Origin of the sequence: Streptomyces pratensis (assembly GCF_037137275.1) — a bacterium.
GTDB classification, from domain to species: Bacteria; Actinomycetota; Actinomycetes; order Streptomycetales; family Streptomycetaceae; genus Streptomyces; species Streptomyces pratensis_B.
Genome location: NZ_JBBBEN010000062.1, coordinates 139,281 through 254,623, shown reverse-complemented (window position 1 = coordinate 254,623; position 115,343 = coordinate 139,281). Strand labels below are relative to the sequence as shown.

97 protein-coding genes, 1 tRNA gene and 3 pseudogenes (2 of these 101 cut by a window edge) are annotated in these 115,343 nt (G+C 73.2%); 55 read left to right on the top strand and 46 right to left on the bottom strand.

The annotated features are described in order from the left end of the window. The 8 genes from pssA to V9U70_RS05550 all read right to left on the bottom strand — a co-directional run. Positions 1–496, bottom strand: the 5' portion of a protein-coding gene (pssA, locus tag V9U70_RS05585) for a CDP-diacylglycerol--serine O-phosphatidyltransferase (RefSeq protein WP_336673323.1). The gene continues 368 nt to the left of window position 1, outside the view; the window shows 496 of its 864 coding nt (coding positions 1–496); the start codon lies at positions 494–496; the stop codon falls past the left edge of the window. Continuing rightward, positions 483–1,130, bottom strand: a complete 648-nt coding sequence (locus V9U70_RS05580; RefSeq protein WP_336673322.1) for a phosphatidylserine decarboxylase — start codon at positions 1,128–1,130, stop codon at positions 483–485. Before V9U70_RS05580 ends, pssA begins: the two co-directional genes overlap by 14 nt. A 180-nt stretch (positions 1,131–1,310) precedes the next feature. After that, entirely contained in the window at positions 1,311–2,516 is a 1,206-nt protein-coding gene (locus V9U70_RS05575) for an acyl-CoA dehydrogenase family protein (protein ID WP_336673321.1), read from the bottom strand. Between the two features lie 49 nt (positions 2,517–2,565). Continuing rightward, a complete protein-coding gene (locus tag V9U70_RS05570; protein ID WP_336673320.1) occupies positions 2,566–3,069 on the bottom strand; it encodes a MaoC family dehydratase in 504 nt (167 codons plus the stop codon). Between the two features lie 2 nt (positions 3,070–3,071). Next, complete coding sequence (locus V9U70_RS05565) at positions 3,072–4,046, bottom strand: HpcH/HpaI aldolase/citrate lyase family protein (protein WP_336673319.1); 975 nt, start codon at positions 4,044–4,046, stop codon at positions 3,072–3,074. After that, positions 4,043–6,055 (bottom strand): protein meaA, encoded by a 2,013-nt coding sequence (locus V9U70_RS05560; protein WP_336673318.1) that lies wholly within the window; start codon positions 6,053–6,055, stop codon positions 4,043–4,045. Before V9U70_RS05560 ends, V9U70_RS05565 begins: the two co-directional genes overlap by 4 nt. A 9-nt stretch (positions 6,056–6,064) precedes the next feature. Continuing rightward, positions 6,065–7,426, bottom strand: a complete 1,362-nt coding sequence (gene ccrA / locus V9U70_RS05555) for a crotonyl-CoA carboxylase/reductase (protein ID WP_336673317.1) — start codon at positions 7,424–7,426, stop codon at positions 6,065–6,067. A 354-nt stretch (positions 7,427–7,780) separates the two neighbouring features. Then, positions 7,781–8,581: a GNAT family N-acetyltransferase gene (locus tag V9U70_RS05550; RefSeq protein WP_336673316.1), complete on the bottom strand. Its 801-nt coding sequence runs from the start codon at positions 8,579–8,581 to the stop codon at positions 7,781–7,783. 149 nt (positions 8,582–8,730) lie between these two features. On the opposite strand from V9U70_RS05550, the gene V9U70_RS05545 reads away from it, so the two are divergent. Further along, positions 8,731–9,519, top strand: a complete 789-nt coding sequence (locus V9U70_RS05545; RefSeq protein ID WP_336673315.1) for a restriction endonuclease — start codon at positions 8,731–8,733, stop codon at positions 9,517–9,519. A 12-nt stretch (positions 9,520–9,531) separates the two neighbouring features. Here V9U70_RS05545 and V9U70_RS05540 read toward each other — a convergent pair whose 3' ends face one another. Next, the gene (locus V9U70_RS05540; RefSeq protein WP_336673314.1) at positions 9,532–10,347 is read right to left on the bottom strand and encodes a TetR family transcriptional regulator; all 816 of its coding nucleotides are present in this window, start codon (positions 10,345–10,347) and stop codon (positions 9,532–9,534) included. Between the two features lie 91 nt (positions 10,348–10,438). Next, a complete protein-coding gene (locus V9U70_RS05535) occupies positions 10,439–12,220 on the bottom strand; it encodes a 3-hydroxyacyl-CoA dehydrogenase family protein (protein ID WP_336673313.1) in 1,782 nt (593 codons plus the stop codon). A 373-nt stretch (positions 12,221–12,593) separates the two neighbouring features. Between V9U70_RS05535 and V9U70_RS05530 the strand changes: the two genes are divergently transcribed. Then, entirely contained in the window at positions 12,594–13,166 is a 573-nt protein-coding gene (locus V9U70_RS05530) for an adenylosuccinate lyase (RefSeq protein ID WP_336673312.1), read from the top strand. A gap of 43 nt (positions 13,167–13,209) precedes the next feature. On the opposite strand, the gene V9U70_RS05525 is transcribed toward V9U70_RS05530, so the two are convergent. Continuing rightward, positions 13,210–14,796, bottom strand: coding sequence for an alpha/beta hydrolase (locus V9U70_RS05525; protein ID WP_336673311.1), 1,587 nt, complete (start codon positions 14,794–14,796; stop codon positions 13,210–13,212). Positions 14,797–14,965: 169 nt separating this feature from the next. Continuing rightward, the gene (locus tag V9U70_RS05520) at positions 14,966–16,003 is read right to left on the bottom strand and encodes an Rv2578c family radical SAM protein (RefSeq protein WP_336673310.1); all 1,038 of its coding nucleotides are present in this window, start codon (positions 16,001–16,003) and stop codon (positions 14,966–14,968) included. Positions 16,004–16,151: 148 nt separating this feature from the next. Between V9U70_RS05520 and V9U70_RS05515 the strand changes: the two genes are divergently transcribed. Continuing rightward, positions 16,152–16,595 (top strand): SRPBCC family protein, encoded by a 444-nt coding sequence (locus V9U70_RS05515; RefSeq protein WP_336673309.1) that lies wholly within the window; start codon positions 16,152–16,154, stop codon positions 16,593–16,595. 215 nt (positions 16,596–16,810) lie between these two features. Further along, positions 16,811–19,264, top strand: coding sequence for an MFS transporter (locus V9U70_RS05510; protein ID WP_336673370.1), 2,454 nt, complete (start codon positions 16,811–16,813; stop codon positions 19,262–19,264). Between the two features lie 77 nt (positions 19,265–19,341). On the opposite strand, the gene V9U70_RS05505 is transcribed toward V9U70_RS05510, so the two are convergent. After that, complete coding sequence (locus V9U70_RS05505) at positions 19,342–20,235, bottom strand: LysR family transcriptional regulator (protein WP_336673308.1); 894 nt, start codon at positions 20,233–20,235, stop codon at positions 19,342–19,344. A 113-nt stretch (positions 20,236–20,348) separates the two neighbouring features. On the opposite strand from V9U70_RS05505, the gene V9U70_RS05500 reads away from it, so the two are divergent. The 7 genes from V9U70_RS05500 to V9U70_RS05470 all read left to right on the top strand — a co-directional run bounded on the left by V9U70_RS05500 (position 20,349) and on the right by V9U70_RS05470 (position 29,001). Continuing rightward, a complete protein-coding gene (locus V9U70_RS05500; RefSeq protein ID WP_336673307.1) occupies positions 20,349–21,353 on the top strand; it encodes an aldo/keto reductase in 1,005 nt (334 codons plus the stop codon). A 112-nt stretch (positions 21,354–21,465) separates the two neighbouring features. Continuing rightward, entirely contained in the window at positions 21,466–22,299 is an 834-nt protein-coding gene (locus V9U70_RS05495; RefSeq protein ID WP_336673306.1) for a M55 family metallopeptidase, read from the top strand. Beyond that, positions 22,292–23,635, top strand: coding sequence for a M20/M25/M40 family metallo-hydrolase (locus tag V9U70_RS05490; protein ID WP_336673305.1), 1,344 nt, complete (start codon positions 22,292–22,294; stop codon positions 23,633–23,635). The genes V9U70_RS05495 and V9U70_RS05490 overlap by 8 nt, the downstream gene beginning before the upstream one ends. Before the next feature lie 37 nt (positions 23,636–23,672). Beyond that, positions 23,673–25,688, top strand: a complete 2,016-nt coding sequence (locus tag V9U70_RS05485; protein ID WP_336673304.1) for a S9 family peptidase — start codon at positions 23,673–23,675, stop codon at positions 25,686–25,688. Beyond that, positions 25,685–26,656 carry a S66 peptidase family protein gene (locus V9U70_RS05480; protein ID WP_336673303.1) on the top strand — a complete coding sequence of 324 codons (972 nt, stop codon included), beginning with the start codon at positions 25,685–25,687 and terminating at the stop codon, positions 26,654–26,656. Before V9U70_RS05485 ends, V9U70_RS05480 begins: the two co-directional genes overlap by 4 nt. Positions 26,657–26,841: 185 nt before the next feature. Further along, complete coding sequence (locus V9U70_RS05475) at positions 26,842–28,632, top strand: CocE/NonD family hydrolase (RefSeq protein ID WP_336673302.1); 1,791 nt, start codon at positions 26,842–26,844, stop codon at positions 28,630–28,632. Positions 28,633–28,767: 135 nt separating this feature from the next. Beyond that, a complete protein-coding gene (locus V9U70_RS05470; RefSeq protein WP_336673301.1) occupies positions 28,768–29,001 on the top strand; it encodes a LapA family protein in 234 nt (77 codons plus the stop codon). A gap of 82 nt (positions 29,002–29,083) precedes the next feature. Here the strand turns inward: V9U70_RS05470 and V9U70_RS05465 are convergent, their stop codons facing one another. Beyond that, positions 29,084–29,437 (bottom strand): VOC family protein, encoded by a 354-nt coding sequence (locus tag V9U70_RS05465; protein WP_336673300.1) that lies wholly within the window; start codon positions 29,435–29,437, stop codon positions 29,084–29,086. A 110-nt stretch (positions 29,438–29,547) separates the two neighbouring features. Between V9U70_RS05465 and V9U70_RS05460 the strand changes: the two genes are divergently transcribed. Next, complete coding sequence (locus V9U70_RS05460) at positions 29,548–30,027, top strand: GNAT family N-acetyltransferase (protein WP_336673299.1); 480 nt, start codon at positions 29,548–29,550, stop codon at positions 30,025–30,027. Positions 30,028–30,042: 15 nt separating this feature from the next. Here V9U70_RS05460 and V9U70_RS05455 read toward each other — a convergent pair whose 3' ends face one another. Both V9U70_RS05455 and V9U70_RS05450 read right to left on the bottom strand, forming a co-directional pair. Beyond that, positions 30,043–30,852, bottom strand: coding sequence for a class I SAM-dependent methyltransferase (locus V9U70_RS05455; protein ID WP_336673298.1), 810 nt, complete (start codon positions 30,850–30,852; stop codon positions 30,043–30,045). Between the two features lie 127 nt (positions 30,853–30,979). Then, complete coding sequence (locus tag V9U70_RS05450) at positions 30,980–32,485, bottom strand: bifunctional phosphatase PAP2/diacylglycerol kinase family protein (RefSeq protein WP_336673297.1); 1,506 nt, start codon at positions 32,483–32,485, stop codon at positions 30,980–30,982. Between the two features lie 241 nt (positions 32,486–32,726). On the opposite strand from V9U70_RS05450, the gene V9U70_RS05445 reads away from it, so the two are divergent. Continuing rightward, entirely contained in the window at positions 32,727–34,013 is a 1,287-nt protein-coding gene (locus V9U70_RS05445; protein WP_336673296.1) for an aminotransferase class I/II-fold pyridoxal phosphate-dependent enzyme, read from the top strand. Positions 34,014–34,110: 97 nt separating this feature from the next. Here the strand turns inward: V9U70_RS05445 and V9U70_RS05440 are convergent, their stop codons facing one another. Both V9U70_RS05440 and V9U70_RS05435 read right to left on the bottom strand, forming a co-directional pair. Further along, entirely contained in the window at positions 34,111–34,761 is a 651-nt protein-coding gene (locus V9U70_RS05440; protein WP_336673295.1) for a DedA family protein, read from the bottom strand. Then, a complete protein-coding gene (locus V9U70_RS05435) occupies positions 34,758–35,534 on the bottom strand; it encodes an MBL fold metallo-hydrolase (protein ID WP_336673369.1) in 777 nt (258 codons plus the stop codon). The genes V9U70_RS05440 and V9U70_RS05435 overlap by 4 nt, the downstream gene beginning before the upstream one ends. A gap of 229 nt (positions 35,535–35,763) precedes the next feature. Here V9U70_RS05435 and V9U70_RS05430 point away from each other — a divergent pair, with 229 nt between their 5' ends. From V9U70_RS05430 to secD, 3 genes are all read left to right on the top strand, one after another. Continuing rightward, on the top strand, positions 35,764–37,971 hold the full coding sequence (locus V9U70_RS05430) for a phage holin family protein (RefSeq protein ID WP_419723935.1): 2,208 nt from the start codon (positions 35,764–35,766) through the stop codon (positions 37,969–37,971). A 215-nt stretch (positions 37,972–38,186) separates the two neighbouring features. Continuing rightward, positions 38,187–38,396, top strand: a complete 210-nt coding sequence (locus V9U70_RS05425; RefSeq protein WP_336673294.1) for a hypothetical protein — start codon at positions 38,187–38,189, stop codon at positions 38,394–38,396. Between the two features lie 673 nt (positions 38,397–39,069). Next, a complete protein-coding gene (secD, locus tag V9U70_RS05420) occupies positions 39,070–41,373 on the top strand; it encodes a protein translocase subunit SecD (RefSeq protein ID WP_336673293.1) in 2,304 nt (767 codons plus the stop codon). A 78-nt stretch (positions 41,374–41,451) separates the two neighbouring features. Here the strand turns inward: secD and V9U70_RS05415 are convergent, their stop codons facing one another. After that, the gene (locus V9U70_RS05415) at positions 41,452–42,342 is read right to left on the bottom strand and encodes a helix-turn-helix domain-containing protein (protein ID WP_336673292.1); all 891 of its coding nucleotides are present in this window, start codon (positions 42,340–42,342) and stop codon (positions 41,452–41,454) included. A 79-nt stretch (positions 42,343–42,421) separates the two neighbouring features. On the opposite strand from V9U70_RS05415, the gene V9U70_RS05410 reads away from it, so the two are divergent. Then, the gene (locus tag V9U70_RS05410; RefSeq protein ID WP_336673291.1) at positions 42,422–42,727 is read left to right on the top strand and encodes a 4a-hydroxytetrahydrobiopterin dehydratase; all 306 of its coding nucleotides are present in this window, start codon (positions 42,422–42,424) and stop codon (positions 42,725–42,727) included. A gap of 124 nt (positions 42,728–42,851) precedes the next feature. Here the strand turns inward: V9U70_RS05410 and V9U70_RS05405 are convergent, their stop codons facing one another. From V9U70_RS05405 to V9U70_RS05390, 4 genes are all read right to left on the bottom strand, one after another. Further along, entirely contained in the window at positions 42,852–43,814 is a 963-nt protein-coding gene (locus tag V9U70_RS05405; protein WP_336673290.1) for a LysR family transcriptional regulator, read from the bottom strand. A gap of 318 nt (positions 43,815–44,132) precedes the next feature. Then, positions 44,133–44,969: an aldo/keto reductase gene (locus tag V9U70_RS05400; protein WP_336673289.1), complete on the bottom strand. Its 837-nt coding sequence runs from the start codon at positions 44,967–44,969 to the stop codon at positions 44,133–44,135. A 130-nt stretch (positions 44,970–45,099) separates the two neighbouring features. Next, positions 45,100–46,899, bottom strand: coding sequence for an AMP-dependent synthetase/ligase (locus tag V9U70_RS05395; protein WP_336673367.1), 1,800 nt, complete (start codon positions 46,897–46,899; stop codon positions 45,100–45,102). Positions 46,900–47,214: 315 nt separating this feature from the next. Further along, complete coding sequence (locus V9U70_RS05390; protein ID WP_419723934.1) at positions 47,215–47,799, bottom strand: LysR substrate-binding domain-containing protein; 585 nt, start codon at positions 47,797–47,799, stop codon at positions 47,215–47,217. 33 nt (positions 47,800–47,832) lie between these two features. Here V9U70_RS05390 and V9U70_RS05385 point away from each other — a divergent pair. Beyond that, positions 47,833–48,063 (top strand): annotated as a pseudogene (locus V9U70_RS05385) (bile acid:sodium symporter); the annotation flags it as partial. A 23-nt stretch (positions 48,064–48,086) separates the two neighbouring features. After that, complete coding sequence (locus tag V9U70_RS05380; RefSeq protein ID WP_336673288.1) at positions 48,087–48,302, top strand: helix-hairpin-helix domain-containing protein; 216 nt, start codon at positions 48,087–48,089, stop codon at positions 48,300–48,302. A 32-nt stretch (positions 48,303–48,334) separates the two neighbouring features. Here the strand turns inward: V9U70_RS05380 and fdhD are convergent, their stop codons facing one another. Continuing rightward, on the bottom strand, positions 48,335–49,177 hold the full coding sequence (gene fdhD, locus V9U70_RS05375) for a formate dehydrogenase accessory sulfurtransferase FdhD (RefSeq protein WP_336673287.1): 843 nt from the start codon (positions 49,175–49,177) through the stop codon (positions 48,335–48,337). Between the two features lie 220 nt (positions 49,178–49,397). Between fdhD and V9U70_RS05370 the strand changes: the two genes are divergently transcribed. The 21 genes from V9U70_RS05370 (at position 49,398) to rbsD (ending at position 74,094) form a co-directional block, all read left to right on the top strand. Beyond that, complete coding sequence (locus V9U70_RS05370) at positions 49,398–50,357, top strand: beta-ketoacyl-ACP synthase III (protein ID WP_336673286.1); 960 nt, start codon at positions 49,398–49,400, stop codon at positions 50,355–50,357. 136 nt (positions 50,358–50,493) lie between these two features. After that, positions 50,494–51,675, top strand: coding sequence for an ROK family transcriptional regulator (locus tag V9U70_RS05365; RefSeq protein ID WP_336673285.1), 1,182 nt, complete (start codon positions 50,494–50,496; stop codon positions 51,673–51,675). A gap of 328 nt (positions 51,676–52,003) precedes the next feature. Further along, entirely contained in the window at positions 52,004–53,527 is a 1,524-nt protein-coding gene (locus V9U70_RS05360) for a sugar ABC transporter ATP-binding protein (RefSeq protein ID WP_336673284.1), read from the top strand. Beyond that, a complete protein-coding gene (locus V9U70_RS05355) occupies positions 53,524–54,576 on the top strand; it encodes an ABC transporter permease (protein WP_336673283.1) in 1,053 nt (350 codons plus the stop codon). Before V9U70_RS05360 ends, V9U70_RS05355 begins: the two co-directional genes overlap by 4 nt. A 52-nt stretch (positions 54,577–54,628) precedes the next feature. Further along, complete coding sequence (locus tag V9U70_RS05350; protein ID WP_336673282.1) at positions 54,629–55,666, top strand: substrate-binding domain-containing protein; 1,038 nt, start codon at positions 54,629–54,631, stop codon at positions 55,664–55,666. 71 nt (positions 55,667–55,737) lie between these two features. Beyond that, complete coding sequence (locus V9U70_RS05345) at positions 55,738–56,964, top strand: Gfo/Idh/MocA family protein (protein WP_419723933.1); 1,227 nt, start codon at positions 55,738–55,740, stop codon at positions 56,962–56,964. Between the two features lie 13 nt (positions 56,965–56,977). Further along, a complete protein-coding gene (locus tag V9U70_RS05340) occupies positions 56,978–57,982 on the top strand; it encodes a sugar phosphate isomerase/epimerase family protein (protein ID WP_336673281.1) in 1,005 nt (334 codons plus the stop codon). A gap of 538 nt (positions 57,983–58,520) precedes the next feature. Continuing rightward, a complete protein-coding gene (locus V9U70_RS05335) occupies positions 58,521–59,648 on the top strand; it encodes an inositol-3-phosphate synthase (protein ID WP_336673280.1) in 1,128 nt (375 codons plus the stop codon). After that, a complete protein-coding gene (locus tag V9U70_RS05330; RefSeq protein ID WP_336673279.1) occupies positions 59,645–61,243 on the top strand; it encodes an SCO3242 family prenyltransferase in 1,599 nt (532 codons plus the stop codon). Before V9U70_RS05335 ends, V9U70_RS05330 begins: the two co-directional genes overlap by 4 nt. Beyond that, positions 61,240–62,097 (top strand): sugar phosphate isomerase/epimerase family protein, encoded by an 858-nt coding sequence (locus V9U70_RS05325; protein WP_336673278.1) that lies wholly within the window; start codon positions 61,240–61,242, stop codon positions 62,095–62,097. Before V9U70_RS05330 ends, V9U70_RS05325 begins: the two co-directional genes overlap by 4 nt. Beyond that, positions 62,091–62,996: an EboA domain-containing protein gene (locus V9U70_RS05320; RefSeq protein ID WP_336673277.1), complete on the top strand. Its 906-nt coding sequence runs from the start codon at positions 62,091–62,093 to the stop codon at positions 62,994–62,996. Before V9U70_RS05325 ends, V9U70_RS05320 begins: the two co-directional genes overlap by 7 nt. Continuing rightward, a complete protein-coding gene (locus V9U70_RS05315; protein ID WP_336673276.1) occupies positions 62,996–63,844 on the top strand; it encodes a TatD family hydrolase in 849 nt (282 codons plus the stop codon). The genes V9U70_RS05320 and V9U70_RS05315 overlap by 1 nt, the downstream gene beginning before the upstream one ends. Before the next feature lie 4 nt (positions 63,845–63,848). Beyond that, entirely contained in the window at positions 63,849–65,024 is a 1,176-nt protein-coding gene (eboE, locus tag V9U70_RS05310; protein WP_336673275.1) for a metabolite traffic protein EboE, read from the top strand. Continuing rightward, positions 65,021–66,460 (top strand): alkaline phosphatase family protein, encoded by a 1,440-nt coding sequence (locus tag V9U70_RS05305; RefSeq protein ID WP_336673274.1) that lies wholly within the window; start codon positions 65,021–65,023, stop codon positions 66,458–66,460. The genes eboE and V9U70_RS05305 overlap by 4 nt, the downstream gene beginning before the upstream one ends. Positions 66,461–66,516: 56 nt before the next feature. Beyond that, complete coding sequence (locus tag V9U70_RS05300) at positions 66,517–67,611, top strand: sugar phosphate isomerase/epimerase family protein (RefSeq protein WP_336673273.1); 1,095 nt, start codon at positions 66,517–66,519, stop codon at positions 67,609–67,611. Positions 67,612–67,777: 166 nt separating this feature from the next. Further along, a tRNA-Leu gene (locus tag V9U70_RS05295) sits at positions 67,778–67,865 on the top strand. Positions 67,866–68,181: 316 nt separating this feature from the next. Continuing rightward, positions 68,182–69,198, top strand: a complete 1,017-nt coding sequence (locus tag V9U70_RS05290; protein ID WP_336673272.1) for a LacI family DNA-binding transcriptional regulator — start codon at positions 68,182–68,184, stop codon at positions 69,196–69,198. Continuing rightward, complete coding sequence (locus tag V9U70_RS05285; RefSeq protein ID WP_336673271.1) at positions 69,195–70,769, top strand: sugar ABC transporter ATP-binding protein; 1,575 nt, start codon at positions 69,195–69,197, stop codon at positions 70,767–70,769. Before V9U70_RS05290 ends, V9U70_RS05285 begins: the two co-directional genes overlap by 4 nt. After that, complete coding sequence (locus tag V9U70_RS05280; protein ID WP_336673270.1) at positions 70,759–72,708, top strand: ABC transporter permease/substrate-binding protein; 1,950 nt, start codon at positions 70,759–70,761, stop codon at positions 72,706–72,708. The genes V9U70_RS05285 and V9U70_RS05280 overlap by 11 nt, the downstream gene beginning before the upstream one ends. A gap of 76 nt (positions 72,709–72,784) precedes the next feature. Beyond that, positions 72,785–73,708, top strand: coding sequence for a ribokinase (locus V9U70_RS05275; protein WP_336673269.1), 924 nt, complete (start codon positions 72,785–72,787; stop codon positions 73,706–73,708). Continuing rightward, a complete protein-coding gene (gene rbsD / locus V9U70_RS05270) occupies positions 73,705–74,094 on the top strand; it encodes a D-ribose pyranase (protein WP_336673268.1) in 390 nt (129 codons plus the stop codon). Before V9U70_RS05275 ends, rbsD begins: the two co-directional genes overlap by 4 nt. A gap of 78 nt (positions 74,095–74,172) precedes the next feature. Here rbsD and V9U70_RS05265 read toward each other — a convergent pair whose 3' ends face one another. Continuing rightward, positions 74,173–74,967, bottom strand: a complete 795-nt coding sequence (locus tag V9U70_RS05265; protein WP_336673267.1) for an N-formylglutamate amidohydrolase — start codon at positions 74,965–74,967, stop codon at positions 74,173–74,175. Between the two features lie 59 nt (positions 74,968–75,026). Continuing rightward, complete coding sequence (gene sph, locus V9U70_RS05260; protein ID WP_336673266.1) at positions 75,027–76,007, bottom strand: sphingomyelin phosphodiesterase; 981 nt, start codon at positions 76,005–76,007, stop codon at positions 75,027–75,029. A gap of 341 nt (positions 76,008–76,348) precedes the next feature. On the opposite strand from sph, the gene V9U70_RS05255 reads away from it, so the two are divergent. From V9U70_RS05255 to V9U70_RS05215, 9 genes are all read left to right on the top strand, one after another. Then, on the top strand, positions 76,349–78,670 hold the full coding sequence (locus V9U70_RS05255) for a tetratricopeptide repeat protein (protein ID WP_336673265.1): 2,322 nt from the start codon (positions 76,349–76,351) through the stop codon (positions 78,668–78,670). Beyond that, complete coding sequence (locus tag V9U70_RS05250; RefSeq protein WP_336673264.1) at positions 78,646–80,400, top strand: hypothetical protein; 1,755 nt, start codon at positions 78,646–78,648, stop codon at positions 80,398–80,400. The genes V9U70_RS05255 and V9U70_RS05250 overlap by 25 nt, the downstream gene beginning before the upstream one ends. A gap of 231 nt (positions 80,401–80,631) precedes the next feature. Further along, positions 80,632–81,930 carry a cytochrome P450 gene (locus V9U70_RS05245; protein WP_336673263.1) on the top strand — a complete coding sequence of 433 codons (1,299 nt, stop codon included), beginning with the start codon at positions 80,632–80,634 and terminating at the stop codon, positions 81,928–81,930. Further along, a complete protein-coding gene (locus V9U70_RS05240; RefSeq protein WP_336673262.1) occupies positions 81,927–83,180 on the top strand; it encodes a cytochrome P450 family protein in 1,254 nt (417 codons plus the stop codon). Before V9U70_RS05245 ends, V9U70_RS05240 begins: the two co-directional genes overlap by 4 nt. 384 nt (positions 83,181–83,564) lie before the next feature. Beyond that, positions 83,565–85,067 (top strand): aldehyde dehydrogenase family protein, encoded by a 1,503-nt coding sequence (locus V9U70_RS05235; RefSeq protein ID WP_336673261.1) that lies wholly within the window; start codon positions 83,565–83,567, stop codon positions 85,065–85,067. A gap of 97 nt (positions 85,068–85,164) precedes the next feature. After that, entirely contained in the window at positions 85,165–86,760 is a 1,596-nt protein-coding gene (locus tag V9U70_RS05230; RefSeq protein WP_336673260.1) for a GMC family oxidoreductase, read from the top strand. Continuing rightward, positions 86,757–87,905, top strand: a complete 1,149-nt coding sequence (locus tag V9U70_RS05225; protein ID WP_336673259.1) for a quaternary amine ABC transporter ATP-binding protein — start codon at positions 86,757–86,759, stop codon at positions 87,903–87,905. Before V9U70_RS05230 ends, V9U70_RS05225 begins: the two co-directional genes overlap by 4 nt. Beyond that, positions 87,905–89,881 (top strand): ABC transporter permease, encoded by a 1,977-nt coding sequence (locus V9U70_RS05220; RefSeq protein WP_336673258.1) that lies wholly within the window; start codon positions 87,905–87,907, stop codon positions 89,879–89,881. The genes V9U70_RS05225 and V9U70_RS05220 overlap by 1 nt, the downstream gene beginning before the upstream one ends. Before the next feature lies 1 nt (position 89,882). Beyond that, a complete protein-coding gene (locus V9U70_RS05215) occupies positions 89,883–90,863 on the top strand; it encodes an ABC transporter substrate-binding protein (protein ID WP_336673257.1) in 981 nt (326 codons plus the stop codon). A gap of 67 nt (positions 90,864–90,930) precedes the next feature. Here the strand turns inward: V9U70_RS05215 and V9U70_RS05210 are convergent, their stop codons facing one another. The 10 genes from V9U70_RS05210 to V9U70_RS05165 form a co-directional block, all read right to left on the bottom strand. Next, positions 90,931–91,875 carry a PDR/VanB family oxidoreductase gene (locus V9U70_RS05210; protein ID WP_336673256.1) on the bottom strand — a complete coding sequence of 315 codons (945 nt, stop codon included), beginning with the start codon at positions 91,873–91,875 and terminating at the stop codon, positions 90,931–90,933. Positions 91,876–91,877: 2 nt separating this feature from the next. After that, on the bottom strand, positions 91,878–93,395 hold the full coding sequence (locus V9U70_RS05205) for a purine-cytosine permease family protein (RefSeq protein WP_336673255.1): 1,518 nt from the start codon (positions 93,393–93,395) through the stop codon (positions 91,878–91,880). Beyond that, a complete protein-coding gene (locus V9U70_RS05200) occupies positions 93,392–93,706 on the bottom strand; it encodes a Rieske (2Fe-2S) protein (protein ID WP_336673254.1) in 315 nt (104 codons plus the stop codon). The genes V9U70_RS05205 and V9U70_RS05200 overlap by 4 nt, the downstream gene beginning before the upstream one ends. Further along, positions 93,703–94,551: an iron-containing redox enzyme family protein gene (locus tag V9U70_RS05195; RefSeq protein ID WP_336673253.1), complete on the bottom strand. Its 849-nt coding sequence runs from the start codon at positions 94,549–94,551 to the stop codon at positions 93,703–93,705. Before V9U70_RS05195 ends, V9U70_RS05200 begins: the two co-directional genes overlap by 4 nt. Beyond that, positions 94,548–95,354: a dihydrodipicolinate synthase family protein gene (locus tag V9U70_RS05190; protein ID WP_336673252.1), complete on the bottom strand. Its 807-nt coding sequence runs from the start codon at positions 95,352–95,354 to the stop codon at positions 94,548–94,550. Before V9U70_RS05190 ends, V9U70_RS05195 begins: the two co-directional genes overlap by 4 nt. Before the next feature lie 77 nt (positions 95,355–95,431). Continuing rightward, on the bottom strand, positions 95,432–95,986 hold the full coding sequence (locus V9U70_RS05185; RefSeq protein WP_336673251.1) for a DUF6190 family protein: 555 nt from the start codon (positions 95,984–95,986) through the stop codon (positions 95,432–95,434). Next, complete coding sequence (locus tag V9U70_RS05180; RefSeq protein WP_336673250.1) at positions 95,976–97,154, bottom strand: aminotransferase class I/II-fold pyridoxal phosphate-dependent enzyme; 1,179 nt, start codon at positions 97,152–97,154, stop codon at positions 95,976–95,978. Before V9U70_RS05180 ends, V9U70_RS05185 begins: the two co-directional genes overlap by 11 nt. Positions 97,155–97,377: 223 nt before the next feature. After that, positions 97,378–98,079 carry a DsbA family oxidoreductase gene (locus V9U70_RS05175; RefSeq protein ID WP_336673249.1) on the bottom strand — a complete coding sequence of 234 codons (702 nt, stop codon included), beginning with the start codon at positions 98,077–98,079 and terminating at the stop codon, positions 97,378–97,380. A gap of 37 nt (positions 98,080–98,116) precedes the next feature. Then, on the bottom strand, positions 98,117–98,923 hold the full coding sequence (locus tag V9U70_RS05170) for an oxygen-binding di-iron domain-containing protein (RefSeq protein WP_336673248.1): 807 nt from the start codon (positions 98,921–98,923) through the stop codon (positions 98,117–98,119). Positions 98,924–98,959: 36 nt separating this feature from the next. Further along, complete coding sequence (locus tag V9U70_RS05165) at positions 98,960–99,934, bottom strand: DMT family transporter (RefSeq protein ID WP_336673247.1); 975 nt, start codon at positions 99,932–99,934, stop codon at positions 98,960–98,962. 92 nt (positions 99,935–100,026) lie between these two features. Between V9U70_RS05165 and V9U70_RS05160 the strand changes: the two genes are divergently transcribed. Next, positions 100,027–100,695 carry a TetR/AcrR family transcriptional regulator gene (locus V9U70_RS05160; protein ID WP_336673246.1) on the top strand — a complete coding sequence of 223 codons (669 nt, stop codon included), beginning with the start codon at positions 100,027–100,029 and terminating at the stop codon, positions 100,693–100,695. A 40-nt stretch (positions 100,696–100,735) separates the two neighbouring features. On the opposite strand, the gene V9U70_RS05155 is transcribed toward V9U70_RS05160, so the two are convergent. The 5 genes from V9U70_RS05155 to xylB form a co-directional block, all read right to left on the bottom strand. After that, complete coding sequence (locus V9U70_RS05155; protein ID WP_336673245.1) at positions 100,736–101,458, bottom strand: TetR family transcriptional regulator; 723 nt, start codon at positions 101,456–101,458, stop codon at positions 100,736–100,738. A 496-nt stretch (positions 101,459–101,954) separates the two neighbouring features. Next, on the bottom strand, positions 101,955–103,322 hold the full coding sequence (locus tag V9U70_RS05150) for a cytochrome P450 (protein ID WP_336673244.1): 1,368 nt from the start codon (positions 103,320–103,322) through the stop codon (positions 101,955–101,957). Positions 103,323–103,901: 579 nt separating this feature from the next. Further along, entirely contained in the window at positions 103,902–104,765 is an 864-nt protein-coding gene (locus tag V9U70_RS05145) for a hypothetical protein (protein ID WP_336673243.1), read from the bottom strand. Then, positions 104,765–106,042, bottom strand: coding sequence for a VWA domain-containing protein (locus tag V9U70_RS05140; RefSeq protein ID WP_336673242.1), 1,278 nt, complete (start codon positions 106,040–106,042; stop codon positions 104,765–104,767). Before V9U70_RS05140 ends, V9U70_RS05145 begins: the two co-directional genes overlap by 1 nt. Positions 106,043–106,111: 69 nt before the next feature. Then, positions 106,112–107,593: a xylulokinase gene (xylB, locus tag V9U70_RS05135; RefSeq protein ID WP_336673241.1), complete on the bottom strand. Its 1,482-nt coding sequence runs from the start codon at positions 107,591–107,593 to the stop codon at positions 106,112–106,114. A gap of 210 nt (positions 107,594–107,803) precedes the next feature. On the opposite strand from xylB, the gene xylA reads away from it, so the two are divergent. Then, entirely contained in the window at positions 107,804–108,970 is a 1,167-nt protein-coding gene (gene xylA, locus V9U70_RS05130; RefSeq protein ID WP_336673240.1) for a xylose isomerase, read from the top strand. A gap of 16 nt (positions 108,971–108,986) precedes the next feature. Here xylA and V9U70_RS05125 read toward each other — a convergent pair. The 4 genes and pseudogenes from V9U70_RS05125 to V9U70_RS05110 form a co-directional block, all read right to left on the bottom strand. Further along, positions 108,987–110,216: pseudogene (locus tag V9U70_RS05125) on the bottom strand (ROK family protein); the annotation flags it as partial. Between the two features lie 87 nt (positions 110,217–110,303). Continuing rightward, positions 110,304–110,924 carry a DUF305 domain-containing protein gene (locus V9U70_RS05120; protein WP_419723937.1) on the bottom strand — a complete coding sequence of 207 codons (621 nt, stop codon included), beginning with the start codon at positions 110,922–110,924 and terminating at the stop codon, positions 110,304–110,306. Between the two features lie 32 nt (positions 110,925–110,956). Continuing rightward, entirely contained in the window at positions 110,957–111,607 is a 651-nt protein-coding gene (locus tag V9U70_RS05115) for a DUF3105 domain-containing protein (protein WP_336673238.1), read from the bottom strand. A 110-nt stretch (positions 111,608–111,717) separates the two neighbouring features. Continuing rightward, positions 111,718–112,137, bottom strand: a complete 420-nt coding sequence (locus V9U70_RS05110) for a hypothetical protein (protein ID WP_336673237.1) — start codon at positions 112,135–112,137, stop codon at positions 111,718–111,720. A gap of 73 nt (positions 112,138–112,210) precedes the next feature. On the opposite strand from V9U70_RS05110, the gene V9U70_RS05105 reads away from it, so the two are divergent. The 3 genes and pseudogenes from V9U70_RS05105 (at position 112,211) to V9U70_RS05095 (ending at position 113,966) form a co-directional block, all read left to right on the top strand. After that, entirely contained in the window at positions 112,211–112,969 is a 759-nt protein-coding gene (locus V9U70_RS05105) for an LURP-one-related family protein (protein WP_336673236.1), read from the top strand. 188 nt (positions 112,970–113,157) lie between these two features. Then, a pseudogene (locus V9U70_RS05100) lies at positions 113,158–113,463 on the top strand (FUSC family protein); the annotation flags it as partial. Beyond that, positions 113,460–113,966, top strand: coding sequence for a MarR family winged helix-turn-helix transcriptional regulator (locus V9U70_RS05095; protein ID WP_336673235.1), 507 nt, complete (start codon positions 113,460–113,462; stop codon positions 113,964–113,966). The pseudogene V9U70_RS05100 and the gene V9U70_RS05095, both read left to right, overlap by 4 nt. 75 nt (positions 113,967–114,041) lie before the next feature. Here V9U70_RS05095 and V9U70_RS05090 read toward each other — a convergent pair whose 3' ends face one another. Beyond that, positions 114,042–114,815 carry an IclR family transcriptional regulator gene (locus tag V9U70_RS05090; protein WP_336673234.1) on the bottom strand — a complete coding sequence of 258 codons (774 nt, stop codon included), beginning with the start codon at positions 114,813–114,815 and terminating at the stop codon, positions 114,042–114,044. A gap of 527 nt (positions 114,816–115,342) precedes the next feature. Between V9U70_RS05090 and V9U70_RS05085 the strand changes: the two genes are divergently transcribed. Then, a protein-coding gene (locus V9U70_RS05085; RefSeq protein WP_336673233.1) for a sensor histidine kinase crosses the window boundary here: on the top strand, position 115,343 shows a 1-nt sliver of it. The gene runs 1,652 nt beyond the window's last position; a 1-nt sliver of its 1,653-nt coding sequence is all that appears in the window; its start codon straddles the right edge of the window (only 1 of its three bases is visible, at position 115,343); its stop codon lies off the right edge, out of view.

Below are 115,343 nucleotides of genomic sequence, written 5' to 3'. Positions count from 1 at the left end.
TCAAGGTCACGCAGGAGAATCGGGCGAGTCTGAGCACGACCGCCAGCAGGACCACGATCGCCGCCAGCGCAGAGACCCGCTGATGCGCGTCGTCCGCGACCATGCCGTAGACGAGCACGAAGTAGGCGGGCGCGAGCCCGAAGCTGATGAGGTCGGAGAGGTTGTCCAGCTCCGCGCCCATCGGGGAGGAGCGGAGCTTGCGCGCCACGAGCCCGTCGAAGAGGTCGAAGATCGCCGCCATCAGCATGAGGATCACGGCGGTGGCCGCCGAGTGGCGGGCCATGCCCGTCTCCTCGCTGCCCGTGAGGTGCGGGATGAGGATGCCCGTGGTGGTGAAGTACACCGCCATGAACCCGCACGTCGCGTTACCGAGGGTGAGCGTGTCCGCTATCGACAGCCGCATCGACAGCGGCATGTCCTCGGTTCCGTCGGCGTCGACGTCCTCTTCGCCCTCCGGTACCCAGCCGGCCTGTGTATCAGGATCAATCACGGTCAATTCGAGTCACCCCCGCGGTGGTGGCCTGGCCGACCTCGACCGCGACATCGATACCTTCCGGAAGGTAGATGTCCACACGCGAGCCGAAGCGGATCAGGCCGATGCGCTCGCCCTGCTCGACCTTCGTGCCCTCGGGGAGGTACGGAACGATCCGACGGGCGACCGCTCCCGCGATCTGCACCATCTCGATGTCGCCGAGCTCGGTGTCGAAGTGCCAGACGACGCGCTCGTTGTTCTCGCTCTCCTTGTTGAACGCCGGAACGAACCCGCCCGGGATGTGCTCGACCGACGTCACGGTGCCCGCCAGCGGTGCGCGGTTCACGTGGACGTTGAGCGGGCTCATGAAGATCGCGACGCGGGTGCGCCCGTCCTTCCACGGCATGATGCTCTGCACCACACCGTCGGCCGGGGAGATGATCCGGCCGTCTGTGATCTCGCGCTCGGGGTCGCGGAAGAACCAGAGCATGCCCGCCGCGAGCGCGGTGGTGGGCACGGCCACGGCCGCCCAGCGCCCCGACGTGCGGGCGCGGGCCAGGCTGAGGGCGGCGGTGGCGACGGTCGGCAGGAGCCACGGCGATGCTCCGCGGGCGATGCGGACGCCGCCGCGGGATGCAGAGATAGGGCTGTCGGGCATGGATGACCTTCGTAGCGGATGATGCCGCGCTGGCAACGGGGGACGGCGGCTTTCCGGCGATGCTATCGGTTGCCGGGCGCAACTGGGCAAGCCAGCAGCCGAGTCGGACTGCTGAAAGGCACCCGCCGAGGATGACTCGGTGTGATGTTCTTCGCCACCAAATCACCTCAAAGGGGACAATCAGCCCTGGAATCGGTACTCCTCCAGGAGGCGTCGGCCAATGATCATTTTCTGGATCTCGGCGGTACCCTCGCCGATCAGCAGCATCGGGGCCTCGCGGTAGAGGCGCTCGATCTCGTACTCCTTGGAGAAGCCGTAACCGCCGTGGATGCGGAAGGCGTCCTCGACGACTTCCTTGCAGTACTCGGAGGCGAGGTACTTCGCCATCCCTGCCTCCAGGTCGTTTCGTTCCCCGGAGTCCTTTTTGCGTGCCGCATTGACCATCATCGCATGAGCGGCTTCGACCTTGGTGGCCATTTCGGCCAGTTTGAACTGGATCGCCTGGTGCTGGGCGATCGGCTTGCCGAAGGTGTGGCGCTGCTGGGCATAGGAAACGCCCAGCTCGAACGCACGTTGCGCGACACCGCAACCACGTGCCGCGACATTCACCCGGCCGACCTCGACACCGTCCATCATTTGGTAAAAGCCCCGGCCGGTCGTGCCCCCGAGGACGCGATTGGCCGGAATACGCAGGTCGTCCATGATGAGCTCGGTCGTGTCGACGCCCTTGTAGCCCATCTTGTCGATCTTCCCGGGGATGGTCAGACCCGGCCGGACCTCTCCGAATCCCGGCTCCTTCTCCACCAGGAAGGTCGTCATGGACTTGTGCGGCGCCGTGCCCTCGGGGTGTCGTTCGTCACTTCGGCACAGAACGGCCACCAGCGTGGACGTGCCGCCGTTCGTCAGCCACATCTTCTGGCCGTTGAGCACGTACTCCTCGCCGTCCTTCACGCCCTTCGACGCGATCGCCGAGACGTCGGAGCCGAGCGCCGGCTCGGACATCGAGAACGCCCCCCGCACCTCGCCGAGCGCCATCCGCGGCAGGAACGTGTCCTTCTGTTCCTGCGTGCCGTGCTGCTTGAGCATGTAGGCCACGATGAAGTGCGTGTTGATGATGCCCGACACGCTCATCCAGCCCCGGGCGATCTCCTCCACGCACAGGGCGTAGGTGAGCAGTGACTCGCCCAGGCCCCCGTACTCCTCCGGGATCATCAGCCCGAACAGGCCGAGCTCCTTGAGCCCCTCGACGATCTCCGTGGGGTACTCGTCGCGGTGCTCCAGCCCGGTCGCGACCGGGATGATCTCCTTGTCGACGAAGTCCCGTACCGTGGCGAGGATCTCCCGCTGGATGTCGTTCAGACCGGCGGTCTGGGCGAGTCGCGTCATGGCTGCTTCTCCTGTGGCTTCACGCGGATGGCCTTAAGGCTTCACACGGCTAATTGGAAGGGGTCGGGCGGCCGGGCTGCTCGCCGCCGCGCTCCTGGACGTACGTCGCGGTGGGGACCATCACCTTGCGGCGGAACACGCAGACCACGGTGCCGTCCTGCTTGTAACCCCTGGTCTCGACGTACACGATGCCGCGGTCGTGCTTGGACTTCGACGGCGTCTTGTCCAGCACGGTCGTCTCGCCGTAGATCGTGTCGCCGTGGAAGGTCGGCGCGATGTGCTTGAGCGACTCGACCTCCAGGTTGGCGATGGCCTTCCCGGAGACGTCCGGCACCGACATGCCCAGCAGCAGCGAGTAGACGTAGTTGCCGACGACCACGTTCCTGCCGAAGTCGGTCGTGCTCTCGGCGTAGTTGCTGTCCATGTGCAGCGGGTGGTGGTTCATGGTCAGCAGGCAGAAGAGGTGGTCGTCGTATTCCGTGACCGTCTTTCCCGGCCAGTGCTTGTAGACGGCGCCGACCTCGAACTCCTCGTATGTGCGTCCGAACTGCATGGTCAGGCCTCCGGGGCTTCGAACTTGGATGTGCGCCGCATGCCGGCGGCCCGCCCCTTGCCCGCGATCACCAGGGCCATCTTGCGGCTGGCCTCGTCGATCATCTCGTCGCCGAGCATCGCGGAGCCCTTCCTGCCGCCCTCCTCCGAGGTGCACCAGTCGTAGGCGTCGAGGATCAGCTCGGCGTGGTCGTAGTCCTCCTGGGAGGGCGAGAACACCTCGTTGGCCGCGTCGACCTGGCCGGGGTGCAGCACCCACTTGCCGTCGAAGCCGAGGGCGGCGGCGCGGCCGGCCACCTCGCGGTAGGCGTCCACGTCGCGGATCTGGAGGAACGGGCCGTCGATCGCCTGGAGGTCGTGGGCGCGGGCCGCCATCAGGATGCGCATCAGGATGTAGTGGTAGGCGTCCGCCGGGTAGCCGGGCGGCTGCTGTCCGACCACCAGGGTCTTCATGTTGATCGAGGCCATGAAGTCGGCCGGGCCGAAGATCAGCGTCTCCAGCCGGGGCGAGGCGGCGGCGATGTCGTCGATGTTCACCAGGCCCTTGGCGTTCTCGATCTGCGCCTCGATGCCGATCCTCCCGGCCTCGAAGCCCATCGTCTTCTCGATCTGGGTCAGCAGCAGGTCCAGGGCCACGACCTGCTGGGCGTCCTGGACCTTCGGCAGCATGATGCAGTCGAGGTTGGGCCCCGCGCCCTCGACGACCGTGATGACGTCCCGGTACGTCCAGTGCGTCGTCCAGTCGTTGACCCGCACGACCCGGGTCTTGCCGCTCCAGTCACCGTTGTTCAGCGCGTCCACGATGGTGTGGCGGGCGCCCTCCTTGGCGAGCGGCGCGCAGGCGTCCTCCAGGTCCAGGAAGACCTGGTCGGCCGGGAGGCCCTGGGCCTTCTCCAGGAAGCGCGGGTTGGAGCCCGGCACGGCCAGGCACGAGCGACGGGGCCGCAGCCGGTTCACGGACGGGGTGGGCGTGGTCATGCGGGGACCTCCAGAGGGTCGAGCGTGTTCGCTTTCCGGATCTCGTCGACGATACGGCCGATGATCTCGGTGATGCCGAAGTCCTTCGGGGTGAAGACGGCGGCCACTCCGGCTTCGATCAGTGCGGCGGCGTCGGCCGGCGGGATGATGCCGCCGGCGATCACCGGGATGTCCGGGGCCCCGGCCTCGCGCAACCGGTGCAGCACGTCGGGCACCAGCTCCGCGTGCGAACCGGACAGGATCGACAGGCCCACGCAGTGCACGTCCTCGGCGACCGCCGCGTCGGTGATCTGCTCGGGGGTCAGCCGGATGCCCTGGTAGACCACCTCGAAGCCGGCGTCCCTGGCCCGTACGGCGATCTGCTCCGCGCCGTTGGAGTGCCCGTCCAGGCCCGGCTTGCCGACCAGCAGGCGCAGCCGCCCCGCCCCGAGGTCCGCCGCGGTACGGGCGACCTTCTCGCGGACCAGCGCCAGCGGGGTGCCCGCCTCCGCGGTGACCGCCACCGGCGCCGAGGAGACCCCGGTGGGCGCGCGGAACTCGCCGAAGACGTCCCGCAGCGCCCAGGACCACTCGCCGGTGGTGACGCCGGCGCGGGCGCACTCGACGGTGGCCTCCATCAGGTTGCCGGCGCCCGCCGCGGTCTTCTTCAGCGCTGCCAGCGCCTCGGTGGCGCGGGCCTCGTCGCGGTTGTCCCGCCACTCGTGCAGCGCGGCGACGACCCGTGCCTCGTTCTCGGGATCGACCGTCATGATCGCGCCGTCCAGGTCCGCGGTGAGCGGGCTGGGCTCGGTGCTCTCGTAGACGTTGACGCCGACGATCTTCTCCTCGCCCGATTCGATCCGGGCCCGCCGCGCGGCGTGCGAGGAGACCAGCTCGGACTTCAGATAGCCGGACTCGACGGCGGCCATCGCGCCGCCCATCCGCTCGATCCGCTCCATCTCCGCCAGCGACTCCTCGACCAGGGCGGCGACCTTGGCCTCGACGACGTGCGAGCCGGCGAAGAGGTCCTCGTACTCCAACAGATCGCTCTCGTGCGCCAGCACCTGCTGGATGCGCAGCGACCACTGCTGGTCCCAGGGGCGGGGCAGCCCCAGCGCCTCGTTCCACGCGGGCAGCTGCACCGCGCGGGCGCGGGCGTCCTTGGACAGGGTGACGGCCAGCATCTCCAGGACGATGCGCTGGACGTTGTTCTCCGGCTGCGCCTCTGTCAGGCCCAGGGAGTTGACCTGGACGCCGTAGCGGAACCGCCGCTGCTTGGGGTTCTCGACGCCGTAGCGCTCCCGGGTGACCTGGTCCCAGATGCGGCCGAAGGCCCGCATCTTGCACATCTCCTCGACGAAGCGGACGCCCGCGTTCACGAAGAACGAGATCCGGGCGACCACGTCGCCGAACTTCTCCCGGGGCACCTGGCCCGAGTCGCGGACCGCGTCGAGCACCGCGACGGCGGTCGACATGGCGTACGCGATCTCCTGGACCGGGGTGGCCCCCGCCTCCTGGAGGTGGTAGCTGCAGATGTTGATCGGGTTCCACTTGGGGATGCGGTTGACCGTGTACGTGATCATGTCGGTGGTCAGCCGCAGCGAGGGCACCGGCGGGAACACATGCGTCCCGCGCGAGAGGTACTCCTTCACGATGTCGTTCTGCGTGGTCCCCTGGAGCCTGGTGGGGTCGGCCCCCTGCTCCTCCGCGACCACCTGGTAGAGCGCCAGGAGCCACATGGCGGTCGCGTTGATCGTCATCGAGGTGTTCATCTGCTCCAGGGGGATGTCCTGGAACAGCCGGCGCATGTCACCGAGGTGCGAGACGGGAACGCCGACGCGGCCCACCTCGCCGCGGGCGAGGATGTGGTCGGGGTCGTACCCGGTCTGCGTCGGCAGATCGAAGGCGACCGACAGACCCGTCTGGCCCTTGGCGAGGTTGCGGCGGTACAGCTCGTTGGACGCTTCGGCGGTCGAGTGGCCGGCGTACGTCCGCATGAGCCAGGGCCGGTCCTTCTGACGTTCGTTCATCGCGGAACCTCAGACGTCGCGGAAGCGGTTGATGGCGTCGATGTGCTGTTCGCGCAGTTCCTGGTCGCGCACGCCCATGCCCTCACGGGGGGCCAGCGCCAGGACGCCGACCTTGCCCTGGTGCAGGTTGCGGTGGACGTCGTACGCGGCCTGACCGGTGTCCTGGAGGGAGTAGACCTTGGAGAGGGTCGGGTGGATCCTGCCCTTGGCGATCAGCCGGTTCGCCTCCCATGCCTCGCGGTAGTTGGCGAAGTGGGAGCCGATGATCCGCTTGAGCGACATCCACAGGTAGCGGTTGTCGTACTCGTGGTTGTATCCCGAGGTGGAGGCGCAGGTGACGATGGTGCCGCCCTTGCGGGTGACGTAGACGCTCGCGCCGAAGGTCTCGCGGCCGGGGTGCTCGAAGACGATGTCCACGTCCTCGCCGCCGGTCAGCTCGCGGATGCGCTTGCCGAGCCGCTTCCACTCCTTGGGGTCCTGGGTGTGCTCGTCCTTCCAGAACCTGTAGCCCTCGGCGTTGCGGTCGATCACCGCGTCCGCGCCCATGGCGCGGCAGATGTCGGCCTTCTCCGGACTGGAGACCACGCAGATCGGGTTGGCGCCGCCGGCCAGCGCGAACTGGGTGGCGTAGGAGCCGAGCCCGCCGCTGGCGCCCCAGATCAGCACGTTGTCGCCCTGCTTCATGCCCGCGCCGTTGCGCGAGACGAGCTGGCGGTACGCGGTGGAGTTGACCAGGCCCGGAGCCGCGGCCTCCTCCCAGCTCAGGTGCTGGGGCTTGGGCATGAGCTGGTTGGACTTGACGAGCGCGATCTCGGCGAGTCCGCCGAAGTTCGTCTCGAAGCCCCAGATCCGCTGCTCGGGGTCGAGCATCGTGTCGTTGTGCCCGTCGGAGGACTCCAGCTCGACGGACAGGCAGTGCGCGACGACCTCGTCGCCCGGGTTCCAGGCGTTCACGCCGGGGCCGGTGCGCAGGACGACGCCCGCCAGGTCGGAGCCGATGATGTGGTAGGGCAGGTCGTGGCGCTTGGTCAGCTCGCTGAGCCTGCCGTAGCGCTCCAGGAAGCTGAACGTGGACACCGGCTCGAAGATCGAGGTCCAGACGGAGTTGTAGTTCACCGAACTGGCCATGACGGCGACCAGGGCCTCGCCGGGGCCCAGTTCGGGGACCGGGACGTCGTCCAGGTGGATCGACTTGCGGGGGTCCTTGTCACGGGTTTCGAGGCCCGCGAACATCTCCGTCTCGTCCTTGTGCACGGTGACCGCGCGATAGGACTCGGGGAGGGGCAGGGCCGCGAAGTCCGCGGCGGTGGCCGCGGCGGAGCCGCCCTTCGCTTCGGTCCGCGATTGGATCGCGTCCAGGATTTCCTTCACGGTGTTGCCTCCGGTGATGCGGCGTCGAGGGAACGCTTGAGGGGCCCTGCGGAGCAGGAAGTGTGCGGTGTGGAGGTGTTGCCGTCGGTTCGGCGGGTGATGCGGGGCTTGCTCGGTGGAGCAGAAGGGTGCCTGTGACGCAGGCGTCCGGGCGCGCAGCACGGTGGTTGCGGGGACAGTCGGCGTACGTGTGAGGTCTCAGCACGCCGACCGCCCGGACACCTTCAACGTATGGCACTCCGTGACACCTGACAAGGCACCGAGTGCCAACAATTTCTCTCACTTGTCATCTCGTGGGCACGCATGAGCATCACGATGGGTCTTATGTGTGCTTCTGTCTTGTTGGTGGTGCGGTCACCGGGCAGAGCGGTACACGTACGGAGTCGTCGTGCTGATCGCTGTGAAACCGAGCCGGGCCAGGATCGGGGCGGAGAGGCCCGTCGCGTCGACCTGGAGATACCGGTAGCCGCGTTCGGCCGCGATCGCGGCGCGGTGCGCCACCAGGGCGCGGTAGAGCCCCCGGCCCCGCCAGGCGGCCACCGTGCCGCCGCCCCAGAGCCCGGCGAAGCCCGTGCCCGGCCACAGCTCCATCCGGGCCGCGCTGACCGGCTCCCCGTCGGCCAGCGCCACCACCGCCGCGAAGTCGTCCGGCGCCTGCTCCAGCCGTGCCAGCACCTGATGGCGCAGCCGGCTCGCGTCCGTGCCGAACGCCCGCTCGTGGACCAGCGCCATCAGCTCGGCCCCCGCGGCGTCGTTCACCCGGCGCAGTCGCACGCCCGCGGGCAGCTCCACCGCTCCCGTGGCGGCGGTCAGGGCCCGGACGGACGCGACGAGCAGGGTCTCCGGCGGGTGCGGCACGAAGCCGGCGGCCCGCAGCCGGTCGCCCAGATCGGCCGGCCGGTCATGGGCGTACAGCTTCCACTCGAACTCTCCGTGGCCCAGGGCGGTGTAGTGCTCGATCTGGGCCGAGATCGCCGCGTTCGCCCCGTCGGCGTCCAGCTCGGGGGCCGACCACACGACCCCGTTCCAGTCGTTCGGGCCGCCCACCTGGCGCACGAGGGGGCCGGTGCGCTCGACGCGGACGCCGGGCCCGTCGGGGCGGGCGTGCTCCCGCATCTCGTGGTCGAACAGGGCGCGTATCTCCGTGGTTCGCATGCGCGCACCTCAGCACGCCCGCCCCCCGGGCGACCAACGGATTTCGGCCGCCCCGTGCCCCGCGGCGCGGACCGGACGCGTCGAACGGCCGACTCGGGGCAGACGAACAAGTGATCTTGGAGAAGACCGGAGAACAGGGGTGGGAACCGATGCCGATACCGACCCGCGGACGGGAAGCCCGCAAGCGTCGAGCCGGTTTCGACCTCCGCCGCACCGCCCTGGGCTTCGCCCTGATCGCCCTGCTCCTCGTAGGCGGCGGCACGGCGCTGCGGGCCGTGTGGCGCAGCGTCGGGCACCGGCCCCTCGCCGCCGTGCTCCTGCTCCTGCCGGTGGCCGTCGCCCTCGTCGTGCTGCGCCGCCGCCGTCGGGCCCGGAGGGTCGCGGCGGCCGTCACCGACGCGGCGTACGGGATCGTCGACGCCGGCCTGGCGGAGCTGGACGCGGCCGAAGCCGCCCGTGCGGAGGAGGGCCCCGGGGAGGAGAAGAGGGCCTGGGGGCCGTCCAGGGGCGCCGGCCCGGTCAATTACGCGGCCCTCGACCCGGACGCCTTCGAGGAGGCGGTGGCCGAACTCTGCCGCCGCGACGGCTGCGGGGACGCCGAGGTGGTGGGCGGAGCGGGGGACCTGGGGGCCGACGTTCTGGCCACGACCCCGGACGGACGCCGCCTGGTCGTCCAGTGCAAACGCTACGGGCCGGAGAACAGGGCCGGATCGCAGGATCTCCAGCGCTTCGGGGGCACCTGCTACGCCGTGCACGGGGCGGACGTCGCGGTCGTCGTCAGCACCGGCGGCTTCACCGAGCCCGCCGTCGACTACGCGGACCGGTGCGGCATCCTGTGCGTCGGCCCACGCGAGCTCGCCGCCTGGAGCGAGGGCGGGGCGCCGCCGCCCTGGGAGGCGGCCGGGCGGCCCGCGGCGGACGACACCCCGGTCCGCTGAGGCGCCGGGCCCTCAGCGGACCTTCAGCGCCTGCTGGATCGTCCGCATGACCTCGTCCAGCGGGGCGTCGGTGCGGGCCACCGCGACGAGCACCTCGCCCTCCGCCGCGACGGTCGCGGCCGGGGCCCGCTCGGGCTCCGCCTGGGCGCTGCGGCCGGCCCCGATGCCCGACCCGAAGGTGTCGCGCACGATGGCGAAGGCGCGGTCCAGCTGGGCCTCCACATCGCCCTGGCCGCCGGCCCGCAGCCACCGCCGCAGCACGTGGTTGTGCGCGGTGACCACGGCGGAGGCGGCGACCTCCGCCAGCAACGGGTCGTCGTTGCCCACCTGGTGGTCGCGCTCGTCGAAGTGGCCCAGCAGATAACGGGTGAACAGCCGCTCGTAGCGGGCCACCGACGCGATCTCGGCCTCGCGGAGGGTCGGCACCTCACGGGTCAGTTTGTAACGGGCCACGGAGACCGCGGGCTTGGCCGCGTACATCTTCATGACTTCCTTGATGCCGCGGCAGACGGTGTCGAGCGGATGCTCGTGCGCGGGGGCCGCGTTCAGGACCGCCTCTGCCCTGACCAGGGTGTCGTCGTGGTCGGGGAAGATGGCCTCTTCCTTGGAGCGGAAGTGCCGGAAGAAGGTCCGCCGGGCGACGCCCGCGGCGCCCGCGATCTCGTCGACGGTCGTCGCCTCGTAACCCTTGGTGGCGAAGAGCTCCATCGCCGCGGCGGCCAGTTCGCGGCGCATCTTGAGCCGCTGGGCGGCGGCACGGGCCCCCGCGGTGGTCTCCGGGGCGTCGGGCGCGGCGGTGGCACGGGGTGACTTGGCGGGCTGGGACATGGAGTGAACGTAACTCATCGGTGCGGGAGAGCGCGCCTGCGGGGGCGGGCCGCCGGAGGGTCCCAGCAGCCCGCCCCACCCGGCCCCCGGGTCAGCGACGGGCATACTCGCGGAAGCCGCGCCCCGTCTTGCGGCCGAGACAGCCCGCGGCCACCAGGTGCTCCAGCAGCGGCGCCGGGGCGAGGCCCGGGTCGCGGAACTCCCGGTGCAGCACCTTCTCGATGGCGAGCGAGACGTCCAGGCCGACGACGTCGAGCAGTTCGAACGGGCCCATCGGGTAGCCCCCGCCCAGCTTCATCGCCGCGTCGATGTCGTCCAGCGAGGCGTAGTGCTCCCCCACCATCTTGATCGCGTTGTTGAGGTAGGGGAACAGCAGCGCGTTCACGATGAACCCGGCCCGGTCCCCGCAGTCCACCGGATGCTTGCGGATCTTCGCGCACACCGCGCGGACCGTCGCGTGCACCTCGTCGGCGGTCAGGACGGTGCGGACCACCTCCACCAGCTTCATCGCGGGCGCCGGGTTGAAGAAGTGCATCCCGATCACGTCCTCGGGACGCGCGGTCGCGCGGGCGATCGCCACGACCGGCAGCGAGGAGGTGGTGGTGGCGAGCACCGCGCCCGGCCGGCAGACCTTGTCCAGGGCCGCGAACAGCTGCTGCTTGATCTCCAGGTCCTCCGCGACCGCCTCTACGGCCAGGTCGACCCCGGCGAACGCCTCCAGCGAACCGGCCGCCGTGATCCGGGCCAGCGTCTCGTCCCGGGCGTCGGCGGTGAGCCGGCCCTTGGCCACCGAGCGCTCCAGCGACTTCGCGACCCGGCCCTTGGCGAGGTCGGCCTTCTCCTGGCTCCTGGCCGCCAGCACGACGCCGTATCCGGCCTTCGCGAAGACCTCCGCGATCCCCGAGGCCATGGTGCCGGAGCCCGCGACCCCGACGGACGCCACATCGCGCCCGGCTCCGCAGGCGGTGTCCGCCGCCGGGGTGAGCGCGTCGGGCACCGCCTCCTGGCCGCCGGGGGCGTCGTACGTGTAGAAGCCGCGGCCCGCCTTGCGCCCGGTCAGACCGGCCGCGCTGAGCTGGCCGAGCACGGGGGCCGGGGCGTGCAGCCGGTCGTGGGACGAGGCGTACATGGCTTCCAGGACCGTGCGGGCGGTGTCGACGCCGATCAGGTCCAGCAGGGCGAGGGGGCCCATCGGCAGCCCGCAGCCCAGCTTCATCGCGGCGTCGATGTCCTCGCGGGAGGCGTAGTTCGCCTCGTACATCGCCGCGGCCTGGTTGAGGTAGCCGAAGAGCAGCCCGTCCGCGACGAAGCCGGGCCGGTCGCCGACCGCGACCGGCTCCTTGCCGAGCTCCCGCGCCAGCCGGGTGACGGCCTCGACGGCGGGCGGCGCGGTCAGCACGGAGGAGACCACCTCGACCAGCTTCATCGCGGGGGCGGGATTGAAGAAGTGCATGCCGAGCACCCGCTCCGGGTGCTGCGACTCGGCGGCGAGCCGGGTCACAGAGAGGGCGTTGGTGCCGGTGGCCAGGATCGCGGTGGGGGAGACGATCGCGTCCAGCTCCCGGAAGACCTGCTGCTTGGTCTCGTACGTCTCCGGCACCACCTCGATGACCAGCTCTGCCGCCGCGGCGGTCCGCAGGTCGTCGGACGTGCGGAACCGGGCGAGGGCCGCGCCGCGCTCCCGCGCGGTGATCCGCCCGCGCTCTACGGCCCGCGCGGTGGACGCTTCGAGGGAGGCGACGGCCTGCCGGGCGGCCGCCTCGCTGATGTCGATGCCGATGACCTCGCGGCCCGCCAGGGCCAGGACCTCGGCGATGCCGGCGCCCATGGTGCCGAGGCCGACGACGGCGATGGTGCTGAGAGGGGTGTCCATCACGGGACTCCAGGGTGAGTGACGGCTGAGGGAGCACGGTCGGCGCGGCCACGGGAGAAAGGCGGCGCGGAGCGTGCGGAAGTGAGTGGCGAGAAGCACGACGCGGGGCCGCTGACGCGCGCCCGGTCGGAAAGTGACGGGCTCTGTCCCGAAGCCGCGTCGCACAGAAAAGCCGAACCGACAGGCACTCCGGACGGCTGCGTCACCAGGCCACCGGAGCTTGCGGGGAGTGGGCCCCGCTCAGATGAGATTAACTGGCGGGTAACGAGCGCGCCACCCCCGGACCTTTGTGTGCTGGACCACATCGGCCTTCGGAGGGCCGGTCCCGACGACCCGGCCCGCGCCGTCGGCGCCCACCGATACGCTGAGCGTCATGGATGAGGAGTTCCGTTCGCTCGTGGACCGGCTGGAGCCCGAGGCGGCCGGCGCGCCGCTGTACGGCCGACTCGTCGCCACCGAGGACGCGGAGGAACTCGCCCGCGTGCTGACCGAGCCGCGCCAGCCCCTGTGGGCGCGCGAGACGGCCGCGTTCCGGCTCGGCTGCGCGGGCGACCGCCGGGCCTTCGAGCCGCTCGTGCTGCTGCTCAACCACCGTGATGCCGAGCGCTGCGTCTCCGCCGCCCACGCCCTGGTCCGGCTCGGCGACCCCCGCACTCCCCGTGCGGCCGCCGCCCTCGCCACGAACAGCCTGCGCACCGCCTACGCCCTGCACCCGGTGCGCCTGCTCGCCGCCCTGCGGGCCCCCGAGTCGGCCCCCGCCCTGATCGCCACCCTCCAACGCCTGCTGGCCCCCGGCGAACCCCACTGGCGGGTGGCCCTGGCCTGCGTGGAGGGCCTGGGCCATCTTGCCGACGACCGGGCCCGCGCGGTCCTCACCGCCGCCCTCGCGCACCCGCGCCTCGGCGGGGCGGCGGCGGAGGCGCTCGGGCGGTTGCCGGGGGAGTGAGCGGCGCGGCGCCCGCCGACCGGGGTCGGGGCGGGCCAGCGGCTCAGCGGCGGAAGCCGAGCAGGCCGTGCAGCCGGCTGCCCTCGCTGCCGTCCACCGACTGGGCCGCCGCCTTCGCCGCGGGCAGTGGCTTCGGGTCCGGCAGGGCCGCGCAGACCGCGTCCGCCTCGCCGTGGCCCCGCGGCACGGTCCCGTCGGTCAGATAGGCCGTCAGATGCCGGTCCAGGCAGTCGTTTCCGCTCAGGGCGATGCCGTGGTTGCCGCCGCCCTCCTCCACGACGAGGCTGGAGCCCCGGAGCTTGCGCTTCATGCTGACCGCGCCGCCGTACGGGGTCGCCGCGTCGCCGGTGGCCTGGAGGAGGAGCGCGGGCGGCAGTGCGTCGTTGGCGACCCGGGGCGGGCGCAGGGGGCCCACCGGCCAGTGGGCGCACGGCGCGTTGTACCAGGTGTTGTTCCAGGTGATGAACGGCGCCTGGGCGTGGATGCGGCGGCTGTCGTTGCGCCAGGTGCTCCAGTGCCGGGGCCAGGCGGCGTCGCGGCACTGGACGGCCGCGTAGACCGAGTATCCGTTGTCGCCGCTCGCGTCGACCGCGCCGAAGTCCTCGTACACCTCCACCAGCGCCTCGGCGTCCCCGTCCTTGACGTACGCGGCGAAGGCCTCGGCGAGATAGGGCCAGTAGCCGTTGTAGTACCCGCCGGGCAGGAAGGCGTCCTCCAGCTCGCCCGCGCCGACCGTGCCGCCCGCGGGCTCCCGCGCCACGTCCGCCCGCATCCGGTACCAGGCGGCCTCGACGCGGGCCGGGTCGGAGCCCAGCCCGTACGCGGCGTCGTGCTTCGCGACCCAGGCGGAGAAGGCCTTGTGGCGGTCGTCGAACGCGTGGTCCTGCCCGAGGTTGCCCTCGTACCAGACGCCGTCCGGGTCGACGACCGAGTCCAGGACCAGGCGGCGCACGCGCTGGGGGTGCAGCTTCGCGTAGACGGCGCCGAGGTAGGTGCCGTAGGAGTAGCCGAAGTAGTTGATCCGCTCAGCGCCCAGTGCCCGGCGGATCACGTCCAGGTCCCGGGCCGCGCTGACCGTGTCCAGATACGGCAGCACGTCGCCGTGCTTCTCCCCGCACGCGCGGGCGAAGGCCTCCGCCCGGTCGCGGTTGATCCGTTCCTGCCGGGAGAGGCCCGGCACCGAGGCGGGGCGCACCGGGTCGAAGTGGCCGGGCAGGCAGTCCAGGGCCGGGGTGCTCCTGCCGACGCCGCGGGGGTCGAAGCCGATCACGTCGTACTGGGCGGCGACCTCGCGCGGCAGCGAGGAGGCGACGAAACCCGCCATCGACAGGCCGCTGCCCCCGGGGCCGCCCGGGTTGACCAGCAGCGGGCCCTGGAAGGTCTTCGCGGTGTGCGGGACGCGGGACAGCGCCAGGGTGATGTGACGGCCCGTGGGGCGGGCGTGGTCCAGCGGGACGCGGACCTTGGCGCACTGCAGTCGCGGATAGTCCTCTGTCGGGCAGTCGGCCCACCGCGCCTCGGGGACGGGCGGCGCGCTCGCCCCCGTGGCGGCGGCCGGGGCGGGCCCGGCGGCCAGCAGGCCCGCGACCGTCGCCCCGACGGCGACCAGAATTGCTGCACGTTTCGTCATGGAGCCTCCCGGCGGTGACGGGGGCGCGGCGCCGGATCGCCGGCCCCCGCCGCATGGTCCCCGACCCGGCCGCCGACAGCGCCCCTCCGCGCGGGTCTCGCGCCCCGCGGTCACGCCATCGGCCCTACGGGAAGCGCCGCGGGCCCGGGTGCGGCCTCCTCGGCGCGGGTTACAGGAGGGTCAGCTGGGTGGGGCCGCCGGGCTCCGGGGCGTCCGGGGGCGGCGCCGCCGCGGCCCGCCGCGCCTCGCCGCGGCGCGCCGGCCCGATGCCGAACTCGTCCGCCAGTTCGTGGACCTGGCGCGTGATCCTGCGCTGGTACCAGGTGGGGGCGTACGCCCCGTCCGCGTACATCCGCTCGTAGCGCGGCACCAGGTGCGGATGGCGCCGGCCCAGCCAGTGCAGGTACCACTCGCGTGCGCCGGGGCGCAGGTGCAGGACGAGCGGGGTCACGGAGGAGGCCCCGGCGGCGGCGACGGCCGCGACGGTGGCGCGCAGTTGCTCCGGGGAGTCGCCGAGGAACGGGATCACCGGGGCCATCAGGACCGAGCAGCCGATCCCGGCGTCGGTGAGGGCGCGTACGACGTCCAGGCGGCGTTCGGGGGAGGGCGCGCCCGGCTCGACCGTCCGCCACAGCTCCCGGTCGGTGAAGCCCACGGAGAGGGAGACGCCGATCTCGGTGACCTCTGCGGCCTGCCGCAGCAGCTCCAGGTCCCGGAGGATCAGCGTGCCCTTGGTCAGGATCGAGAAGGGGTTCGCCCGCTCGCGCAGCGCGCCGATGATGTCCGGCATCAACCGGTAGCGGCCCTCCGCCCTCTGGTAGCAGTCGACGTTGGTGCCCATCGCCACGTGCTCGCCCCGCCAGTGCGGGGAGGCCAGCTCCCGCCGGAGCAGGCCGGCCGCGTTGACCTTGACGACGATCTGGGAGTCGAAGCCGACGCCGGTGTCCAGGTCCAGATAGCTGTGGGTCCTGCGGGCGAAGCAGTACACGCAGGCGTGCGTGCAGCCCCGGTACGGGTTGACCGTCCACTCGAACGGCATCCTCGACGCCCCGGGCACCCGGTTCAGGATCGAGCGGGCCCGGACCTCGTGGAAGGTGATCCCCCGGAACTCGGGGGTGTCGAACGTGCGCGTGGTCACCGCGTCCGCGGCGAAGAGCGCGCTGCTCCCGGCCGTCGAGCCGTTGTCGGCCAGATTGTCCCAGCGCATGGACGCCTCCTCGATAGCCCTGGCAACAGAATAGAACACTTGTTCCCTTGATCGTGCGAGCCGCTCGCCGAGCCCGATTTTGAGCGGCTGTGCCCCAGGTGGTTGGCTCAGCTCGCCCACCGAACAACCGACTGCTGGAGGAAGAGCCATGGCGCAGGTCGAAGCCACGACGGAGCGGATCATCGCGGCGGACGCGGAGGCGGTGTTCGACGCGCTGGCCGACTACAAGAACGTCCGCGGCAAGGTGCTGACCGGGCACTTCAGCGAGTACGAGGTCCGCGAGGGCGGCGACGGCGAGGGCACCGTCGTCCACTGGAAGCTCCAGGCGACCAGCAAGCGGGTCCGCGACTGTCTGCTGGAGGTCACCGAGCCGACGGACGGGCAGCTCGTCGAGAAGGACCGCAACTCCTCCATGGTCACCACCTGGATCGTCACTCCGGCCGGTGAGGGCAGGTCCAAGGCCGTCGTGACGACCGTCTGGGACGGGGCGGGCGGCATCGGCGGATTCTTCGAGCGGACCTTCGCCCCCAAGGGCCTCGGCCGGATCTACGACGAACTGCTCCAGAACCTCGCCGCCGAGACGGAGAAGTAACCTCCCCGCGCCGGGGTTCGAACACTCCGGTCGTGCGCGACGGCCGGCCTCACCGGAACGGGTGGTCTTCCGGAGGGGCCCGCCGTGCGCCGCAGCGGCTCCCACCGGCGCATAAGCCCTCCCTATGCGCCCTGTGCGCCCCTCGTCACGTTTGCCCCGCCTCGCCGCACGGTGCGAGAAATGGGCGGCGCATGGTGCGACGAGGGGAGCGTGACGTGGTGGGCGGAGTCACCCTGGTGAAGGACGAGCCGGACGGCACGCGGGCGGGCGGCACGGCACCGGACGCCTCGACGGCGAGCACCCCGCCCGAGCAGCCCCCGCCGGGCCGGCCGACGGAACTCGGGCCCGGCGCAGAGGAGTTCAGCCCCCGCAAGATCCGCGTGGTCTTCCTCGGGCTGATGCTGACCCTGCTGCTCGCGGCGCTCGACCAGATGATCGTCGCCACCGCCCTGCCCAGGATCGTCGGTGAACTGCACGGCCTGGAGAAGATGTCCTGGGCGGTCACCGCCTACCTCCTCGCCTCCACCATCGGCCTGCCGCTCTACGGAAAGCTCGGCGACCTCTTCGGCCGCAAGGGCGTCTTCCAGTTCGCCATCGTCGTGTTCGTCATCGGCTCCGCGCTCGCGGGCTGGTCGCGCACCATGGACGAGCTGATCGCCTTCCGCGCGATCCAGGGCATCGGCGGCGGCGGCCTCATGATCGGCGTCCAGGCGATCATCGCGGACATCGTCCCGGCCCGCGAGCGCGGCCGTTACATGGGCCTCCTCGGCGCCGTCTTCGGCCTCGCCTCCGTGGCCGGGCCCCTGCTCGGCGGCTTCTTCACCGACCACGCCTCCTGGCGCTGGTGCTTCTACATCAACGTGCCCTTCGGCCTGGTCACCCTCGCCGTCATCGCCGTCGTCCTCAAGCTGCCCAAGCCCGCCGCCCGGCCCCGGCTCGACATCCTCGGCGCGGTCCTGCTGGCCGCCGCTTCGACCTGCCTGGTGCTGGTCACCAGCTGGGGCGGCACCGAATACGCCTGGGGCTCGGCCACCATCCTCGGGCTGACGGCCGGAGCGGTCGTCACCACCCTGCTCTTCGTCGCCGCCGAACACCGGGCGGCCGAACCGGTCATCCCGCTGCGGCTGTTTCGTGACCCGGTCTTCAACGTCACGGGTCTCATCGGGGCGGTCATCGGCATCGCTCTCTTCGGCGCCGCCAGCTACCTGCCCACCTACCTCCAGATGGTCGACGGCGCCAGCGCCACCGAATCCGGCCTGCTCATGCTCCCGATGATGCTGGGCATCGTCGGCGGGTCCGTCGTCTCCGGCCGCCTCATCACCCGCACCGGCCGCTACCGGATCTACCCGATCGTCGGCAGCGCCCTCTCCGTGGTCGGCATGGCCCTGCTCTCGCTGTCAGAGGCGGGCACATCCCGGCTCGCGTACAGCCTCTGGCAGGCCGTACTCGGCATCGGCATCGGCCTGGTCATGTCGGTCCTCGTGCTCGCCGTGCAGAACTCCGTGCGCCCCACCGACCTCGGCACCGCCACCAGCGCCAACAACTACTTCCGGCAGATCGGCGGCAGCGTCGGCGCGGCGGTCTTCGGCACCCTCTTCGCCGGGCGGCTCGCCGACGCCCTCGACGTGCGGCTGCCCGCCGGAGCGGAGCTGCCCGCCCCCGAATCGATCACCCCGCAGGTCGTCCACGCGATGGAGCCCGCGCTGCGCGACGCGTACATCCAGGCGTACGTCGACGCGATGCCGCGCATCTTCCTCTACCTGGTGCCGGTGCTCGTCCTCGGACTGGTCCTCGCCTTCTTCCTCAAGGAGAAACCGCTGGTGTCCCACCACAGCCCCGAAGCAGCCACCGAGACGGCGCAGATCCCGGCCGCCCGCCTCGACCCCGCCCCGCCCGGCCCCGAGCGCCTCCCCGGCGTTCCGGTCCACGGCGGCGTCCAGCACCCCGACGGCTCCGCGGTCCCCCGGGCCGCCCTCACTCTCATCGACGTCCAGGGCCGGCAGGTCGGGCGCGGCGCGAGCGACGCGGGCGGCCGGTACGCGCTGAGCGTGCCCGGCGCCGGCTCCTACGTCCTGATCGCCGCCGCCGGCGGACACCAGCCGCAGGCGGTCAGCGTCACCGTGGGGGAGCGCCCGGTCGAGCTGGACGTGGTGCTCGGCGGCGCCGGACGGCTCGCCGGGACCGTCCTCACCGCCGAAGGCGCCCCGGTCCGGGACGCGGCCGTCACCGTCACCGACGTACGGGGCGAGGTCGTCGCCTCCGCCCGCACCGGAGCGGAGGGCGGCTACGTCATCGGCGAACTCGTCGCGGGCGAGTACACCCTGGCCGCCGGCGCCCCCGGCTTCCGCCCCGCCGCCCACCCGGTCGCCGTCCAGGCCGGCCGCGAGACCCGGCAGGACGTCGAGCTGGCGGGCGGTTCCGTCCTGCGCGGCGTCGTCCGGGCCACCGGCGGGCGGCCCGTCGAGGACGCCCGCGTCACCCTGCTGGACGCCATGGGCAACGTCGTGGACACCCTCACCACCGGGCCCGACGGATCGTTCCGGTTCGTCGACCTGTCGTCCGGCGAGTACACCGTGATCGCCGCCGGATATCCGCCGGTCGCCACCGTGCTCCGGGTCGCGGGCGGCCAAGGGACCGAGCACGACCTCCGGCTCGGTCACGAGGACTGACTCCGGGGACCGCCGCTGCCGCCGCCGTCCACGCGCGAAGTCCGGCGGCGGGGCGGTGCGGCGGCGGCCGTCAGGGCTCAGCGCGCGTCGGCGTCCTCCCGCAGCAGCCGCATCAGCGCCCGCGCCCCCGGTCCGGCCCCCGCAGGCGCCGGAAGCACCGCCACGCTCTCGTACATCGGCCGGCGCCCGCCAGCCAGCTCCACCGTGACCAGCCCGGCGGCCTCCGGCTTGCGGGAGAAGTGGTGCGGCACCACCGCGATGCCCAGCCCCTCCTGCACCAGCTCCAGGAGGCTGTGCACGTCGTTGACCTCCAGCCCCACCGTCCGCCGCGCCCCCGCCGCCGCGAAGGCGCCGTCGGCGGCGCGCCGAGGCCCCCAGTCCGGGTGGAAGTCGATGAACGACGCCCCCGACAGCTCCTCCCACCCCACCGCGGCCCGGTCGGCGAACACATGCCCCGCCGCGCACAGCAGCACCATGGGCTCCCGGGCCAGCGGCAGCAGCTCACCGCGCCACTCCACCGGGCTGACCGTGGCGGCGAACGCCAGGTCCAGCCGGCCCCCGGCCACCCCGTCCAGCAGACTGCTCGTGCCCTCCTGCCGCAGCCGCAGCTCCATCTGCGGATGCTCCCGGTGGAACGCCGCCAGCAACCGCGCCGGGCTCACCCCCGCCACGCACTGCTCGACCCCCACGGTGAGCGTCCCGCGCAGCAGCCCTCTCACGGCGTCGACCGCGTTCCGTGCCGCCCGCGCCGCCGCCAGCGTGCGCTCCGCCTCCACCAGCAGCGCCCGCCCCGCGTCGGTGAGCCGGACCGTGCGCGTGGTGCGGCTGAACAGAGGGGTCCGCAACTCCTGCTCCAGCGCCCGTACGGAGGCGGAGAGCCCTGACTGGGAGACGGCGAGGCGCTCGGCGGCGCGGGTGAAGTGCGCTTCCTCGGCCACCGCCACGAAGCGCTCCAGTTGACGCAGTTCCATGATTGAGCAATCTAGACGATGAATGCGAGCTAAATCTTCTGTTGGACCGCTGGATTCATCTGAGGAAGTCTGGAGACCCACGCGCCGGCCCCTCTCTCCCGCGGAGCACACCCATGTACCTGCCGTCCCCCGACCGCTACTCCGTCATGCCCTACCGGCGTACCGGCCGCAGCGGTCTGCTGCTGCCCGCGCTCTCCCTCGGCCTCTGGCACAACTTCGGGGGCGACCGGGCCCCGGAGGAGCAGGGCCGCATCCTGCGCCGCGCCTTCGACCTCGGCATCACGCACTTCGACCTGGCCAACAACTACGGCCCGCCGCCCGGCTCCGCCGAACTCACCCTCGGCCGCGCCCTGGCCACGGACTTCGCCCGGCTGCGCGACGAGCTCGTCATCTCCACCAAGGCCGGCTACCGGATGGGGGACGGGCCGTACGGGGAGTGGGGCTCGCGCAAGTACCTGCTCTCCTCGCTCGACCGGAGCCTGGAGCGTCTCGGCGTCGAGTACGTCGACGTCTTCTACTCGCACCGGCCCGACCCCGAGACCCCCCTCGAAGAGACGATGGGCGCGCTCGCCACCGCCGTGCACCAGGGCAAGGCGCTCTACGCCGGGCTGTCCAACTACTCAGCCGAGCAGACCCGCCAGGCCGCCGCGATCCTGAGGGACCTCGGCACTCCGCTCCTCATCCACCAGCCCCGCTACTCGATGCTCGACCGCCGGGTGGAGGAGGAAGGGCTGCCGGACGTGCTCGACGAGCTGGGCGTCGGCTCCATCGCCTACTCCCCGCTGGAGCAGGGCCTCCTGACCGACCGCTATCTGAGCGGCATCCCGGCCGGCTCCCGGGCGGCGGGCGACAGCCCCTTCCTGACCCCCGACTCGGTCACCCCCGCGCTGGTGGAGCGGCTGCGCGCCCTGGACGCCCTCGCGAGGGAGCGCGGCCAGTCCCTCGCCCAGCTGGCCCTGGCCTGGGTGCTGCGCGGCGGCCGGATCACCTCCGCCGTCGTCGGCGCCAGCAGCGTCGCCCAGCTGGAGAACAGCGTCGAGACCGTACGGAACCTGGACTTCACCGGCGACGAGCTGACCCGGATCGAGGAACTGCTCGGGAGCGCGGCGGCCGGCTGATCCGGTCGGCCGGGGCGTGGAGGGGGCCACCCGGGGGCCCTTCGGCGGACGGGGCCCCGGCGGGCGGCCCCTCTCTGGCCCCCGCCGTTCACGAGGCGTACGGTGTGGCGGCATGAAGATCCTCATCAGCGCGGACATGGAGGGCGCCACCGGAGTGACCTGGCCGGCCGACGTGCTGCCGGGGACTCCGCAGTGGGAGCGCTGCCGGTCGATGTTCACTTCGGACGTGAACGCGGCGGCGCTCGGCTTCTACGACGGCGGCGCCGACCAGGTGCTCGTCAACGAGGCCCACTGGTCGATGCGCAACCTGCTGCTGGAGCACCTGGACGAGCGGGTCCAGATGCTCACCGGCAAGCACAAGTCGCTCTCCATGATGGAGGGCGTCCAGCACGGCGACGTGGACGCCGTGGCCTTCGTCGGCTACCACACCGGAGCGGGCGCGGAGGGCGTCCTCGCCCACACCTACCTCGCCAACTCCATCACCGGCGTCTGGCTCAACGGGGTCCGCGCGAGCGAGGGCCTGCTCAACGCGCACCTCGCCGCCGAGTACGGGGTGCCCGTCGTCCTGGTCACCGGCGACGACCTGACCTGCGCGGACGCCCAGGGGTACGCCCCCGCCGCGCGTACGGTCGCCGTCAAGGACCACGTCTCCCGCTATGCGGCGGTGTGCCGCACCCCGGCCCGCACCGCCGCCGACATCAGGGCCGCGGCGAAGGCCGCCGCAGCGCTCGCGGGTCGCCGGGAGCCGGTCACCGGGGTTACGTTCACCGTGGAGCTGGAGTTCGACGCCGAGCACCTGGCGGGCGCGGCGACCGTGGTGCCCGGCGTGGCGGGGAGCGGCGAGCGGCGCGTGGCGTACACCAGCAGGACGATGTACGAAGGAATTCGCACGTTCAAGGCGGTGACGACGATCGTGTCGGCCGCTGTGGAGGAACAGTATGGCTGACGCCCCCGACCTGCTCGGACCCGTGGACCGGCAGGCGCTCGACGAGGTGGTGACGTACACCTCCGAGCTCATCCGGATCGACACGACCAACCGGGGCGGCGGCGACTGCCGGGAGCGCCCGGCCGCGGAATACGTCGCCGAGCGGCTCGCGGACGCCGGAGTCGAGCCCACCCTGCTGGAGCGGACCACCGGCCGGACCAACGTGGTCGCCCGCATCCCCGGCGCCGACCCGTCGGCCGACGCGCTGCTCGTCCACGGCCACCTTGACGTGGTGCCCGCGGAACCCGCCGACTGGAGCGTGCACCCCTTCTCCGGCGAGGTGCGCGACGGGGTCGTCTGGGGGCGCGGAGCCGTAGACATGAAGAACATGGACGCGATGGTCCTCGCCGTCGTGCGGGGCTGGGCGCGCGAGGGATTCCGTCCCCGCCGCGACATCGTCCTCGCCTACACCGCCGACGAGGAGGACAGCGCCGTCGACGGCTCCGGCTTCCTCGCCGACCGGCACGCGGGGCTCTTCGAGGGCTGCACGGAAGGCATCAGCGAATCGGGGGCCTTCACCTTCCACGCCGGCGACGGGCTCTCGCTGTACCCGATCGCCGCGGGCGAACGCGGCACCGGGTGGATCGAGCTGAGCGCCGCGGGCAGGGCCGGGCACGGCTCCAAGGTCAACCACGAGAACGCGGTGAGCGCGCTGGCCGGCGCGGTCGCCCGGATCGGTGAGCACGAGTGGCCGGTCCGGCTCACCCCGACCGTGCGCGCCGCCATCACCGAGATCGCCGCCCTGCACGGCATCACCGCCGACCTGGAGGACCCCGGCTTCGACGTCGCCCAGCTCCTCGGCAAGCTCGGCCCGGCTGCCACGCTCGTCGAGAACACCATCCGCAACAGCAGCAACCCGACGATGCTGGACGCCGGTTACAAGGTCAACGTCATCCCCGGCCACGCCACCGCCTTCATCGACGGCCGTACGGTCCCCGGCGGCGACGACGAGTTCGAGGCCACCATGGACCGGCTCACCGGGCCCTCGGTCTCCTGGAAGTACTACCACCGCGAGACGGCCCTGCAGGCCTCGGTGGACTCCCCGACGTACGCCAAGCTGCGTGCCGCCGTCGAGCGGTTCGACCCCCGGGGGCACACCGTCCCGTACTGCATGTCGGGCGGCACCGACGCCAAGCAGTTCTCCCGCCTGGGGATCACCGGCTACGGCTTCACCCCGCTCAAGCTGCCCGTGGGCTTCGACTACCAGCGGCTCTTCCACGGCGTCGACGAGCGCGTGCCCGTCGACGCCCTCCACTTCGGGGTCCGCGTCCTGGACCACTACCTGCGCACCGCCTGATCCGCACCGCCTGACCCGCACCGGGGGGACCGTCACCGTGAACACCGTGCCAGCAGCCGCGTACGGCACCTGGCCGTCGCCGATCGACGCGGCGCTCGCCGCCTCGCACGACGGCCGGCCCGACCACCTCGCCACCGTCGGCGACGAGGTGTGGTGGACCGAGCCGCGCCCCGCCGAGGGCGGCCGCCGCGTCCTGATGCGCCGCCGTGCCGACGGCGCCACCGCCCCGGCGCTGCCGGCCCCGTGGGACGCCCGCAGCCGGGTCATCGAGTACGGCGGGCAGCCCTGGGCGGGCCTGGTGCGCGAGGACGGCGAACCCCTGGTGGTGTTCGTCCACTTCGCCGACCAGCGGCTGTACGCCTGCGTGCCCGGTGGACCCGACGCCCCGTGGCCCCTCACCCCCGTCTCTGACATCGGGGGAGGGCTGCGCTGGGTGGACCCGCACCTGCGCCCCGAGCACGGGGCCCGGGGCGAGGTGTGGTGTGTGATGGAGGAGTTCACCGGCCCCGCCCCGACCGACGTGCGCCGGGTGGCAGCCGCGGTGCCGCTCGACGGATCGGCGGCAGAGGACCGCTCCGCGGTCCGTGAACTCTCCGACGACCGGCACCGTTTCGTCACCGGGCCCCGCGTCCGCCACGATGGACGGTGGGCCGCGTGGCTCGCCTGGGACCACCCCCGGATGCCCTGGGACGGCACGGTGGTCATGGTGGCCGAGGTCACCGCCGCGGGCGAGTTCACCGGCGTGCGGCCCCTCGTAGGGGGCCCGGAGGAGTCGGTCTGCCAGGTGGAGTGGGACCGCGACGGCAGCCTCCTGTTCGTCTCCGACCTGGGCGGCTGGTGGGAGCTCCAGCGCATCCGCCCGGACGCGGGCGCGGGGAGCGAGGCTGCCAGCAGCCGTCTTCTCCCGCCCCGCGGCGAGGAGTTCGGCGGGCCGCTGTGGAAGATCGGGCTGCGCTGGTTCCACCCGCTCGACAACGGGCTGATCGCCGTCCTGCACGGGAAGGGCGGCATGCGGCTGGGCATCCTCGACCCGGAGACCGGCGAACTCGCCGACGCGCCGGGCCCGTGGACCACCTGGTCCGACACGCTCGCCGTGCACGGCACCCGGGTCGTCGGCGTCGCGGCGAGCCCACGCACCGGCCCCGAGGTCGTCGAGCTGGACACCGCCACCGGGCACACGCGTGTCATCGGCGCACCCCATCGCGACGCGGTCGACCCGGCCTACTACCCGGTGCCGCAGGACCGCACCTTCACCGGCCCCGACGGCCGGGAGATCCACGCCCACGTCTACCCGCCGCGCAGCCCGGAGCGCACCGGGCCCGACGGCGAACTCCCGCCGTACGTCGTCTGGGCGCACGGCGGCCCCACCGGCCACGCGCCGCTCGTCCTGGACCTGGAGATCGCCTACTTCACCTCGCGCGGCATCGGCGTCGTGGAGGTCAACTACGGAGGCTCCACCGGCTACGGCCGCCGCTACCGCGAACGGCTGCGCGGCCAGTGGGGCGTCGTCGACGTGGCGGACTGCGCGGCCGTGGCCGAAGCGCTGGTCGAGGAGGGCGCGGCGGACCGGGGCCGGCTGGCGATCCGGGGCGGCAGCGCGGGCGGCTGGACCGCCGCGGCCTCGCTGACCGGCACCGACCTGTACGCGTGCGGGACGATCAGCTACCCGATCCTGGACCTCGAAGGATGGGCGAAGGACGGGACCCACGACTTCGAGTCGCAGTACCTGGAGTCCCTCGTCGGCCCGCTCGCGGAGGCGCCCGAGCGCTACCGTGAACGCTCCCCGATCCACCGCACCGACCGGCTGGCCACTCCCTTCCTGCTGCTCCAGGGACTGGACGACGTGATCTGCCCGCCGACCCAGTGCGAGCGGTTCCTGGCCGCCGTCGCGGGGCGGGGCGTCGCCCACGCCTATCTCGCCTTCGAGGGCGAGAGCCACGGGTTCCGGCGGACGGACACCCTCGTCCGGGCGCTGGAGGCCGAACTCTCCCTCTACGCACAGACGTTCGGTATCGACCGCCCCGACGTGCCCCGCCTGGACCTGGCGCCATGACGGGCGAGGTCCACCGTCCGGCCGGCGCTCCCGGCGCGTCGGCCCGGCCGCCGCGGCTGCGCCCCGGCTCCCGGGTCGCCGTCGTGGCCCCCTGCGGTCCCGTCCCCGCCGACCGGCTGGAGCAGGGGGTCGCCCTGCTGCGGGAGTGGGGCCTCGACCCGGTCGTCGGGCCCCATGTCTCCAGCGCCCACCCGGAGTTGGACTACCTCGCCGGCGCGGACGCCGACCGCGCGGCCGACCTCCAGGAGGCGTGGTGCGACCCGTCCGTGGAAGCCGTGCTGTGCGCCCGCGGCGGGTACGGCGCGCACCGAATGGTCGACCTGCTGGACTGGGCGGCGATCCGGGCCGCCGGGCCCAAGGCGTTCGTCGGCTACAGCGATGCCACGGTGCTGCACGAGGCGTTCGCCCTCCGGGCCGGGTTCAGCACCCTGCACGGCCCCATGGTCGCCACCGAGGCGTTCCTGACGGAGCCGGCGACCCGTGAGCATCTGCGCGCCACGCTCTTCGCACCGGAGACAGTCCGCACCCTCGGCCGGGACACGGCCGCCGCCCTCGTCCCGGGGCGGGCCCGCGGTGTCCTGCACGGCGGCTGCGTCAGCCTCCTCGCCGCGGACGCCGGCACCCCGTGCGGCCGGACCCACGGCAGGGGCGGGCTGCTGGTGATCGAGGACACCGGGGAGCATCCCTACCGGCTCGACGGCATCCTCACCCGGTTGCTCAGGTCCGGCGCTCTGGAGGGGCTCGCCGGCGTGGTCTGCGGGTCCTGGCAGGACTGCGGGCCGTACGAGAAGATCCGGGCCGTGCTCGCCGACCGGCTCGGCCCGCTCGGCATACCCGTGGTCGAGGAGCTGGGATTCGGGCACGGCCCCAACGCGCTGACCCTCCCCCTGGGCGCGCCCGCCGTGCTCGACGCGCCGGCGGACGGCGGCCGGTGCACGCTGACCGTGGAAGCCCCCGCCCTGCGCTGACCCTCCTCGGCGGTTGCCCCGGATTCCGCTCGCGCCCGGTGGGCACGGGCGTTCGGCCGCGCGCCTTCGGGGCGCGGAGAGTGAATACCCGTCAAGAACCGCTGAGCGGTACGTTGGCTCGGGTATGACGTGTGTCACAGCGTGAGTGCGGCTCGGTGCTCACCGATCGGTGAGCTGTCCTCGGTGTGGAGGTCTTCGTGTCAGGTGCTGTTTCCCGATGGCGCGGCCCGCTCGTCGCGGTCGCCGGCGCGGCCCTCGCCGCGCCTCTCCTGTTCGCCGGACCGGCCCGCGCCGCGGCCGACCCGTACGCCGTCACGCCGCTGACGTTCACCGTGGAGGCGGGGGACCGCGTCTGCACGGTGGACGCGGACCTCTACCGGCCCGCCGGAGCCGACGCGGACGCCCCGGCCCCCGCCGTCCTCACCACCAACGGCTTCGGCGGCAGCAAGTCCGACGGTTCGACCGACGCCATCGGCAGGGCCTTCGCCGCCCGCGGCTACGTCGGCCTGGTCTACTCGGGCCTCGGCTTCGGCGCGTCGGGCTGCCTGATCACGCTCGACGACCCCGCCGTGGACGGCGAGGCGGCGAGCGCGCTCGTGGACTTCCTCGGCGGCCGGAGGGCGGCCGACGACGGAACCACCGTCGACTTCGTCGTCCGGGACGCCGTCGGCGACCCCCGCGTCGGCATGATCGGCGGCTCCTACGGCGGCGCCGTCCAACTGGCCGCCGCGGCCGTCGACCCCCGCGTGGACGCCCTCGTCCCGCTGGTCACCTGGAACGACCTCGCCTACGCACTGGCCCCCAACAACACCGGCGCGCGCACCGGTGTCACCTCCGACACCCTCGGCGTCTTCAAGTGGCAGTGGACCAACGGGTTCTACCTGATCGGCGAGGGGCAACCGCTCCTCTACCCGAGCCTGGACCCGTCCCGCTTCAACCGGCCGGACTGCCTGCACTTCGCCGCCCGCGCCTGCGAGGCGATCCGGCTGCTCAACTCCGGCCGCTACCCCGCCGAACGGGCCGCCGCGATGCTCGACTACCTGCGCGGCGTCTCACCCGCCTCCTACCTCGACCGGGTCGAGGCCCCCACCCTGATCGTCCAGGGGCAGGCCGACAGCCTGTTCAACCTGAACGAGGCCACCGCCACGTACCGGACGCTCAGGGCGCAGGGCACGGAGACAAAGATGATCTGGCAGGCGTGGGGACACAGCGGGGGCCAGGCCCCCGGCGAACTCGACCTGAGCCGGGGGAACCTGGACACCAGCTACGTCGGCCGACGGGTGCTGGCCTGGTTCGACCGCCATCTGCGCGGGCGGACCGGGACGGACACCGGGCCCGCGTTCTCCTACTACCGCGCCTGGCGCGGCGGCTACGGCACCGCCGACGACGTCCCCGGCCTCTCCCGGACGCTGTACCTCTCCGGCGACGGCGCCCTCGTCGAGGACCGCTCCCAGGTGGCCCGCGGCAGTCGCGAGTACACCAACCGGCCCGTCGCGACCAGCCACTCCGAGAGCTCGATCGCCCCGCTGATCGGGTTGCCCGATCCCCATCCGTACGACACCGAGGGCACCTACCTCGGCTGGCGCAGCGCCCCGCTCACCGCGTCCCTCGACGTCGTCGGCGCTCCGAGGGCCACCCTGAAGGTCGTCTCCCCGAGTGCCGAGCGGGTCCAGGACAGCGGCGACGCCGCCGACAAGCTGGTCCTGTTCGCCAAGATCTACGACGTCGGGCCCGACGGAAGCCGCAGGCTGGTGAACCGCCTGGTCTCCCCGGTCCGGGTCCCCGACGTCACCCGCCCCTTCACGGTCGAGCTGCCGGGGATCGTCCACCGGTACGAGGCGGGGCACCGCCTGGAGTTCGTGATCGCCGCCAGCGACACCGCGTACTTCGGCAACCGGGGTGTCAAGCCCGTCACCGTCCTCAGCTCTCCCGAGGACACCGGTGTCCTGGAGCTCCCGGTCGTCCCGGCCGACTGACGCCGGGGGCCGCCCCTTCACCCGAACGGCCGAACAGCACCGGCCCCCGGCCCGTTCCGCGGCCATGCTGGGGCTCCGGGGGCGGCCGCGTGGACGACGGGCCGGACGCGAGGAACGAGCGGGAAGGGCCGGACCATGAGCCCCAAGGACGTATCGAGCGGGCGCGGCGCGGGACTGCTGACCCCGGGACGCATCGCCGTCGCCGTGCTGATCGTGCTCGTCATCGTGTTCATCTGCATGAACACGGAGAAGGTCACCATCAGGGTGCTGATCCCCGAGGTGACCGCGCCTCTCTGGCTCGCCCTGCTGGCGATGTTCCTGATCGGCCTGGCCTGCGGGGGCTACCTGTTCCGCCGCAGGAGCAGGTGACACGGGCCCCGGGGGGCGCCCGACGGGTCTCCCGGGGCCTGTCCCCGGCCCGCCGGACGCCCCCTCGGTCGGCCGCGGCGGATCAGTCGGTGACGTTGCGGTCCACGTACTCGAAGACCGAGCCGTCCGGGTGCAGCGCGATGAGGCTGCGGCCCGCCGGGGACGGCACCGGCCCCGCGACGATCCGCGCACCCGCCCGGGTCAGCGCCGCGTTCGCCTCGTCGACGTCCCGTACGGCGATGGTCGCGCCGACCTTGCGCAACACCTCCAGCTGCGATTCGGGCCCGCTCATCAGCAGGAAGCACCCGATCGCGGCGACCGACACCCCGCCGCGCTCGAAGCGCTGGGCCGACGTGCCCGTCAACCCCTCGTAGAAGGCCACCGCGGCCTCCAGGTCGGCGACGCAGATACGCAGCGTGGTTCCAAGGATCTCCATGCGCAAGAGGGTAGTTGGCGCCCGCCATGAGCGTGATCGATTCGGGTCCGCCGAAATGCGTTTGCTCCGGTCCCGGCGGCGGTGCCAAGGTCGGGGCCATGGAGCCGGGCTTGTCATCAGGGGTCACCGTCAGGGCCTACCGGGGCGAGGACTGGGAGGCGGTCGCCCGCATCCACGACGCCGCGCGTCTGGACGAGCTGAGCGCCTCCGTCGGCGTGGAGGCCTTCCTCACGCTGGCCGAGACCTACGAGGGGGAGGGGCTGTTCGACGGGGCGCTGTGGGTGGCCGAGGTCCGGGACGGTGCCGAGCCGGTGGTCGCCGGCTTCGCCGCGTACGCGGACGCCGAGCTGACCTGGCTGTACGTCGACCCCGCCCGCTACCGTCAGGGCATCGGGCGGGCCCTGCTCGGCCATGCGCTGGAGGCCGCCGACTCCGCCGCGGTCGCGTGCACGGTGCTGGCCGGGAACGACGGCGCCCGCGCTCTCTACGAGAGCGCGGGCTTCGTCGTCGTCGAGACGAGAACCGGGAAGCTCGCGGGCAACGAGCGGTTCCGGGCGACCGGCCACGTCATGGAGTGGCGCCGCCCCTGAGGGCGGGGCCGGGCGTCACTTGCGGCAGAGCACCTCGCCGTGCGGCACCATGAACCAGCCGTCGCCCTCCTCGCCCCAGGAGCGCCACGCGGAGGCGATGGCCGCGAGCTGTTCGCCGCTCGCGTGACCGCCCCGGACCGCCAGATCGGCGTAGACCGAGTCCGTCGTCCGGTCCGCCCACAGCCCGCTCCACCAGGCCCGGCTCTCCGGGGTGGCGAAGCACCAGGCGGCGGCGGTCGGGGTGATGTCGGCGAACCCGGCCCGCCGGGCCCAGGAGAGCAGCCGCCGTCCGGCGTCGGGCTCTCCGCCGTTGCCGCGCGCCACCCGCCCGTACACCTCCTGCCACTCGCTCAGCCCGGGCGACGTCGGATACCACGTCATCGCCGCGTAGTCGCTGTCGCGCGCCGCGACCACGCCGCCGGGGCGGCAGACCCGCCGCATCTCCCGCAGCGCCTGGACCGGGTCGGCCACGTGCTGGAGCACCTGGTGGGCGTGGACCACGTCGAAGGAGTCGTCGGGGAAGTCGAGGGCGTGGACATCGGCCACCGCGAACGCGACGTTGTCCAGGCCGCGTTCGGCAACCGCCCGGGCGGCCTGGTCGAGGATGGTCCACCCGGTGTCGACCGCGGTCACCGGGCCCGGCGCGACCAGGGCGGCCAGGTCGGCGGTGATGGTTCCCGGGCCGCAGCCGACGTCCAGGACGGCCAGACCGGCCCGGAGTTCACCGAGCAGATAGGCCGCCGAGTTGGCGGCCGTCCGCCAGCGGTGCGAGCGCAGGACCGACTCGTGATGGCCGTGCGTGTACACGGCGGTCTCCTTCGGCATGACCGTGCCGTCCTCTCCCCGAGATCCTTCGCGCCGACGGTACGGCGACGGGAGCACCGTACGCTCTCATGCCGGATAGTGAGATGGGTGTCTCGCGATGTGGATGGCGGGGCGCTCCGCCGAACCTCTAGAGCGGCATCGGGCAGTACACGGTCAGTGCCTCCGGCAGCTTGTCGATGGTCAACTCCTCTCCGGAATGCGCTACTTCACCGTCATACGCATACGGAGTCCCCGGTGCCAGGCCGGCGATGCGCACCCGGCGCCGTCGCACCGCGGCATGGGCGGGGGAGCGGGTCAGCGGTCCCGCCACCGCCGCCGCCAGCAGGCGCAGCGCCGGTGTCCGGCCGCCGTGCACGACCCTGACGTCCAGCAGCCCGTCCGCCAGGTTGTGACGCCGGCCCGGAGCGGGGCCCACGCGTTGGAAGAGTCCGTTGCCGACGAAGAGAAGCCACAACGGGCGCCTGCGACCCTGGAGTTCGGCCTCCAGCGGTCGTTGCCCGCGCAGTACGTGGAACGCCGCGAGTACCCCCGCCGGCCAGCCGCCGATCCGGGACGACCAGTGCTCCCGGGTGCGCACCAGATCCGGATAGACGCCCAGCGAGAAGGCGTTGAGGAAATAGCCGTCCGCTCCGTCCTCCCCGTTCGGGCCCGGCCGGAACCGGCCGAGGTCCACCCGGATCGCGTCCCCCGCCGTCAGCGCGGCAGCGGTCTCCTGGACGGTCTCGATGCCCAGGTCGTAGGCGAAGTGGTTGAACGTCCCGCCGGGGAAGACCGCCAGGGGCACGCCGTGCGTCGCCGCGGCGGAGGCCGCCAGGTTGACCGTTCCGTCGCCTCCGCAGACCCCCAGCGCCCGGCCGCGCCCCGCCGCGTCGGTCAGCGCGGTGGCCAGCCCGCCCGGCGCGACCTCCACGACGTCCGCGAGCGGCAGCGCCTCGCGCACGAGCGACGCCGTGGCCGGGGCCGTGCCCGAAGCACGGTTCACCACCACCACGAGCCCCTCGCCGCCGGGCAGTGCGGGGGCCTCGCCCGGAGGCCGGCCCGGGGCGGGCAGCTGGCCCCGCGTCGGGACGATGCCGCGCAAGGCGAACGCCGCTCCTATGCCGAGCGCCGCCCCGGCCAGCACATCACTCGGGTAGTGGACCCCGGTGTAGACGCGGGAGGCCGCCACGGCCGCCGCGACCGGGGCCACGACCGCCCCCCAGCCCCCGGACTCCAGAGCCACCCCGGTGGCGAAGGCGGCGGCGGACGCCGCGTGGCCGGACGGGAAGGAGGTGGTGACCGGCTGCCGCTTGAGCCGGCGCACCACCGGCACCAGATCCACCCTCGGCCGCCTGCGGCGTACCGCGCTCTTGCCGACGGTGTTGATCGCCGCCGACGCCACGGCGAGGGACGCGACCCCGCGCAACGCGGCCCGGCGGGACCGCGCGCTGCTGCCGAACGCCGCGATCCCGGCCGCCGCCCCGACCCAGAGCAGCCCGTGATTGGCGCTCCGGCTCAGCTGGGGCAGCAGAGGATCGGCACCCGGCCAGTGCCGGTTCGCGACGCTGTGGAAGACGGCCAGATCCCGCCCCTGAAGCCAGCTCCGCAGACGGTCGACGGCGGGCGCGGCGGGCGTGCTGCTCGGTGACGACATGGCTCAGCGAATACCCGGCGGAGCCCCGCTGAACCAGCAGGCGCGCTGAGAACCCCGCCACGCGCCGCCGCCGACCGGCGCAACGGCCCACGCGCGGGCCGTGCCGGGGACGGCACACGGTTCGGCTGCGCGATTGGACGGGCGGCCCGCCCGGAACCTCCGTATAAAGGGCCCAGGGACCGCCGCCGCCCCGGAGCGGGACGCGGCGGTGCACGGACGGCGAGCGGCGGAGGAGGGCCGGATGCACGGCACCGAGGGCACCGGCGCACGGCCCGACGCCCCGGCAGGCGTCGCAGGGCGGCGCAACGCGCCCGCGCGCCCCCCGCACGAGGACCACGGGCCCGTCCGCTACGGGCCGCTCGCCCCGGACCCCGGCCTCCCGGTCCTGCCCGAGCTGGCCGCCGTGCTCGCCGCCGCTGCCGAATGCACCCGGCCCGAACCGCCGGGCGGGGGACAGGCCCTGCGCGAGGCGGCCGGCGGCTACTGGGACCGGCGAGGGCTGCACGGCACGGCGGGCGGCATCGCGGCCGCTCCCGGCGCCCAGCCCCTCCTCCTGGCCCTGATCGCCGCCCACGGCGGCGACGTCCTGATGCCCCGCCCCTGCCCGGCCGGCTGGATGCCGCAGGCCCGGCTGCTCGGACAACCCGCCTACCACGTGCCGACCCCGGCCGAATGCGGCGGCATCCCCGACCCGTACGCCCTCCTGGAGACCGTCCGCCGGGTACGCGCCGAGGGCGGTCGGCCCACCCTGCTGCTCCTGTCCGTCGTCGACGATCCGACCGCCACCGTGGCGCCGCCCGAGCTGGTCCACGAGGCCTGCGAGGCCGCGATCGGCGAAGGGCTGCACATCATCAGCGACGAGACCTGGCGCGACACCGTGCACCGGCCCCGCGACACCGTCCTGCTCAGCCCGGCCGAGATGTGCCCCGACGACGTCACCGTGATCAGCGACCTGGCCGGGGCTCTCACCCCCGCCGCCTGGCCGGTCGCGGTCGCGCGGTTCCCGGACACCGAGCAGGCCGCCGCGCGCCGTTCCCGCACCCTGGACGTCCTCACCGCGCTCGGCGCCCTCGTCGCGGGGCCGCTCGCCCGGGCGGCCGCCCACGCCCTGGCGGAACCGGAGGCCGTACGGGAACGGGCCCGGCAGGCCGCGGCGCTCCAGGCCGAGGTCGCCGCCGCCGCCCACCGCGCGGTCCTCGGCTCCGGCGCCCTGGCCCGCCCCCCACAGGCGGGCCGCCACCTCTACGCCGACCTCGGCCCCCTGCGCTCCCGGCTGGCAGCCCTGGGCGTCGCGGACTCCATGGAGCTGGAGGAGTACCTCACCGAGCGGCTCGCCGCACCGGCCCCCGGCGGCCACCGCTTCGGCGACGAACTGGGGGCGCTGCGCGTCCGGCTGGACACCGGGGCGCTGCTGGGGGCCACGCCGCCGGAGCGGGCCCAGGCCCTCGCCTCCGCGGAGCCCCTGGAACTGCCGCACGTGGCGCGGGCGCTGGCCCGGTTCGCCGCCGTCCTCGGCGCTCTGCGATGAGCCGGCGCGCCCCCGCCGCGCCGGCCGGCGACGCACCCGTCGGGCCAGGAACCCGCCGACACCGGACCGGCCCGCCCGTGCCGCTGCCCCCCGCCGGTCACCCGGCGGTGTCGCCCGCCCCGTGGCCGGACCCCGCACGCAGCCTGCGCCAGACCGCCGGAGCTCCGCTGATCAGGAGTGTCAGGGCGACCGCCGCGACCACTCCCTGCCACGGCTCGGGAAAGAGGGAGCCGCCCAGGATACCGATCAGCTGGTACGTCGCCGCCCACGCCAGGCAGGCCGGGACATCGCCCCGGGCGAACCGCCGCAGCGGCATCCGGCCCAGCAGACAGGCCAGCATCACCGGAATCCGGCCGGCCGGCACCAGGCGCGACAGGACCAGCACCGCACCGCCGTGCTCGCCCAGCTTCGCCTGCGCCCGCGCCAGCCGGTCGGGCGCTGCCCGGCGGCTGATCACCTCCAGCCACCGCGACCCGTTCTTCGACCGCACCCCGCGCTGCCCCAGCCAGTAAAGGCCGACGTCCCCCAGGAACGCCGCGGCCGAGGCCACCGCGAACACGAAGACCAGCGAGAACGGTGACGTCTGGTGGAGCGCCACCACCGCGGCAGAACTCACCAGAGCCCCCGTCGGCACCACCGGGACCAACGACCCCAGCGCCACCAGTGCGAACAGCGTGGGATAGCCGACGGCCTGCTGCGTCGCCTCGGTGGGCAGCTCCCGCACCACCGCCTGGACCCCGTGGATCACCGGCCGTCCTCCGGCCGGACCCGCTCGCCGTGCCGCAGCAGGTGAACCGTCACCCCGGGCGCGCGCCTGGCCGCGTGCCGTACGAACTCGTCGCCCGGCGAGTGGAACTCGTGCGGCCGTACCCCGTCCAGCCCGATCGGCCAGTACGTGCCGTAGTGCACCGGCACCGCAGACCTCGGCCCCAGCAGGGTCAGCGCCTCTGCGGCACGGGCCGGGTCCAGATGGCCCTGCCCCAGGTAGGGGCCCCAGCCGCCCACCGGCAACAGCGCCACGTCCACCGGGCCCACCGCGTCCGCCATCCTGGCGAAGAGCCCGGTGTCCCCGGCGAAGTACGTCCGTGCCTCGCCCTCGACCACATAGCCGAGCGCGGCAGTCCGGCGCGGGCCGACCGGCAGCCGCCGGCCGTCGTGCAGCGCCGGAACCGCCCGCACCCGCACCTCGCCGACCCGCACCTCGTCGCCCGCCCGTACCTCGGTCACGTGGAGCCCCCGCGTCTTCCGCAGCCCCCGCAGCCCCGGCACGGCCGCGACCGCGCCGAGTGGCACGACCAGCCTGCTGCCTGGGGCCAGCCGGGCCAGCGAGGGCAGATGCAGATGGTCGGAGTGCAGATGGGAGACCAGCACCACCTCTGCGACCGCGGCCCGCGCCGGGGGCACCTCGCCCCGCCGACGGCGCAGATGCGCGAAGCGCCGTGCGAACAGGGGGTCGGTCAGCACCCGCACCCCCGAGTCCTCGATCGTGCAGGTCGCATGACCCCACCAGGTGACCTCCACCATATGTCCGCCTCCTCGCCCGGCCCCCGGGGCGCCGCGTCCCGGAGCCGCCCCACCGCCCTGTGCGCGGGAGCGCCGCCGGTACGAGCGTATGCGCCCCTCGCTCGCTTCCGTCGCCCCGGCAGGCGGGCGAGGAGGCCGGCAGACCGATGGAGGCCGCCGACCGGGTCCGGCGCTGTGAAAAGGTGGGGGCGGGCCCTTGACGACCGGGGCCCGTGGTGGAGAAGGCATGAGGTGGGCCGACGTGGGTGAGCGGACGTGGCGTACGGCGGGCCGGGCCCTGATGCGGGTGATCGCTGTCTGGGCGGTGTCCACCCTCACCATGCTCGTGCTCGCCGGCATCCTGCCCGAGTTCCAGCTGGAGTCCGACGACGGCGACACCATCACCAGGACGGCGTTCACCGCCGCCTGGGGCGCGGGCGCCTTCGGCCTGCTGTCCGCCCTGGTCTGGCCCGTCCTCGTGCGCGGTCTGCTCGTCGTGCCCGCGCTCGTTCTGGGCGCCCTGGTCTTCTTCCTCAACGGCTCACTGCTGCTGATAGCCCTGCGCCTCATCCCGGACGGGCGCGGCGTCTCCGACCCCGAGACGGCGGTCGTCGTCGCCGCCGTCATGTCCGCCGTGGCGTCCGCCACCTCGACCGCCCTCGCCGTCCGCGACGACGAGGCCTACCGCCGCAGGCTCTCCCGGCTCGCCGACCGGCGCCGCAGACGCGACCGCTCCCCGAGCGCGCCGGACCCCGGCCGCGACGGCCCGCCCGGCACCGTCTTCCTCCAGCTCGACGGCGTCGGACACGACACCCTGGTGAAGGCCGCAGCAGAGGGGCTCATGCCGACCGTCGCCGGGTGGCTCGCCGACCCCGCCGGACACCGGCTCACCCCCTGGCGCACCGACTGGTCCAGCCAGACCGGCGCCAGCCAGCTCGCCATCCTGCACGGCAGCAACCACGACGTGCCCGCGTTCCGCTGGTACGAGAAGGAGACCCGCACGGTCATGGTCTCCAGCCGTCCCGCGAGCGCCCTCGAAATGCAGCGCCGCGCGATCGCCCGCACCCGCGACGGCGGCCTGCTCACCGTCGACGGTGCGAGCCGCGGCAACCTCTTCAGCGGCGGCGCCGACCAGCTCGCGCTGGTGCTCTCCATGGCCGCCCGGCGCGGCAAGGGCCGACGCTCCCGCGCCGGGTACTTCGCCTACTTCTCCGACCCGGCCAACGCCACCCGCACCGCCCTCTCCTTCGCCGCGGAGGTCGCCCGCGAGATCTGCGAGTCGACCCGCGCCCGGAAGACCGCTCCGCGCGTCAAGCGCGGTGGCCTCTACCCCCTCATCAGGGCCTTCGCCACCGTGGTGGAACGCGATGTGGTGGTCGCCGCCGTCCTGGGCGACATGTTCGCCGGACGCACCGCCGTCTACGCCGACCTCGTCGCCTACGACGAGGTCGCCCACCACTCCGGACCGCACAGCCGCGACGCGGAGAAGGTCCTCCGACGCCTCGACCGCTCCCTCGCTCTGATCGTCCAGATCGCCGCACACACCCCGCGTACGTACCGGATCGTCCTCCTCTCCGACCACGGCCAGAGCCCCGGCGAGACCTTCGCGGGACAGTACGGCCTGACGCTCAGGGACCTCGTCCGGGCGGGCTGCGGGCTGCCCGTGCCGCGCCGTGCCCAGCGCACCCGCAGCGCTTCCGAGGCCCGTGACGCGGTGCGGATCGCGCTGCACCGCCCGGTCGAGGGACAGGAGGCCGAGCACCCCGCCAAGCCCTCCGACCCGATCGTGCTGGCCTCCGGCAACCTGGGGCTGCTCTCCTTCCCGGACATCGAGGGCCGTGCCTCCCGCGAGCAGATCGACCGCCGCCACCCGGCACTGCTCGGCACGCTGGCCAACCACCCCGGGATCGGCTTCCTCCTGGTCCGCAGCGAGGAACACGGTTCGCTGGTGCTCGGTCCGGGCGGAGTGGAGGTACCGGTGGGAGAACTGCGCGACGGCGAGGGCCCACTGGCGGGCTTCGGCGTCGGGGCGGCCGCCGCCGTACGGCGTACCGACACCTTCCCGCACGTCGCCGACGTCATGATCAACTCCAGGTACGACCCGGCGACCGGGACGGTGCACGCCTTCGAGGAGCAGATCGGATCGCACGGCGGACTGGGCGGCGAGCAGTCGCGCCCGTTCCTGCTGTGGCCCCGCGGAATGACCGACCCCCTCGACATCGTCGCCGCCGAGACCGCTGAGACCGAGGAGGGCCTTCACGGCCTTCGCCCTCCGCCGGGCGGCGAGCTGGTGGGGGCCGAGGCCGTGCACCGGGTACTGGCCCACTGGCTGCACGAGTGCTCCGGCCCGCAGGTCCCGGTGCGGGCCGAGGGGTTCGCCGGGGCCGACCGGGCGAACGAGCCGTTCCCCGCGGCGGCGCCGCTGCCGAAGACGCCGGGCGCCGCGGCGAGCTGACCGGCGGGGGCGACCCGGAGCGCGCACGGGATCGACCGGGCGCTCTCCCCCTCCTGGGATCGGCTGCGGGCAGGCCGGGGGAGCGCTGCTGCGCCTCGGTCAGGAAGTGGCGTTCCACCACCCCGTATTGCATAGTGAGGGATCGGTCGCGCCCCGCTGTCGGCGGGCCGACGGGTTCGTGGGCGGCCGAGACGGCCGACCGGGGGTGAGGAACGATGCGTTCGGTGCACGACGGGCGGCGGCAGAGCCGCCCCGTCCCCCAGTCGGCCCCCAACGGCCAGGACGTGCTGGAAGACGCCCGGTTCGGCGTACGCACGGGGGCGACGACCACCGTGGTCTGCGGCGCCGGGCACGTCCTCAGCGCCCTGCTCGGCCACCGCCGGTCGCCGGCCCCGCCGCCCGAGCCCACCGGCCGGCCGAGGTGACCGCGTGCCCGGGGCCGCCGGAGAAGGCGCCCTCGGCGAGGCGACCCGGAACGCCCGCCCGCGCGCGGTGGGCGCCGGCCGTGCTGCTCCTCACCGTGCTCGCCGCGCTCGGCGGCGGAGCCACCGCGGGCGGCGCGGCCCCCGGAACCGCCGCGCGCGGCCTCGCGTTCGCGTTCGCCGCCCCACCGGCCGCCACGGCAGCGTCTCCCGGCAGCCGTCCCCCACGAGCACCCGCTCCGCAGACCCGCGCCGGCGGACGGGAGAGCGTCGGCGACACGCGCGACGCCCCCGCCGGCCGGCCCGACGCGGGGGCACTCCCCGACGGGGGCGCGGCGGCCGAAACGGAACCCGAACTCCCCGGCGTCGCGGCCGACCCGGCCCAGGCCCCCCGAGCGGGCGCCGGCCGGGCCCATCCGCTCGGTCACGCGCCCCCGCCACCGCACGACCTGCTGCCGCCACGTCCTTGGGCGCAGGCCGCGCCCGGCGTCGGAGTGCAGCGGGCCGTAGCGGATTCCTCCGGCGCGCCCCGCGGCCCCCAAGGCGCGCTCCCCGGCGTACGGGGCCCTCCGGGCGGGGACACCGGTCCCACGACCGGTCACCGGACCTGCTCTGCCGATCCGGCGTCCCGTCCTCACTGAGGTGAGGGCGCGCGACGCCCCACCGGAGGATCTCCATGACTCGCGCCACCGCGGTGCGAGCGGTTCTGGCCGTCGCCGTTCTGCTCGTCTCCGCCTTCATCACCCTGACCATGTCGCCCAGACTCGGCCTCGATCTCCAGGGCGGCACCCGCATGGTGCTCCAGGCCAAGGACACCGCCACCGTCGAGGCGGACCGGGAGACCACCGACCGCACCCTGGAGGTACTGCGGCAGCGCGTCGACTCGCTCGGCGTCTCCGAACCGACCCTGACCCGGTCCGGAGAGAACCGCATCATCGTCGAGCTGCCCGACGTCCAGGACCCGCGCCAGGCCAGCGAGGTCATCGGCCGCACGGCCCAGCTCACCTTCCACGCCGTCGAGGGCCCGGCGGAGAAGGTCTCCGCCGAGAAGACGCCGGACGCCGAGGGCCTGGCCCTTCCCGACGAGCAGGGCCGCCCGCTCGCCCTCGGCCCCTCCCGGCTCTCCGGCGCGGGCGTCGAGGACGCCACCGCGTCCTTCGACGCCCAGGGTGGAGCGGGCTGGGCCGTGTCCCTCGACTTCCGTGAGGGCGCGGGGAAGGACTGGACCCGGCTGACGGGAGAGGCGGCCTGCCACCCCGTACAGGACGACCGGCGCAGGGTCGCCATCGTCCTGGACGAGAAGGTCATCTCCTCGCCGCAGGTCGACCCCTCGGTGGCCTGCGAGGCCGGACTGCCCTCCGGGGCCACCCAGATCACCGGCTCGTTCAGCGCGCAGGAAGCCCGCGACCTGGCGCTGCTGATCAAGGGGGGCGCGCTCCCGGTGCCCGTGGAGATCGTGGAACAGCGGACCGTCGGCCCGACCCTCGGCGCGGCGGCCATCGAAGCGAGCGCACAGGCGGCACTCATCGGAGCCGCAGCCACCGCCCTGTTCATCATCGTCGTCTACCGGCTCTTCGGCGCACTGGCCACCGTGGCGCTGGCCGCCTACGGAATGATCTCCTACGCGGCACTCGTCGCTCTCGGCGTCACTCTCACCCTCCCCGGTCTCGCCGGCTTCGTCCTCGCGATCGGTATGGCGGTCGACGCGAACGTCCTGGTCTTCGAACGGGCCAGGGACGAGTGCGCCGAGCATCCCGACCGTTCCCTGCGCTCCGCGCTGACCACCGGGTTCACGAAGGCGTGGAGCGCGGTCGCCGACTCCAACGCGACCACCCTGATCGCGGCCGGCCTGCTCTTCTTCCTGGGCTCCGGACCGGTCAAGGGGTTCGGGGTCACCCTCGCCATCGGAGTGCTCGCCTCGATGTTCTCCGCGCTGGTCATCGCCCGCGCGCTCACCGAGATCGCCGCCAACTCGCGCTTCATCAGCGCCTACCGGGGCGTCAACGGCCTGGCGCGCCCCGGCGCCGTACGGACCTGGCTGGCCCGCCGGGACCCGCAGATCTTCCGCAAGCCCGTCCGCTGGCTCGTCGTCTCCGCGGCCCTGGTCGCCGTCGCGGTGGCCGGGGTCGTGGTGCGAGGGGTGGACCTCGGCGTCGAGTTCACGGGGGGCCGCCTCGTGGAGTACTCCACCAGCCGCCCGGTCGACGTCGAGAAGGCCCGTGACACGATCGCCGCCGCGGGCTTCGGCGACGCCGAGGTCACCACAGCGGGCGAAGGCGACCTCTCCGTGCGCACCGGGCAGCTCGACAACGACCAGGAGCACGCCCTGCGGACGGCCCTCGCGGCGGAGGGCGGCGAGACCACCAAGGTGCGCGACGAACTGATCGGCCCGAGCCTGGGCGACGAGCTGCGACGCAACGCGCTGATCGCCCTGGGGGTCGCGGTCGTCGTCCAGCTCGCCTACCTGGCGGTCCGGTTCCGCTGGACGTTCGCCGTGGCCTCGGTCGCGACGATGGTGCACGACGTGATCATCGTCGTGGGCGCGTTCGCCTGGCTGGGACGGCCGGTGGACGGCATCTTCCTGGCCGCCCTGCTCACCGTCATCGGCTACTCGGTCAACGACTCGGTGGTGGTCTTCGACCGGGTGCGGGAGCTCTGGTCGACGAACCGGCAAACCCCGTTGCCCACCGTCGCCCGCCGGGCCGTCCTCCAGACCGTCCCCCGCACGGTGAACACCGGGATGGGCGCCTTGTTCATCCTGGCCGCCCTCGCGGTGCTGGGCGGCGCCTCGCTCTCCGACTTCGCGCTCGCCCTGCTGATCGGCATCTGCGTCGGCACCTGGTCCTCTGTGTTCACCGCCGTGCCCGGAGCCCTCGTCCTGGAGCGGTCCGCCACGGCCCCGCCGCCCGTTCCGGGGAAGGCGCGGCGTCGCGGGGGCGCGCCCCGGCGCGACCTGATCGACAACGGGGCCCGCGTCTGACGGGCCCGTGGCACGGCCGCCCGCCGTCCCGGTGGCTCCCGCCGGGGCGGCGGGCGGCAGGAGCGGTCGGCAGGCGCCTCACGAGGGAACGCGGGCGCGCAGATAGGCGGCGGTCTCCCGGTCCGCCGGGAGGAACGTCTCGATGGCCAACTCGGCCACCGTCACGTCCATCGGCGTGTTGAACGTCGCGATCGACGACACGAACGACAGCACCCGGCCCCCGTGCCGCAACAGCATCGGCAGGGCGAACGCCACCGGCTGCTCCCTCTGTGCCCCGCCGGTGTCCCTCTTGTGCGTGGCGCCCGCCCTGGCCGCGGCCGCCCGCCGGGCCGGCGACCCGCCGGGGCGCTCGTCGCCGTCGCCGGGGCCGGGCCGTGAAGGCACCGGGTAGGCGGCCACCTCGTCGTACAGCGCCCGCAGTTCGGGGGAGCGTACGAGGGCGATGTGACGGTCCATCTGCGCCAGCAGGGCGGCCCGCCAGGCGGGGAGGTTGACGATGCGCGGTGCGAGCCCCTCCGGGTGGAGGGTGAGCCGCATCGCGTTGGCCGGCGGTTCCAGCAGGCTCTTCGCCACCCCTTCCAGCAGCAGCGCCGTGCCCCGGTTGGCCGCCACCACCGCGTACGAGCCGTCCACGACGAGCGCGGGGTAGGGCTCGTACGCGGTCAGCAGGCGGTCGAGTCCCTCGCGCAGTGCCGCCATCGCGGGGTCGTCGAGGGGGGTCTGCGCGTAGCGGGGCGCGTGACCGGCGAGCACCAGCAGGGCGTTGCGCTCCCGCACGGGGACGTCGAGCTGTTCGGCCAGCCGCAGGACCATGTCCTCACTGGGCCGCGCCCGGCCCGTCTCGATGAACGAGATGTGGCGGGCCGAGGAGTCCGCCCGCAGAGCCAGCTCCAGCTGGCTGAGGCGCCGTCGCTCCCGCCACTCCCGCAGGAGCCGGCCCACTCCCGTGTCGGGCGGGACAGTCGTCATACGCAGACCGTAACGTCACCGGCGGGCGGGGGTCGCTGCGGGGCCCCGCCGGACCACCGAGAGACAAAGGAGCCGTTCCATGACCGCCGAACCGCTGACGCCGACCGAGATCGAACGCCGGCTGGGGGACCTGCCCGGCTGGGCGCTGGAAGGCAGCCGTCTGACCCGGACCTTCCGGCTGCCCTCCCACTTCGCCGCCGCCGCGCTGACCGTGCACATCGCACAGATCCAGGACGAGCTGAACCACCACTCCGAACTGACGCTCGGATACGACACGGTGGCGCTCGCCGTCCACACGCACGACGCGGGCGGCGCCGTCACAGAGAAGGACCTGAGGCTCGCCGCCCGCGTGGCGGCCGCAGCCCCGGCCCACGGCGCCGCATAGGCCCGCGGGCGACGGCAGGAGGGAGCGGGGCCGGTGCGGCGGGGCGAAGGCGGCTGGGGCGGCGCAGGGGCCGAGGATCGGCGGCGGTTTCGGGGCGCGGCTTCCTCGCGATCGCGGTCGCGCTTCAGGCAACCGTGCCGAACCGCGGGTGGGCGGTGAGCCACTCGGCGTAGTTCGGACTGCGTGCCACGGCCTCCGCGTACGCCGCGCGCGTCGCCCCGGCCACGGACGCCGCCGCGGCGTCGGCGGCGGGGGAGCGCGGGTGCCAGCCCACCAGATGGCGCCAGCTGAGCGGTGACCCGACCAGCGGCCGGGTCACCAGCCCGGGAGCCGGTGGGAACGTGGCCCGGCACAGCCCGATCGCCCGCCCTACCTGCACCAGATGGACCACGGACGCGGTGTCCGTCTCGTACACCGACACCGGGGTGAAACCCGCCCGCGCGCAGGCCGTGGCGAAACAGTCGGCGAAGCAGCCGTCACCGGGCACGTCCGCCCAGCACTCGTCCGCCAGCGCGGCCAGCTCCAACTCCTTCTCCCCGGCCAGTGCGTGGCTGTCCGGCAGCATCACGAAGACCGGGTCGACGCCGACGACCTCCCAGACCAGCCGGTCGGCCAGCGGCGGCGGGCTCTCGCCGCACGTCCCGATGAGCGCGAAGTCCAGCCGCCCGTCGATCACCAGAGAGGCGATCTCGGCCACCGACCACGAGGTGTACGTGGACACCGGGGCGGCCGGGTGCGCGGCGGCCATCCGGTCGACCAGCCCGCCGAGCAGCGGACCGTGCGTGCCGCCCAGCCGGAACCGGTCCAACGACCCGGTGGCGTTGGCGAACCGTACGGCCTCCGCCTGGAGCTCACTCACCGCGGGCAGCACCACGCGGGCCCGCTCCAGCACCAGTTCGCCCAGCGGGGTCGCACGAGCGCCGGTGTGGTCGCGCTCGAACAGCGCGCCCCCCAGCGCCTTCTCGATGCGGCGCAGTTGGGCGCTGAGAGCCGGCTGGGCCAGCCCCAGGGCGGCGGCGGCCTTGGTGAGGCTTCCCGTGTCGGCTATGGCACGTACTGTTCGCAGATGGCGCAACTCCAGCTCCATAAGGGCAAGTTATGGGGTCCAGAAGCAGACCGGCAATATGTGTGCTCCGCCTACCGTTCAGTCGGTGTCCCCCGTCCGTACCCCTCGGCGGCGACCGGCGGGGCCCACGGGGCCGATTGACCGGTTGTGCACCACGGAGGCGGAACTCCCCCGCGACCTCCTCCGGTCGGGTGAGACCGACCGCCGGAGGGCCGGCCGGGAGGTCAGCGGAACGGCCGGTGGGCCGGACCCCCTGAGGAGGTCCGGCCCACCGGAGGGGGCGTCGGCCCGGCTCAGCTGCCCCGGACGGGGCCGCGGCGGGCCCTTGGGGGCCCGGGCTCAGGCGCCGAGGTTGAACTCGGCCGGGTCGGGGCCGAGCCGCTTGCCCTCGTCCAGCGCCGCGAAGGCGGCGAGGTCGTCGGCGTCCAGCTCGAAGTCGAACACATCGAGGTTCTCCTTGATCCGCGAGGGCGTCGAGGACTTCGGGATCACGATGTTGCCGATCTGAAGGTGCCAGCGCAGCACCGCCTGGGCGGGCGTGCGGCCGTGCTTCTGGGCGATGGCGACGACCGTCGGCACCTCCAGCAGGCCCTTGCCCTGGCCCAGCGGCGACCACGCCTCCGTGGCGATGCCGTGCTGGGCGTGGAAGGCGCGGGACTCGGCCTGCTGGAGCTGCGGGTGCAGCTCGATCTGGTTGAGGACGGGTACCACGGAGGTCTCCGCGAGCAGCCGCTCCAGATGCTCGGGGCGGAAGTTCGACACGCCGATGGACTTGGCGCGGCCCTCGGCGTGGATCTTCTCGAACGCCTTGTACGTGTCGGTGTACGCGTCCTTCGCCGGGACCGGCCAGTGGATCAGATACAGGTCCACGTAGTCCAGACCGAGCTTCTCCAGCGAGGCGTCGAAGGCGCGCAGCGTGCTGTCGTAGCCCTGCTCCGTGTTCCACAGCTTCGTGGTGACGAAAAGCTCGTCCCGGGCGATCTGGGAAGCGGCGATGGCCTTGCCGGTGCCCGTCTCGTTCTCGTAGATCGCGGCGGTGTCGATGCTCCGGTACCCCGTCTCCAGGGCGGTGGAGACCGTCTTCGCCGCCTCGTCGTCCGGCACCTGCCAGACGCCGAAACCGAGCTGCGGCATTGCGAGGCCGTTGTTGAGGGTGATGGAGGGGACCTGGCTCACGAGCGGTCGATCCTAACGTCGTCGATGAGTGCTTTCCGGGAGAACGTCCGAGCGGGCCCAGGCATTCCCAGGCATTCCCGCCGGGGGGCGAGGGCCGAGGCCCGGGGAAACGGCGGTCAGGGCCGGCGGGTCAGTGGTACAGCGCCTCCACCTCGGACGCGTACGCCGCCTCGATCACCGTGCGCTTCAGCTTCAGCGAGGGGGTCAGCAGGCCGTGCTCCTCCGTGAACGGGTGGGCCAGGATGCGGAACGTACGGATCGACTCGGCTTGCGACACCGCGGCATTGGCCGCCACGACCGCCCGGCGGACCTCCCTCTCCAGGTCCGGGTCGCGCACCAGGTCGGCGGGGGCGAGCGGAGGGCGGCCCCGCATGGACAGCCAGTGGTCGACGGCTTCCCGGTCGACGGTGACCAGTGCCGCGATGTACGGGCGGTCGTTGCCGACGACGAGGCATTGCGCCACCAGCGGATGCGCCCGTACCCGTTCCTCCAGGCCGGCCGGCGCCACGCTCCTGCCGCCGGACGTCACCAGGGTCTCCTTCTTCCGCCCGGTGATCGTCAGATAGCCGTCCGCGTCCAGCGAGCCGAGGTCTCCGGTGGCCAGCCACCCGTCGCGCAGCACCGCCCGGGTGGCCTCGGGGCTGCCCAGGTAGCCGGAGAACACGTTCGGTCCGCGCACCCAGATCTCACCGTCCTCGGCGATGTGCACCGACGTCCCGGGGACGGGCTGCCCGACGGTGCCGTATCGGGGGCGCTCGGGAGGGTTCGCCGTCGCCGCCGCGACCGTCTCGGTCAGCCCGTATCCTTCGAGGACCGTCACCCCGGCCCCCGCGTAGAAGAGGCCGAGCCGGCGGTCCATGGCCGAGCCGCCGGACATCGCGTGCCGCACCCGGCCGCCCATCGCGTCGCGGATCTTCCGGTAGACGGTCCTGTCGAAGAACTGGTGCTGCATCCGCAGCCCCGCCGCCGGCCCCGGGCCGGCCCCGAACGCCTTCGACTCCTGCGCCTGCGCGTACTGCACGGCGACGTCGACCGCCCTGTCGAACTGCCCCGCCCGGCCCATCGCCTCCGCCGCGCGCCGGGCCCCGCTGAACACCTTCTCGAAGACGTACGGCACCGCCGGGACGAACGTCGGCCGGAAGGCGGCCAGGTCCGGCATCAGCGCGCTCGCCGACAGCGCCGACCGGTGGCCGAGCCTGACCCGCCCCCGGACCGCCGCGACCTCCACCATCCGGCCGAAGACGTGGGCCAGCGGTAGGAAGAGCAATGCAGCCGCCTCCTCGCCCGGCCGGGATCGGAACACCGGCTCCCAGCGGCCCACCAGCGTGTCGCACTCGAACATGAAGCCGGCGTGGGTGATCACGCATCCCTTGGGGCGCCCCGTCGTCCCGGAGGTGTAGATCACCGTCGCCACCGATCCGGGCGTCACCGCGTGCCGGTGCCGGTGCACGACCTCGTCGTCGATCCGCGCGCCCGCGCCGGTCAGCTCGTCGACCGCTCCCGCGTCCAGCTGCCACAGCCGCTTCAGGCGCGGCAGCCGGTCGATCACGGAGCCGACCGTCATCGCGTGGTCCTCGTGCTCGACCACCACCGCCACCACTTCCGCGTCGTGCAGCATCCACAGGACCTGCTCGGCGGAGGCCGTCGGATACACCGGCACCGACTGGGCCCCGACGGTCCAGAGCGCGAAGTCGAAGAGCGTCCACTCGTAGCGCGTACGGGACATGAGAGCCACCCGGTCGCCGAACCGCACGCCGTGCGCGATCAGCCCTCTCGCCAGGGCCAGCACCTCGTCGCGGAAGGCCTCCGCGGTCACATCGCGCCACCGGCCCCCGGCGTCCTTGCGGCTGAGCGCGACCCGCCGCGGGTCATCCTCGGCGTGGTCGAAGACCACATCGGCCAGACCGCCGACGTGAGGCGCCGCCGCCAGGGGCGGGACAGTGAAATCGCGCAATGACCTGCTCCTCGTGGCGCTCCGCACAGCGTCGCGACGCTACCGCAGGCGGGCGCCCGGCCAGAGGGCCCGAAGGGCCCCCGCACCCCGTGCCGCCCGCACCGGCAGGCCGTCGAAATCCGGCCAGACCGGCAAGGCCCGGGCGCGGGCGCCGTGCGGTTCTGCCGGAGAGGTGCGCGCCTCGCGCCGGAACCTCCACCGAATCCGCCCGCCGCGGTCACGTCGCGCGCCTGCGTCACGACCCGTCCCGCCGCACCGGCGAAGAGCCCGGCAGCGAGCGCGGCCGCCACCTCAGGACTCGTCCCGGCCCCCGGCGCCCCGGTGGAGCCGGTCGCCGCCCGCGAGGATCGAGGCGGCCAGCGCCTCTGCCGCCTCCTGCGCCGGGCCTTTGAGGTCCCCGCGCAGCAGAACGAAATCGACCCCGCCCAGCTCCGGCAGCCCGGCCCTCCCCGTGACCGGCGCCAGCCCCTGCGGGACCAGCCCCCGCGAGTGCGCCATCACACCCAGGCCCGCCCGCGCCGCCGCCACCAGGGCGTTCAGGCTCGTGCTCGTACACGCGATCCGCCAGGCCCGGCCGTGCTCCTCCAGCGCCTCCAGGGCGCGGGCCCTGGTGATGTCCGGCGGCGGGTAGACCACCAGCGGCACCGGGCGGTCCGGATCGAGGCGCAGGTGCGGCGCCCCGATCCACTCCAGCGCGTCCCGCCACACCGGATCGCCGTGCGGGTCGTCGCCGCGCCGTTTGGCCAGCACCAGATCCAGACGGCCGGCCGCCAACTGCCGGTGGAGCGTTCCGGACAGCTCCACGGTGAGCTGGAGCTCGACCTGCGGATGCTCGCGGCCGAAGGCCGCCAGGATCTCCGGGAGCCTGGTCAGCACGAAGTCCTCACAGGCCCCGAACCGCAGCCGGCCGCCATCCAGTTCGCCGGGTCGAAGAAGAGCCTCGCGGCCGGGCTGCCGATGGCGAGCGTGCTGTTCGGGGCGGACGCGAGCCTCGCCGTGCTGCCGCTGATGCTCTTCCACCAGATGCAGCTGACGGTCTGCGCGGTGATCGCCGCCCGCCGCTCGCGCGACCCCGGGGGCCGCGGCGCCGCGGCGCTGTCGCCGGCGGCGGATACGGTGGACGCGAGAGCCGCGACCTGACGCCCCGCGCCTGGAGGACTGCTGTGCCGGAGCTGCCCGGCCCGCCCGCCGACGACTTCCCGCACGCCGTGGGCAACCCCGCGCGCAGGGCCCTGCGCGCGGCGGGGTGCACGCGCCTGGTCCAGCTCACGGCCATGACCGTGCCGGAGATCCTGGCGCTGCACGGCGTCGGCCCGAAGGCGGTCCGGGTGCTGAGGGAGGCGCTGGCCGCCGAGGGGCTGTCGTTCGCGAAGGAGTGAACGGCGCTCGCGCCCGGCGGTCCCGCGGCCGGTCAGCGGGCCGCCGTCTCCAGGGCGATCCGGTGCTCGCCCGCGTACACGTTCATCGAAGGGCCCCGCAGGAAGCCGACGAGCGTCAGCCCGCTCTCCGCCGCCAGGTCCACGGCCAGGGAGGACGGCGCGGAGACCGCCGCCAGCACCGGGATGCCAGCCATCACGGCCTTCTGCGCCAGCTCGAAGGAGGCGCGTCCCGACACCAGCAGGACGGCCCGCGACAACGGCAGCCGGTGGTCCGTCAGCGCCCGGCCCACCAGCTTGTCGACCGCGTTGTGGCGGCCGACGTCCTCGCGCACGTCCAGCAGCTCGCCCTCCTCGGAGAAGAGCGCGGCGGCGTGCAGGCCCCCCGTCCGGTCGAAGACCCGCTGGGCCGCCCGCAACCGGTCGGGGAGTGCGGAGAGCAGTGCGGGGGTGAGGCGCACCGGGGGAGCGTCGGCCACCGGGTGCCGGGTCGTGGTGCGCACCGCGTCGAGGCTGGCCTTGCCGCACAGGCCGCACGAGGAGGTGGTGTAGACGTTGCGCTCCAGCGTGACGTCGGGGACCTCGACCCCGGGCGCGAGCTGTACGTCCACCACGTTGTAGGTGTTTCCCCCGTCCGCCGTCGCTCCGGCGCAGTACACGATCGTCGCCACCTGCCGCCCGTCGGCGATCACTCCCTCGCTGACCAGGAAACCCGCCGCCAGCGCGAAGTCGTCGCCCGGCGTCCGCATGGTGATGGCGAGCGGGCGGCCGTTCAGCCGGATCTCCAGTGGTTCCTCCGCCACCAGCGTGTCAGGGCGCGAGGAGACGGCTCCGTCCCGGATGCGCAGGGTGCGGCGGCGTTCGGTGACCCGTCCCATAGAGCTGAACCCGATTCTGTCCGTGTGTGAGCCGTGGCCTGACTCCGTCATTGTCCGGCACCCGCCCCCCGCTGTCCCGCCCGCCGGCGCAGCACGGTGACCAGGCGGTTGTCAAGGCTCCAACGTGCGGCTCGGTTTCCTGTGGGAACACGTGCCTTCGTACCGGTCGGTAGCGACCAAGACTGGATGTTTCCTGCCCTACCTGACGAGGGGAACCCGTATGACCGGCTCACGTGTCGTGGCGCTCGGCCACTACCAGCCAGCCAAGGTCCTCACCAACGAAGATCTGTCGGCCCTGGTCGACACGAGCGACGAATGGATCACGAGTCGGGTCGGCATCAAGACCCGGCACGTGGGAGGCCCCGACGAGCCGGTGGACGAGCTGGCCGCGAACGCGGGAGCCAAGGCGCTGGCCGCGGCCGGCCTCCAGCCGTCGGACATCGATCTGGTCCTCGTCGCCACCTCCACGGCGATCGACCGGTCCCCCAGTATGTCGGCACGGGTCGCCGCCCGCCTGGGCATGGGTTCGCCCGCGGTTCTGGACATCAACGTGGTGTGCTCAGGCTTCACCCACGCCCTGGCCACCGCCGATCACGCCATCCGGGCGGGCGCCGCGGCCCGGGCCCTGGTGATCGGCGCCGACAAGATGGGCGACATCGCGGACTGGACCGACCGCTCCACGTGCGTCCTGCTCGGCGACGGAGCGGGGGCCGCGGTGGTCACCGCGGACCCGGCCGCCCCCGACACCCCGGACGGTCCCGGGATCGGGCCGGTGCTGTGGGGATCGGTGCCGGAGATGGGCAACGCGGTACGGATCGAGGGGACGCCGCCGCGCTTCGCGCAGGAGGGGCAGTCCGTCTACCGCTGGGCCACCACGCAGCTGCCCCCGATCGCCCGACGGGTGTGCGAGAAGGCGGGTGTCGCCCCGGAGGATCTGGGCGCGGTCGTCCTGCACCAGGCCAACCTGCGGATCATCGAACCGGTCGCCCGGAAGATCGGCGCGGTCAACGCCGTCATCGCCCGGGACGTCGTGGACTCCGGCAACACCTCGGCCGCCTCCATCCCGATGGCGCTCTCCAAGCTGATCGAGCGCGGTGAGGTCGCCTCCGGCGCGCCCGTCCTGCTCTTCGGGTTCGGTGGAAACCTCTCCTACGCCGGCCAGGTCATCCGCTGCCCCTGACCATCTTTGTCCTGGGTGTGGAGAAAGTTCGTGCTGATTCCCGCGCAACTTCTTCCCACTCCGGGTGTGCGCTGCTACGTTCCCCTCGAAAGCCCGACGGACTGGCCGATGTGGCGGGGAGGGACGCGTGAGACGCATGACGGCACGACCCGCGAACACGCATCAGGCGCGGCTGCTTCGGCTGCTGCGCGACGGGGGCCCCAACTCCCGTGCTCAGCTGGGTGACCAGGTCGACCTCTCGCGTTCGAAGCTCGCCGTCGAGGTGGACCGTCTGCTGGACACCGGCCTGGTGGTGGCCGACGGACTCGCCGCGTCGCGTGGCGGACGCCGCTCGCACAACATCCGGCTCGCCCCCGAACTGCGGTTCCTCGGGGTCGACATCGGGGCGACCTCCATCGACGTGGCGGTCACCAACGCGGAGCTGGAGGTGCTGGGACACCTCAACCACCCGATGGACGTGCGGGAGGGGCCCGTCGCCGTCTTCGAGCAAGCGCTGTCCCTGGCCGCCAAGCTGCGGGCCTCCGGGCTCGCCGACGGCTTCGACGGCGCTGGTGTCGGGGTCCCCGGCCCCGTCCGCTTCCCCGAGGGGGTGCCCGTCGCCCCGCCGATCATGCCCGGCTGGGACGGCTTCCCGGTCCGTGAGGCGCTCAGCCAGGAGCTGGGCTGCCCCGTCATGGTCGACAACGACGTGAACCTCATGGCGATGGGCGAGCAGCACGCGGGCGTCGCCCGGTCCGTGGGGGACTTCCTCTGCGTCAAGATCGGTACGGGCATCGGCTGCGGCATCGTCGTCGGCGGCGAGGTCTACCGCGGCACGACCGGCAGCGCCGGAGACATCGGGCACATCCAGGTGGAACCGGGCGGCCGGCCCTGCGCCTGCGGCAACCGGGGCTGTCTGGAGGCCCACTTCAGCGGCGCCGCCCTGGCACGGGACGCCCAGGACGCCGCTCGGGAGGGCCGCTCTCCCGAGCTCGCCGCCCGGCTGGAGGCGGCCGGCCGCCTCAGCGCCTTGGACGTGGCCGCGGCCGCCGCGGCCGGCGACGCCGCAGCCCTCGCCCTGATCCGTGAGGGGGGCAACCGGGTCGGCCAGGTCATCGCCGGTCTCGTCAGCTTCTTCAATCCCGGTCTGGTGGTGATCGGCGGCGGGGTCACCGGCCTCGGTCACAACCTCCTCGCCAGTGTCCGCACCCAGGTGTACCGGCAGTCCCTGCCGCTGGCCACCAACAATCTCCCCATCGTGCTGGGCGAGTTGGGTCCTGCCGCCGGAGTGATCGGCGCGGCCCGGCTCATCAGCGACCATCTCTTCTCACCGGCCTGACCGCAGGATCGGTGAGCGGCGCTCCACGCCGTACCCGGCTCCCTGGAGACCACGCACCCGTACAGCCCCTGCCGCACCGGCACCACCCCCACCAGCGCGCTCCCCGCCCGCACCACCGACACCAGCGCCGGTGACTCCCCTGCCCGCCCCTCTCGTCGTACGCACCACCGCATTCGTCAGGTACACCTCAGATTCCAGTCGGCAGCCGTTCGCGGTGCCGCCGGCTCCACGGCACCTCCAGCTCTGCCCCCTGTCCGCTCACCTGCCCTCCCCGGGCCCCGGCCTCGCACGCCGGGCAGGGGAGACCCCATTCGCCGAGGGGATCGTCATGGCACCAGAACCACCCCTGCTCACCATGTCCGGCATCACCAAGTCCTTCCCCGGCGTCCGCGCCCTGGACGGCGTCGACCTGGAAGTCCAGGCCGGCGAGGTCCACTGCCTCCTCGGCCAGAACGGTGCGGGCAAGTCCACGCTCATCAAGGTGCTCGCCGGAGCCCACCAGCCCGACGGCGGCCAGATCACCTGGCGCGGCGAGCCCGTCCGGCTCAGGTCGCCGATCGCCGCCATGCGCCTGGGCATCGCCACCATCTACCAGGAACTCGACCTGGTCGCGGGGCTGTCGGTCGCGGAGAACGTCTTCCTCGGCCACGAACCGACCCGCGCCGGCTTCGTCGTCCGCACCGGCGCGGGGCGCAGCGCGACAGCCTCCCTGCTGGCGCGCCTCGGCCACCCGGAGATCGACCCGGCCCGGCCGGTCGGAGAGCTCTCCGCCGCCCAGCAGCAGATCGTCTCGATGGCGCGGGCGCTCTCCCACGACGTCCGGCTCATCGTGATGGACGAGCCCTCCGCCGCCCTGGACCCCGACGAGGTCGACAACCTCTTCCGGATCGTCGAGGGTCTCACCGCCGACGGGGTGGCCGTCGTCCACATCTCGCACCGGCTGGAGGAGATCCGCCGCATCGGCGACCGGGTCACCGTCCTCAAGGACGGCCGGGCCGTCGCGGTGGGGCTGCCCGCGGCCGGCACGCCCACACGGGACATCGTTGCCATGATGACCGGCCGGGACGTCGCCCACGTCTTCCCGCCCCGCCCCGACCGGGCGGCCGCCGCCACGGAAGAGCCGGTGCTCCGGGTCCAAGGGCTCTCACGCGCGGGCGAGTTCGCCCCGGTCGACCTGGAGCTGCGCCCCGGCGAGATCGTCGGCCTCGCCGGTCTCGTCGGCTCCGGCCGCTCGGAGATCCTGGAGACCGTCTACGGAGCCCGCAAGGCCGACACCGGGACCGTCACCGTCGCGGGCAAGGAGATCCGCGCGGGCAGCGTCCGCGCCGCCGTCGCCGCGGGCATCGGCCTCGCACCCGAGGAACGCAAGGCCCAGGCCCTGCTGCTGACCGAATCGGTCACCCGCAACGTCTCCGTCTCCTCCCTCTCCCGCTTCGCCCGGCTGGGCTGGATCGACCGGGGCGGCGAGCGGCGGGCCGCCCGAGAGGCCACCCGTGAACTCTCGCTGCGGCCGGACCACCCGGAGGCCGCCGTCCGCACCCTCTCCGGCGGCAACCAGCAAAAGGCCGTCCTCGCCCGCTGGTTGCTGCGCGGCTGCCGGGTCCTGCTGCTGGACGAACCGACCCGCGGCGTCGACGTCGGCGCTCGCGCCGAGCTCTACGCCGTGATCCGCCGGCTGGCCGACGAAGGCCTCGCCGTCCTGCTCGTCTCCAGCGAAGTGCCCGAAGTCCTGGGCCTCGCCGACCGGGTGCTGGTGCTCCGCGAAGGCCGTGTGGTCCACACGGCCCCCGCTCAGGAGCTCGACGAGCACCGTGTACTCGACCTCGTGATGGAAGGGAGCCCGACGCCATGACACAGCCCGCCCCGTCGGCGCAGCACAACGGGCCGGACCAGGGCCCCCACTCCGGCCCGGTCGCCCCGCCCCCCTCGGACAAGGGCGGCGGCCTGCCCGGACGCGGCCTGCGGGCCGACGTCCGGACGCTGTCCCTGCTCGGCGTCCTCGCCGCCCTGATCGCCGTCGGCGGCATCACCGAGCCGGACGCCTTCCTGGACACCGGCAACCTCCAGCTGATCCTCACCCAGGCCTCCGTCATCGGGGTCGTCACCGTCGGCATGACCTTCGTCATCACCAGCGGCGGCATCGACCTCTCCGTCGGGGCGATGGTCGCGCTCGCCTCCGTCTGGGCGACGACCCTGGCCACCCAGGACTTCGGCTTCGCGGGCATCGCTTTCACCGCGGTGACCGTCGGTCTGGCCGCCGGACTCGTCAACGGCGTCCTCATCGCGTACGGGGGTATGGTCCCCTTCATCGCGACGCTGGCCATGCTCGCCTCGGCCCGCGGCCTCGCGTTGCAGATCACCGACGGCAAAACCCAGATCGTCACCGTGGACCCGGTCCTGGAGCTCGGTTTGCCCGACTCCTACATCCTCGGGGTCCCGCCGCTGGTCATCATGTTCGCGGTGGTCACCGTCGCCGGCTGGCTGATCCTCAACCGCACCACCTTCGGCCGCCGCACCGTCGCCGTCGGCGGGAACGCCGAGGCCGCCCGGCTCGCCGGGATCGACGTACGCCGTCAACGGCTCTACCTCTACCTGCTGTCCGGACTGTGCTGCGGCATCGCCGCTTTCATGCTGATCGTGCTCTCCGGCTCCGGCCAGAACACCAACGGCAACCTGTACGAGCTGGACGCGATCGCCGCAGTGATCATCGGCGGCACCCTCCTGAGCGGTGGCCGCGGCACGATCGTCGGCTCGGTCCTCGGCGTCCTCGTCTTCACCACGATCACCAACATCTTCGCGCTCAACAACCTCCAGAGCGACGTCCAGCAGATCGCCAAGGGCGCCATCATCGTCGCCGCCGTGCTCGTCCAGCGCCGCACCCTGCGCGGCCAGGAGAGCTGAGCTCCGCCGCCCCACCCCGCACACCACCCACCGGACGAAGGGTCCAACCGCCATGCCAGAGACCAGCCGCAGAGGGCTGCTGTTCGGAACCGCAGCCGTCTCCGCGGGCGCGCTCCTCACCGCCTGCACCAGCAACGAGCCCAAGAGGTCCGAGTCCACCGCCGACAGCCGGCCCGCCGCCGACGACCAGCCCGGCAAGGCCGTCACCATCGGGTTCGCCGGACCCCAGGCCGACCACGGCTGGCTCAACGCGATCAACGTCAACGCGAAGACCCGGGCGGAGGGCTACTCCGACGTCACCCTGGAGACCACCGAGGGCTCCAACGACACCGCCGCGCAGATCGGCCAGGTCAAGACCCTCATCAACAAGAAGGTCGACGTCCTCGTCATCCTTCCGGCTGACGGCAAGGCGCTCACCCAGGTCGGCCTGGAGGCCATGAAGGCGGGCATCCCCGTCGTCAACCTGGACCGCGTCTTCGCCTCCCCGCAGGCCTACCGCTGCTGGGTCGGCGGCGACAACTACGGCATGGGCCTCAACGCCGGGCACTACATCGGAGAACAGCTGAAGGACAAGCCGGACGCGAAGGTCGTCGAACTGGCCGGCATCGACAACCTGGAGCTGACCAAGCAGCGCAGCCAGGGGTTCGCGGACGCGCTCAAGAACTACCCCGGCATCGAGCTGGTGGCCCGTCAGGCCGCCGAGTTCACCGTCGAGTCGGGCCAGGCGAAGATGGCTCAGCTCCTCCAGGCCCAGAAGCAGTTCGACGCGCTGTGGAACCACGACGACGACCAGGGAGTCGGCGCGCTCCGCGCCATCCAGCAGGCCGGACGCGACGAGTTCTTCATGGTCGGCGGCGCCGGGGCCAAGTCCGCGATGGACGCCATCAAGGCCGACGACGGCGTCCTCAAGGCCACCGTCCTCTACCCGCCGACGATGGCCGCCTCCGCGATCGACCTCGCACGCGCCCTCGGCCAGGGCAAGGGCGTCAGCGGGCTCTCCGAGATGGAGATCCCGACCTCCCTGACCCTGTACTCCGCCGTGGTCACCAAGGACAACGTCGACCAGTACCTGCCCACGGGCTTCAACTGAGCGGGGCCCGGGGGGACGCGGGCAGCGTGTCCCCCGGCCCGTCACCGCACACCGATGAGGAGGAAGCCCGCATGGCCCCTAGTCAAGAGACGCACACGCACACCGCGGCACCGCCGCGGCAGGCGCCGGGAACGCTCGGGATCGGCATGGTCGGATACGCGTTCATGGGCGCCGCCCACTCCCAGGGCTGGCGTACCGCCGGACACGTCTTCGACCTGCCGATGCGCCCCGCGCTCGCCGCGGTCTGCGGCCGCGACCGCGCGGCGGTCGACGCCGCCGCGGCCCGGCACGGCTGGGCGGCGGCGGAGACCGACTGGCGGGCGCTGATCGCCCGGGACGACGTCCAGCTGATCGACATCTGCACCCCCGGCGAGAGCCATGCGGAGATCGCCGTCGCCGCCCTGGAGGCGGGCAAGCACGTGCTGTGCGAGAAGCCGCTCGCCAACACCGTCGCGGAGGCCGAGGCGATGGTCCGGGCCGCAGAGGCGGCGACGGCGCGCGGCCAGGTGGCGGTGGTGGGCTTCAACTACCGCAAGGTGCCCGCGATCTCCTACGCCCGGCGGCTCATCGCGGACGGCCGGCTGGGCGCGCTGCGCCACGTCCGGGCCGCCTACCTCCAGGACTGGCTGGTGGACCCCGCCGCCCCCCTCACCTGGCGGCTTCAGCGCGAACGCGCCGGCTCCGGAGCGCTCGGCGACCTCGGGGCGCACATCGTCGACCTCGCCCAGTACCTGACGGGTGAGTTGCTCACGGGCGTGTCCGCCATCAGCGAGACCTTCGTACGGGAGCGACCGCTGGGCCCAGGACCCGCGGCGGGGCTCCCCGACCGCGCCGCCACCGCGGAGCGGGGGCGCGTGACGGTGGACGACGCGGCCCTGTTCACCGGGCGTCTCGCGTCCGGGGCCCTGGCCTCCTTCGAGGCGACCCGGATGGCAGCGGGCCGCAAGAACGCCCTGCGGCTGGAGATCAACGGCGAGCTGGGGTCCCTCGCCTTCGACCTGGAGCGGCTCAACGAGCTGTCCTTCCACGACCACACCGAACCCGCCGCCACCGCGGGGTTCCGGCGCATCCTGGTCACCGAGCCCGAACACCCCTACCTGGAGGCCTGGTGGCCGCCGGGCCACGCCCTCGGATACGAGCACACCTTCGTCCACCAGGCCCACGACGTGATCCGTACGATCGCCGAAGGAGCCCCGGCCCGGCCCTCCTTCGCGGACGGGCTCCAGGTGCAGCGTGTCCTCGCCGCCGTCGAGGAGAGCGCCGCGAAGAACTCCGTACACACCCCGGTCCCGTCCTAGGAGGCAGTCGCCCATGCCCCGCCCCTTCACCCTGTTCACCGGCCAGTGGGCCGACCTGCCCCTGGAGGAGGTCTGCCGGCACGCCCGTGACTTCGGCTACGACGGCCTCGAACTCGCCTGTTGGGGCGATCACTTCGAGGTCGACAAAGCGTTGGCCGAGCCCGGCTATCTGGAGGGCAGGCGCCGACTGCTCGACTCCTACGGGCTGAAGTGCTTCGCCGTCTCCAACCACCTCGTCGGCCAGGCCGTCTGCGACCATCCGATCGACGAACGCCACCAGGGCATCCTGCCCGCCCGGATCTGGGGCGACGGCGAGGCCGAAGGCGTCCGGCGGCGGGCGGCCGCCGAGATCGCGGACACCGCGCGGGCGGCCGCGGCCTTCGGAGTCGACACGGTCATCGGATTCACCGGGTCCTCCATCTGGCACCTGGTCGCGCTGTTCCCGCCCGTCCCGCCGCACATGATCGAGCGGGGCTACGATGACTTCGCTGAGCGCTGGAACCCGATCCTGGACGTCTTCGACGCCGAGGGCGTGCGCTTCGCCCACGAGGTCCACCCGAGCGAGATCGCGTACGACTACTGGACCACCCGGCGCGCCCTCGAAGCGGTGTACCACCGGCCCGCGTTCGGGCTCAACTTCGACCCGAGCCACTTCGTCTGGCAGGACCTCGACCCCGTCGGCTTCCTCTACGACTTCCGGGAGCGGATCTACCACGTCGACTGCAAGGAGGCCCGCAAGCGCCTCGACGGCCGCAACGGCCGGCTCGGTTCGCACCTGCCCTGGGGCGACCCGCGGCGTGGCTGGGACTTCGTCTCCGCCGGCCACGGCGACGTGCCGTGGGAGGACGTCTTCCGGATGCTCCGGTCCATCGGCTACGAGGGGCCCGTCTCCGTGGAGTGGGAGGACGCCGGCATGGACCGGCTGACCGGCGCGCCACAAGCGCTCGCCCATCTCAGGAGGTTCGACTTCGAGCCGCCCTCGGCCTCGTTCGACGCGGCCTTCGGCGGCGGCGAGTAACGCGGCCTCCGGGGCGTCCGGCGGTCCAGGACCGGACGCCCCCGGCCCCGGGGGGCTGGGTCCGACCGACGGGCCCGGCCCCGGCTCGCGCTGTCCGAAAGCTCTTTGTCCCGTCGGAGACGGAAGCTGGACGCCCCTGGCGCACAAGGGCTTTCCGTCCCGGACGAACAGGGCTACCGTCCACCACGTGCCAGAGACCGTGGCCCGCGCCCGCCCGACCAGTGGAACAGCTACGAGATCCAGGCCCGGGGCGGAGGCCCGCGGGTCTCCTCAACGGAACGAAGACCGGCGACTTCACCGACACCGACCCCGCCCGCGGCCTCAGGGACGACCCCACCGCCCCCGGAACCACGAGGCCGACGACGGGCGGGGGCAGGCGCCAGCCTCCCCCCGCCCCCACTCCGACATCCCCCCAGGGAGGCAGCCCGTGACCGATCACGCCGCTCGTCCAGGCCGTCCGGACACACCGGGTCCCTCGGACGCTTCGGGCCGTTCACCCGCGCCGAGCCGCTTCGCCCCCGCCGACCGTGCGGGCACTGTGGACCGTTCGGGCCCGTCCGGCCGCACGGGCGTGTGGTTCATCGGAGCACGCGGCTCCGTCGCCACCACCGCCACCGCCGGCTGCGCCGCCATCGCAGCGGGGCTGCACCCGCCGACCGGCATGGTCACCGAGACGCCCCCCTTCGCCGACAGCGGCCTGCCGCCCCTGCCGGCCCTCGTCTTCGGCGGTCACGACACCCTCGACTGCCCTCTGGCCAAACGGGCAGAGACGCTCGCCGACGGAGGAGTGCTGCCACCCGGGCTGCCCTCCGCCGTACGCGCCGAACTCGACGCCGCCGACGCCGAGATCCGCCCCGGCGGGCCGCTCCCCGGCGACACCCGCGACGACGAGCAGCTCATCGCGGCCTTCACCGCCGACCTCACCGACTTCGCCCGCCGCCACGGCCTCGCGCGCACCGTCGTCATCAACGTCGCCTCCACAGAACCCGCGCCCGGGCCCGACGCCCTTCGGCTGCCCGCCAGTTCGCTGTACGCGGCCGCAGCACTCAGGGCCGGCTGCGCCTACGCCAACTTCACCCCCTCCACCGGTCTGCGCGCCCCCGCACTGGCGGCCGCCATCGCCTCCTGCGAACTCCCCCACGCCGGGCGCGACGGCAAGACCGGCCAGACGCTGCTGCGTTCCGTGCTCGCACCCATGTTCCTCCAGCGGGCCCTCGCCGTACGGGCGTGGTCCGGTTCGAACCTGCTGGGCGGCGGGGACGGGGCGGCGCTGGCCGACCCGGCGGCCGCGGCCGCCAAGAACGCGGGCAAGGAGCGCGTCCTGGCCGACACCTTCGGCACCGCCCCCGAAGGGGAGGTACACATCGACGACGTGCCGGCGATGGGGGACTGGAAGACGGCCTGGGACCACATCGCCTTCGACGGCTTCCTCGGCTCCCGCATGATCCTCCAGACCATCTGGCAGGGCTGTGACTCCGCTCTGGCGGCCCCGCTGGTGCTGGACCTGGCCCGGCTCCTCGCCCGCGCCCACGAGGCCGGGATCAGCGGGCCCCTGCCGGAGCTGGGCTTCTACTTCAAGGACCCGGACGGCGGCGCGTCGGCCGCCCTCGGTGAGCAGTACGCCGCCTTGCTGTCCTTCGCGGAGCGGCTGCGGGGCCAGGCGTGAAGCGGTGGCTGCCGGCCGCCGCGGCAGCGCTGCGGGCCACCGCCCCGGCCGGGCGGCGGTACGCCACCGGGCGCGGCGGGAAGAGCGCCGCCGCCCGGGGCGGCCTGCCCGGTGCGGGCGGGACCGCGGCCGCACCGGGCAGGCGCCCGACGCCCCCCGCGTCCCGGAGCGGGGAGGGCGAGGCGGACGCGCCCGCTCGGGAAGCGGCGCGGCGGGGCGCGGGGCCGGTGCGGCTGCGGGCCTGGGCGGAACTGTTACGGGTCTCCGCGCTGTTCTCCGTACCCGGCGACGCGCTGGCCGGCGCGGCGGCGGTGGGCCGTCGCCCCGGCCGGGGCACCGCGCTCGCGGTGGGCGCGTCGCTGTGCCTGTACGAAGCGGGGATGGCCCTCAACGACTGGGCCGACCGTGAGGAGGACGCAGTCGACCGGCCGCACCGGCCGATCCCCTCGGGGCGCGTCAGCCCCGCGGCCGCCCTGACCGCGGCGGGAGTACTGACCGGGGCGGGTCTCGCCTTGGCCGCCCGGGCCGGCCGCCCCTCGCTGACCGTCGCCACCGGGCTGGCCGCCACGGTGTGGGCCTACGACCTCCGCCTGAAGCACACGAAGGCGGGCCCGGCGGCGATGGCCGCGGCCCGGTCGCTGGACCTGCTGCTGGGCGCGACGGCCGCCGTGGCGGCGCCCGGGGCGGGGGAGCTTGCGCCCGCACGACGCGACAACGTTGCCGGAAGCGGGCACGGAGCGGGCGCGTCGGCGCGCACGAGGCTGCCGTCGAGGCCGCCGTCGAGGCCGGGGGCGGCCCCCCGGACGGGGATGAGGGCGGATGCGAGGGCGGCGCTTCAGCCCGGGACGAGGACGGCGGCGAGGCCCGGGGCCGGCTCCGGGCCTCGGGCCCGGTCCCTGTCCGCCCGGACGGCCGCCGTGGCGCCCGCCCTGCCCGCGGCCCTGGTGCTCGGGGCGCACACGTACGGTGTCACCGCCGTGTCGCGCCATGAGGCGCACGGGGGCTCGACCGGGACGCCGCTCGCCGTGCTCACCACGACGGTGGCGCTCGCCGCAGCGGTGCTGGCGCCCTTCCGGAAACGCGCCCTCGGCCGGTACGGCCCCGCCGCGGCCCCCGGGGGCGTGGGCACGACAGGCGCGGGAGCACGGCCGCTCGTCGTCGCCCGGCCCGCACGGGGAGGGGCGGGGCGCCCCGGCGCCGCCGGTACGCGGGGCCCGGGGGCCGGTGGCGCGCGACCGTCGGCCCCCCGGCCGGAGGCGGCACGGGCGGCCCGCCCCGGCCGCCCCGACGCGCGGCATCCCACGCGACCCTTCGCGCCGGCGTTCGCCGTCCCGGAACGGGCCGCCGGTCCGGCAAGCCTTCTGGCTGTCGCGTTCACCGGCGCCTATCTCCGTACCGCGGGGCCGCCCCTCCTGCACGCCGCGCTGAACCCGTCGCCGCCCCTGACCCAGCGGGCGGTCGGCGGCGGCATCCGGGCCATGATCCCGCTCCAGGCCGCGCTCGCCGCCCGCGCGGGGGCCCCCGTCACCGCGCTCGCCGTCATGGCCCTCGCCCCTCTCGCCCGCACCCTCGCACGGAAGGTGAGCCCCACATGACCCTCCACCTCGGATACGGCACCAACGGGCTCACCGACCTCCGCCTGGACGACGCCCTCGGACTGCTGGCCGACCTCGGCTACGAGGGCGTCGGGCTGACCCTCGACCACATGCACCTGGACCCCATGGCCCCGGACCTGGCCCAGCGCACCAGCCGGGTCCGTCGCCGTCTCGACTCCCTCGGGCTCCGGGTCACGGTCGAGACCGGAGCCCGCTATGTCCTCGACCCGCGCCGCAAACACGGCCCGCCCCTCCTCGACCCGGACCCCGAGGCCCGCGCGGCCCGCACCGCACTGCTCGTCCGCGCCGTCGACGTGGCCGCCGATCTGGGCGCGCACGCTGTCCACTGCTTCAGCGGCGTCACCCCGCCGGGCACCCCGGCGGCCACCGCCTGGAAACGCCTGAGCGCGGCGATCAGCCCTGTCCTGGAAGCCGCCGACCGGGCCGGCGTCCCTCTCGCGATCGAACCCGAACCCGGCCACCTCCTCGCCACCCTCGCCGACTTCCACCACCTCCGCGACCTCCTCTGCGACCCGGCCCCGCTCGGTCTCACCCTCGACATCGGCCACTGCCAGTGCCTGGAGGACGCGCCCCCCGCGGAGTGCGTCAAGGAATCCGCGCCCTGGCTCCGGCACGTCCAGATCGAGGACATGCGCCGCGGGGTCCACGAGCACCTGCCGTTCGGCGAAGGGGAGATCGACTTTCCGCCGGTGCTCGCCGCCCTCGCCGCCACGGGCTACCAGGGCCTCACCGTCGTCGAGCTGCCCCGCCACTCCCACGCCGGCCCCGACCTCGCCCGGACCTCCCTCGCCTTCCTGCGTTCCGCCATGACGAAGGGAGCCGCCCGGTGCTGAAGTCGCGCGAGGAACTCGACGCCGCCCTCGGCGAAGCCGCCCGCGCCTGGCTCGACGAGGCACTCGCCGAAGCGGCCCACGAGGCGCTCGGAGCCGGAGCCGCCCCTGCGGACGCCACGCGCGCCGAAGCACTCCGAGCGGAAGCAGCGCGTACGGGGACGGCGCCTTCGGAAGCCACCCGTCCCGAGGCCGTCCGCCGAGCAGCCGGCGCGCGGACCGCTCCCGGCTCCGGCCGCCCGGAGGGCGCCTCCGACGCCGCCCACGCCGCGAGCGCCCCCGGCGCTCGGCCGGCCCCCGACACCGTCCCGGACGGCCGGAGCGCCGGGCCCCCCGACCCGCACACGAGCACCCCCCCGCCGTGGGAGCTGCGCTACGCCGCCGCCGGCCGGCACTGCGGTCGGGAACACGCCGACTCCGTCCGCTCCCTCCTCCTCGTCGAGGCCCGCGCCTCGCTGTCCTGCGTCACCCGGCTCTACGCCCACGGCACCGCCGCCGAGCGCCGCGCCGTCCTGCTCACCCTGCACCGCCTCGACCTGGGGGGCTCGGCGCTCCCGCTCGTCGAGGACGCCCTGCGCACCAACGACCCCCGACTGGTCGCCGCGGCCGTCGGACCCTACGCCGCCGTCCGCCTGGACCCGCACGCCTGGCGGCACGCCGTCCTGAAGTGCCTGTTCACCGAGGTGCCGGTCGAGGCCGTCGCCCGGCTCGCCGACCGGGCCCGGGGCGACGGAGAACTGGCCCGCATGCTCAGCGACTTCGCCGCAGAACGCACTGCCGCCGGCCGCGCCGTCCCTGAGGATCTGCGCACCGTCCTCGCCCTCACCGTCCCGGCGGACGGGCAGACGCACCAGGCCCGGCCGGCCACCGCCGCACCCCTCGCCCCCACGGAGGAGTCCTGATGCGCATCTTCGACCCGCACATCCACATGACCTCCCGCACCACCGACGACTACCGGGCGATGTACGACGCGGGCGTCCGCGCCCTGGTCGAACCCTCCTTCTGGCTCGGCCAGCCCCGCACCTCGCCCGGCAGCTTCTTCGACTACTTCGACGCCCTCCTCGGCTGGGAGCCCTTCCGCGCCTCCCAGTACGGCATCGCCCACCACTGCGCGATCGCCCTCAATCCGAAGGAGGCGAACGACCCCCGCTGCACCCCCGTGCTGGACGCGCTGCCCCGCTATCTCGTCAAGGACTCCGTCGTCGCCGTGGGCGAGATCGGCTACGACTCGATGACCCCGGCGGAGGACCACGCCCTCGCCGCCCAGCTCCAGTCGGCCGCCGATCACGCCCTGCCCGCCCTCGTCCACACCCCGCACCGCGACAAGCTCGCCGGGCTGCGCCGCACTCTGGACGTCGTGCGCGAATCGGCCCTCCCCCCGGAGCACGTCCTGCTCGACCACCTCAACGAGACGACGGTGAAGGACGCCGTGGACAGCGGCTGCTGGGCCGGGTTCTCCATCTACCCGGACACCAAGATGGACGAGGACCGCATGGTGGCCGTCCTCAAGAACCACGGCACCGAGAAGATCCTCGTCAACTCGGCCGCGGACTGGGGCAAGAGCGACCCGCTCAAGACCCGCAAGGTCGCCGACGCCATGCTGAGGGCCGGCTTCACCGAAGACGACGTCGACCAGGTCCTGTGGCGCAACCCCGTCGCCTTCTACGGACTGAGCGGACGCCTCCAGCTCGACACCGCCGACCCCTCCCCCCTCCACGAAGGCAACTCCATCCTGCGCGGCGGGGAGTGACGCGATGCGCTTCCGCCACCCGGACGGCTCCACCGTCCACCTCGCCTACTGCACCAACGTGCATCCGGCCGAGACCCTGGACGGCGTCCGCGCCCAACTCCGCGACCACTGCGAACCCGTACGCCGCCGACTCGGCCGGGACCGGCTCGGCATCGGCCTGTGGCTCGCCAGGCAGGCCTCCCGCGTCCTGATCAACGACCCCGCCGAGCTGCGCGGGCTCCGCGCCGAACTGGACGGCCGCGGCCTCGAAGTGGTCACCCTCAACGGCTTCCCGTACGAGGGGTTCGGCGCCGACGAGGTCAAGTACCGCGTCTACCGGCCGGACTGGACCGAGCCCGACCGCCTCGCCCACACCACCGATCTCGCCCGGCTGCTGGCCGCCCTCCTCCCCGACGACGTCACCGAGGGCACCGTCTCCACCCTGCCGCTCGCCTGGCGCACCCCCTACGACCGCGACCCCGCCGCCGCCCGCACCGCGAGGTCCGCGCTCCTCACGCTTGCCCAGCGCCTGGACGCCCTGGCGGAGCTGACCGGCAAGTCCGTCCGCATCGGCCTCGAACCGGAGCCCGGCTGCACGGTGGAGACCACCGCCGACGCCATCGCCCCGCTCACCGGCATCGGACACGACCGCATCGGCGTCTGCGTCGACACCTGCCACCTCGCCACCTCCTTCGAGGACCCCGGAACGGCACTCGACGCCCTGACCGCCGCGGGCCTCCGGGTCGTCAAGGCCCAGCTGTCCGCGGCGCTGCACGCCGAACACCCCCACCTGCCCGAAGTCCGGGCCGCGCTCGCCGACTTCGCCGAACCCCGGTTCCTGCACCAGACCCGGACCCGTACGGCCGCCGGTCTCCAAGGCACCGACGACCTCGGTGAGGCCGTCCACGGCAGGGCGCTCCCCGACGGCGCCCCCTGGCGCGCCCACTTCCACGTACCGCTGCACGCACCCCCCGCGCCGCCGCTCACCTCCACCCTGCCCGTCCTGCGCGCGGCGCTCGCCCGGCTGGTGGGCGGACCGGCGCCGCTGACCCGGCACCTGGAGGTGGAGACGTACACCTGGCAGGCGCTGCCCGCAGCGCTGCGCCCCCGCACCCGCTCCCAGCTGTGCGACGGGATCGCCGCCGAACTCACCCTCGCCCGCGACCTCCTGGTCGACCTCGGCCTCAAGGAGCTGCCATGACGGCGCCCCACCCCGGCACCGGCACCGGCGCCGCACCCGGCCCCGGCAGTCATGCCGAACCCCGCCCCACCCCCCTGCTCGTCCTCGACGTCGTCGGTCTCACCCCCCGGCTCCTGGCCCACATGCCGAACCTCAGGGCCCTGGGGGAGCAGGGCGCCCGAGCCCCGCTGTCCACGGTGCTGCCCGCCGTCACCTGCGCCGCCCAGTCGACCTTCCTCACCGGCGCCACCCCCGCCGAACACGGCATCGTCGCCAACGGCTGGTACTTCCGCGAACTCGGCGACGTCCTGCTGTGGCGCCAGCACAACGGGCTCGTCCAGGGCGACAAACTGTGGGACGCCGCCCGGCGCGCCCACCCCGGCTACACCGTCGCGAACATCTGCTGGTGGTACGCGATGGGGGCCGACACCGACTGGACGGTCACCCCGCGCCCCGTCTACTACGCCGACGGCCGCAAGGAGCCCGACTGCTACACCAGGCCCCCCGCCCTCCATGACGAACTGACCGAGGAACTCGGAACCTTCCCCCTCTTCCACTTCTGGGGGCCCGGCGCCGACCTGGTCTCCTCCCAGTGGATCATCGACGCCACCCGGCACATCCTCACCACCCGCACCCCCGACCTCGCTCTCTGCTACCTCCCGCACCTCGACTACGACCTCCAGCGCCACGGCCCCGACGACCCGCGCTCCCACCGTGCCGCCGCCGAGCTCGACCGGGCCATGGCGCCCCTGCTGGCGGACGCCCGTGCCACGGGACGCACCGTCGTCGCCCTGTCCGAATACGGCATCACCCGTGTCGAGCGCCCCGTCGACATCAACCGCGCCCTGCGCCGGGCGGGCCTGCTGGAGGTCCACACCCAGGACGGCATGGAATACCTCGACCCGATGGCCTCCCGCGCCTTCGCCGTCGCCGACCACCAGCTCGCCCATGTCTACGTACGGCGGCCAAAGGACCTGGAGGCGGCCCGGGCCGCCCTCGCGGACCTGCCCGGCATCGACCAGCTCCTCGACGAGGACGGCAAGAAGGCGCACGACCTGGACCACCCGCGCGCCGGGGAACTGGTCGCCGTGGCGGAGAAGGACGCCTGGTTCACGTACTACTACTGGCTCGACGACGCGCGCGCCCCCGACTTCGCCCAGCTCGTCGAGATCCACCGCAAGCCCGGCTACGACCCCGTCGAGCTCTTCATGGACCCCGACGACCCCTACGTCCGGGTCAAGGCCCTCTCGGCAATCGCCCGCAAGAAGCTCGGTCTGCGCTACCGCATGGCGGTCGTCCCGCTTGACCCCTCGCCGGTCAGAGGCAGCCACGGCCGTCTCCCCGAGAGCGACGACGAAGGGCCGCTCATCCTCTGCTCCGATCCCCACGCGTTCACCGACCGGGTCAGGGCCACCGAAGTGAAGTCCTTGCTCCTCCGGCTCGCCGGACTGCGCTGACCGTCCCGTTCCGGCACCGCACCTCTCACCCCCGTCAGGCCACCCAAGGGAGTCACGTGAACACGAGCAGCACGCCGAAGGACACCGAACTCGCCCGCAGGCTGAGCCGCCGCGACCTTCTCGGGGTCGCCGCCGGAGCCACCGCGGCCACGATCGTCGGCACGGCGACCGCCCGGGCCGACAGCCGCGACCGGGGCCGGGAGCACGGCGACGGACACGGCCGCGGGCCCGGCCATGGCCACGGCTCTGGCTCCGGCCGGCCCGTCCTGCCCCCGGGCCGCCTCGGCATCCAGCTCTACAGCCTGCGTGACCAGGTCTCCACCCTCGGTTTCGCCCCCGTCTTCGCCGAACTGGAGAAGTACGGGTACGACGAGATCGAGTTCGCGGGCTACACACAGGGCGCGGCCGGCCCCATCACCCTGGACCGGCTCAGGCGGCTGGCGCGTGACCACGGACTCGCCCCGATCGGCAGCCACGTCGGCTACTACGACGACGCCGACCCCGGCGCCTACACCTTCGCCCAGAACCTGGAGAAGGTCCTGGACGACGCCCAGGCCCTCGGCCTCAAGCACATCGGCACGGCCTCCGCACCGTTCCGTCACGGGTCCACGGTCGACGGCTGGAAGCGGGCCGCGGAGGACTTCAACACCTACGGGGCAGCCGCCCGCGAGCGCGGCATGAAGTTCTACCAGCACAACCACGCGGAGGAGTTCTCCTTCGCGACCGACAAGCCGCGCGTTCGCCTGTACGACGTGCTGCTCGCCGAGACGGACCCGGACCTCGTCTACCTGGAGATGGACGTCTACTGGGCCTACTGCGCCCAGTTCCGCTTCAGCAGGCGCCCGGACGGGACGCCCGCGCCGCTGGACCCGCTGACGTACGTGCTGAAGCACCCGGACCGCTACCCGCTGTTCCATGTCAAGGACGGCGTCCGCGACGACACGACCCGCGACGGTTACCGCATGTCCGACATCGGCGACGGGGACATCGACTACACGAGGTTCCTCTCCGCGGTCACGGGCCGGACCCACCGCGGCCGGAGCTACCACCACTGGCAGGCCGAGCACGACAACCCGGTCGAGTCGCTCGCCTTCGCCCGCAAGTCGAGCGAGCACCTGCACTCCCTGCGCGAAGGGCGCTGCGGAGACTGATGTGCGACCCCCGGCCCGCCCAGGACCTGTCGGCGGGCCGGGGGCACCGGCCGTCACGGCGGGCGCACCGCACTGACCACGGGATATGCGGGTGAAGGGCGCGCCGAACCCCTGGTATGGTTTTCCATGTCGCCGCGGGGAACACGCCGCGAACGGCAGACACCTTGTCCGGGTGGCGGAATGGCAGACGCGCTAGCTTGAGGTGCTAGTGCCCTTTATCGGGCGTGGGGGTTCAAGTCCCCCCTCGGACACCAGTGGAAACCCCAGTCGATCTGGGGTTTTCTGCGTTTCCGGGGCAGGTGGACCGCGGCGGCCCGACGGGCTCCCGGACCGTACCGCGTACACGCCTCCGCTCCGTGCAGCACGCACATGCCTCCGCGCCGTTGGCCGCTCCCTCGCGCCCGTCGCTCACGCCGCCTTCCATCACGATCCGGTTTCGGACATCGGGCGGGCTCTTGTTTTCCGTCGTGGAATCGATTCCAATCGCCGTTGTAATCGATTCCACGGTGTCGCGCCCCGGCCGGCCCCGGGCATTGAGGCGTACGGAAACCACAAGGAGGTGGTCCGGACATGGCAGGCATCAAAGATGTCGCGGCCGAGGCGGGCGTGTCCGTCGCCACGGTCTCGCGCGTGCTGAACAGCCACCCGTCCGTGAGCCAGGAGGCGCGCGTCCGCGTCCTCGCCGCCGTCGAGGCCCTCGGCTACCGGCCCAACGCGGTGGCGCGCTCGCTGCGCACGGCACAGACCCGCACCCTCGGCCTGGTCATCAGCGACGTGCTCAATCCGTACTTCACCGAGCTGGCCCGCTTCGTCGAGGAGGAGGCCCGCGCCCTCGGCTACAGCGTCATCATCGGCAACGCCGACGAGCGGCCCGATCTCCAGGACCACCACATCCAGACCCTCATCGACCGCAGGATCGACGGGCTCCTCGTCTCACCGGCCGACGGCGGCTCCCCGTTGATGCGCGACGTCGCCCGGAGCGGCACCCCGATGGTCTTCGTCGACCGCTGGATGCCCGGCCTCGACGTCCCCGTCGTCCGGGCGGACGGCACGGGGGCGGTCAAGGACCTGGTCGCGCACCTCCACGGCCTGGGACACCGCAGGCTGGCCATCATCGCCGGACCCGCCGCCACCACCACCGGCAACGAACGCGTCGAGGCCTTCCGGGCCGCGATGCGAGAGCTCGGCCTCGCCCTGCCCGACGCCTACATCGGCCAGGGCGACTTCCAGGCCGCCAGCGGCCGCCGCGCCACCGAACGCTTCCTGGACCTGCCGGAGCCGCCCGAGGTCGTGTTCGCCGCCGACAACCTGATGGCGCTCGGTGCGCTGGACGCCCTGCGCGCCCGCGGAGTGCGGGTGCCCGACGCCGTCGGACTGGCGGCCTTCGACGACATTCCGTGGTTCGTCCACACGGACCCGCCGATCACCGCCATCGCCCAGCCGGCCGCGGACCTGGCGCGCGCCGCCGTGCGCGCGCTCGCCGACCTGATCGAAGGACGGACCCCGCAGTCCGTCACCCTGCCCGCCCGCCTCGTCGTACGCCGCTCGTGCGGCGAGGCCGCACCGAACCAGAGGAGCACCTGGTGACCGCACCGGACGAGCGCCCGGTGGGAACGCCGGACGAGTTGCTGCGCGTCGAAGGCCTGCGCAAGACCTTCCCCGGCGTGGTGGCCCTCGACAACGTCGACTTCGACCTCCGCCGAGGCGAGGTCCACGTCCTGCTCGGCGAGAACGGAGCCGGCAAGAGCACCCTCATCAAGATGCTCTCCGGCGCCTGCCGACCCGACCGCGGCCGCATCCTGGCCGACGGCCGGGAGGTCCGCATCGACGGCGCACAGGACGCCGAACGGCTCGGCATCGCCACCATCTACCAGGAGTTCAACCTGGTACCCGACCTCACCGTCGCAGAGAACATCTTCCTGGGCCGCCAGCCCCGCCGCTTCGGGCTCGTCGACCACCGTCGTATGCGGGAGGACGCCCAGAAGCTGCTGCGCCGGGTCGGCGTGCACGTGCGACCCGACGCCAGAGTCCGGGACCTGGGCATCGCCCGCCTCCAGATGGTCGAGATCGCCAAGGCGCTGAGCCTGAACGCCCGCGTCCTGATCATGGACGAGCCGACTGCCGTGCTCACCTCGGAAGAGGTCGACAAACTCTTCGCGATCGTGCGCCACCTGCGCGAGGAGGGTGTGGGAATCGTCTTCATCACCCACCACCTGGACGAGATCGCCGCGCTCGGTGACCGCGTCACCGTCCTCCGCGACGGCCGCAGCGTCGACCAGGTCCCGGCCTCCACTCCGGAGGACGAACTGGTCCGGCTCATGGTCGGCCGCAGCATCGAGCAGCAGTACCCGCGCGAACGCCCCGCCGCGGGGGCCACATTGCTGTCGGTGCGCGGACTCACCCGGGACGGCGCCTTCCACGACGTCAGCTTCGACGTGCGTGCCGGCGAGGTCGTCGGACTCGCCGGCCTGGTCGGCTCCGGGCGCACCGAGGTCGCCCGTGCCGTCTTCGGCGCCGACCCCTACGACGCGGGCGCCGTCGACGTACGCGGTGAGCGGCTCGCCCGGCACGACGTCCCCGCCGCGATGCGCGCCGGAATAGGCCTCGTGCCGGAGGACCGCAAGGGCCAGGGGCTCGTCCTGGACGCTTCTGTGCAGGAGAACCTGGGGCTGGTAACCCTGCGGTCCGCCAGCCGGTCCGGGCTCGTGGACCTCAAGGGGCAGCGCGCGGCCGCCGCCCGCATCGCGGAGCAGCTCGACGTCCGCATGTCCGGACTCGGCCAGCACGTGCGCACGCTGTCCGGCGGCAACCAGCAGAAGGTCGTCATCGGCAAGTGGCTCCTGGCCGACACCAAGGTGCTGATTCTGGACGAGCCCACCCGGGGCATCGACGTCGGCGCCAAGGTCGAGATCTACCAGCTCGTCAACGAGCTGACCGCGTCGGGCCACGCCGTCCTGATGATCTCCAGCGACCTGCCCGAAGTCCTCGGCATGAGCGACCGGGTGCTGGTCATGGCCCAGGGCCGGATCGCCGGGGAACTCCCCGCCGGCGAAGCCACCCAGGACGCGGTGATGGCCCTCGCGGTCTCCGCCGCCCCCGCCGAACACCCCATCCCCACCGCCCCGACGAAGGAAGAGGAGGGCCCCCGTGGCCACTGAGACAGCCAAGAGCGACACGGGAGCGGGCGGGGCCCTGGCGATACGCCGTGTCCTGCTCGACAACGGCGCGCTGAGCGCCCTGGTCGTCCTGGTGGTGGCGATGTCGCTGCTCTCCGGCGACTTCCTGACAGCCCAGAACCTGTTGAACGTCGGCGTCCAGGCAGCCGTCACCGCCATCCTGGCGTTCGGCGTCACCTTCGTCATCGTCTCGGCGGGCATCGATCTGTCCGTCGGCTCGGTGGCGGCGCTGTCCGCGACGGTCCTGGCCTGGTCGGCCACCTCCGCCGGCGTGCCGGTCGTCCTCGCCGTGATCCTCGCGATCGTCACGGGCATCGCCTGCGGCTTCGTGAACGGCGCCCTCGTCTCGTACGGGAAACTCCCCCCGTTCATCGCGACGCTGGCGATGCTCTCGATCGCCCGCGGCCTGTCCCTCGTCATCTCGCAGGGCAGCCCGATCGCCTTCCCCGAGTCCGTCTCCGTGCTCGGCGAGACGCTCGGCGGCCGGCTCCCCGTACCGGTCCTCGTGATGATCGCGATGGGCCTGATCACCGCGCTCGTCCTGCAACGCACCTTCATCGGCCGCTCGATGTACGCCATCGGAGGCAACGAGGAGGCGGCCCGCCTCTCCGGGCTCCGCGTCAAGCGTCAGAAGCTCGTCATCTACGCGCTGTCCGGCCTCTTCGCCGCCGTCGCGGGCATCGTCCTGGCCTCACGTCTCGTCTCCGCCCAGCCGCAGGCCGCCCAAGGGTACGAACTCGACGCCATCGCCGCGGTCGTGATCGGCGGCGCCAGCCTGGCCGGCGGCGTGGGCAAGGCGTCCGGCACCCTGATCGGCGCGCTCATCCTCGCCGTCCTCCGCAACGGGCTCAACCTCCTGTCCGTGTCGGCGTTCTGGCAGCAGGTCGTCATCGGCGTCGTGATCGCGCTGGCCGTCCTGCTCGACACGCTGCGCCGCAAGGCCGGTTCCGGGGCGGCCTCCTCGGCCGCCCCCGGCGCACCGGGGTCCGGCCGCAAGAAGGCGCTCGGGTCGGCCGGCGCCGTGCTCTGCGTGGCCGTCGTCGTCGGCGCGGTCTCCTTCTTCAACTCCGGCTCGTCCGGGGGCACGACGAGGGTGGGCATGTCCCTCTCCACGCTCAACAACCCCTTCTTCGTGCAGATGAAGGAGGGCGCGCAGGCGGAGGCGGAGAAGGCCGGGATCGAGCTCACCGTCACCGATGCCCAGAACGACGCGTCGCAGCAGGCGAACCAGTTGATGAACTTCACCAGTTCGCAGGTCTCCTCGATCATCGTCAACCCGGTGGACTCGGACGCGGTGGGTCCGGGCGTCCGCAGCGCCAACAAGGCCGACATCCCGGTGGTCGCCGCCGACCGGGGCGTCAACGAGGCGGACACCGCGACGCTCGTGGCCTCGGACAACGTGGCGGGCGGCAAGCTCGCCGCCGAGGCACTGGCCGACAAGCTCGGAGGCAGGGGCAGCATCGTCGTCCTCCAGGGGACGGCGGGCACCTCCGCCAGTCGTGAGCGCGGGGCCGGCTTCGCCGAAGGCCTCAAGGCGTACCCGGACATCAAGGTGGTCGCCAAGCAGCCCGCGGACTTCGACCGCACCAAGGGCCTGGACGTCATGACCAACCTCGCCCAGTCCCATCCCGGTATCACCGGCGTCTTCGCCGAGAACGACGAAATGGCGCTCGGCGCGGCCAAGGCGCTCGGCGGCAAGGCCGGGAAGTCCGTCTCGGTCGTCGGCTTCGACGGCACCCCGGACGGCCTGGAGGCGGTCGAGGCCGGCACGCTCTACGCGTCCGTGGCCCAGCAGCCCGGCGAGCTCGGGAAGATCGCGGTGCGCAACGCCGTGAAGGCCGCCCAGGGCGAGCAGGTCCGGAGCACGGTGAAGGTGCCGGTCAAGGTGGTCACCCGTGAGAACGTCGCCGACTTCTCCTGACCCCGCCCCGCACCGGGCCCCGGCCCCGTACCCTTCCCGTCTGCGGCTCCGACCGACGAAAGCAGGAAGCACGCCCATGCCTGACAACGCCCCCGACGACCGGTACGACCTGGTGGTCGTCGGGTCGGCCAACGCCGACCTGGTGATCGGCGTCGAGCGCCGGCCCGCGCCCGGGGAGACGGTGCTCGGTTCCGACCTGGCCGTCCACCCCGGCGGCAAGGGGGCCAACCAGTCCCTGGCCGCCGCCCGCCTCGGCGCGCGGACGGCCCTGCTGGCCCGGGTCGGCGACGACGGCCACGGACGCCTGCTGCTGGAGACCCAGCGCGCGGCGGGCGTGGACACGGACGGCGTCCTGGTGGGCGGGGCTCCCACGGGCGTCGCGCTCATCACCGTCGACCCCTCGGGCGACAACAGCATCGTGGTCTCCCCGGGCGCGAACGGCCGCCTCACCCCCGAGGACGTCCGGGCGTCCGCGCCGCTGCTGGCGGCCGCGCGGGTCGTCTCCGTACAGCTGGAGATCCCGCTGGAGACGCTGGCCGAGACGGTGCGCGGCCGGGGGCCGGACACCCGCCTCGTTCTCAACCCCTCCCCGCCCGCCCCGCTCCCGGACGAGGTGCTCGCCGCCTGTGATCCGCTGGTGGTCAATGAGCACGAGGCGCGCTTCCTCCTCGGCGAGGGGGCCGGAGCCGCGCCGGCGGACTGGGCGCACGCCCTGCTCGCGCGCGGGCCGCGCTCGGTGGTGATCACGCTCGGGGCGGAAGGGGCCCTGGTGGCCGACGGCCGTACGGGCTCCCTCGACCACCTGGTCAGCCCGAAGGTCCACGCCGTCGACACGACCGGCGCGGGTGACGCCTTCACCGCGGCACTGGCCTGGCGGCTGGGCCGCGGCGACGGCCTGCGCGCGGCAGCGGCCTACGCCGTCAGGGTGGGGGCGGCGGCGGTCATGGCCAGGGGCGCGCAGGAGTCTTTCCCGACGCCGGCGGAGGTCGACGCGCTGTGAAGAGGGCCGGCATCCTCAACCGCCATCTCGCGGGTGCGATCGCCGAACTCGGCCATGGCGACACCGTGCTGGTCTGCGACGTGGGCATGCCCCTTCCGCCCGGCCCCCGCGTCGTCGACCTCGCCTTCCGCGCCGGCGTGCCGGCCTTCGCCGAGGTGCTGGACGGCCTGCTCGACGAACTCGTCGTGGAAGGCGCGACGGCCGCACGGGAGGCGCGCGACGCCAACCCCGGGGTCTCACGCCTGCTGGAGACCCGCTTCCCCCGTCTGGAGCTGGTGCCGCACGACCGGCTGAAGGCGCTGACGGCCTCCGCACGCCTCGTCGTGCGGACGGGCGAGGCCCGGCCGTATGCCAACGTCCTGCTGCGGTGCGGGGTCTGCTTCTGAGAACCGCCGGGCGACAGCGCTCAGCACCCGGTCACGGGCAGGCTCCGCCGGGGTCCACAAGGACCGGAGTCCCCTGGGTCAGCAGGCGGCCACCAGCTCCGCCAGCGCCCGGGCCAGCACGTCCAGCCCCGGCCCCGCCGGGCCGCCCGGCTCGCTCATGTACGTGTCGCGGCGGATCTCGACCATCAGGGCGGTCACCCGGCGGTCGGTCCCGTAGTGCTTGAGCGGGACGTAGACGCCGGAGAACGGGGTGTCGCGCCCGGTGCCGCCGCAGCCTGCGAACGCCGCCTCCGCCGCCGCGAGCAGCTCCGGCGGGGTGTGGAAGGGGTCGGTGCCCAGGCAGACCGGCGGGCGGGGACCGTCGCCGTGGAGTTCGTAGGGGAGGGGCTCGGACGGGTAGGAGTGGACGTCGATGACCACCGCCCGGCCGGTGGCGGCGATGCGGGCGTCCACCGCCCGCGTCATCGCCCGCGCGTAGGGGCGGAAGTACTGATCCAGCAGGGGCTGGTGGTCCACGCCGGGGGCGCGCAGACGGTCGCGGTGCGTGGTGTGCGTGTAGACGGCGCCCATGCCGACGGCGCCCATCTCCTCGCGGTCGTCCGGGAAGCGTTCGGGGTCGACGACCAGGCGGGACAGCGCGTTGACGTGGCGCCAGGGACGGTCGGCGCACGTCGCGGCGGCGCGGGCCGCCAGCTCCGCGGTGTGGGCGTCGGTGATGTGGTCGAGTTCCCGTTCCAGAGCACCGTCGTCCAGCAGGATCTCCTCACGCACCTGTGGGGGGATCGCCCGGGCTCCGTGCGGCACGTGCAGCAGCACCGGGGAGCCGGGGCTTCCGGCGAGGACGCTGAACGAGGGCTGGGCGGCAGTGCTCATGGAACGGTCCTTCGAAGGTCGCCGACGGGCAAGTGCGCCCGATCGTCCCACCCGAGGCGTCAGTCGCCGGAACCGATCACCGGGTAGTGGTCGGAGAGGTTCGTGTAGGTGTACGTCGTGCCCCAGCTGGAGACCTTCCAGGGGGCGCTCTGCTCCTTGATCACGTCGTTCTTCCAGCCGGAGGGCTTGGCGTGGCCCGCGCGGTGCAGGACGTGGTCGAGGTCCTCGCGCGGGTCGTCGGGGTAGCGCTCCGAGGCGATGGTGTTGTCGCGGGTGTCGAAGGAGTACCGGTGGCCCGTCCTGGTGTCCGGCGCGGCCAGTCCGGCGTCGGAGAGGAAGGACGCGTACTCCGAGGAGTGTCCGTCGACGTTGAAGTCGCCCGCCACGACGACCTGTTCGGATGCGGGGATGTTCTTGGCGTCCAGGAAGGCGTCCATCGCCTTGAACTGCCGGCTGCGCATCTGTGCCGCCTCGCCCGCGGAGCAGCCGGGGTCCGTCGACTGCGCGTGTGTGCCGAGGACGTGGACCGGGGCGCCGTCGACATCCAACTCCGCGTAGGCGAAACCCTTGTTGGACCACCAGTCGGAGCCACACGCGTCCTTGAAGACGTACTGCTCCTTGCGGACGATCGGCCACGTGCTCAGGATGGCGACGCCGCCGTCCTCCGGGGTCGTCGCCGAGTACGAGCCGCCCGTGGCGTCCCAGCCGCTCTTGCTCCGGCCGACCACCGGTGTCTGATGCGGGTAGGCGGCGGATGCGTTGCGCAGCAGGGCGTCGGAGGCCCCGTTGTCCAACGCCTCCTGGATCACCACGACGTCGTTGCCCTGGAAGAACGACGCCTTCGGGATCTCGGACGCGCGGTGGTCCTGGCCCCAGTTGGGGTACAGCGCCTTGTTGAATATGAAGGCGTTGTACGAGAGCACCCGCAGCGAGGGCGTCTGCGCGGCCGCGGCCTGCGGCGAGCTCACGGCCAGAGTGACGCCTGCGAGCGTGGCGGAAAGGGTCACGCCGGTGAGGCGGCGGATGGTGGTGTTCGGCACGGGGTCTCCTGCGGTCGAGTGGGGGCGCACCGGGCGGACCCATCTAAGCAGGGGTAGTTACCCGCGGGTAGACAACAGGTGCCCGGGACCTGTCCGGCCGACTGCCATCCGATGCGTGCCCCGAGCGCCCACCGCGAGCGCCGCGCACGGCACGGCTCAGCCCAGGGCGCCGTACCCGGTTTCTCGTCGTCCTCGGGCGACCCTGGACGTCCGCGCACACGCCCCCGGCCGTGGAGCGGCGCTACAGTGCGAGGCCGGGGCGGATTCCGGAACACGGAAGCCGGGAAGGGAACCGGCGCGTTCACCTGTGCGAGGTGGCCGTGCCGGTGGAAGGAGACGGGTTGAGCAGCCTTGGCAGCGACGGCGGCAAAGCGACGTACAACACGGTGTCGGGGGACGCCGTCATCACCGGGCCGCTCGTCATGGCCCAGCGCATCGAGGCCATCCACCTGCCCCCCGTTCCGCCCCCGCCGAGCCAGGTGCCGCCGCCCGGACGGGTGTTCGTGAACCGGGTCAGAGAACTGGCAGAACTGCGGGAGGCCGCCGCGGCGCTCGCCGCGGAACCGGGGCCCGGCATGGTGCTGGTGGTCGGCGTCGGCGGGGTCGGCAAGACCCAGCTCGTCGCCCAGAGCGTGGGGCGCGAACTGAAGCGGCTCCATCCGGACGGTCAGCTGTACGTCGATCTGGAGGATCTTCGCCGGGACGGGGCGGTCGACCTGGCCGAGGTCCTCGGCGGCTTCCTGCGCGCCCTGGGCGTCGGCCGTGACTGCGTTCCGGCCGGTCTCGCCGAACGGACGGCTCTCTTCCGCAGTGCCGCCGCCGGAAGGCGCCTGCTCGTCGTGGTGGACAACGCCCAGCACGCCCCTGAGGTACGGGCGCTCGTGCCGCCGAGCGGGCTGCTGCTGGTGACCAGCCGCCGGGCCCTCCCCTCGCTCCTGATGGACGGGGCCGTGCCCATCGAGGTGGCGCCGCTCGACCAGGAGGCGGGGACGGCGCTCGTGCGGCGTTGGCACGCCGACGCCGAGGAGGACACGGCAGCCGATGTGGTGCGTCTGTGCGCGGGCCACCCGCTGGCGCTGCGGGCCGCGGTGGGATGGCTCGCCGCACGGCCCCAGCTGAGCCTCGACGACGTGGTGCGCGATCTCAGGGCGGGGCGGTTCATGACATCCGGTGATCGGGAGGGGAACGGCATGGGGGCCGACGGACAGGACCACGCGCATGCGTGGGACGACGGGGCCGCCGACGCGGTGGGCGCGGTGCTGGCATCGGTGGTGGCCGGGGCTCCCGGGCACACCCGCGAGCTCTACGACCTGTTCGGCGTCCTGCCCGGTACGACGGTGACGACGGATCTGCTGCGGGCCGTGGGCGCGCGGGGGATCGACGATGCTCTGGGGCACCTCCTCACGTCCCGGCTGGCGGTCCTGGTCGAGTCCTCGGACCGGCCCCGGCGCTACCGCCTGCACGACGTGGCCCGGGAACACGCCCGGTTGCGGGCGCGCGCCCTGCCCGAGGACCGGCGGCGGGCCGTCCTGCGGGCCGCCGTGGACTTCTACCGGGACGCGGTGGCGCACGCGGACGCGCTGGTGCTCGGCGACCGGTTCAGGCTTCAGCCGCCGCCGGACCGCACCCTTTCCGAACTGTCGGCGCGGCAGCCGCTGTTCGCCGGGCGGGCCGGCGCACTGGACTGGCTGGACGCCGAACGCGTCAATGTGGAGAGCATCGTCCGTGCCGCCGCCGGTCAGGGCCGGCACGCGGACGTGTGGCGGCTGTGCGAGTCGCTGTGGGCGCTCTACCACAGCCGCAAGCACCTCGCCGACTGCGTGGCGACCGGCCGCCTCGGCATCGAGGCCGCTCAGCACGAGGCGCGCCCGGACGTGGAGATCCGGATGCGGAACCAGGTCGCCCGCGCCGCGTACGAGCTGGGCGACCTGGACCACGCGGACGGAGAGCTGGCCGCCGCCGGTAGGCTGCTCGCTCTGGCCGGCGACCCCCGGCTGAGCGGGGCGGTGGACGAGACCCGCGGGCTGATCGCGCTGGCCCGAGACCGGCCCGACGAGGCCCGGGAGCTCTTCGAACGGGCGTTGGAGGCCAACAGGGCGGCGCCGGACGCGCATGGAGTCGTCGTGCAGAGCTACAACGTCGGGCAGGCGCTGGTGGCCGGCGAGCGGTGGGTCGACGCACTGGACATGCTGGACGAAGCGGCCCGAGTCGCCCGGGCCACCGGCGACGAACCCATGGCGCCGAGAATCGAACTGGTCCGGGCCCGTGCGCTCACCGGGCTCGGACAACTGGACGGGGCGGTGGCCGCGGCAGCCGCCGCGGCCGACGGCGCCGCGGCCCTCAAGCAGCTGGCCAAGCTCGACCAGGCCCTCGCCCTGCTGACCTCGCTGGCCGGGCGGACCGAGGACGAGCCGCTGCGGACCGCCTGCGAGGAGAAGTCGCGGGCGCTGCGGCGCACGATGGGGCTGAAACCACCGGACGTCACGGGCTGGCCCCGGGCGGCCGGGCGCGCCGTCCGCGTCCGGCCGGCGGCGGCCCGGCCCGCCCCGTGCCACCCGCCGGGGGCCGGCCCGCCGTACTGTCCCCGGCCGCCTACGCCCCGCTACCCCGTATGCCGTCCTCTCCCCGGAGCCATGTGTTGTCCTCGGTGCCCTCTCTGCTGAACCGCCCGGCCGGCTGGTTCCGTCCGTCGGGCCGGGCGGCCTCCTCGCGCTGGAACACCTGGGGCCCCCCGAGGGCCGCGGTACTCGGGGTGGCGCGGACGCTCACGTCCGCCACCCGGGTCGTGGACGTCATGCATCTGCTGCGCGGCGAGGACGGCATCGAGAAGTACTACACGGTCAACCCCGGGTCGGCCTTCGCGGACGGGCTCGACTCCTACCTGTCCGGCCTGGGCGTCCACGTGCTGAGCTGGAAGGAGGCCACCCGGCGCTCCTTCAACCTGGCGGTGAGCTGTTCGGTGCACCCGACGATGCGCCGGCTCGACGCCCCGCTGATGGTGCTGCCGCACGGCGCCGGCTACAACCGGCTCGTCACCGAGTCGACCGGCGACGCCCTCGCCCCGGCCGGGCTGTCGCGGCGGGAGCTGATGTGGCGGGGCAAGGTCGTCCCGCAGGCGATCGGGGTCTCCCACCCGTCGCAGATCGACCGGCTCGCCGAGACCTGCCCCGAGGCGGTGCCGTACGCCTTGGTCGTCGGTGACTGGTGCTTCCAGCGCATCACGGCGAGCCTGCCCCACCGGGACCGCTACCGCTCGCTCCTCGGAGCGGTCGACGGGCGGCGGCTGGTGGTCGTCCACTCCACGTGGAGCGAGCACTCGCTGCTCGGCCGGCATCCGGACCTGCCGCTGCGGCTGGTCACCGCGCTCCCGGCGGACGAGTTCGCCGTCGCGGCCGTCTTCCACCCCAACGTGTGGGCCCGGCACACCCGCGCCGGCGTGCTGGAGAGACTGGGAGCGGCGATGGACGCGGGACTCATGATCATCCCGCCGCAGGAGGGCTGGCGTGCCGCGGTGGTGGCCGGCGACTGGGTGGTCGGCGACCACGGCAGTACGTCGTTCTACTCGGCCGCGGCGGACCGCGTCACCCTGCTCGCCGCCACCGGACTCGACGAGCTGGACCCCCTCTCGCCCGCCGCCGCGTTCGGGCGGGGCGCGCCGCGGCTGGACCCCGGCGGGGACCTCCACGCGCAACTGCTGGAGGCGGCGCGTCGGCACGACCCGGCGGCGCTCAGGCCGGTGGTGGACGGGCAGCTCGGCTCGATCGACACCTCCGGTGAGGTGACACGGGCCCGGATGTACCGGTTCCTCGCCCGGCGCGGAGTCCGGGCGCCGGAGGAGGCCCCGCGGCCCGTGCCCGTACCCGCGCCCGAACCGGTGCGCCGCGCCGCGGTCACGGCCTACGACGTGACGGGGTCGCACGACGGGCACGGCGTCGTCGATCTCCAGCGACGGCCGCTCGTCGCGGGGCACCACACGCGGGCCCTCGGCTTCTACGCCGTCACCACGGAGGAGGCCCACCCCCACTGGCCGCACGCCGCCGAGGTGCTGGCCCGCACGGTCGCGGACGCCGAGGTGGCGCCGCTCGACTGGATCGCGGACGCGGCCCCGCGCCACGAGAACCTCAATGTGCTGGTGGCGCGGCTGGATGAGAGCCGCTGCCTCGTCCGGCTCCGCGGCGGACGGCGGTTGGAGGCCCGCGCCGAACGTGACTGGGGCGCCGGGCGGCCTCGGCTCGACCCGGTGCTGCTGGGATCGGCCGTCAACCTCTGGCTGACCGACGGAGAACGGACAAGTGACCTGACGGACGGGCTGACGCTGCGTACCGGGCGGTGGGAGGTGAGGGTGGCCTTCACGCCGCCGTCGGCCGGACCCCGGCTATGCCCCCCGCTCTGACCCGGCCCCGGCCTCCACGGCCTTGGGGCGACGACCGTGCCCGGCACCGCGCTTGCGGCCACAGGTAGGCGGAAACCGGAGAAGAAGGGGCGCAGGCGTGGCGCGAGCCGATCAGAAATCGGATGGGAACGAGCGCGATCGGCCTCGAAAGTTCACGCAACCTCCTTATAGTGGTGCCGCGTTGGTCGTATGGCCGCAACGCGCGAAGCTGTCGCCACTGGAGTCCGTACGATGACGCATCCCTCACCCACCCCGCCCGCGTCCACGGCTGGGGCCGGGGGCTGCCCGATGGGCGCCGTGCCGGGCGCCGTGCCGCTCGGCGGACCCGGCTTCCTCACCGAACCCCAGGCGCTCTACCGGTCCATGCGGCGCGAACACGGCCCCGTCGTCCCGGTCGAGCTGCCCGGCGGCTTCCCCGCCTGGCTCGTGATCGGCTACCGGGAGCTCCACCAGGTCACCAGCGACGGGGAGCTGTTCCCCCGGGACGTCTCCCTGTGGAACCAGTGGGACAACGTTCCCGCCGACTGGCCGCTGCGGCCCATGGTCGGCACTCCCATGCCGTCGATCTACTTCACCGCCGGCGCCGAGCACCGCCGGCACGTCGACATGGTCCTGCCCGCCCTCGAAGCCGTCGACCCCTTCGAGATCAGGCAGCACTGCGAGCAGCTGGCCGACCGGCTCATCGACGCCGTGTGCAGCCGGGGGACCGCCGACCTCGTCGCGGAGTTCGCCGTGCCGCTCCCCGTCCTCGTGCTCGCCCGGCTCGTCGGGTTCCCGGACGAACAGGGCGCCGAGATCGCCCAGGTGCTCAAGGACCTCGCGGACGGCGGCCCCGGCGCGCAGCAGGCCCATCAGCGCTTCGGCGAGCACATGCGGCAGCTCGTCGCGGCCAGACGCGCACGGCCCGGGGACGACGTGACCTCCCGGATGCTCGCGCACCCGGGAACGTTCACCGACGAGGAGTACGCGCTCGACCTGATGGCCATCACGGCCGCCGGACACCTGACCACCGCCGACTGGATCGGCAACTCCACCCGGCTGATGCTCACAGAGGAAGGGTTCGCCGACGCCCTCTCCGGTGGGCGGCACAGCGTCGCCGAGGCGATGAACGAGGTGCTCTGGGAGGACGGCCCGACCCAGATCCTGGCCGGACGGTGGGCGGCGCGCGACGCCCGGATCGGCGGCCGCCACATCGCCCGCGGCGACATGCTGCTCCTCGGCCTCGGCGCCGCCAACGCCGACCCGCACATCCGCCAGCAGGTCACGACCTCGGCGGTCCGGTCCGGGCAGGGCGGCAACAGCGCCCATCTGGCGTTCAGCCACGGCGAGTACCGCTGCCCCTTCCCGGCCCAGGAGATCGCCGAGATCATCGCCCGCACCGGCATCGAAGTGCTGCTGGACCGGCTGCCCGACCTCGAACTGGCAGTCCCCGCCTCCGAGCTGACCCGCCGGCCGTCCGCCTTCCTGCGCGGAATGACCGCCCTGCCCGTCCGCTTCACCGCCGTACGCTCGACAGGAGACGCGTTGTGAACTGCCCGCACGCCGCCGCCGCGCACGCCGACCGGAGCAAGGGGCCCGTCGTCATCGACCCGATGGTCCAGGACCTGGACGGTGAGACCGCACGGCTGCGCGAGGCGGGAGCCCTCGCCCGCATCGACCTGCTCGGAGTACCGGCCTGGGCGGTCACCCGGCATGCGGAGGCGCGCCGACTGCTCGTCGATCCGCGCCTGGTGAAGGACATCGGCGCCTGGGAGCTGTGGCAGAGCGGGGCGGTCACCCGTGAGTGGCCGCTGATCGGCATGATCGACGCCGGCCGCTCCATGTTCACCGTGGACGGCGCCGAGCACCGGAGGCTGCGCGCCAAGACCTCGCAGGCGCTCACCCCGCGGCGGCTCGAAGCGATCCGTCCGGACATCGAGAGGTTCGTCGACGAGCTGCTGGACGCCCTCGACGCGGCGCGGGACGCGGACGGGGTCGTCGACCTGAAGTCGGTGTTCGCCCAGCCGTTGCCGATGCGGGTGGTCGGCATGCTCATGGGCGTCGACGCGTCCCAGCACGCGATGCTGACCCAGCGGTACAAGGCGTTCTTCTCCATGCTGACCCCCCAGAGCGAACGCCTGGCGCTCCTCGCCGAGCTGGACGTGTTCTACACCGATCTCGTACGGGAGAAGGCGGCGCGGCCGACGGACGACCTCACCAGCGCGCTGATCCTGGCACAGGAGGGGGGCGCGCCGCTCACGGAGGAGGAGGTGGTGGGCAACCTCAAGGCCATGGTCGCCGCCGGACACGAGACCACCATCGGGCTGATCCTCAACGCGGTGCGGGCCCTGCTCTCCCACCCCGGCCAGCTGGAGAAGGTGCTCGCCGGAGAGGTCGGCTGGGACGCGGTGATCGAGGAGACGCTGCGCTGGGACACCCCCACCACCCACCTCCTGATGCGGTTCGCCACCGAGGACATCGCCGTGGGTGACGAGGTCGTCCGGCGCGGGGAGGGGGTCGTCGTCTCCTACCGTGCCATCGGGCGTGACATCGAGCAGCACGGCGGCGACGCCGACGCGTTCGACATCACCCGGCCCTCGCCGATCCGCCACATGACCTTCGGCCACGGCCCGCACATCTGCCCCGGCGCCGCGCTGTCGCGCGTGGAGGCGGCCGTCGCCCTGCCGGCGCTCTTCGCCCGCTACCCCGGCCTGAGGCCGGCCGTCCCCGACGAGGAGATCACCAAGCTTCCGGTGATGACGCAGAACGACATGGCCGCCTTCCCGGTGCTGCTGGGCTGAGCGACCGCAGGCAGCCCAGGCGTCCGGGCGGAGACCCTGCGGTCGTCGGGACCGACACCGGCCGGCTCGGCTGCCACGGCGCCCCGGCCCGGCCCGGTCCCGCGCGCCCGGCGCACCCCGCCCCGCCATCCGTCCCCACCGACCCGCCCGCCGGCCGGCGAGGCGCTGTCGCGCGTCGGGCCCGAGGACGCCCTCCCCCACGCACCCGTTCCGTCGCCGAGCTCACCGCACGTGAGGCGTGTCACTCTGGGTGAACTTATCGGCATACATTCCGGCCGACCGGGGAGGGGTCCAGGCCGCTGGTGTGCCGTAGTCGGGTTCACCGCGCAGTACGCCCCGGCCGCACCGGAAGGGGTATTCCAGGCACGGAAGGCAGAACACGACATGTCGGCGCTCAGCACCATCCACATCGACGGCGTCTGGCGGGCCGCCGGAACCGGCGCGACGCGCGAGGTCCTCGACCCCGCCGACGCCACCGTCCTGGCCGTCGTCGCGGAGGGCGGCGTCGAGGACACCGATGCGGCGATCGCGGCGGCCCGGCGGGCCTTCGACGACGGACCCTGGCCGCACAAGCCCGTCGCGGAGCGGGCCGGGCTGCTGCGCACGGTCGCCGAGCTGCTCCAGCGCGACCGCGAGGAGATCGCGATCGTGGAGAGCCGTGACACCGGCAAGACCCTCGAAGAGGGCCGGGTCGACGTGGACGACGTCACAGGCGCCTTCCGCTACTTCGCCGACCTCGTGATGAACGAGAGCGGCGGCCGGGTCGTCGACGCGGGCGACCCGGACGTCCACAGCATCGTCGTGCACGAGCCCGTCGGCGTCTGCGCTCTCATCGCCCCCTGGAACTACCCCCTCCTCCAGGCCAGTTGGAAGATCGCCCCGGCCCTCGCGGCCGGCAACACCTTCGTGCTCAAGCCCAGCGAGGTCACCCCGCTCTCCACCGTCCATCTGGTCCGGCTGCTTTCCGAGGCAGGGCTCCCCGACGGCGTGGCCAACCTCGTCACCGGCGCGGGCGACCCCGTGGGAGCCCGGCTCTCCGAGCACCCGGACGTCGACCTGGTCTCCTTCACCGGCGGTCTCGCCAGCGGCACCAAGGTCGCCCAGGCGGCGGCGCCCACCGTGAAGAAGGTCGCCCTGGAGCTCGGCGGCAAGAACCCCAACGTGGTCTTCGCCGACGCCTGCGCCACAGAAGAGGGTTTCGACACCGCCGTCGACCAGGCCCTGAACGCCGCGTTCTTCCACAGCGGGCAGGTCTGCTCCGCCGGCGCCCGGCTGATCATCCAGGACACGATCAGCGAGCGGTTCGTCACCGAACTGGCCCGCCGCGCGGACGCCGTCCGCCTCGGCCGGGGCACCGCCGAAGGCGTGGAGTGCGGCCCGCTCGTCTCCGCCCAGCAGCTCGCCAAGGTCGAGGCGTACGTCGCCTCCGCGCGCGAGGAGGGCGCGATCGTCCGGGCCGGCGGCTTCCGCCCCGAGCCCAGCGACGTCCGCCCCGCGGCCGGGTACTTCTACCGCCCGACCGTCCTCGACGGCTGCCACCGCGAGATGCGGGTCGTGCGCGAGGAGACCTTCGGCCCCATCCTCACCGTCGAGACCTTCCGGACCGAGGAAGAGGCCGTCACGCTGGCCAACGACACCGACTACGGGCTCGCGGGCGCCGTCTGGACGACCGACTCCGGGCGGGCCCGCCGGGTCGCCGGACGGCTGCGCCACGGCACCGTCTGGATCAACGACTACCACCCCTACCTCCCGCAGGCCGAATGGGGCGGCTTCGGGAAGTCCGGCACGGGGCGGGAGCTCGGTCCCACCGGGCTCGCCGAGTACCGCGAGTCCAAGCACATCTACCAGAACCTCAACCCGCGCCCGCAGCGCTGGTTCGCCGGCTGACGCCTGCGGGGACCGGGCGGCCGCGCGCCGCCCGGGCCCGTCCGGCTGCCCGCAGCAGCACGCACACGCACGAACCTTGCAGAAGGAGCAGTGACCGATGCCTCCCACCCCCCGCACCGCACCCGCCCCCGCCGACTACGTGATCGTCGGCGGTGGCACCGCCGGCTCCGTCATCGCGTCCCGGCTCACCGAGGACCCGGACGTCACCGTCACCCTCGTCGAGGGCGGCCCCACCGACATCGACCGCGACGACGTGCTCACCCTGCGCCGCTGGCTCGGGCTGCTCGGCGGCGACCTCGACTACGACTACCCCACCACGGAGCAGCCACGCGGAAACTCCCACATCCGGCACAGCCGGGCCCGCGTGCTGGGCGGCTGCTCCTCGCACAACACGCTGATCAGCTTCAAGCCGCTGCCCGGCGACTGGGACGAGTGGGCCGAGGCCGGCGCCGACGGCTGGGACGCCGCCGCGATGGACCCGTACTTCGCCAAGCTGCGCAACAACATCGTCCCGGTCGACGAGAAGGACCGCAACGCCATCGCCCGCGACTTCGTCGACGCCGCCCAGGAGGCGGCCGGAGTCCCGCGCGTGGACAGCTTCAACAGCAAGCCCTTCCACGAGGGCGCCGGCTTCTTCGACCTCGCCTACCACCCCGAGGACAACAAGCGCTCCTCCGCCTCGGTCGCCTACCTCCACCCGCACATCGAGGCCGGCGACCGGCCCAACCTGCGGATCATGCTGGAGACCTGGGCGTACCGGCTGGAGTTCGAGGGCGCCCGCGCCACCGGCGTGCACGTCCGGACCAAGGACGGCGAGGAGATTTCGCTGCGCGCCGCCCGCGAGGTCATCGTCTGCGCCGGAGCGGTGGACACCCCCCGGCTGCTGATGCACTCCGGGATCGGCCCGCGCGAGGACCTGTCCGCGCTGGGCATCCCCGTCCGCCATGATCTGCCGGGTGTCGGCGAGAACCTGCTCGACCACCCCGAGTCCGTGATCGTCTGGGAGACCGACGGTCCCATCCCCGAGAACTCCGCGATGGACTCGGACGCGGGACTCTTCGTCCGCCGCGACCCCGAGTCCCGGGGCCCGGACCTGATGTTCCACTTCTACCAGATCCCGTTCACCGACAACCCGGAGCGGCTCGGCTACGAGAAGCCCGAGCACGGCGTGTCGATGACCCCGAACATCCCGAAGCCGCGCAGCCGGGGCCGCCTCTACCTCACGAGCGCCGACCCCGACGTCAAGCCGGCCCTGGACTTCCGGTACTTCACCGACGAGGACGACTACGACGGCCGCACCCTCGTGGACGGCATCAAGCTCGCCCGCAAGATCGCCCGCACCCAGCCGCTCGCCCACTGGCTGAAGCGCGAGGTCTGCCCCGGGCCCGAGGTCACCTCCGACGAGGAGATCAGCGAGTACGCCCGCAAGGTCGCCCACACCGTCTACCACCCGGCCGGAACCTGCCGGATGGGCGCCGTGGACGACCAGGGCGCCGTCGTCGACCCGCAGTTGCGCGTCCGGGGCCTGCAAGGCATCCGGATCGCCGACGCCTCCGTCTTCCCCACCATGCCCGCCGTCAACCCGATGATCGGGGTCCTCATGGTCGGCGAGAAGTGCGCCGAACTCCTTGTGGACCGGGCGCGCGCCGCCGCGCCGACCGTCGGCGCCAGCACCGAAGGTGATGTCCGATGAGCCGCACCGAGACCGCCGACGCCGCCGGTCGTACGCCGGACGCCGCTGCCGCGGAGGGCCCCGTGTTCTCCGTGCGCGACCTCTGGAAGGTGTTCGGACCGAAGGCCGACCGGATACCCGGCAGCGAGCACGCCGCCCTGTCACCCGCCGACCTGCGTGAGCGCACCGGCTGCACCGCCGCCGTACGCGACGTGTCCTTCGACGTCCGCAAGGGCGAGGTCTTCGTCGTCATGGGCCTGTCGGGCTCCGGCAAGTCCACCCTGGTGCGCTGCCTCACCCGGCTGATCGAGCCCACCAGCGGCACCATCGCCATCGACGGCGAGGACGTCCTCGCGATGGACCGCGCCCGGCTGCGCGAACTGCGGCGCCACCGTGCGGCGATGGTCTTCCAGCACTTCGGCCTGCTGCCGCACCGCACGGTCCTGGACAACGTCGCCTACGGCCTGGAAGTCCAGGGCCTGGGCAAGGCCGAGCGCCGGGCCAAGGCGGCCGAACTCGTGGAGAAGGTCGGCCTCGCCGGCCTGGAGGGCCGTCGGCCCTCCCAGCTCTCCGGCGGCCAGCAGCAGCGCGTCGGCCTGGCCCGCGCCCTCGCCGTCGACCCGTCCGTCCTCCTCTTCGACGAGCCGTTCAGCGCGCTGGACCCGCTGATCCGCCGCGAGATGCAGGACGAGGTGGTCCGCCTGCACCGGGAGGAGGGCCGCACCATGGTCTTCATCACCCACGACCTCAGTGAGGCGCTTCGCCTCGGCACCCGGATCGCCCTGATGCGCGACGGCGGGATCGTCCAGCTCGGCACCCCGGAGGAGATCGTGGGCTCGCCCGCCGACGACTACGTCACCGAGTTCGTCCGCGACGTACCGCGTGAGCAGGTCCTCACCGTCGCCACCGCCATGCGGCCCGCGCTCGCCGGGGAGAGCGAGTGCGGCCCGGCCGTACGCCCCGGCGCCACGGTCTTCGAGGCCATCGAGGCCCTCTCGCGCTCCGGCGAAGGGGTCGCCCGGGTGATGGACAGCGGCCGGCTCGTGGGCGTCGTCGACCGCGCCTGCCTCCTCGACGTCGTCGCCGGAACGAGCCGTCCCGGCGCGGCCCCGGCCGACAGCACGGCCCCCGGCTCCCCGGACGGCTTTCGCGAGGTGACCGCCTGATGGCCACCGCCCAGGCCGCGCCCGCGCGGCCGGAGGCGCGCCGGGGGCCGCTGGCCGCTCTGCGCGAGCGGCCGACAGCCGGGAAGCTCCTGCTGCTCGCGCTCGTCGCCGCCGTCCTCGTCCCCGTCGTCCACAGCCGCTGGGGCGGGGGGATCTGGCCGGACGCGCTGACCGCCGACGTCTCCGCGCCGCTCGGCGACGTGACGGACTGGATCGTCTCCCACCGCGACAGCCACCCGCTGTTCCTCTACTTCTTCGGCCACATCAGCAACGCCGTCGTGCTCCTGGTGCGCGGCGTCTACCTGTTGCTCCTGGCCCTGGGGTGGGCCGGCGTCACGGTCCTCGGCGCCGCCCTCGCCTGGCGCGCGGCGGGCGTCAGGCTCGCCCTGGCCACCGGCGTCTCCTTCCTGCTCTGCGGCCTGCTGGGCATGTGGGTGCCGACCATGCAGACGCTCGCGCTGATGGTCGTGGCGGTCCTCGCCTCCGTCGCGCTCGGGATGCTCCTCGGCCTGGCCGCCGGACTGTCCGACCGGACGTTCCGGGCGCTGCGCCCGGTGCTCGACACCATGCAGGTGCTGCCCGCCTTCGCCTACCTCCTCCCGGTGGTGCTGGTCTTCGGCATCGGTGTGCCCGGAGCCGTCCTCGCCACGGTCGTCTACGCGGCTCCGCCGATGGCCCGCCTCACGGCGCTCGGCCTGCGCGGAGCGGACGGCGGCGTCATGGAGGCCGTGACCTCGCTCGGCGCGACCGGACGGCAGCGGCTGCTGACGGCCCGGCTGCCCCTGGCCCGCAAGGAACTCCTCCTCGGCCTGAACCAGACCATCATGATGGCGCTGTCCATGGCCGTCATCGCCTCCGTGATCGGCGCCGGCGGCCTCGGCGACCGCGTCTACCAGGCGCTGTCCTCCGTGGACGTCGGCGCGGCCCTGGCCGCCGGCATCCCGATCGTGCTGCTGGCCGTCGTGCTGGACCGCACGACGGAGGCGGCCGGGCGCCGTATCGGCGCAGAGCCCACCGGCCCCGCCGCCCTGCGCGGGTGGCGCGGCTGGTCCCTGGCCGCCGCGGGCACCGCGCTCGTCGCCGTCGTCGGGCGGCTCACCGACGGCCGGGTGTGGCCCGAGGACGTCACCGTGGCCATCGCCGGACCGGTGAACACCGCCAAGGACTGGATGGTCGACCACCTCTACACCGGTGTGCCCGTCGTCGGCGGCACCGCCGACCTCGCGGCCCACTTCACCAGCGGCGTCCTCAACCCGCTGCGCAGCGGGCTCACCGCACTGCCCTGGTGGGCGGTGCTGCTGATCGTCGCCGCCCTCGCCCTGGCCATCGGCACCTGGCGCACCGCGGCCACCGCGGTGCTCGCCATGGCCGCGATCGGCGTCCTCGACGTGTGGAAGCCCTCGATGGACACCCTGAGCCAGGTGCTGGCCGCCGTCGTCGTCACCCTGGTCCTCGGCTTCGGCATCGCCGTCGGGGCCGCGCGCAGCGAGCGCCTGGAGCGTCTGCTGCGCCCGGTCCTGGACGTCTTCCAGACCATGCCGCAGTTCGTCTACCTGATCCCTGTCGTCGCCCTCTTCGGAGTGGGCCGCGCTCCCGCCGCCGCGGCGGCCGTCGTCTACGCGCTGCCCGCCGTCGTCCGCATCACCACCCAGGGCCTGCGGGGCGTCGACCCGGCGGCGATGGAGTGCGCGCGCTCGCTGGGCGCGACGCCCGGCCAGCAACTGCGCCAGGTGCAGATCCCGCTCGCCAGGCCGTCCCTGCTGCTCGCGGTCAACCAGGCCGTGGTGCTGGTCCTCGCGGTCGTCATCATCGGCGGCCTCGTCGGATCGGGCGCGCTCGGCTACCAGGTGGTCCTCGGCCTCGCCCAGGGAGACCTGGCCACCGGCCTCGTCGCCGGAGCCGCGATCGTCTGTCTCGGCCTGATGCTCGACCGGGTCACCCAGCCCACCACCCGCCGCCAGCGACAGGAGAGCTGAGATGAACCGCTCCCGCTCCCGCCCCCGCCTGCTCGTGGCGCTCGTCCCGGCCGCCGCCCTGCTCGCGACCGCCGGCTGCGGCGCCGCCGACATGACCAAGCAGAGCTCCCCGTTCGCCGCCCCCGCCGGGGTCAAGACGGTCACGCTCTCCGTCCAGTCCTGGGTCGGCGCGCAGGCGAACGTCGCCGTGGCCGAACAGCTTCTCAAGGAGGAGCTGGGCTACCGCGTCGACCTGGTGCAGACCGACGAGGTCCCCGCCTGGGACGCCCTCAGCCAGGGCCGGGTCGACGCGATCCTGGAGGACTGGGGCCACCCGGACCAGGAGCAGCTGTACGTCGACGAGAAGAAGACCATCGTCAACGGCGGCGACCTCGGAGTCACCGGTCACATCGGCTGGTACGTGCCGAAGTACTGGGCGGACGAACACCCCGACGTCACCGACTGGAAGAACCTCGACAAGTACGCCGACGAGCTGAGGACCGCCGAGAGCGGCGGCAAGGGCCAGCTGCTGGACGGCTCGCCGTCCTACGTCACCAACGACGTGGCCCTGGTGAAGAACCTCGACCTGGACTACAAGGTGGTGTTCGCCGGCTCCGAAGCGGCCCAGATCACCCAGATCCAGCAGTTCGCCAAGGAGAAGAAGCCCTTCCTCAGCTACTGGTACCAGCCGCAGTGGCTGTTCAACGAGGTGCCGATGGTCGAGGTGAAGCTCCCCGAGTACACCGAGGAGTGCGCGGCCAAGGACCCCGAGGACATCGACTGCGCCTACCCGACGACCCCGCTGCAGAAGTTCCTCAACGCCGACTTCGCCGAGCGGGGCGGAGAGGCGGCCGCCTTCCTGAAGAGGTTCCACTGGTCGGAGACGGACCAGAACGAGGTCTCCAGGATGATCGCCTCCGAGAAGCTGACGCCCCAGGAAGCCGCAAAACGCTGGATCGACCGCAACCCGGACGTCTGGAAGAAGTGGCTGGAGACGGAGTAGCGGCCCAGCCCGCCGGGGAGGCGGCCGCCGTCGCGTCAGGCGGCCGCCCCCTCGGCGGGCAGCGGCGTCACAGGTCCAGGACGAGCCGGGGGGTGCGTGAGCGGCCGACGCAGATCATCATCGTCGTGCCGGAGTCCCGCTCGGCTTCGGAGAGCACCGCGTCGTGGTGCTCGGGCGTCCCGGCCACCACCTTGGTCTCGCAGGTGCCGCACCAGCCCTCCTCGCAGGAGGAGGCGACAGCCGGCAGCACGGTGCGGACCACCTCCAGCAGGCTCCGCTCCGGCGGTACCCGCAGCACGCTCCCGCTGCGGCGCAGCTCCACCTCGAAGCCGCCGGGCTCCGGTCGCGACCGCGGCTCCTCGCCGACGGGCGGGGCGCCGAAGCGCTCCGTGTGCAGCGCGCCGCCCCACCGCTCCTCGACCGCCCGCAGCAGCCCCGGAGGGCCGCAGCAGTAGACCGCGGTCGTCTCGGGCAGTCCCCTCAACGCCGCCGCCACGTCGAGCGGTCCCTCGGTGTCCTGCGGGACGAACGTGACCCCGGGCAGGGCGGACAGCTCCTCGCGGTACGCCATCGCCCCGAGGCTCCGCCCGCCGTACAGGAGCGACCAGGAGCCAACGGGCAGGGAACGCACCATCGGCAGCAGCGGGGTGATGCCGATGCCGCCCGCCAGGAACAGGTACCGCTCGGCGGGCACCAGGGGGAAGCGGTTGAAGGGCCCGCGCACCCGCAGCCGGGTGCCGGGGCCGACCGACGTGTGGACCTCCAGCGACCCGCCCCGGCCCGCCCGCTCCCGCAGCACCCCCAGCCGGTAGACCCTCCGGTCGGCCGGGTCGCCGCACAGCGAGTAGTGCCGCACCGTCCCGGACGGCAGTTCCACCGCCAGGTGGGCCCCGGGCTCCCACGGGGCGAGCGCGGCGCCCGCGGGGTCGTCGAGGAGGAGCCCGCGGACCCCTTCGGCCTCCTCGACCGTCGTACGGACCCTGAGCAGGACCCCGGACGCGTCCGGACCCATGGTCACCTCCCCGCCCGTGTCATCGCGGGCGGCGGTCCGGGCACGGCGCCCGGCGGGCCGGCCGCGTCCGTCGGCCCGAGTTCGGGCACCAGCGCCTCCGACTCGGGCCGCAGCCGGCACAGCAGCCCGTACAGGACCGCCGCGACCACGAACGAGGCCGGCAGGCTCAGGTCCACGCCACCGGTCGCCCGCGCCAACGGACCCATGTACAAAGGCCCGTTGACCCATAGGACTCCGATGGCCGAGCCCGCGGCGAAGGCGAGCACCGCCCGGGGGTTGGTCCCGCCGGTGTACCAGTAACGGCCCCCGCCTCCCGCGGTGAAGGCGCGCAGCGCCTCGACGTCGTACCGGCCGCGGCGCAGCACGTATCCCACGGACAGGACCGCCGCCCACGGGGCCACGACGGTGAGCAGCAGCGTCACGAAAGCCGACATCGCGTCCATCGCCTCGTAGACCACGGCGCCCAGATAGAGGACGGCCGCCGCCAGGAGCGACACCACCGCCGTCACGGCGGCGCGGGAGGCCCGCCAGAACATCGAGTTGGCGGAAAGCCCGGCGGCGTACAGACAGAGCCCGGCCTGAGGCAGCGTGCCCGCGAAGCCGAACACCACGACCACCACCGCGAACCACCCGGGCACCGCGTTCGTCAGCCCCTGGAGCCAGGGTTCGTCGGGCACCGGGAAGAGCGTCGTGACGTACGCGCCGGCGAGCAGCGCGGCGAGGCTGCTGAGGAACATGGACAGGCCGCTGTGGCGCATCAGGCGACCGGTGGGGGTACGGGCCGGCATGTACCGGGTGTAGTCGCCCTGGAAGGTGGCGTACGACAGTGGGACGGTCGCGGAGGCGGTGGCCGCGAGCAGCCAGGTGTGCGGCTCGCTCTCCAGGGCGAGCGTCCCGCCCGCGTAGTCGGCGTCGAAGTCCGGGGCGAGCACGAGCACGGTCGCCAGGAGGACCGCGCCGCCGGCCAGGGCGGTGGCCTTGTACGTACGGATCAGCATCTCGTGACCGCGTACGGCCACCAGCGCGACGGCCACCGTGGTGACGCCCATCGCCACGGTGAGCGCCCCGGGCCCGGTGGGCGTGGCCAGCAGCCGGTGTGCGGCGACCATCACCGCCGTACCGCCGGTCCACACCGCGATGGCGAAGAAGCCGAGGGCCGTGACCACGGTGATCAGGTTGCCGACCACCCGGCCCCGCACGCCGAAGTGCGCACCGCTCGCCACCGGGTCGTTGACCCCGGTGCGGACCCCGAAGCGGGCCAGCGGTGCGAGCAGCGCCGCCCCCGCCGCCACCCCCACCAGGATCGCCGAGGCCGCCGCCCACCAGCCGAGGCCGAAGACCACGGGCAACGCGCCCAGCACCACCGTGCCGAACGAGAACTGGGCGGAGGGCCAGATCCAGCCGAAGTCCGAAGGGGCGGATGTGCGGTCGGCCTCGGGCACCGGAGCGATGCCGTCGTGCGGGGCCGCCGCACGGGGCGGCGCCTCGGTCGGCGCCGCCCCGGTCGGGTGGAGGGTCATGGGGCGGCTCCCGCCGGGGAGCCGGGCAGCACGTCCACGACGCGCAGCGGGTCGCACCGAGGCCCCGACAGCCGCGCCCCGTCCGCCAGGTCGAAGGTCGAGTGGTGCAGCGGACAGGTGATCCGCAGACGGTCCCCGTCGACCCGGCCGAACTTGAGCCGGCCCTGGCGGTGCGGGCACCGGGCGGCCGCCAGGATTCTGCGGTCGCCCACCTCGATCAGGACCAGGTCCTCTGTGACCTGACGCACCACCGGGCCGGGCCGGTCCTCGGCCGTGCCGCCGTCCTCCGGCGACCGGGACACGGCCCTCATCGGGCACTCCGCCGGGCCAGGGCGATGGCGCTCTCGGTCGCCTCGCCGACGATGTCGCTGGTCAGCCGGACCCCGGCCCAGATCTTCGCCAGGTCCGGTTCGTCGAGCGCCCGGATCGCCGTACGCATGTGGTTGCTGTGGTACTCGTCGATGTACAGGTGCTCGGAGTAGTAACCGCCGTGGCGGACTCCCAGGCGCTGCGCCGCACGGGCGAAGCTCTGGAAGCCGTACAGCACGCTCGACTCGAAGTACGCGTAGGCGCCCAGGAAGTACTGCGGGGAGGTCGCCCGGCTCGCCAACCAGTGGAACATGTTGACATAGGCGTATCCCTGAGGGCTCGTCACCTCCAGATAGTCGTCCAGTTCGGTGCTCATGCCCAGCTCGCCCAGCAGGTCCCGGTAGAGCTGGGAGTGCGCCTTCTCCTCGTTGCCGCAGCCCAGTTCGTCGATGAGCACCCGGAAGACGGCCATGCCCGAGCGGTAGGGGAGCCGCGGCACGACCGGCAGCAGGGACTCCGACTCGGTCAGCCCGTCCAGGGCGAACTCCCTCACCACCACCTTGAACTGCTGGAGGGTGGCGTGCTCGGCGAGGAAGGTGTGGCTCTCCGGGAGCGCCGCCTCCTCTTCTGCCAGCAGATCCCGCAGCGCGCCGAGCAGCTCGCCCGCCGAGCCGAACGCGGGCGCGGACTCCTCGTACGCCCGCGCCTTCGGCCAGATCCAGCGTTCCTCGATGCCGGACATCGCGGCGTACTCGGCGATGCCGGGGACCTGCCGGTACAGCCGGTGCAGGGTCCGCTGGGCCGCGGCCTCGACAGGGGCGGCCGTCGCGATCGGGGCGCCGCTCATGAGCCCGCCGCCTCGTCCCGGGTCACGGGCGAGTCGATGACGCCCCGCGTGTGCAGCTCCAGCTTGACCCAGCGGTACCAGTCGTCCTCGAAGACGCCGTACCGCTTGCACACCTCGTTGATCTCGGCCTGCCGGCCGGGCGTCGGGTCGACCAGCATGGCGTTGCACAGGGCGGGTTCGAGGTTGGCCAGCGGGCCGATGAAGCCGTCGACGCCGACCGCGTCGACCAGCAGGTTCTCCCAGCCCTCGAAGACCGGGACGCCGGTGCCGGCGGAGGCCATCCGGCGGGTGAACGCGGCGTCCCCGCTGGACTCCTTGATCCCGACGATGTCCGGGACCTCGGCACAGATGCGCAGCAGTGTGTCGTACTCGATGCGATTGCCCGACAGCGCCTCCTCGTTGTAGAGGAAGATCGGCAGGCTGCTCGCGGCCCGCAGCGCCTTGTAGTGCTCCACGATCGCGTCCTGCCCGACGTCCTTGCCGAAAGGCGTGGTGACGACCACGGCGTCCACACCCAACTCGGCGGCGAGCAGGGCCCGCGCCGTGACGGCTGCGGTGTCGGGGAGCTGGATGCCCGCGAGGACGGGCAGTCCCCGGGCGTGGCGGACGGTGTGGGCCACCATGTCGTGCCACTGCCGGGCGTCGAGCGCCCATCCTTCCCCCGAGGTCAGGGCCGGCATCAGGCCGGTGACCTCGGTGCGTACGTGGTCGATGAGGCGGCCGACGCTCTTCGCGTCGACGGCGCCGGTGGGATCGAGCGGAGTGATCAGCGGGACGACGGTTCCTGTGTACCTGGTGGGCATGAGTGGCTGCTCCTGGGAGTTCTTCTGAGGTCTTCGGGACGTCAGGGATCTTCGGGACGTCAGCGGTCTTCGGGACGTCAGAGGTCTTCGACCGCGACCGTGAGCACCAGAGACTGCTGGTAGAGGCGCTCCAGCGGGGCGGGGAACGACGGTTCCTCCGCCGACGTCCCGGCGCCCGCCGGCACGATCGCAGCGACGGGCGGCCCGTCCAGCCGGGCCAGCCGGGGGCTGGCCGTGTGCAGTGTGCCGCCGCGACCCACGACCTGGGCCAGCAGCAGCCGTTCGTGGTCGGGGAGCCCCGAGAGACCGGGCGTGGTGAACGCGCGCCGCACGTCCTGTTCGCCGTAGCCGATCCGGTCGATGGCCAGGTCGGTGTGGAGGACGTCCATGAACGGGTAGTACGCGTCCTGGCAGGCCCGGTCGTAGCCCCACACCAGGTCGTCGCAGCGGCCGACCTGCTCCCAGCTCATGACGACCCGGCCGGCCGGGCCGGCGGCCAGCGCCCGCGCGAAGAAGGACTTGGCGGCGGCGCGGACGACGTCGTTCGCGGCGTGCATGGCCATGAACAGGGTCGCGTCGATGAAGTCGGGGCCCGCCGGGCCGCCGCCCGCGGTGGCGCGGTCAGCCGGCATAGCGCTCGAGCACCTTCCGCGTCCGCTCCATGGCGCCGGCGAAGACCTCCGGCTCCCGGGCCAGGGCCAGGCGCACGTAACGCTCGCCCTTCGCCGGGGTGTTCCAGTAGAAGAAGGTGCCGGGCAGGACGTAGACCTCCTCGTCGAAGAGGACGGACTGCAGCGCGGTGGCCGTGAGGGCCTCGGGCTTGATGCGGAACCAGGCGACGCTGGTGCCCACGACCGGCTCCTGGAACTCCAGGACGGTGCCGCTGAGGGCGGTGCGGGCGGTCCTGGCGTTGGTCTCGATGATGTCGCGTACGGAGGCGAAGCCGTCCTCGATCGAGTCCTCGATGTACTGGGTGACCATGTTGAGCACGAACGGCGAGACGTTCAGGAGCACACTCGTGTGGAGGTTGTAGACCTCTTCGTGGATGTCCCGGCTGGCGGTGAGCATGGCGCACTTGGCGTCCTGGATGGGCCAGGTCTTGCCGGTGTCCTCCATCACCAGGTAGGTGACACCGGACTCCTCCAGGAGCTGGTAGACGTCGACGCGGCCGACCCTCTCGTCGCACAGGGCGAACGAGGCGAAGCAGAAGTCCATCACCAGGACCTTGTCGTGGTCCACGCAGTAGCGGACCACCTCGCGGAAGCCCTCCAGCTTCTCGGCGAGCAGGGTGAAGCCGGTCGGGTTGTTCGGGTCGACCAGGTAGATCGCGTCGGCGTCGACCTGCTCCACCAGGCGCTCGTAGATCGATTCCCGGTGGTGCAGAGCGGATTCGGCGAGCGGGGAGATCGGCACCTGCATGTTGCGCAGCAGGTCGACCAGGTTGTCGAAGCAGGGCTCGACCAGGGCGACGGACTTGCCGCGCTGCTTGAGGAACATGCCGGCGACCATCGTCGAGACGCTGGCGGAGTACGACAGGAGCGTGCGGCCCATCGTCAGCGCGGTGGGCTGGCGGTGCAGCCGGAAGAACGCGTCCAGGAAGAGGCGCTCGAAGTGGGCCTGCTGCTTCGTCTCGGACTCGTGCCAGAGCTCCGGGAGCCGGGAGACGATCCGCTCCTGCGTCGCGGACTGCCGCTGGTGGGTGTGGGCGTCGGCGAGGTTGAAACGGGTCTTCAGGGCTTCGATCTCGTGCTGGGTGAGGTCGACGAAGGTGCTGACATCAGCTTTTTCGCTCAGGGACATGAAGAACTCCGGTTCGTATCGAATCTGCGGGTGCTGCGGATTGGCATTACCGGTGTCGCGCCGATAACTGTAGGAGCTTCGAGCGGGCTTGCGAATAACGGGCGGGTCACGCAATTAATAATTATGGCGATGATGTGAAGGAGGGAAAAATAAAACGGCGACCAGGCATTCCATCGCTATGGAATGCCTGGTCGCCGTTTTCGACCGCCTGTGGCGGCTCGGGTCATTCGATGGCGGCGCTCATCAGCAGGTCCTCATACACCTTCGGGTCGTCGGAGTGGACGATCGGGTAACCGATGCCGTACGAGCCCTCCCAGCCGACCTCGATGCCGGGGTTGGCGTGGGCGGAGCCGTCGGGGAGGAAGAGGTGGGGGGAGCAGGTGACGTGGTCGGTGGCCGCGAGGGCGGCCTGGTCGGCGAGGGCGCGTCGGGCCCGCCCGTCGTCGAGCGCCTCGGCGAGCGCGCCGACGTCCACCGCCCCGGTGTCCCGGGCCACGTCCAGGATGACCTTGCGGTGGCTGATGCAGCGCGACTCGGCCCAGAAGGCCCGGCGCAACCCGAGGTCCAGCTGTTCCGAGGCGCTCAGGCTCTGTTCCTTCGCGGCGAGGACCGCCTCCAGCGCGGGCAGCGTCGTCGAGGGGTAGAGCCAGTCCTTCGCCTGCCACAGCTGCCAGCCGGCCGCGGGCTCCAGGGACCCCATGCGGGCGACCTCGCTGTCCGTGCCGGGCCGGGGGCTGGGCGCGTCGTTGAGGAGCTCCAGCGGGAAGGCGCGCAGGTCGAAGGAGACCTGCCGCTCCAGGCCCAGCCGGGCCCGGGTCGCGTGCAGCCGGTGGATCGCGATGTGCGCGAAGGAGCACCAGATGTCGGAGAAGACGGTGATGACCCCGGGCGGCGGGGTCGCGGGGGCGGGGGAGGGGGCGGACACGGTGAACTCCTCGGGTTCGGGGGCGGACAGGGGGGGATCACTGCCGCGGAGCGGTGGCCTCGTGGGCGTCCAGCGCCGCCTCGAGGTCGAGGTCGGCGCCGGGCAGCCAGGCGGGCAGGGCGGGTATGCGGGCCATCGCGCCGAAGAGCCGGTCCACGGCCTTGCCGCGGACGGTGGGCCCGTGGGCGCTGAGCAGCCGTGCGGGGTTCAGCCGGTGCAGGGCGCCGACGGAGTCGGCGAACTTCGCCTCGTCGACCAGCGCGGTCCACGGGGCTATGGCCCGGTTCAGTACGTCGAAGCCGTCGAAGAATTCTTTTTCGGTCACCTCGGAGAAATCCTGGCTGATTTCCGGCAGTACGGTTCCGAAGCTGTCGGAGCTGTAGAGCGTTCCGTCTGTGTGGTCGAACAGGGCGAGCGTCCCCGGCGAATCGAAGGTGGGCGGCCGATGGAAACTCAGTTCGCGGTCGCCGATTCGCATCCGGTTTCCGGGATTGGCTGTCACCGTGCGATCCGGCGGGATGGTAAATTCTTCGGAAATTCGGGTGAGGGATATCGCGTTGGTGATGACTCTCGCCCGGGGCGCCGCCCGGAGAATCTCCCTCAGCGCGCCGGTGTGGTCGCGGTCGTCGTGGGTGACGGCGATCCACCGCAGGTCGGCCGGGTCGATCAGGGACCAGAGCGCCTCCAGGAAGCTCTCCCGGTCGATCGGCATGCCGGTGTCGACGAGCATCGGCTGCCCGGCCCGGGCCAGGAAGGCGTTGACCGGTTGGTCGCCGAGTCCGGGTATCGGCAGGGCGGAGGGCAGGACGTGGATGTCCGGTCCGGCGGTGCAGGACGCTTTCATGACGTACTCCGTGGGTGGTGGGGAGCCGGGCCGACGTCAGGCGAGCTGGATGGTGAGCGAGCCGGCGAGCAGTAGGGCCAGGCCGATCACCCGCGGCTTGGTCAGGGCCCGCCGAGGGAGCCGGAAGAGGCCCCGGTGGTCGATCAGCGCGGAGGTCAACTGCTGCCCGGTCACGGTGAGCGCGATGGTGACGGCCGCGCCGATGACCGGCATGAGCAGGAACGTCCCGGTCACATAGGCGGCGGCGCAGGCTCCGCCGAGCCAGCCCCACCACGGCATCTTCTTGAGAGGGGCGACCTTCGGCGCCGGGGTCCGGCGGGTCAGGTACAGCACGAGCAGCACGATGGCGATGGCGAAGGTGGCCACCGCGAAGCTGATGACGGCGACGGTGACCGGTTCTTTCAGGCCGGAGCGCAACTGGGCGTTGACCGCGCCCTGCACGGGCAGGACGCCGCCCGCGAGGATGCCGAGGCCCAACCAGCCGATCCGCCCGGCGCCGGACGTCTTCGGGGCTCCGGCGGGGGCCGCCGCCTTCTGGCCCTTGATGATCACGACGATGCCGACGAGGACGGCCAGGGCGCCGAGGACGATGCCGACGCTCAGGCCCTTTCGGTCGATGCCCAGGAGGCCGAAGAGGTCCAGGGCGAGTGAGGCGAACATCTGGCCGGTGACGAAGAGCCCGACGGCGGCGAGCGCGCCCAGGCGGGGGAAGAGCAGGATGCCGCTGGTGATGTAGAGAGGACTGGCGAGTCCGCCGAGCAGCTGCCAGGGCTCCACATCGGGCAGCTTGCCGAGCGCGCCGAGCGCACCCGCGGCCACCGCGAGCACCAGGAGCAACCCGGTCGCCACGCCGAGCTGGAGGGTCGAGGCGCCGTACGGAGTGCCGACGGCCGAGTTGAGCTGGAGGTTCACCGAGGCCTGGACGGCCAGCAGGCAGCCGACGAGGAGGGCCGCGGCGAGCAGCGCGGTGTGCATCTGGATCTCCCTGAGGCGGGTGATGAGGAGGCGCACGACGATTAAGTGGACGCCCTGTCCGGTTAGGATGCCATGCGGCATGCCAAACGGACAAGGTGTCCACTTAAGGAGCCCAGTAAGGTCGGAGCATGAGCGATGACGAGCAGCGCGGGCGCAGATCCGCCTCCGTGCACCGCGTCGGCGGCCCGCTGGGCGATCTGCAGGCCCCGCAGGAGGGCCCGGCCGCGCCCCGCCGGCGAGCGGACGCGGTCCGCAACCGCGCGCAGATCCTGGCCGCCGCGGAGCAGCTCTTCGGCGAGCAGGACCCGCGCACGGTCACCATGGACCGCATCGCCAAGGCCGCGGGCGTCGGTCGCGCGACGCTCTACCGGAGCTTTCCCGATCCCTCGTCGGTCGCGGTGGCCCTGCTGGACGAGCACGAACGCCGGCTCCAGGGCCGGCTCATCTACGGGCCCCCGCCCCTGGGGCCCGGCGCGCCCGCCGCCGAGCGGCTAGCCGCGTTCTACCTGGCGATGCTCGACCTGCTGGAGCACCACCTGCCGCTGGCGCTCGGGGCCGAGGTGGGGCCCGACCGCTACGCCACGGGTGCGTACGGCTTCTGGCGCGTGCATGTGCGCACGCTGCTCATCGATGCCCGGAGCCCCGATCCGGATGCCGCCATCGACGTCGTCCTCAGTCCGCTGGCCCCCGAGCTCTACCGGTTCCAGCGGCACGAACTGGGGCTCTCCCAGGATCGGATCGCCGCTTCACTCACGGGCCTGGCCCGGCGGCTCCTGGCGCCCCTGCCCGCCGGGTGACAGCGCGGCGGGCCCGGACCCGGGTCCGCCCCTGAACAGTTCAGGGCAGCAGGATTCCGGGTGTCGCAGGCGTGGTCCTGGGTGGCGCCGTCCGCGTGGCGCGGGCCGGGGAGAGCGGCTCCGGGGGAGTGGGCGGTACCAGGCCCGGAAGGATTAACTCCCATATGCGCTCCAGCCGTTCACCCGGGTGACCGCAAAGGACGGTGCTGTCGCCGGGCCAGGTCTCGTCGGCAGGGCCGCTCGACGCCCGCATCGCCAGTTCGACGCCCTGGACCACGTAACTGATGAGGGCCACCACGGCCGTCGCGTCGATCCCGGCGTGCAGCGCCCCCTCGTCGTCCGCGCGCCGGACCAGTCGCGCCACCTCGCGTCTCCAGGGACACTCCTGGGACGAGGGCGAGCCGGCCGTCTGCAACTCGCGGGTCAGGCGTTCGCCGGCCCGGGCGACGCAGTCGGTCTCGAAGAGCCGGATCAGCGCACGGGTGACCGCCACCAGCTTCTCCACGGCGGTGCCGCCCGAGCCGCCCGCGGACACCGAGGCCGACTCGACGGTCACGCCCGTGACGGCGCGGGCCCGCTCCTGCACCGCGGACGCGAGATCCGCCTTGGTCGCGAAGTGGAAGACCAGCGCTCCCGTGGTCACCCGGGCCTCGCCGCTGATCCGTGCGAGCGACGCCCGGTCGTAGCCCTGGACGTCGAAGACCCGTGCCGCCGCGGTCAGGATGGTCTGCCGCGTTCGTTCGGCCCTCTGCTGGATCGCCACTTCGTCCCCCGTCTGTCGCCACCGAGCCGGACTGCGCGCATCCCGCCATGGTGCGGCCCGGTGAACGGGATCGTTCACCGAAAGGGACGGCATGCGGCGAAGGCGTGAAACCTTCGGAGCGGGCCGTGATGGCGAAGTGTGGCCGAGCAGACGTTATCCGGCTGGTGGGGCCGTAAAACACCTCTCCTCGAACATACGGCCGGATCGAGGGTCTTGACGCCGGGGCACGCACGATCCGGCCTGCGGACGAGGGAGTCGGCGGCGCTGCAAGCTGGCCTGAACCGATGCCGTGCCGGTGTGGGCGGACCCACCGGTTTCGAGCCGTCCGCAGCCCCGGAGGGGAGCGCGGAGCGGCTGGCGAAGGGGTTTTTGGCCATGACGGAGAGGAGCACGGCTGCGCGCCGGCGCGTTCCCCCTTCTCCGGGGGAGCACGGGTCAGCGCGCACCAGGATGCGCGAGCAGGCGCACGCCGGACCCACCTCCGAGGGGGCACGGGTCAGCGCGCCCGCACCGTCGCCAGGACGTCCCGGTCCGGCTGCAGCGTGAGACTCGGTACGGGACCGATCTCGCCCGGATCGACGTCGAGTGCGAAGCGACGGGCCAGCACCGCCAGGATGAGCACCGCCTCCACCATCGCGAACCGGGTGCCCAGGCAGACCCGCGGCCCGCCGCCGAAGGGGAACCACGCGTACTCCGCGATCTCCTCGCCCCGCTCCGCGTCCCACCGCTCGGGGCGGAACTCCTCCGGCTCGGGGAACCACCGCGCGTCGCGGTGCGTGGCCCACTGGCTGCTCCACACCCGCGTCCCCTCCGCGATCGGCAGGCCGCCGATCCGCGCCCCCTCCTTCGCCACCCCGGTGATCAACCAGATGGTCGGATACAGCCGCAGGGTCTCCTTCACCACGGCCTGGGCGTACGGCAGCCGGGCGTAGTCCTCGAAGCCGGGCTCCCGGTCGCCCAGCACCCGGTCCAGCTCCTCGGCGAGCGTCTCGCGGACCCGGGGGGCGCGGGAGAGCAGATACCACGCCCACACCAGCGTCGAACTCGTCGTCTCGTGCCCACCGATGTACAGGGTCACCGTCTCGTCGCGGATCTCCTCGTCGCTGAGCCGCGTCCCGCTCTCGTCGACCGCGGTGAGCAACCTGCTGAGCAGGTCGGGGCGCTCCTCCCCGCCGTCGCGGTGGCGGGCGACCACCCGCCCCACCTCGGCGTCGATGACGGCCGCGGCCTTCTTGATGCGCGCCCGGCCGGGCGTCGGCACCCAGTCGGGGAGCAGCGCCCCGAGCCCGGCGAACTCCTTGCCGATCTCCTGCTGGGCGACGTCCATGGCCCGGCCCATCGCCTCCGCGTCCGCCGGGGTGTCCACGCCGAAGATGGTGCGCACCGCGATCTTCTGTGTGAGGGCCGCCATCTCCCGCTTGACGTCGATCTGTTCGCCGTCCGACCAGCTGTCCGCCAGCTCCACCGCGCAGTCGGCCATGGTGGCCGCGTAGGACCTGACCTGCTTGGGGCGCACCGACGGCTGCACGAGCGAGCGCTTGCGCCGCCAGTCACGGCCCCGCGCGACGACGACGCCGTCGCCCATCACCGTGCGGAAGGCGATGCCCAGCCGCGGCTGGTCGAACGTGCGCTCCGTCTCGGTGAGCAACTCGCCTATGCACCCGGGGTCGGAGAGGAAGACACACCGGTTGCGGCCGAACCGCCAGCGCACCATGTCGCCGCGTCCGCGCAGGAGTTCGAAGAAGGCGAGGGGGTTCTTCGCGAACTGCGGCAGGTTCCCCAGCAGCGGCAGCCCCTTGGGGCCCGCTGCGAGAGCATGGCCGCGAGGCGCGGTGTCGGGTGTCGGACCGGTCTGCGTGGACATCGATGAACTCCGCTCCCAGGGACGCGCGCAGCACGGGCGCGTCGGCGTGCGAACCCCCACCGGAGGCGATGGGGGCGGTACTCCGCCAGGGCCTCGGCCGGTGCGGACGGGCCCGTCATCGGCCTTACGGAATAAGTGAGTTGCCGAGCGTAGCCGCAGCCGGCCCCTGATTCGAACAGGGAGCGGCGGGAGTACGCCACGGCGTCCCGCCGCGCCGCGGGACGCCCCTCGGGCCGGGGAGCCGCGGACCCTGGGGCGACGCGCCGACGCCCGGTGCTCTGGAAGCACTCGTACGGGGGGCTCACCGGCCGCCTCTGGAACGACCGGTGGCCGGTCTCAGCGCAGAGGCCTGCCCCGAGGCGGGGTCCGGGGCCCGCGGCCGGCGGTGTGGGCGTACGGAGCACCGGTCGGCGTCGGCGTTCCGGCGGGCGCGCCGGCGCCCCGTCGGCGTCCCGGGGAGCAGGGCGCGGGCCGTGCCTCCCCGCCCCGATGCGTTCGCGTCCCCGCCGGGAGCGCGGAACGCCGGGGCACGGGGAGGCTGCCGGGCGGAGCGCCGCCGCGGCCGGCGGCGGGGGCGTGTCAGACGCCGTGCGGCGCCCCGGCCGGGCGGCCGCGGCCGCGCGTCAGCGTGTATCCGAACACGGCCGCGAGTGCGGCGAGCACCCCGCCGCCGACGGTCCACAGCCAGCGGTCGGTCCACCAGTTGGAGGCCCAGCCGTCCTCCGGCCCGCCGGCCGTCGGCGTCCGGGGCGCGGCAGAAGCGGCGGAGCCCGTGGCGTCGTCGCCGGACGCACCGGAGAGAAGGACGCCCGGTACCAGCGGCGCGGAGAGGGAGCCGTCCACGTCGTGGCCGCCGCCCACGTCCTCGGAGACCGCCTTCACCTCGACGCCGACCGGCAGGCCGAGGTCGGAGGCGGGCAGGTCCACCACGGTGAGGCGGACGTAGTAGCTGCCGGGCAGCGGGTCGTTCGCCCACGGCTCCGACCAGGAGCGCACGGTCCGCAGCACACAGGACAGCTCCACGGTGGCCGCGTCGGCCGCCGCCTTGCGGGTCTGGTGCCCGTACGTGCAGGCCTGACGGCGGCGCAACCCGTCGTACACGTCGATCTGCCAGGTGGACGCGCCCCGGCGGGCGGCGCTTTCGGGAAGCTTCACCGTGGCCTCCACGGTGGGCCGCTGGCCGGCGTCGGCGGGGAACACCCAGTAGAGGTAGTCGCCCGTCGAAGCCTGGGCGGTGCCCGTGCGGCCCTGCTCGAGTGCGGTGGCCGTGCGGAACGTCGTCCCCGCCTCGGTGGGGCCGTCGCCGGCCCCTGCGGGACTCGCGGTCGCCGACGGGTCGTCGGCCGCGGCGGGCCCCGCGGAGGTGAGCAGGGCCAGTCCGGCGAGCAGCGCACCGGTGAGGGCGCGCCGCACGCGAGGGGTGCGGTGCGGTGTCATAGGCATCAGTCGGTCCTCCGTACGACGACGCGCCAGCGGGATATCCAGCCGGCCAGCAGGCCCGCGAGCAGGCCGGTCAGAGCGAGCACACCCAGCAGCCACCAGCCGCGGCCGAGCCCGAACGCCGCGACGTCGGACGCCTCTTCGGGGCCCTCGACCAGGTCGACGGTGAGCTCGACCGGCAGGCCGGGCGACCTCTTCACCGAGGCGGGCGCGGAGAAGGAGTGGGCGAGCTGGAGGCAGACGGTCTCGGCGGCGGGCTTGCCGTCGCCGTCGTCACCCTCCGGCGCCGCGGCCTTCGGGTAGCGCAGCCCGGAGGAGATCACGTCGGTGCGGCCGGCGCCGGCCTCTGAGCCCCGGACGATCTCCCGCCCGTGCAAGGTCACCGCGCGCAGCAGCACGCCGTAGTCGTCGTCGACGGCGCGGTCCGCGGCCACGCTCGCGGAGGCGCGCAGCTCCTGACCGGGCAGCACGTCGACGCGGTACCAGCGGTGTTCGCCGATCTTCTCGCGGTCCGTGTAGAGGCCGGGTTCCAGCCGGGGCGCGGCGGCGCAGCTCGCGGCCCCTTCGGTCGCCACCGGGGTGACGACGGGCTCGGCGGCCCGGTCCACCAACTGCTTCACACGGCCGGAGAGTTCCTCCTTGTGCTGCACGGCGGTGTATGTCCCGCCCGTGGCCTCGGCGATGCAGGTCAGCTGCTGGCGGATCTTGGCGTTGGGGACCAGGCCCAGCGTGTCCACGACCAGGTGCGTGCCGCGCGCGGCGATCTCCCGCGCCACCTCGCACGGGTCGAGCGGCCCGCAGGTGTCCTCACCGTCCGTGATGAGCACGATCCGGCGCGACCCCTCGCCGCCCTCCAGGTCGTCGGCCGCGCCGAGCAGAGCCGGACCGATGGGGGTGAATCCGGTGGGGGCGAGGGTGGCGACGGCGGTCTTGGCCTCGGTGCGGTCCAACGGGCCGACCGGGTAGAGCTGGCGGGTGTCCTCGCAGCCGACCTTGCGGTCGTCGCCGGGGTAGTCCGCGCCGAGCGTCCGGATACCGAGGTGCACCTGCTCCGGCACCGCGTCCAGGACGTCGTTGAACGCCTGCTTGGCGGCGGCCATCCGGGACTGGCCGTCGATGTCACGGGTGCGCATGGAGCCGCTGACGTCGAGCACCAGCTCGACCTTGGGGGCGGGGGCGGGTTCGTCGTCGGCGGCGGCGGGGAGCGCTGTGCCGAACCCGGCGGCCAGGGTGGCGAGCACCAGACCCACCCCGGTCGCCAGCCGTTTTCTTGTGATCATCGCCGGATCTTATGGAAAATCAGTTCGCATTCCCAACCGGGTCGGTCGGGTACCGCCGGATCGGCCCGGTCAGCCGCCGAGCAGCGGCCGCGACGCCCGGTCCAGCACCGAGGTGACGCGCTGCCAGGTCTCCGTGTCCCGCTCGACCGGGTCGATGTGCCGGCCCGGCGCGCGCTCGGCCCAGGACGCCGACAGGGCCACCGGGTCGCCGCCGCCCGCGGCCGAGGCGGCGAGCGCCGCCGCGCCCAGGGCGACCAGCTCCTCACTGCCGGGCAGGACGAGGGGGCGGCCGGAGAGCCGCCGGACCGTCTCCACCCACATCCGGCCGCGCGCTCCGCCGCCGATCAGGCGCAGTGGCCGCGCGGCGATCTCGGGGGCGTCCGGGTCGAGGCCGCAGGCACGTGACAGCTCGTCCAGAGCTCGCAGGACGGTCACGGCCGCGCCTTCGTAGGCGGCGCCCAGCAGCCGGTGCGGGGTCGTGTCGTGGCGCAGTCCGGTGAGGAGTCCCGACGCGGTCGGCAGGTCGGGTGTCCGTTCACCGTCCAGGTAGGGCAGCAGGACGGCCTCGCCGCCGGGGGTCGCGTCCTCGCGGTCCAGGCCCAGCAGTGAGGCCACCTTGTCCACGGCGAGCGTGCAGTTGAGGGTGCAGGCCAGCGGCAGATACGTACCGTCGGCGGCGGCGAACCCGGACAGCGCGGTGGAGCCGGGCCGGGTGCGGGACGCCGCGAAGACCGTGCCGGAGGTGCCGAGGCTGAGGGCCGGGTGGTCCAGCAGCCCCGCGCCGCCCAGCCCGAGGCCCACGGCGGCGCTCATGTTGTCCCCGGTCCCGGCCGCCACCGCGATGCCCGGGGGCAGCCCGAGCGCGCTCGCCGCCGCTGCGGTGAGCGAGCCGATCCGGGTGGCCCCGGTGGGCGCGACGGCGGGCAGCAGGGCGGCGTCGAGGCCGAGGAGATCCAGCAGGACCGGGTCGTAGGCGCCGGTGGCCGTGGAGTACCAGCCGCTGCCGGAGGCGTCGCCGGGATCGGTGGCCGCGACGCCCGCGAGGCGTTCGGTGAGGAAGTCGTGCGGGAGCCGCACCGCCGCCGCGGCCGCCGCGCTCGCCGGGTCCTTCTCGCGCAGCCACTGCCACTTGGAGGCGGTGATCGCGGCCACCGGCACGGAACCGGTCCGGGCGGTCCAGGCGCCGGGACCGCCGAGCGCCTCCGTGAGGGCCGCCGCCTGAGGCGCGGAGCGGGTGTCGTTCCACAGCAGTGCGGTCCGCAGGGGCCGGCCCGTCCCGTCCAGCACGACCAGCCCGTGCTGCTGTCCGGCGACCGCGATGCCGGTGACCGCTCGAGCGGGGAGGCCGGACGCGCTCAGCCCGGCGGCCACCGCCTCGCCGAGCGCCCGCCACCAGATCTCCGGATCGCTCTCCCGGGCCCCGGCCTCTCCGGTGACGACGTGCGGGGAGCGTCCGACGGCGAGCTGCTCGCCGGTCGCGGCGTCGATGAAGGCCGCCTTGGTGGACTGCGTCGAGCTGTCCACGCCGACGACGACGGCGGGTGACGGCATGGGGGCCTCTTTCGCACGGGAGGTTCATTTGGCTGTGGCACGAACAAATTACGTGATGCGGGGCCCCCCGGCCAGGGGCGGAGGGGACGCGTGCCGGCACGGGGGTTCCCTGGCCCGGGTGCGGTGTGGTTGATTAGTCATGACACTGAACAAATAGGGGTGCCGGGCTCGCGGCCGGGCGCCCCGACGGCAGGCGAAGGCGGTCGGACGATGACGGAACGCTTCACCCCCACCCCACAGGACAAGTTCAGCTTCGGCCTGTGGACCGTCGGCTGGCAGGGGCGGGACCCCTTCGGCGACGCGACCCGGGCCGCCATCGACCCCGCCGAGTCGGTGCGCAGGCTCGCCGAACTGGGCGCCTGGGGCGTGACCTTCCACGACGACGACCTGGTGCCGTTCGGCTCCACGGACGCGGAGCGCGAAGGCATCGTCAAGCGCTTCCGGCAGGCGGTCGACAGCAGTGGCCTCGTCGTGCCCATGGTGACGACGAACCTCTTCACCCACCCGGTCTTCAAGGACGGCGCGTTCACCGCCAACGACCGGGACGTGCGCCGTTACGCGCTGCGCAAGACGCTGCGCAACATCGACCTCGCCGTCGAGCTGGGCGCGACCACCTTCGTGGCCTGGGGCGGCCGCGAGGGGGCGGAGTCCGGTGCGGCCAAGGACGTCCGCCTCGCGCTGGACCGGATGAAGGAGGCCTTCGACCTGCTGGGCGACTACGTCACCGAGCAGGGCTACGACATCCGCTTCGCCATCGAACCCAAGCCGAACGAGCCGCGCGGCGACATCCTGCTGCCCACCATCGGTCACGCCCTCGCCTTCATCGAGCGCCTGGAACGCCCCGAACTGGTCGGCGTCAACCCGGAGACCGGGCACGAGCAGATGGCCGGACTGAACTTCCCGCACGGCATCGCCCAGGCGATGTGGGCCGGCAAGCTCTTCCACATCGACCTCAACGGGCAGACGGGCATCAAGTACGACCAGGACCTGCGCTTCGGCGCGGGCGACCTGCGTCAGGCGTTCTGGCTGGTCGACCTGTTGGAGAGCGGCTACGAAGGCCCGCGCCACTTCGACTTCAAGCCCCCGCGCACCGAGGACCACGAGGGCGTCTGGGCCTCGGCGGCCGGCTGCATGCGCAACTACCTGATCCTCAAGGAGCGGGCCGCCGCCTTCCGCGCCGACCCCGCGGTGCGCGAGGCGCTGAAGGTCTCCCGTCTGGACGAACTGGCCCGCCCCACCGCTCAGGAGGGCCTCGCGGGCCTGCTCGCGGACCGCTCGGCGTACGAGGACTTCGACGTGGACGCCGCGGCCGCACGCGGCATGGCGTTCGAGGCGCTGGACCAGCTCGCCATGGACCATCTGCTCGGCGTGCGCTGAGACGCCAGGGCACGCCCGCGTATGCCACCGGATCGTCCAGTACGTCCCGCACCACCAGGGCCGCGGCGCCCCGGGCGGCGTCCCCCGCCACGGACGACGCGCGGAGCCGGCCGCTGCCCGGGGGCCACAGGCCCGACACCACACGGCCGGTCAGCTCCTCGTCGGCGGGCGGCGCGAGCCACGGCATCAGGCTCCGGTAGATCCCGCCGAGCACCACCGCGTCCGGGTCGATCAGGTTCACCGCCCCCGACAGCACCCGCCCCAGCATCCGGCCCGCCTCGTCGAGCGCCGCCACGGCGCGGCCGTCCCCGGCCCGCGCCCGCCGCTCCAGCTCCAGCACCCCCGAGCCTCCGCCGGAGCCCTCGATCCCGGCGGCCCGCAGCAGCGCGGTCTGCCCGGCGTACTGCTCCAGGCAGCCCCGGGACCCGCACCGGCACTCCGGCCCGGCCGGGTCGACCACCACATGGCCGATCTCCCCGGCGAAACCGTGCGCTCCCCGCAGCAGCTCGCCGCCGAGGACGAGCGCGCCGCCGACCCCGATCTCCCCGGTCAGATAGAGGAAGCTGCGCACCGGCGCGGGTCCGCCGAACCACAGCTCGGCCAGCGCCGCGAGATTGGCCTCGTTCTCCGAGGAGACCGCCAGCACCGGCCGACCGGGGCGCAGGGCGGCGAGCGCGTCCGCGAACAGCTCCTGCGCCGGGACCTCGTTCCAGCCGAGGTTGGGCGCCTGGCGCACCGCCCCGCCGGAGACCAGCCCCGGCAGTGCCAGCGCGGCGCCCACCGGCCGCAGCTCCTGCTCGCCCGCCGAGTCCAGCGTCCGCGCGGTGATCCGGGCCGCGCGGGCCAGGACGTCGGCGGCGGGCGCGCCCCGGTTGTCGAGGTGTTCGGTCTGCCGGACCCGGCCGGTGCCCGCCAGGTCCACGACGCACACCGACACGTAGTCGACGTTGATCTCCACGCCGACCCCGGCGGGGCCGGTGCGGGCCACCTTGAGCGCGGTGCCGGGGCGGCCCGCCTGCCCGCTGAACGTCTTGCCCGACTCGGTCAGAAACCCGCTGTCCAGGAGCTGCTCGACGAGCGAGGACACCGCGGCCCGGGTCAGACCGACCCGGGCCGCCACGCCGGCGCGGGTCGCCTCGCCGCTCTCGCCCTCGTCCCGCACGGCACGGAGCACCAGGCTCAGGTTGTGCCGCCGCACGGTGTCCTTGTCGGCCTTGGGCCCCAGCGGAGTGAGGATGCTCTTCATGTCGTCGCCGAGCCTATGCGATGGGGCCCTGGGGCGGGCCGGGCGGAGGGGCGGCCCCGGCCGGCTGCCGGGGCCGCCCTGCTGCGGTCAGGGTGTCGCGCCGCGGGCCTCCAGCATGTCCGCCATCAGGCCGATCTCGGACTGCTGGCCCCGGACCATGCCCGCAGCCAGGTCGCGGATGGGGCGTGTCCCCGCCGCTTCGGCGGCCGCCTGCGCCATGTCCGCGCCCGCCTGGTGATGCACGGTCATCAGCCGCAGGAACCGCACCTCGGCCGCCACGCCCTCGGCCTCGCGCAGTGCCGCCAGTTCCGCGTCCGTGGCCATGCCCGGCATCAACGCGCCGTCGCCGCTCGGCGTGAAGGGGTGCCCCATCCACCGCATGGGCGGCGCGGACGAGCTCTTGGGCAGCCCCCACAGCTCCAGCCAGCCCAGCATCATGCCCCGCTGGTTGGCCTGGGTGTTGATGATGTCGTAGGCGAGCCGCCGCACGTCCTCGTCGTCCGTGCGCTCGCGCACGATGAACGACATCTCGACCGCCTGCTGGTGGTGGATCGCCATGTCCCGGGCGAAGCCCGCGTCCACCGAGTCGCCGGCCGGAGCCGACTGCGCCGCTGACGACGCGGACGGGGAGGCCGCGGAGGGGCGGACGACCATCAGTGCCACCAGGGCCAGGGCCACGAGCAGCAGGGCTGCCCCGGCGAGGACCATCCGGCGCGTGGAGCCCGACTGTGTCAGGGAGGTCACTTGTCCAGCCCGCCCGTGCAGGCGGCCCCCGGCTCAGGGGTCTGCGGGCCCTGCACGTACTTGGTGAAGAACTGTGCGACCCGGTCGTCCGACGCGCTCTTGACCGTCACCTGCTTGCCCCACGCGCTGAGCATCAGCGGGTCCTTCTGGTCCTTGACCGGACTCATCAGGGAGTACGGGGTCGACTTGACCCGCTTGGCCAGCGCCTCGACGTCGGCGTCCGACGCCTCGTCGTTGTACGTCACCCAGACCGCGCCGTGCTCCAGGGAGTGCACGGCGTTCTCCTTCGGTATCTCCTCGGTGTAGACGTCCGCGTTGCAGTTCATCCAGACCTGGTTGTGGTCGCCGCCGACGGGGGGGTTCATCGGGTAGTCGACCTTGGTGGCGACGTGCTCCTGGGTCAGCTTGTCCCAGCTGCGCTCACCGGTGACGGGGGAGGTCCTGGCCTGTTCCTGGGCCTCCTCCTTCTCGTTCGCCTGGGCCATCAGGTAGCCGCCCCCGGCGACCAGCGCGGCGACCACGGCCACCGACGCGCCGATCGTGATGATGCGGACCCGGCGCTCACGGGCGCGTTCCTTGCGGCGGGCCTCTTCGAGCTTGGCGCGACGCGCCGCGGCCGGGGTGTTCTGGTTCTTGGCGGAAGCCATGGGAAGTCCTCGTCGTTCAACAGGTGCATACGGGGTGATGCATGACAGGAAGCGGGGATGAGGGCATACGGATCTCCGCTCCGGCTAGCCGGGCGGCCGTCCGCGAGCTCCTAGATCCGTTGGACCTGAAGGCGCAGTTGATCGACGGAACGCACGCCGTCGTGTGCGGGGCCCCGGATGGCGGCCGCGCCGGTGAGCGGGGCGGTGGGGGCGACGGCCCCGGGGGAGGGGGTGGCCGCCGGCGCGGACGAGGCCGGGAGCACGACGGCCGCGGTGTGGGCCGAGCCGCCGTGGCACGACGTCCCCAGGCCCCGGTCGGCCGGCGCCGCGACGACCGGCTCGAAGTCCGCGTCGGGCGTCGGCGTCATGGCGCGCGCGGGGGCGGCGCCGACCGGCCCCGCCGTGACCGGCGCTGCGGCGGTCACCGAGCAGCAGAAGAGCATGGCGAAGAGGAAGAGCGCCCAGCCCAGGGCGACGGGCGTGCGAGTGCGGCGCCGCTGCCGGTCGGTCCGCGCGCTCACCCTGGTCATCGCCCGTCATCGTAGTAGGTGTGTGAAGCTTCAAAGAATATGGGTCGTGCCACCCGCGGGATAGTGTGCCTGAGTGACCACGCAATCGAACATAGCCGCGGGCTGGTTCCCTGATCCCCACGGCGCATCCGGGCTGCTGCGCTACTGGGACGGGGCCCGGTGGACCGAGCACACGCACCCGGCCGAAGGGCAGCAGGCCCCGGGCGTCCCCGCCCGGCAGGCGGCCTCGGCCGGCTCGCTCTTCGACCAGCCGGTCCTGGTGGTGAACCAGAAGGCCAAGCTGATCGAGGTGACGAACGAGTACCGGGTGTTCGATCAGCACGGCGCTGCGGTCGGCTCGGTCGTCCAGGTCGGGCAGAGCGCGCTGCGCAAGGTGCTCCGGTTCGTCTCCAGCATCGATCAGTACCTGACGCACCGACTGGAGATCCGTGACGCGCACGGTCGGCCGCAACTGCTCCTGACGCGGCCCGCGAAGTTCATCAAGTCCCGTGTCGTCGTCGAGCGGCCCGGCGGGCAGCCGGTCGGTGAGATCGTCCAGCAGAACGCCTTCGGAAAGATCAACTTCGCGATGAGGGCCGGTGGTGTGCAGGTGGGTGCGATCAGGGCGGAGAACTGGCGCGCCTGGAACTTCGCGATCGTGGACGCGGGCGGCACCGAGGTCGCCCGGATCACCAAGACCTGGGAGGGCCTCGCGAAGACCATGTTCACGACGGCCGACAACTACGTGCTCCAGATCCACCAGCGCCTGCCCGAGCCGCTGCTCAGCCTCGTCGTGGCCACGGCGCTGACGGTGGACACGGCCCTCAAGCAGGACTCCCGCGGTCTCGGCTGAGCCGCCGGCCGCCGCTCAGGGGAACGCCGTCGCCCGGACAGGGCGGCGGCGTCCTGCCGTTCCGGGCCCTTCTGCCGCCCAGAAGTATTTCACGGGTGTAATACTTGTTGGACGCAGAGGCGGCCCTCGCGACCCCGCACCCCGGCGGCGCGGGCCCCAAGCGGCTGCGCGGCCGGGCCGTCCTGACCCGCGCCCGGGGACCCGTGCCCGCGCCGCCGCCTGCCCCCGGCCGTCGACGAGCTGTCCGCCACGCCGAACAGACGCTCGCCGGCCCCGAAGCCGCACCCGCCGCACGGGGCCGGGCGCGCCGCACGCTCACCGCGACCCTGGTCGAGATGCGCGAGGCGGGCGACACGGCGGCGGGCGAATGGCGGCAGCGGGCCCTGCCCGAGGAGCGCCTCCTCGCGGCCGAGCAGGCCGGACACCGTACGCTCGCCGCGACAGCACAACGGCGGGGGCCGACGGCCCCCGCCCCTTCGATCGGAGCGGAGTGACCGACGACATCGTGGCCTCGGTGGTCCGGCAGTGGCAGGCCGTCGACCCTGACCTCGACACCGGGCCGATGGAGATCATCGGCCGGATCAACCGCTGCGCCGCCCTGCTCCAGCAGGCTCAGGACGCCCCGCTGCGCTCCGCCGGACTGACCCGGCCCGAATTCGACCTGCTCGGCGCGGTGCGCCGTACGGCCCGGGAGCTGACACCCGGCGAGCTGGCCCGGGAGACCTTCTCCTCCGGGGCCGCCGTCACCAAGCGGCTGCGCGCCCTCCAGGAGCGCGGTCTGGTCGACCGCCGGGGCGACGCCCGCGACCGCAGGGTCGCCCATGTCCGCCTCACCGACGCGGGCCGCGCCCTCGTCGACCGGCTGCTGCCCTGCCAACTGGCCTACGAACGCTCGGTGCTGGCCGGACTCGACGAGCGAAGCCGCGACGAACTCGGCTCCCGGCTCAGCGACTTGCTCGTTCAGCTGGAGGGCCGTCTGGGCGGAGCCGGGCGCTGACCCCCGGCGGCGCACGTCGGGGCCCCGGGGCGTACGACGGGGAGCGCGGCCTGTGCCGCTCGGCGGGGCGCCGGGTCAGGACGCCGGGCGCGGGGGGCGCAGCAGCGCCGCCGACCGACTGAGCTGGTCCGCCCGCCGGGCCAGTGCGGCGTCGTCCGACCGGTCCGACGGAGCGGCGGCCACCAGGGCGAGCCGGTCGCGCCAACTGGCCCCGCCCAGGGGCACGGCGACCGTGGTCATGCCGAGGACCGACTCGCCCCTGTCGACCGCGTGTCCGGTGCGCCGGATCAGCGCCAGCTCGTCCAGCAGGGCCGTCCGCGAGGGGAGCGTGTGCGGCGTCAGGGGCTCCAGCTCCTCCCGCGGGCAGAGTGCGCACACCTGGTCCTCCGTCATCCGGGACAGCAGGAGTTTGCCGCCCGCGTCCGTGTGGGCCGGACCGGTGCGGCCGGGCTCCAGTGTCACCCGCACCGGGTGGGCCGACTCCCGCCCGCCGGTGACGATGACCTGGTCGCCGATGAGCGCGGCGCTCCACACCGTCTCGCCCGTCCGTGCGGCCGCGTCCTCCAGGACGGGCCGCAGCCGTTCGCGGGCGGCCCCGCCGAACCCCGCGGGACGGCCGAGCCGCACCAGTTCGGGGCCCGCTGCGTAGCCGCGCCCCGAGGTGTCGCGCATGGCGAACCCTCGCTGCTCCAGGGTGCTCAGCACCCGGTGCGCGGTGGACCGCCCGACGGACAGCCGCTCGGCGGCCTCGCTGACGGTGAGGGTGTCGTGGGAGAGGAAGAGGCGCAGGGCGCGGAGCCCCGTGTCCAGCGAAGCGATCGTGTAGTCACCGGCCGCCGTCATGCGCATATCCCGCCTGCTCCCTCTCGTCCCCGTCGGTGTGCCGACGACGGACATGATCCCCGCTCCGCGGGGTCCGCGCCGGAGGATCGAGGACGGCGCCCGGCCGTGTGCGGCGGGCCGGATTCCCGGGTCACCCGCCCGCCGACCGGGAAACTGTTCCTTTCGATCCGATTCGATCACTTGTGCTCTCGTCCCGCACTCCGGGACGAGCCGGGCCCCCTGGAGCGATCACGCCCGAAAAGTGCTCTATATCGAGAGGTTGCGTCCCACCTTGCGGTACTACCCGACCGTAGGCGGGTCCTCTGCCCTCTTCGGTCACCCTCTGCACATGATCCACAGCGGTGAGTGCGAAAACTGCGAGTGTATGCCTCTCGGCGAGCTTCCGCAGGGGGTTGGGTGAATATGCCGAAGCACTGTTCTGATCTGGCTAAGCTCACGCGCAGTGGAGTCGAGTTGAGACGAATTCGAGCGCTTGTGCCTGAGTCTCCGCTCACGTGCGCATACATCCCGGAATCAACCGCCAGAGGGTTTAGA

Excerpts from the sequence above, each read along its gene's own strand:
- V9U70_RS05580 (WP_336673322.1), bottom strand. The coding sequence starts at position 1,130 with ATGCCCGACAGCCCTATCTCTGCATCCCGCGGCGGCGTCCGCATCGCC.
- V9U70_RS05575 (WP_336673321.1), bottom strand. The coding sequence starts at position 2,516 with ATGACGCGACTCGCCCAGACCGCCGGTCTGAACGACATCCAGCGGGAG.
- V9U70_RS05570 (WP_336673320.1), bottom strand. The coding sequence starts at position 3,069 with ATGCAGTTCGGACGCACATACGAGGAGTTCGAGGTCGGCGCCGTCTAC.
- V9U70_RS05565 (WP_336673319.1), bottom strand. The coding sequence starts at position 4,046 with ATGACCACGCCCACCCCGTCCGTGAACCGGCTGCGGCCCCGTCGCTCG.
- V9U70_RS05560 (WP_336673318.1), bottom strand. The coding sequence starts at position 6,055 with ATGAACGAACGTCAGAAGGACCGGCCCTGGCTCATGCGGACGTACGCC.
- V9U70_RS05550 (WP_336673316.1), bottom strand. The coding sequence starts at position 8,581 with ATGCGAACCACGGAGATACGCGCCCTGTTCGACCACGAGATGCGGGAG.
- V9U70_RS05545 (WP_336673315.1), top strand. The coding sequence starts at position 8,731 with ATGCCGATACCGACCCGCGGACGGGAAGCCCGCAAGCGTCGAGCCGGT.
- V9U70_RS05540 (WP_336673314.1), bottom strand. The coding sequence starts at position 10,347 with ATGTCCCAGCCCGCCAAGTCACCCCGTGCCACCGCCGCGCCCGACGCC.
- V9U70_RS05535 (WP_336673313.1), bottom strand. The coding sequence starts at position 12,220 with ATGGACACCCCTCTCAGCACCATCGCCGTCGTCGGCCTCGGCACCATG.
- V9U70_RS05530 (WP_336673312.1), top strand. The coding sequence starts at position 12,594 with ATGGATGAGGAGTTCCGTTCGCTCGTGGACCGGCTGGAGCCCGAGGCG.
- V9U70_RS05525 (WP_336673311.1), bottom strand. The coding sequence starts at position 14,796 with ATGACGAAACGTGCAGCAATTCTGGTCGCCGTCGGGGCGACGGTCGCG.
- V9U70_RS05520 (WP_336673310.1), bottom strand. The coding sequence starts at position 16,003 with ATGCGCTGGGACAATCTGGCCGACAACGGCTCGACGGCCGGGAGCAGC.
- V9U70_RS05515 (WP_336673309.1), top strand. The coding sequence starts at position 16,152 with ATGGCGCAGGTCGAAGCCACGACGGAGCGGATCATCGCGGCGGACGCG.
- V9U70_RS05505 (WP_336673308.1), bottom strand. The coding sequence starts at position 20,235 with ATGGAACTGCGTCAACTGGAGCGCTTCGTGGCGGTGGCCGAGGAAGCG.
- V9U70_RS05500 (WP_336673307.1), top strand. The coding sequence starts at position 20,349 with ATGTACCTGCCGTCCCCCGACCGCTACTCCGTCATGCCCTACCGGCGT.
- V9U70_RS05495 (WP_336673306.1), top strand. The coding sequence starts at position 21,466 with ATGAAGATCCTCATCAGCGCGGACATGGAGGGCGCCACCGGAGTGACC.
- V9U70_RS05490 (WP_336673305.1), top strand. The coding sequence starts at position 22,292 with ATGGCTGACGCCCCCGACCTGCTCGGACCCGTGGACCGGCAGGCGCTC.
- V9U70_RS05480 (WP_336673303.1), top strand. The coding sequence starts at position 25,685 with ATGACGGGCGAGGTCCACCGTCCGGCCGGCGCTCCCGGCGCGTCGGCC.
- V9U70_RS05470 (WP_336673301.1), top strand. The coding sequence starts at position 28,768 with ATGAGCCCCAAGGACGTATCGAGCGGGCGCGGCGCGGGACTGCTGACC.
- V9U70_RS05465 (WP_336673300.1), bottom strand. The coding sequence starts at position 29,437 with ATGGAGATCCTTGGAACCACGCTGCGTATCTGCGTCGCCGACCTGGAG.
- V9U70_RS05455 (WP_336673298.1), bottom strand. The coding sequence starts at position 30,852 with ATGCCGAAGGAGACCGCCGTGTACACGCACGGCCATCACGAGTCGGTC.
- V9U70_RS05450 (WP_336673297.1), bottom strand. The coding sequence starts at position 32,485 with ATGTCGTCACCGAGCAGCACGCCCGCCGCGCCCGCCGTCGACCGTCTG.
- V9U70_RS05445 (WP_336673296.1), top strand. The coding sequence starts at position 32,727 with ATGCACGGCACCGAGGGCACCGGCGCACGGCCCGACGCCCCGGCAGGC.
- V9U70_RS05430 (WP_419723935.1), top strand. The coding sequence starts at position 35,764 with ATGAGGTGGGCCGACGTGGGTGAGCGGACGTGGCGTACGGCGGGCCGG.
- V9U70_RS05425 (WP_336673294.1), top strand. The coding sequence starts at position 38,187 with ATGCGTTCGGTGCACGACGGGCGGCGGCAGAGCCGCCCCGTCCCCCAG.
- secD (WP_336673293.1), top strand. The coding sequence starts at position 39,070 with ATGACTCGCGCCACCGCGGTGCGAGCGGTTCTGGCCGTCGCCGTTCTG.
- V9U70_RS05415 (WP_336673292.1), bottom strand. The coding sequence starts at position 42,342 with ATGACGACTGTCCCGCCCGACACGGGAGTGGGCCGGCTCCTGCGGGAG.
- V9U70_RS05410 (WP_336673291.1), top strand. The coding sequence starts at position 42,422 with ATGACCGCCGAACCGCTGACGCCGACCGAGATCGAACGCCGGCTGGGG.
- V9U70_RS05405 (WP_336673290.1), bottom strand. The coding sequence starts at position 43,814 with ATGGAGCTGGAGTTGCGCCATCTGCGAACAGTACGTGCCATAGCCGAC.
- fdhD (WP_336673287.1), bottom strand. The coding sequence starts at position 49,177 with ATGGGACGGGTCACCGAACGCCGCCGCACCCTGCGCATCCGGGACGGA.
- V9U70_RS05370 (WP_336673286.1), top strand. The coding sequence starts at position 49,398 with ATGACCGGCTCACGTGTCGTGGCGCTCGGCCACTACCAGCCAGCCAAG.
- V9U70_RS05365 (WP_336673285.1), top strand. The coding sequence starts at position 50,494 with ATGACGGCACGACCCGCGAACACGCATCAGGCGCGGCTGCTTCGGCTG.
- V9U70_RS05360 (WP_336673284.1), top strand. The coding sequence starts at position 52,004 with ATGGCACCAGAACCACCCCTGCTCACCATGTCCGGCATCACCAAGTCC.
- V9U70_RS05355 (WP_336673283.1), top strand. The coding sequence starts at position 53,524 with ATGACACAGCCCGCCCCGTCGGCGCAGCACAACGGGCCGGACCAGGGC.
- V9U70_RS05350 (WP_336673282.1), top strand. The coding sequence starts at position 54,629 with ATGCCAGAGACCAGCCGCAGAGGGCTGCTGTTCGGAACCGCAGCCGTC.
- V9U70_RS05345 (WP_419723933.1), top strand. The coding sequence starts at position 55,738 with ATGGCCCCTAGTCAAGAGACGCACACGCACACCGCGGCACCGCCGCGG.
- V9U70_RS05340 (WP_336673281.1), top strand. The coding sequence starts at position 56,978 with ATGCCCCGCCCCTTCACCCTGTTCACCGGCCAGTGGGCCGACCTGCCC.
- V9U70_RS05325 (WP_336673278.1), top strand. The coding sequence starts at position 61,240 with ATGACCCTCCACCTCGGATACGGCACCAACGGGCTCACCGACCTCCGC.
- V9U70_RS05315 (WP_336673276.1), top strand. The coding sequence starts at position 62,996 with ATGCGCATCTTCGACCCGCACATCCACATGACCTCCCGCACCACCGAC.
- eboE (WP_336673275.1), top strand. The coding sequence starts at position 63,849 with ATGCGCTTCCGCCACCCGGACGGCTCCACCGTCCACCTCGCCTACTGC.
- V9U70_RS05305 (WP_336673274.1), top strand. The coding sequence starts at position 65,021 with ATGACGGCGCCCCACCCCGGCACCGGCACCGGCGCCGCACCCGGCCCC.
- V9U70_RS05290 (WP_336673272.1), top strand. The coding sequence starts at position 68,182 with ATGGCAGGCATCAAAGATGTCGCGGCCGAGGCGGGCGTGTCCGTCGCC.
- V9U70_RS05275 (WP_336673269.1), top strand. The coding sequence starts at position 72,785 with ATGCCTGACAACGCCCCCGACGACCGGTACGACCTGGTGGTCGTCGGG.
- V9U70_RS05265 (WP_336673267.1), bottom strand. The coding sequence starts at position 74,967 with ATGAGCACTGCCGCCCAGCCCTCGTTCAGCGTCCTCGCCGGAAGCCCC.
- V9U70_RS05245 (WP_336673263.1), top strand. The coding sequence starts at position 80,632 with ATGACGCATCCCTCACCCACCCCGCCCGCGTCCACGGCTGGGGCCGGG.
- V9U70_RS05235 (WP_336673261.1), top strand. The coding sequence starts at position 83,565 with ATGTCGGCGCTCAGCACCATCCACATCGACGGCGTCTGGCGGGCCGCC.
- V9U70_RS05230 (WP_336673260.1), top strand. The coding sequence starts at position 85,165 with ATGCCTCCCACCCCCCGCACCGCACCCGCCCCCGCCGACTACGTGATC.
- V9U70_RS05225 (WP_336673259.1), top strand. The coding sequence starts at position 86,757 with ATGAGCCGCACCGAGACCGCCGACGCCGCCGGTCGTACGCCGGACGCC.
- V9U70_RS05220 (WP_336673258.1), top strand. The coding sequence starts at position 87,905 with ATGGCCACCGCCCAGGCCGCGCCCGCGCGGCCGGAGGCGCGCCGGGGG.
- V9U70_RS05215 (WP_336673257.1), top strand. The coding sequence starts at position 89,883 with ATGAACCGCTCCCGCTCCCGCCCCCGCCTGCTCGTGGCGCTCGTCCCG.
- V9U70_RS05210 (WP_336673256.1), bottom strand. The coding sequence starts at position 91,875 with ATGGGTCCGGACGCGTCCGGGGTCCTGCTCAGGGTCCGTACGACGGTC.
- V9U70_RS05205 (WP_336673255.1), bottom strand. The coding sequence starts at position 93,395 with ATGACCCTCCACCCGACCGGGGCGGCGCCGACCGAGGCGCCGCCCCGT.
- V9U70_RS05200 (WP_336673254.1), bottom strand. The coding sequence starts at position 93,706 with ATGAGGGCCGTGTCCCGGTCGCCGGAGGACGGCGGCACGGCCGAGGAC.
- V9U70_RS05195 (WP_336673253.1), bottom strand. The coding sequence starts at position 94,551 with ATGAGCGGCGCCCCGATCGCGACGGCCGCCCCTGTCGAGGCCGCGGCC.
- V9U70_RS05190 (WP_336673252.1), bottom strand. The coding sequence starts at position 95,354 with ATGCCCACCAGGTACACAGGAACCGTCGTCCCGCTGATCACTCCGCTC.
- V9U70_RS05185 (WP_336673251.1), bottom strand. The coding sequence starts at position 95,986 with ATGCCGGCTGACCGCGCCACCGCGGGCGGCGGCCCGGCGGGCCCCGAC.
- V9U70_RS05180 (WP_336673250.1), bottom strand. The coding sequence starts at position 97,154 with ATGTCCCTGAGCGAAAAAGCTGATGTCAGCACCTTCGTCGACCTCACC.
- V9U70_RS05170 (WP_336673248.1), bottom strand. The coding sequence starts at position 98,923 with ATGAAAGCGTCCTGCACCGCCGGACCGGACATCCACGTCCTGCCCTCC.
- V9U70_RS05160 (WP_336673246.1), top strand. The coding sequence starts at position 100,027 with ATGAGCGATGACGAGCAGCGCGGGCGCAGATCCGCCTCCGTGCACCGC.
- V9U70_RS05150 (WP_336673244.1), bottom strand. The coding sequence starts at position 103,322 with ATGTCCACGCAGACCGGTCCGACACCCGACACCGCGCCTCGCGGCCAT.
- V9U70_RS05145 (WP_336673243.1), bottom strand. The coding sequence starts at position 104,765 with ATGCCTATGACACCGCACCGCACCCCTCGCGTGCGGCGCGCCCTCACC.
- V9U70_RS05140 (WP_336673242.1), bottom strand. The coding sequence starts at position 106,042 with ATGATCACAAGAAAACGGCTGGCGACCGGGGTGGGTCTGGTGCTCGCC.
- xylB (WP_336673241.1), bottom strand. The coding sequence starts at position 107,593 with ATGCCGTCACCCGCCGTCGTCGTCGGCGTGGACAGCTCGACGCAGTCC.
- xylA (WP_336673240.1), top strand. The coding sequence starts at position 107,804 with ATGACGGAACGCTTCACCCCCACCCCACAGGACAAGTTCAGCTTCGGC.
- V9U70_RS05120 (WP_419723937.1), bottom strand. The coding sequence starts at position 110,924 with ATGGTCCTCGCCGGGGCAGCCCTGCTGCTCGTGGCCCTGGCCCTGGTG.
- V9U70_RS05115 (WP_336673238.1), bottom strand. The coding sequence starts at position 111,607 with ATGGCTTCCGCCAAGAACCAGAACACCCCGGCCGCGGCGCGTCGCGCC.
- V9U70_RS05110 (WP_336673237.1), bottom strand. The coding sequence starts at position 112,137 with ATGACCAGGGTGAGCGCGCGGACCGACCGGCAGCGGCGCCGCACTCGC.
- V9U70_RS05090 (WP_336673234.1), bottom strand. The coding sequence starts at position 114,815 with ATGCGCATGACGGCGGCCGGTGACTACACGATCGCTTCGCTGGACACG.